The organism is Priestia sp. SB1, assembly GCF_038898415.1.
In genome coordinates this window covers 114025-228458 of record NZ_JBBJSS010000004.1, presented here as the reverse complement: position 1 = coordinate 228458, position 114434 = coordinate 114025, and the positions used below count along the sequence as shown (strand labels likewise).

127 protein-coding genes and 3 riboswitches (1 of these 130 running past the window's edge) are annotated in these 114434 nt (G+C 36.4%); of the genes, 32 read left to right on the top strand and 95 right to left on the bottom strand.

Going from position 1 to position 114434, the window contains the following annotated elements; all coding sequences use genetic code 11:
- The 4 genes from WKH56_RS16325 to WKH56_RS16310 all read right to left on the bottom strand — a co-directional run.
- A protein-coding gene (locus WKH56_RS16325; protein WP_048020783.1) for an MFS transporter crosses the window boundary here: on the bottom strand, nucleotides 1–119 show its 5' end (the start). The gene continues 445 nt to the left of window position 1, outside the view; 119 of the gene's 564 nt are visible here — the first part of the coding sequence; it begins with the start codon at nucleotides 117–119; its stop codon lies beyond the left edge, outside the window.
- Nucleotides 116–1552 (bottom strand): FAD-binding protein, encoded by a 1437-nt coding sequence (locus WKH56_RS16320; protein WP_196299092.1) that lies wholly within the window; start codon nucleotides 1550–1552, stop codon nucleotides 116–118. Before WKH56_RS16320 ends, WKH56_RS16325 begins: the two co-directional genes overlap by 4 nt.
- Before the next feature lie 197 nt (nucleotides 1553–1749).
- Nucleotides 1750–1887 carry a hypothetical protein gene (locus WKH56_RS16315; RefSeq protein ID WP_014459963.1) on the bottom strand — a complete coding sequence of 46 codons (138 nt, stop codon included), beginning with the start codon at nucleotides 1885–1887 and terminating at the stop codon, nucleotides 1750–1752.
- A gap of 79 nt (nucleotides 1888–1966) precedes the next feature.
- Nucleotides 1967–3949 (bottom strand): methyl-accepting chemotaxis protein, encoded by a 1983-nt coding sequence (locus WKH56_RS16310; RefSeq protein WP_342836099.1) that lies wholly within the window; start codon nucleotides 3947–3949, stop codon nucleotides 1967–1969.
- A 149-nt stretch (nucleotides 3950–4098) separates the two neighbouring features.
- Here WKH56_RS16310 and WKH56_RS16305 point away from each other — a divergent pair, with 149 nt between their 5' ends.
- Nucleotides 4099–4323 carry a hypothetical protein gene (locus tag WKH56_RS16305; protein WP_014459961.1) on the top strand — a complete coding sequence of 75 codons (225 nt, stop codon included), beginning with the start codon at nucleotides 4099–4101 and terminating at the stop codon, nucleotides 4321–4323.
- Nucleotides 4324–4358: 35 nt separating this feature from the next.
- On the opposite strand, the gene WKH56_RS16300 is transcribed toward WKH56_RS16305, so the two are convergent.
- Complete coding sequence (locus WKH56_RS16300; RefSeq protein WP_342836098.1) at nucleotides 4359–4859, bottom strand: metallophosphoesterase family protein; 501 nt, start codon at nucleotides 4857–4859, stop codon at nucleotides 4359–4361.
- Between the two features lie 156 nt (nucleotides 4860–5015).
- On the opposite strand from WKH56_RS16300, the gene WKH56_RS16295 reads away from it, so the two are divergent.
- Nucleotides 5016–5315 (top strand): hypothetical protein, encoded by a 300-nt coding sequence (locus WKH56_RS16295; RefSeq protein ID WP_013083290.1) that lies wholly within the window; start codon nucleotides 5016–5018, stop codon nucleotides 5313–5315.
- Nucleotides 5316–5462: 147 nt separating this feature from the next.
- Nucleotides 5463–6572 (top strand): metallophosphoesterase, encoded by a 1110-nt coding sequence (locus tag WKH56_RS16290; protein ID WP_033579066.1) that lies wholly within the window; start codon nucleotides 5463–5465, stop codon nucleotides 6570–6572.
- Between the two features lie 20 nt (nucleotides 6573–6592).
- On the opposite strand, the gene mug is transcribed toward WKH56_RS16290, so the two are convergent.
- The 11 genes from mug to pxpA form a co-directional block, all read right to left on the bottom strand.
- Entirely contained in the window at nucleotides 6593–7105 is a 513-nt protein-coding gene (gene mug / locus WKH56_RS16285) for a G/U mismatch-specific DNA glycosylase (RefSeq protein WP_034266359.1), read from the bottom strand.
- 68 nt (nucleotides 7106–7173) lie between these two features.
- Nucleotides 7174–8514, bottom strand: a complete 1341-nt coding sequence (locus tag WKH56_RS16280) for a coiled-coil domain-containing protein (protein WP_342836097.1) — start codon at nucleotides 8512–8514, stop codon at nucleotides 7174–7176.
- A gap of 586 nt (nucleotides 8515–9100) precedes the next feature.
- The gene (locus WKH56_RS16275; RefSeq protein ID WP_342836096.1) at nucleotides 9101–9910 is read right to left on the bottom strand and encodes a uroporphyrinogen-III synthase; all 810 of its coding nucleotides are present in this window, start codon (nucleotides 9908–9910) and stop codon (nucleotides 9101–9103) included.
- A gap of 27 nt (nucleotides 9911–9937) precedes the next feature.
- The gene (locus tag WKH56_RS16270) at nucleotides 9938–10702 is read right to left on the bottom strand and encodes an IclR family transcriptional regulator (protein ID WP_033579070.1); all 765 of its coding nucleotides are present in this window, start codon (nucleotides 10700–10702) and stop codon (nucleotides 9938–9940) included.
- A 131-nt stretch (nucleotides 10703–10833) separates the two neighbouring features.
- Complete coding sequence (accC, locus tag WKH56_RS16265) at nucleotides 10834–12198, bottom strand: acetyl-CoA carboxylase biotin carboxylase subunit (RefSeq protein WP_274863947.1); 1365 nt, start codon at nucleotides 12196–12198, stop codon at nucleotides 10834–10836.
- Nucleotides 12199–12226: 28 nt separating this feature from the next.
- Nucleotides 12227–12688: an acetyl-CoA carboxylase biotin carboxyl carrier protein gene (gene accB, locus WKH56_RS16260; protein ID WP_274863948.1), complete on the bottom strand. Its 462-nt coding sequence runs from the start codon at nucleotides 12686–12688 to the stop codon at nucleotides 12227–12229.
- Nucleotides 12689–12710: 22 nt separating this feature from the next.
- Complete coding sequence (locus WKH56_RS16255; RefSeq protein ID WP_274863949.1) at nucleotides 12711–13706, bottom strand: 5-oxoprolinase subunit C family protein; 996 nt, start codon at nucleotides 13704–13706, stop codon at nucleotides 12711–12713.
- The gene (pxpB, locus tag WKH56_RS16250) at nucleotides 13703–14458 is read right to left on the bottom strand and encodes a 5-oxoprolinase subunit PxpB (protein ID WP_034266379.1); all 756 of its coding nucleotides are present in this window, start codon (nucleotides 14456–14458) and stop codon (nucleotides 13703–13705) included. The genes WKH56_RS16255 and pxpB overlap by 4 nt, the downstream gene beginning before the upstream one ends.
- A 17-nt stretch (nucleotides 14459–14475) precedes the next feature.
- Complete coding sequence (locus tag WKH56_RS16245) at nucleotides 14476–15267, bottom strand: putative hydro-lyase (protein WP_342836095.1); 792 nt, start codon at nucleotides 15265–15267, stop codon at nucleotides 14476–14478.
- Nucleotides 15268–15319: 52 nt separating this feature from the next.
- Nucleotides 15320–16558 (bottom strand): NRAMP family divalent metal transporter, encoded by a 1239-nt coding sequence (locus WKH56_RS16240; protein WP_033579076.1) that lies wholly within the window; start codon nucleotides 16556–16558, stop codon nucleotides 15320–15322.
- A 24-nt stretch (nucleotides 16559–16582) separates the two neighbouring features.
- Nucleotides 16583–17344 (bottom strand): 5-oxoprolinase subunit PxpA, encoded by a 762-nt coding sequence (gene pxpA / locus WKH56_RS16235; RefSeq protein WP_048020760.1) that lies wholly within the window; start codon nucleotides 17342–17344, stop codon nucleotides 16583–16585.
- 393 nt (nucleotides 17345–17737) lie between these two features.
- Between pxpA and WKH56_RS16230 the strand changes: the two genes are divergently transcribed.
- A complete protein-coding gene (locus WKH56_RS16230) occupies nucleotides 17738–19333 on the top strand; it encodes an alpha-amylase family glycosyl hydrolase (protein ID WP_342836094.1) in 1596 nt (531 codons plus the stop codon).
- 134 nt (nucleotides 19334–19467) lie between these two features.
- Here WKH56_RS16230 and WKH56_RS16225 read toward each other — a convergent pair whose 3' ends face one another.
- The 10 genes from WKH56_RS16225 to WKH56_RS16180 all read right to left on the bottom strand — a co-directional run bounded on the left by WKH56_RS16225 (nucleotide 19468) and on the right by WKH56_RS16180 (nucleotide 28477).
- A complete protein-coding gene (locus tag WKH56_RS16225; protein WP_217027741.1) occupies nucleotides 19468–20391 on the bottom strand; it encodes an anti sigma factor C-terminal domain-containing protein in 924 nt (307 codons plus the stop codon).
- Complete coding sequence (locus WKH56_RS16220; protein ID WP_342836093.1) at nucleotides 20375–20881, bottom strand: RNA polymerase sigma factor; 507 nt, start codon at nucleotides 20879–20881, stop codon at nucleotides 20375–20377. The genes WKH56_RS16225 and WKH56_RS16220 overlap by 17 nt, the downstream gene beginning before the upstream one ends.
- Nucleotides 20882–21092: 211 nt before the next feature.
- On the bottom strand, nucleotides 21093–21719 hold the full coding sequence (locus WKH56_RS16215; RefSeq protein ID WP_028413244.1) for a type 1 glutamine amidotransferase family protein: 627 nt from the start codon (nucleotides 21717–21719) through the stop codon (nucleotides 21093–21095).
- 949 nt (nucleotides 21720–22668) lie between these two features.
- Nucleotides 22669–23034: a DedA family protein gene (locus WKH56_RS16210; RefSeq protein WP_342836092.1), complete on the bottom strand. Its 366-nt coding sequence runs from the start codon at nucleotides 23032–23034 to the stop codon at nucleotides 22669–22671.
- A complete protein-coding gene (locus WKH56_RS16205; RefSeq protein WP_342836091.1) occupies nucleotides 23021–24523 on the bottom strand; it encodes a sensor histidine kinase in 1503 nt (500 codons plus the stop codon). The genes WKH56_RS16210 and WKH56_RS16205 overlap by 14 nt, the downstream gene beginning before the upstream one ends.
- Entirely contained in the window at nucleotides 24520–25206 is a 687-nt protein-coding gene (locus WKH56_RS16200; protein WP_033579080.1) for a response regulator transcription factor, read from the bottom strand. The genes WKH56_RS16205 and WKH56_RS16200 overlap by 4 nt, the downstream gene beginning before the upstream one ends.
- A 56-nt stretch (nucleotides 25207–25262) precedes the next feature.
- Complete coding sequence (locus WKH56_RS16195) at nucleotides 25263–25820, bottom strand: class I SAM-dependent methyltransferase (protein ID WP_063247944.1); 558 nt, start codon at nucleotides 25818–25820, stop codon at nucleotides 25263–25265.
- 347 nt (nucleotides 25821–26167) lie between these two features.
- Entirely contained in the window at nucleotides 26168–26614 is a 447-nt protein-coding gene (locus WKH56_RS16190) for a GNAT family N-acetyltransferase (protein WP_243494689.1), read from the bottom strand.
- A gap of 104 nt (nucleotides 26615–26718) precedes the next feature.
- The gene (locus WKH56_RS16185; protein WP_168760812.1) at nucleotides 26719–27135 is read right to left on the bottom strand and encodes a MarR family winged helix-turn-helix transcriptional regulator; all 417 of its coding nucleotides are present in this window, start codon (nucleotides 27133–27135) and stop codon (nucleotides 26719–26721) included.
- A gap of 346 nt (nucleotides 27136–27481) precedes the next feature.
- Complete coding sequence (locus WKH56_RS16180) at nucleotides 27482–28477, bottom strand: NADPH:quinone oxidoreductase family protein (RefSeq protein WP_028413239.1); 996 nt, start codon at nucleotides 28475–28477, stop codon at nucleotides 27482–27484.
- Nucleotides 28478–28625: 148 nt separating this feature from the next.
- Between WKH56_RS16180 and WKH56_RS16175 the strand changes: the two genes are divergently transcribed.
- On the top strand, nucleotides 28626–29219 hold the full coding sequence (locus tag WKH56_RS16175; protein WP_168760813.1) for a TetR/AcrR family transcriptional regulator: 594 nt from the start codon (nucleotides 28626–28628) through the stop codon (nucleotides 29217–29219).
- Between the two features lie 168 nt (nucleotides 29220–29387).
- On the opposite strand, the gene WKH56_RS16170 is transcribed toward WKH56_RS16175, so the two are convergent.
- Nucleotides 29388–29561 (bottom strand): hypothetical protein, encoded by a 174-nt coding sequence (locus WKH56_RS16170; RefSeq protein ID WP_342836090.1) that lies wholly within the window; start codon nucleotides 29559–29561, stop codon nucleotides 29388–29390.
- Between the two features lie 330 nt (nucleotides 29562–29891).
- Here WKH56_RS16170 and WKH56_RS16165 point away from each other — a divergent pair, with 330 nt between their 5' ends.
- The gene (locus WKH56_RS16165; protein WP_063247942.1) at nucleotides 29892–30740 is read left to right on the top strand and encodes a class I SAM-dependent methyltransferase; all 849 of its coding nucleotides are present in this window, start codon (nucleotides 29892–29894) and stop codon (nucleotides 30738–30740) included.
- A 297-nt stretch (nucleotides 30741–31037) separates the two neighbouring features.
- Here the strand turns inward: WKH56_RS16165 and WKH56_RS16160 are convergent, their stop codons facing one another.
- From WKH56_RS16160 to WKH56_RS16100, 14 genes are all read right to left on the bottom strand, one after another.
- Complete coding sequence (locus WKH56_RS16160; protein ID WP_063247941.1) at nucleotides 31038–32660, bottom strand: FAD-dependent monooxygenase; 1623 nt, start codon at nucleotides 32658–32660, stop codon at nucleotides 31038–31040.
- A gap of 581 nt (nucleotides 32661–33241) precedes the next feature.
- A complete protein-coding gene (locus tag WKH56_RS16155) occupies nucleotides 33242–33673 on the bottom strand; it encodes a VOC family protein (protein ID WP_013084307.1) in 432 nt (143 codons plus the stop codon).
- Between the two features lie 221 nt (nucleotides 33674–33894).
- Nucleotides 33895–34362, bottom strand: a complete 468-nt coding sequence (locus WKH56_RS16150) for a CDI toxin immunity protein (RefSeq protein ID WP_310884508.1) — start codon at nucleotides 34360–34362, stop codon at nucleotides 33895–33897.
- A 99-nt stretch (nucleotides 34363–34461) separates the two neighbouring features.
- Nucleotides 34462–34668, bottom strand: a complete 207-nt coding sequence (locus WKH56_RS35150) for a DUF6678 family protein (RefSeq protein ID WP_411736747.1) — start codon at nucleotides 34666–34668, stop codon at nucleotides 34462–34464.
- A gap of 169 nt (nucleotides 34669–34837) precedes the next feature.
- Nucleotides 34838–35185 (bottom strand): hypothetical protein, encoded by a 348-nt coding sequence (locus tag WKH56_RS16145; protein WP_048020733.1) that lies wholly within the window; start codon nucleotides 35183–35185, stop codon nucleotides 34838–34840.
- A gap of 47 nt (nucleotides 35186–35232) precedes the next feature.
- Nucleotides 35233–35601, bottom strand: coding sequence for a hypothetical protein (locus tag WKH56_RS16140; RefSeq protein ID WP_063247939.1), 369 nt, complete (start codon nucleotides 35599–35601; stop codon nucleotides 35233–35235).
- 172 nt (nucleotides 35602–35773) lie between these two features.
- Nucleotides 35774–36085 (bottom strand): hypothetical protein, encoded by a 312-nt coding sequence (locus WKH56_RS16135; protein WP_221834153.1) that lies wholly within the window; start codon nucleotides 36083–36085, stop codon nucleotides 35774–35776.
- 143 nt (nucleotides 36086–36228) lie between these two features.
- Complete coding sequence (locus WKH56_RS16130; protein WP_342836089.1) at nucleotides 36229–36900, bottom strand: hypothetical protein; 672 nt, start codon at nucleotides 36898–36900, stop codon at nucleotides 36229–36231.
- A 22-nt stretch (nucleotides 36901–36922) separates the two neighbouring features.
- Nucleotides 36923–37840 carry a DUF4240 domain-containing protein gene (locus WKH56_RS16125; RefSeq protein ID WP_342836088.1) on the bottom strand — a complete coding sequence of 306 codons (918 nt, stop codon included), beginning with the start codon at nucleotides 37838–37840 and terminating at the stop codon, nucleotides 36923–36925.
- 111 nt (nucleotides 37841–37951) lie between these two features.
- Nucleotides 37952–38305 carry a DUF2185 domain-containing protein gene (locus tag WKH56_RS16120; protein WP_048020727.1) on the bottom strand — a complete coding sequence of 118 codons (354 nt, stop codon included), beginning with the start codon at nucleotides 38303–38305 and terminating at the stop codon, nucleotides 37952–37954.
- Between the two features lie 143 nt (nucleotides 38306–38448).
- Nucleotides 38449–39048: a hypothetical protein gene (locus WKH56_RS16115; protein WP_342836087.1), complete on the bottom strand. Its 600-nt coding sequence runs from the start codon at nucleotides 39046–39048 to the stop codon at nucleotides 38449–38451.
- On the bottom strand, nucleotides 39045–39455 hold the full coding sequence (locus WKH56_RS16110; RefSeq protein WP_342836086.1) for a hypothetical protein: 411 nt from the start codon (nucleotides 39453–39455) through the stop codon (nucleotides 39045–39047). Before WKH56_RS16110 ends, WKH56_RS16115 begins: the two co-directional genes overlap by 4 nt.
- A 247-nt stretch (nucleotides 39456–39702) precedes the next feature.
- Nucleotides 39703–39915 (bottom strand): DUF4304 domain-containing protein, encoded by a 213-nt coding sequence (locus tag WKH56_RS16105; protein ID WP_342836085.1) that lies wholly within the window; start codon nucleotides 39913–39915, stop codon nucleotides 39703–39705.
- Nucleotides 39916–40004: 89 nt separating this feature from the next.
- Nucleotides 40005–40688, bottom strand: coding sequence for a DUF2711 family protein (locus WKH56_RS16100; RefSeq protein WP_260505898.1), 684 nt, complete (start codon nucleotides 40686–40688; stop codon nucleotides 40005–40007).
- A gap of 531 nt (nucleotides 40689–41219) precedes the next feature.
- On the opposite strand from WKH56_RS16100, the gene WKH56_RS16095 reads away from it, so the two are divergent.
- The 3 genes from WKH56_RS16095 (at nucleotide 41220) to WKH56_RS16085 (ending at nucleotide 42892) form a co-directional block, all read left to right on the top strand.
- Entirely contained in the window at nucleotides 41220–41651 is a 432-nt protein-coding gene (locus WKH56_RS16095; protein WP_221834160.1) for a hypothetical protein, read from the top strand.
- A gap of 100 nt (nucleotides 41652–41751) precedes the next feature.
- Nucleotides 41752–42162: a hypothetical protein gene (locus WKH56_RS16090; RefSeq protein WP_048019287.1), complete on the top strand. Its 411-nt coding sequence runs from the start codon at nucleotides 41752–41754 to the stop codon at nucleotides 42160–42162.
- Nucleotides 42163–42280: 118 nt separating this feature from the next.
- Complete coding sequence (locus tag WKH56_RS16085; RefSeq protein ID WP_342836084.1) at nucleotides 42281–42892, top strand: hypothetical protein; 612 nt, start codon at nucleotides 42281–42283, stop codon at nucleotides 42890–42892.
- Between the two features lie 138 nt (nucleotides 42893–43030).
- Here the strand turns inward: WKH56_RS16085 and WKH56_RS16080 are convergent, their stop codons facing one another.
- Nucleotides 43031–43462: a hypothetical protein gene (locus WKH56_RS16080; RefSeq protein ID WP_048019285.1), complete on the bottom strand. Its 432-nt coding sequence runs from the start codon at nucleotides 43460–43462 to the stop codon at nucleotides 43031–43033.
- Between the two features lie 363 nt (nucleotides 43463–43825).
- On the opposite strand from WKH56_RS16080, the gene WKH56_RS16075 reads away from it, so the two are divergent.
- Entirely contained in the window at nucleotides 43826–44719 is an 894-nt protein-coding gene (locus WKH56_RS16075; protein ID WP_048019284.1) for an EamA family transporter, read from the top strand.
- 523 nt (nucleotides 44720–45242) lie between these two features.
- Here the strand turns inward: WKH56_RS16075 and WKH56_RS16070 are convergent.
- The 4 genes from WKH56_RS16070 to WKH56_RS16055 form a co-directional block, all read right to left on the bottom strand.
- Complete coding sequence (locus WKH56_RS16070) at nucleotides 45243–45479, bottom strand: hypothetical protein (RefSeq protein WP_342836083.1); 237 nt, start codon at nucleotides 45477–45479, stop codon at nucleotides 45243–45245.
- A 606-nt stretch (nucleotides 45480–46085) separates the two neighbouring features.
- Nucleotides 46086–46526 carry a DUF3888 domain-containing protein gene (locus WKH56_RS16065; protein ID WP_342836082.1) on the bottom strand — a complete coding sequence of 147 codons (441 nt, stop codon included), beginning with the start codon at nucleotides 46524–46526 and terminating at the stop codon, nucleotides 46086–46088.
- Between the two features lie 178 nt (nucleotides 46527–46704).
- A complete protein-coding gene (locus WKH56_RS16060; protein ID WP_342836081.1) occupies nucleotides 46705–47502 on the bottom strand; it encodes a PhzF family phenazine biosynthesis protein in 798 nt (265 codons plus the stop codon).
- A 474-nt stretch (nucleotides 47503–47976) separates the two neighbouring features.
- Nucleotides 47977–48294 carry a MazG nucleotide pyrophosphohydrolase domain-containing protein gene (locus WKH56_RS16055; protein ID WP_136790365.1) on the bottom strand — a complete coding sequence of 106 codons (318 nt, stop codon included), beginning with the start codon at nucleotides 48292–48294 and terminating at the stop codon, nucleotides 47977–47979.
- Nucleotides 48295–48393: 99 nt separating this feature from the next.
- Between WKH56_RS16055 and WKH56_RS16050 the strand changes: the two genes are divergently transcribed.
- Nucleotides 48394–48975, top strand: a complete 582-nt coding sequence (locus WKH56_RS16050; RefSeq protein WP_342836080.1) for an LOG family protein — start codon at nucleotides 48394–48396, stop codon at nucleotides 48973–48975.
- Nucleotides 48976–49021: 46 nt separating this feature from the next.
- Here the strand turns inward: WKH56_RS16050 and WKH56_RS16045 are convergent, their stop codons facing one another.
- Nucleotides 49022–49558, bottom strand: a complete 537-nt coding sequence (locus tag WKH56_RS16045) for a cysteine hydrolase family protein (RefSeq protein WP_275211098.1) — start codon at nucleotides 49556–49558, stop codon at nucleotides 49022–49024.
- Between the two features lie 226 nt (nucleotides 49559–49784).
- Between WKH56_RS16045 and WKH56_RS16040 the strand changes: the two genes are divergently transcribed.
- Nucleotides 49785–50363 carry a cysteine hydrolase family protein gene (locus WKH56_RS16040; protein WP_342836079.1) on the top strand — a complete coding sequence of 193 codons (579 nt, stop codon included), beginning with the start codon at nucleotides 49785–49787 and terminating at the stop codon, nucleotides 50361–50363.
- Nucleotides 50364–50493: 130 nt separating this feature from the next.
- Here the strand turns inward: WKH56_RS16040 and WKH56_RS16035 are convergent, their stop codons facing one another.
- From WKH56_RS16035 to WKH56_RS16020, 5 genes are all read right to left on the bottom strand, one after another.
- Entirely contained in the window at nucleotides 50494–51660 is a 1167-nt protein-coding gene (locus tag WKH56_RS16035) for a phosphoribosylaminoimidazolecarboxamide formyltransferase (RefSeq protein ID WP_342836078.1), read from the bottom strand.
- 48 nt (nucleotides 51661–51708) lie between these two features.
- A riboswitch (ZMP/ZTP riboswitch) is annotated at nucleotides 51709–51787 on the bottom strand.
- Nucleotides 51788–51842: 55 nt separating this feature from the next.
- On the bottom strand, nucleotides 51843–52424 hold the full coding sequence (locus tag WKH56_RS16030) for a YitT family protein (protein WP_275211095.1): 582 nt from the start codon (nucleotides 52422–52424) through the stop codon (nucleotides 51843–51845).
- Nucleotides 52425–53562: 1138 nt separating this feature from the next.
- Nucleotides 53563–53862 carry a YxiF family protein gene (locus tag WKH56_RS35145; protein ID WP_420910817.1) on the bottom strand — a complete coding sequence of 100 codons (300 nt, stop codon included), beginning with the start codon at nucleotides 53860–53862 and terminating at the stop codon, nucleotides 53563–53565.
- 195 nt (nucleotides 53863–54057) lie between these two features.
- Entirely contained in the window at nucleotides 54058–54516 is a 459-nt protein-coding gene (locus WKH56_RS16025; protein ID WP_028413207.1) for a GNAT family N-acetyltransferase, read from the bottom strand.
- Nucleotides 54503–55936: a class I adenylate-forming enzyme family protein gene (locus WKH56_RS16020; protein ID WP_342836077.1), complete on the bottom strand. Its 1434-nt coding sequence runs from the start codon at nucleotides 55934–55936 to the stop codon at nucleotides 54503–54505. The genes WKH56_RS16025 and WKH56_RS16020 overlap by 14 nt, the downstream gene beginning before the upstream one ends.
- A gap of 153 nt (nucleotides 55937–56089) precedes the next feature.
- On the opposite strand from WKH56_RS16020, the gene WKH56_RS16015 reads away from it, so the two are divergent.
- Nucleotides 56090–56647 (top strand): biotin transporter BioY, encoded by a 558-nt coding sequence (locus WKH56_RS16015; protein ID WP_342836076.1) that lies wholly within the window; start codon nucleotides 56090–56092, stop codon nucleotides 56645–56647.
- A gap of 14 nt (nucleotides 56648–56661) precedes the next feature.
- Nucleotides 56662–57756 (top strand): acetyl-CoA C-acyltransferase, encoded by a 1095-nt coding sequence (locus tag WKH56_RS16010; RefSeq protein WP_342836137.1) that lies wholly within the window; start codon nucleotides 56662–56664, stop codon nucleotides 57754–57756.
- A gap of 11 nt (nucleotides 57757–57767) precedes the next feature.
- On the opposite strand, the gene WKH56_RS16005 is transcribed toward WKH56_RS16010, so the two are convergent.
- The 6 genes from WKH56_RS16005 to WKH56_RS15980 all read right to left on the bottom strand — a co-directional run bounded on the left by WKH56_RS16005 (nucleotide 57768) and on the right by WKH56_RS15980 (nucleotide 65449).
- Nucleotides 57768–58424, bottom strand: a complete 657-nt coding sequence (locus tag WKH56_RS16005) for an MtnX-like HAD-IB family phosphatase (RefSeq protein WP_342836075.1) — start codon at nucleotides 58422–58424, stop codon at nucleotides 57768–57770.
- A 17-nt stretch (nucleotides 58425–58441) separates the two neighbouring features.
- The gene (locus tag WKH56_RS16000; protein WP_342836136.1) at nucleotides 58442–61648 is read right to left on the bottom strand and encodes an SNF2 helicase associated domain-containing protein; all 3207 of its coding nucleotides are present in this window, start codon (nucleotides 61646–61648) and stop codon (nucleotides 58442–58444) included.
- Nucleotides 61649–61780: 132 nt separating this feature from the next.
- Nucleotides 61781–62998 (bottom strand): MFS transporter, encoded by a 1218-nt coding sequence (locus WKH56_RS15995; protein WP_342836074.1) that lies wholly within the window; start codon nucleotides 62996–62998, stop codon nucleotides 61781–61783.
- A complete protein-coding gene (locus WKH56_RS15990) occupies nucleotides 62998–63537 on the bottom strand; it encodes an NADPH-dependent FMN reductase (protein ID WP_342836073.1) in 540 nt (179 codons plus the stop codon). Before WKH56_RS15990 ends, WKH56_RS15995 begins: the two co-directional genes overlap by 1 nt.
- Before the next feature lie 139 nt (nucleotides 63538–63676).
- On the bottom strand, nucleotides 63677–64315 hold the full coding sequence (locus WKH56_RS15985; RefSeq protein ID WP_033579092.1) for a response regulator: 639 nt from the start codon (nucleotides 64313–64315) through the stop codon (nucleotides 63677–63679).
- Nucleotides 64316–64330: 15 nt separating this feature from the next.
- Nucleotides 64331–65449 carry a GAF domain-containing sensor histidine kinase gene (locus WKH56_RS15980; RefSeq protein ID WP_060745538.1) on the bottom strand — a complete coding sequence of 373 codons (1119 nt, stop codon included), beginning with the start codon at nucleotides 65447–65449 and terminating at the stop codon, nucleotides 64331–64333.
- 341 nt (nucleotides 65450–65790) lie between these two features.
- Here WKH56_RS15980 and WKH56_RS15975 point away from each other — a divergent pair, with 341 nt between their 5' ends.
- Nucleotides 65791–66129, top strand: coding sequence for a hypothetical protein (locus WKH56_RS15975; protein WP_033579093.1), 339 nt, complete (start codon nucleotides 65791–65793; stop codon nucleotides 66127–66129).
- Nucleotides 66130–66224: 95 nt separating this feature from the next.
- Nucleotides 66225–66509: a hypothetical protein gene (locus WKH56_RS15970; protein ID WP_028408390.1), complete on the top strand. Its 285-nt coding sequence runs from the start codon at nucleotides 66225–66227 to the stop codon at nucleotides 66507–66509.
- Nucleotides 66510–66553: 44 nt separating this feature from the next.
- Here WKH56_RS15970 and WKH56_RS15965 read toward each other — a convergent pair whose 3' ends face one another.
- Nucleotides 66554–67111 carry a helix-turn-helix domain-containing protein gene (locus WKH56_RS15965; protein ID WP_063247918.1) on the bottom strand — a complete coding sequence of 186 codons (558 nt, stop codon included), beginning with the start codon at nucleotides 67109–67111 and terminating at the stop codon, nucleotides 66554–66556.
- An 85-nt stretch (nucleotides 67112–67196) separates the two neighbouring features.
- Here WKH56_RS15965 and WKH56_RS15960 point away from each other — a divergent pair, with 85 nt between their 5' ends.
- Nucleotides 67197–68174 carry a DMT family transporter gene (locus tag WKH56_RS15960; RefSeq protein WP_063247917.1) on the top strand — a complete coding sequence of 326 codons (978 nt, stop codon included), beginning with the start codon at nucleotides 67197–67199 and terminating at the stop codon, nucleotides 68172–68174.
- A gap of 46 nt (nucleotides 68175–68220) precedes the next feature.
- Here WKH56_RS15960 and WKH56_RS15955 read toward each other — a convergent pair whose 3' ends face one another.
- Nucleotides 68221–69009, bottom strand: coding sequence for a DUF4240 domain-containing protein (locus WKH56_RS15955; RefSeq protein WP_047750885.1), 789 nt, complete (start codon nucleotides 69007–69009; stop codon nucleotides 68221–68223).
- A gap of 295 nt (nucleotides 69010–69304) precedes the next feature.
- On the opposite strand from WKH56_RS15955, the gene WKH56_RS15950 reads away from it, so the two are divergent.
- The gene (locus tag WKH56_RS15950) at nucleotides 69305–69733 is read left to right on the top strand and encodes a GNAT family N-acetyltransferase (RefSeq protein ID WP_048019263.1); all 429 of its coding nucleotides are present in this window, start codon (nucleotides 69305–69307) and stop codon (nucleotides 69731–69733) included.
- A 67-nt stretch (nucleotides 69734–69800) separates the two neighbouring features.
- Here the strand turns inward: WKH56_RS15950 and ilvD are convergent, their stop codons facing one another.
- Nucleotides 69801–71477, bottom strand: a complete 1677-nt coding sequence (gene ilvD / locus WKH56_RS15945; protein WP_013083330.1) for a dihydroxy-acid dehydratase — start codon at nucleotides 71475–71477, stop codon at nucleotides 69801–69803.
- A 225-nt stretch (nucleotides 71478–71702) separates the two neighbouring features.
- Between ilvD and WKH56_RS15940 the strand changes: the two genes are divergently transcribed.
- Entirely contained in the window at nucleotides 71703–72647 is a 945-nt protein-coding gene (locus tag WKH56_RS15940) for an alpha/beta hydrolase (RefSeq protein ID WP_342836072.1), read from the top strand.
- 18 nt (nucleotides 72648–72665) lie between these two features.
- Here the strand turns inward: WKH56_RS15940 and WKH56_RS15935 are convergent, their stop codons facing one another.
- The 7 genes from WKH56_RS15935 to WKH56_RS15905 all read right to left on the bottom strand — a co-directional run bounded on the left by WKH56_RS15935 (nucleotide 72666) and on the right by WKH56_RS15905 (nucleotide 77669).
- Complete coding sequence (locus WKH56_RS15935; protein WP_014459925.1) at nucleotides 72666–73592, bottom strand: manganese-dependent inorganic pyrophosphatase; 927 nt, start codon at nucleotides 73590–73592, stop codon at nucleotides 72666–72668.
- A 255-nt stretch (nucleotides 73593–73847) separates the two neighbouring features.
- Nucleotides 73848–74306, bottom strand: coding sequence for a hypothetical protein (locus WKH56_RS15930; protein WP_310883852.1), 459 nt, complete (start codon nucleotides 74304–74306; stop codon nucleotides 73848–73850).
- A gap of 104 nt (nucleotides 74307–74410) precedes the next feature.
- Nucleotides 74411–74692 (bottom strand): hypothetical protein, encoded by a 282-nt coding sequence (locus tag WKH56_RS15925; RefSeq protein ID WP_028413191.1) that lies wholly within the window; start codon nucleotides 74690–74692, stop codon nucleotides 74411–74413.
- A gap of 137 nt (nucleotides 74693–74829) precedes the next feature.
- Nucleotides 74830–75057: a hypothetical protein gene (locus WKH56_RS15920; RefSeq protein ID WP_028413190.1), complete on the bottom strand. Its 228-nt coding sequence runs from the start codon at nucleotides 75055–75057 to the stop codon at nucleotides 74830–74832.
- A gap of 225 nt (nucleotides 75058–75282) precedes the next feature.
- On the bottom strand, nucleotides 75283–76356 hold the full coding sequence (locus WKH56_RS15915; protein ID WP_310883853.1) for a branched-chain amino acid aminotransferase: 1074 nt from the start codon (nucleotides 76354–76356) through the stop codon (nucleotides 75283–75285).
- Between the two features lie 219 nt (nucleotides 76357–76575).
- On the bottom strand, nucleotides 76576–77061 hold the full coding sequence (locus tag WKH56_RS15910; protein ID WP_013057211.1) for a hypothetical protein: 486 nt from the start codon (nucleotides 77059–77061) through the stop codon (nucleotides 76576–76578).
- Between the two features lie 20 nt (nucleotides 77062–77081).
- Nucleotides 77082–77669, bottom strand: a complete 588-nt coding sequence (locus tag WKH56_RS15905) for a lysophospholipid acyltransferase family protein (protein ID WP_310883854.1) — start codon at nucleotides 77667–77669, stop codon at nucleotides 77082–77084.
- Between the two features lie 270 nt (nucleotides 77670–77939).
- Here WKH56_RS15905 and WKH56_RS15900 point away from each other — a divergent pair, with 270 nt between their 5' ends.
- The 3 genes from WKH56_RS15900 to uraH are packed head-to-tail and all read left to right on the top strand — an operon-like array spanning nucleotide 77940 to nucleotide 80155.
- Nucleotides 77940–79262 carry a nucleobase:cation symporter-2 family protein gene (locus WKH56_RS15900; RefSeq protein ID WP_310883855.1) on the top strand — a complete coding sequence of 441 codons (1323 nt, stop codon included), beginning with the start codon at nucleotides 77940–77942 and terminating at the stop codon, nucleotides 79260–79262.
- 12 nt (nucleotides 79263–79274) lie between these two features.
- Nucleotides 79275–79802 carry a 2-oxo-4-hydroxy-4-carboxy-5-ureidoimidazoline decarboxylase gene (gene uraD / locus WKH56_RS15895; RefSeq protein WP_342836071.1) on the top strand — a complete coding sequence of 176 codons (528 nt, stop codon included), beginning with the start codon at nucleotides 79275–79277 and terminating at the stop codon, nucleotides 79800–79802.
- A complete protein-coding gene (gene uraH, locus WKH56_RS15890; RefSeq protein WP_033579098.1) occupies nucleotides 79799–80155 on the top strand; it encodes a hydroxyisourate hydrolase in 357 nt (118 codons plus the stop codon). The genes uraD and uraH overlap by 4 nt, the downstream gene beginning before the upstream one ends.
- 34 nt (nucleotides 80156–80189) lie before the next feature.
- Here the strand turns inward: uraH and WKH56_RS15885 are convergent, their stop codons facing one another.
- Nucleotides 80190–80690: a GNAT family N-acetyltransferase gene (locus tag WKH56_RS15885; RefSeq protein ID WP_048019258.1), complete on the bottom strand. Its 501-nt coding sequence runs from the start codon at nucleotides 80688–80690 to the stop codon at nucleotides 80190–80192.
- A 416-nt stretch (nucleotides 80691–81106) separates the two neighbouring features.
- On the opposite strand from WKH56_RS15885, the gene WKH56_RS15880 reads away from it, so the two are divergent.
- From WKH56_RS15880 to WKH56_RS15870, 3 genes are all read left to right on the top strand, one after another.
- Nucleotides 81107–81601 (top strand): hypothetical protein, encoded by a 495-nt coding sequence (locus WKH56_RS15880; protein ID WP_342836070.1) that lies wholly within the window; start codon nucleotides 81107–81109, stop codon nucleotides 81599–81601.
- A gap of 411 nt (nucleotides 81602–82012) precedes the next feature.
- Nucleotides 82013–82942 (top strand): PD-(D/E)XK nuclease family protein, encoded by a 930-nt coding sequence (locus WKH56_RS15875; protein WP_048019257.1) that lies wholly within the window; start codon nucleotides 82013–82015, stop codon nucleotides 82940–82942.
- Between the two features lie 156 nt (nucleotides 82943–83098).
- Nucleotides 83099–84379, top strand: coding sequence for an Nramp family divalent metal transporter (locus WKH56_RS15870; protein ID WP_063247908.1), 1281 nt, complete (start codon nucleotides 83099–83101; stop codon nucleotides 84377–84379).
- A 93-nt stretch (nucleotides 84380–84472) separates the two neighbouring features.
- On the opposite strand, the gene WKH56_RS15865 is transcribed toward WKH56_RS15870, so the two are convergent.
- From WKH56_RS15865 to WKH56_RS15855, 3 genes are all read right to left on the bottom strand, one after another.
- On the bottom strand, nucleotides 84473–84748 hold the full coding sequence (locus WKH56_RS15865; RefSeq protein ID WP_255293427.1) for a hypothetical protein: 276 nt from the start codon (nucleotides 84746–84748) through the stop codon (nucleotides 84473–84475).
- Nucleotides 84749–85237: 489 nt separating this feature from the next.
- Nucleotides 85238–85861 carry a hypothetical protein gene (locus WKH56_RS15860; RefSeq protein ID WP_048019254.1) on the bottom strand — a complete coding sequence of 208 codons (624 nt, stop codon included), beginning with the start codon at nucleotides 85859–85861 and terminating at the stop codon, nucleotides 85238–85240.
- A gap of 203 nt (nucleotides 85862–86064) precedes the next feature.
- Entirely contained in the window at nucleotides 86065–86853 is a 789-nt protein-coding gene (locus WKH56_RS15855; protein WP_033579103.1) for an HAD family hydrolase, read from the bottom strand.
- A 198-nt stretch (nucleotides 86854–87051) separates the two neighbouring features.
- Between WKH56_RS15855 and WKH56_RS15850 the strand changes: the two genes are divergently transcribed.
- Entirely contained in the window at nucleotides 87052–87504 is a 453-nt protein-coding gene (locus WKH56_RS15850) for a MarR family winged helix-turn-helix transcriptional regulator (RefSeq protein WP_033579104.1), read from the top strand.
- 36 nt (nucleotides 87505–87540) lie between these two features.
- On the opposite strand, the gene WKH56_RS15845 is transcribed toward WKH56_RS15850, so the two are convergent.
- From WKH56_RS15845 to thiT, 9 genes are all read right to left on the bottom strand, one after another.
- On the bottom strand, nucleotides 87541–87975 hold the full coding sequence (locus tag WKH56_RS15845) for a hypothetical protein (protein ID WP_013083346.1): 435 nt from the start codon (nucleotides 87973–87975) through the stop codon (nucleotides 87541–87543).
- 141 nt (nucleotides 87976–88116) lie between these two features.
- On the bottom strand, nucleotides 88117–89199 hold the full coding sequence (locus WKH56_RS15840; RefSeq protein ID WP_048019252.1) for a tyrosine-type recombinase/integrase: 1083 nt from the start codon (nucleotides 89197–89199) through the stop codon (nucleotides 88117–88119).
- Nucleotides 89200–89579: 380 nt separating this feature from the next.
- The gene (locus WKH56_RS15835; RefSeq protein ID WP_310883856.1) at nucleotides 89580–90782 is read right to left on the bottom strand and encodes a TcaA NTF2-like domain-containing protein; all 1203 of its coding nucleotides are present in this window, start codon (nucleotides 90780–90782) and stop codon (nucleotides 89580–89582) included.
- 47 nt (nucleotides 90783–90829) lie between these two features.
- Entirely contained in the window at nucleotides 90830–91759 is a 930-nt protein-coding gene (locus WKH56_RS15830; RefSeq protein ID WP_230683467.1) for a TcaA NTF2-like domain-containing protein, read from the bottom strand.
- A 142-nt stretch (nucleotides 91760–91901) separates the two neighbouring features.
- Nucleotides 91902–93251, bottom strand: coding sequence for an ethanolamine permease (gene eat, locus WKH56_RS15825; RefSeq protein ID WP_048019249.1), 1350 nt, complete (start codon nucleotides 93249–93251; stop codon nucleotides 91902–91904).
- A 21-nt stretch (nucleotides 93252–93272) separates the two neighbouring features.
- A complete protein-coding gene (eutC, locus tag WKH56_RS15820) occupies nucleotides 93273–93986 on the bottom strand; it encodes an ethanolamine ammonia-lyase subunit EutC (protein WP_168760839.1) in 714 nt (237 codons plus the stop codon).
- A gap of 14 nt (nucleotides 93987–94000) precedes the next feature.
- The gene (locus WKH56_RS15815) at nucleotides 94001–95371 is read right to left on the bottom strand and encodes an ethanolamine ammonia-lyase subunit EutB (RefSeq protein ID WP_310883857.1); all 1371 of its coding nucleotides are present in this window, start codon (nucleotides 95369–95371) and stop codon (nucleotides 94001–94003) included.
- 26 nt (nucleotides 95372–95397) lie between these two features.
- Nucleotides 95398–96816: an ethanolamine ammonia-lyase reactivating factor EutA gene (locus tag WKH56_RS15810; RefSeq protein WP_099331054.1), complete on the bottom strand. Its 1419-nt coding sequence runs from the start codon at nucleotides 96814–96816 to the stop codon at nucleotides 95398–95400.
- Between the two features lie 156 nt (nucleotides 96817–96972).
- Nucleotides 96973–97581: an energy-coupled thiamine transporter ThiT gene (gene thiT, locus WKH56_RS15805; protein ID WP_275211812.1), complete on the bottom strand. Its 609-nt coding sequence runs from the start codon at nucleotides 97579–97581 to the stop codon at nucleotides 96973–96975.
- A gap of 32 nt (nucleotides 97582–97613) precedes the next feature.
- Nucleotides 97614–97714, bottom strand: a riboswitch (TPP riboswitch).
- Nucleotides 97715–97888: 174 nt separating this feature from the next.
- Nucleotides 97889–98073: riboswitch (Lysine riboswitch) on the top strand.
- 102 nt (nucleotides 98074–98175) lie between these two features.
- Here thiT and WKH56_RS15800 point away from each other — a divergent pair.
- Complete coding sequence (locus WKH56_RS15800; RefSeq protein ID WP_047750873.1) at nucleotides 98176–99615, top strand: amino acid permease; 1440 nt, start codon at nucleotides 98176–98178, stop codon at nucleotides 99613–99615.
- Nucleotides 99616–99651: 36 nt separating this feature from the next.
- On the opposite strand, the gene WKH56_RS15795 is transcribed toward WKH56_RS15800, so the two are convergent.
- The 5 genes from WKH56_RS15795 to WKH56_RS15775 form a co-directional block, all read right to left on the bottom strand.
- Nucleotides 99652–100020: a hypothetical protein gene (locus WKH56_RS15795; RefSeq protein ID WP_063247901.1), complete on the bottom strand. Its 369-nt coding sequence runs from the start codon at nucleotides 100018–100020 to the stop codon at nucleotides 99652–99654.
- Nucleotides 100021–100123: 103 nt separating this feature from the next.
- Nucleotides 100124–100615, bottom strand: a complete 492-nt coding sequence (locus WKH56_RS15790) for a GNAT family N-acetyltransferase (protein ID WP_033579112.1) — start codon at nucleotides 100613–100615, stop codon at nucleotides 100124–100126.
- Between the two features lie 94 nt (nucleotides 100616–100709).
- Entirely contained in the window at nucleotides 100710–101294 is a 585-nt protein-coding gene (locus tag WKH56_RS15785; RefSeq protein WP_063248105.1) for a cysteine hydrolase family protein, read from the bottom strand.
- 21 nt (nucleotides 101295–101315) lie between these two features.
- The gene (locus WKH56_RS15780; protein ID WP_013057236.1) at nucleotides 101316–101624 is read right to left on the bottom strand and encodes a cupin domain-containing protein; all 309 of its coding nucleotides are present in this window, start codon (nucleotides 101622–101624) and stop codon (nucleotides 101316–101318) included.
- Nucleotides 101599–102366: a YqcI/YcgG family protein gene (locus tag WKH56_RS15775; protein WP_063247900.1), complete on the bottom strand. Its 768-nt coding sequence runs from the start codon at nucleotides 102364–102366 to the stop codon at nucleotides 101599–101601. The genes WKH56_RS15780 and WKH56_RS15775 overlap by 26 nt, the downstream gene beginning before the upstream one ends.
- A gap of 152 nt (nucleotides 102367–102518) precedes the next feature.
- Here WKH56_RS15775 and WKH56_RS15770 point away from each other — a divergent pair, with 152 nt between their 5' ends.
- On the top strand, nucleotides 102519–103160 hold the full coding sequence (locus WKH56_RS15770) for a LysE family transporter (RefSeq protein WP_063247899.1): 642 nt from the start codon (nucleotides 102519–102521) through the stop codon (nucleotides 103158–103160).
- Here WKH56_RS15770 and WKH56_RS15765 read toward each other — a convergent pair.
- From WKH56_RS15765 to WKH56_RS15750, 4 genes are all read right to left on the bottom strand, one after another.
- Nucleotides 103146–103967, bottom strand: a complete 822-nt coding sequence (locus tag WKH56_RS15765) for an alpha/beta fold hydrolase (RefSeq protein ID WP_048019242.1) — start codon at nucleotides 103965–103967, stop codon at nucleotides 103146–103148. The two genes, WKH56_RS15770 and WKH56_RS15765, sit on opposite strands and share 15 nt — an antisense overlap.
- A 214-nt stretch (nucleotides 103968–104181) precedes the next feature.
- Entirely contained in the window at nucleotides 104182–106608 is a 2427-nt protein-coding gene (gene parC, locus WKH56_RS15760) for a DNA topoisomerase IV subunit A (RefSeq protein ID WP_221834050.1), read from the bottom strand.
- Complete coding sequence (gene parE / locus WKH56_RS15755; protein WP_063247897.1) at nucleotides 106605–108581, bottom strand: DNA topoisomerase IV subunit B; 1977 nt, start codon at nucleotides 108579–108581, stop codon at nucleotides 106605–106607. Before parE ends, parC begins: the two co-directional genes overlap by 4 nt.
- 333 nt (nucleotides 108582–108914) lie before the next feature.
- A complete protein-coding gene (locus WKH56_RS15750; protein ID WP_013057242.1) occupies nucleotides 108915–109328 on the bottom strand; it encodes a CoA-binding protein in 414 nt (137 codons plus the stop codon).
- 205 nt (nucleotides 109329–109533) lie between these two features.
- Between WKH56_RS15750 and plsY the strand changes: the two genes are divergently transcribed.
- Both plsY and WKH56_RS15740 read left to right on the top strand, forming a co-directional pair.
- Nucleotides 109534–110127, top strand: coding sequence for a glycerol-3-phosphate 1-O-acyltransferase PlsY (plsY, locus tag WKH56_RS15745; protein WP_063247896.1), 594 nt, complete (start codon nucleotides 109534–109536; stop codon nucleotides 110125–110127).
- Nucleotides 110128–110506: 379 nt separating this feature from the next.
- Entirely contained in the window at nucleotides 110507–110797 is a 291-nt protein-coding gene (locus WKH56_RS15740; RefSeq protein ID WP_013057245.1) for a HesB/YadR/YfhF family protein, read from the top strand.
- Nucleotides 110798–110837: 40 nt separating this feature from the next.
- Here the strand turns inward: WKH56_RS15740 and WKH56_RS15735 are convergent, their stop codons facing one another.
- The 3 genes from WKH56_RS15735 to tlp form a co-directional block, all read right to left on the bottom strand.
- Entirely contained in the window at nucleotides 110838–111260 is a 423-nt protein-coding gene (locus tag WKH56_RS15735; protein WP_048019239.1) for an acyl-CoA thioesterase, read from the bottom strand.
- 78 nt (nucleotides 111261–111338) lie between these two features.
- Nucleotides 111339–112754: a phospholipase D family protein gene (locus WKH56_RS15730; RefSeq protein WP_243494710.1), complete on the bottom strand. Its 1416-nt coding sequence runs from the start codon at nucleotides 112752–112754 to the stop codon at nucleotides 111339–111341.
- 124 nt (nucleotides 112755–112878) lie between these two features.
- Nucleotides 112879–113121 (bottom strand): small acid-soluble spore protein Tlp, encoded by a 243-nt coding sequence (gene tlp, locus WKH56_RS15725; protein WP_013057249.1) that lies wholly within the window; start codon nucleotides 113119–113121, stop codon nucleotides 112879–112881.
- A 172-nt stretch (nucleotides 113122–113293) separates the two neighbouring features.
- Between tlp and WKH56_RS15720 the strand changes: the two genes are divergently transcribed.
- Nucleotides 113294–113419, top strand: coding sequence for a hypothetical protein (locus WKH56_RS15720; protein WP_310883858.1), 126 nt, complete (start codon nucleotides 113294–113296; stop codon nucleotides 113417–113419).
- 18 nt (nucleotides 113420–113437) lie between these two features.
- Nucleotides 113438–113908 (top strand): hypothetical protein, encoded by a 471-nt coding sequence (locus WKH56_RS15715; RefSeq protein ID WP_310883859.1) that lies wholly within the window; start codon nucleotides 113438–113440, stop codon nucleotides 113906–113908.
- 28 nt (nucleotides 113909–113936) lie between these two features.
- Here WKH56_RS15715 and WKH56_RS15710 read toward each other — a convergent pair whose 3' ends face one another.
- Together WKH56_RS15710 and WKH56_RS15705 are read right to left on the bottom strand one after the other, a co-directional pair.
- Nucleotides 113937–114080 (bottom strand): acid-soluble spore protein N, encoded by a 144-nt coding sequence (locus WKH56_RS15710; RefSeq protein WP_014459885.1) that lies wholly within the window; start codon nucleotides 114078–114080, stop codon nucleotides 113937–113939.
- A 44-nt stretch (nucleotides 114081–114124) separates the two neighbouring features.
- Complete coding sequence (locus WKH56_RS15705; protein ID WP_014459884.1) at nucleotides 114125–114268, bottom strand: FbpB family small basic protein; 144 nt, start codon at nucleotides 114266–114268, stop codon at nucleotides 114125–114127.
- Nucleotides 114269–114434 lie beyond the last annotated feature (166 nt).

The window sequence follows — 114434 nt, the reverse complement described above, 5'->3', positions numbered from 1 at the left end:
AAGCCAAATTGTGAATAGCTATCGCCAAGATTTCGAAGCAGTAAAAGGTAAAAAGGAAACACAATACTGCTTGCGGTAATCATCAGGCTTTGTGAATGTAAGAGTTGTTTGTACGTCATTTTCCATACTCCTTATAAAATAAATTAACGAACGTTTCGTTCCGGTCATATTTTCTTTTCAAATTAAAAAAGGCGGTTGTATGAGGGTAAGCCTCTTCTAACTGCTTCTTGCTTGGGTAGCCGTAGTAAGGCAAGTAATAGCTTCCCTGATGCTGCAGCGTCACATCCACCATTTTTCGGACAACTCTTTGTGTATCAGAGATGCCTTGATTGTCTCTTTTCTGGTTAATAAGTAAAACAAGAGCAAACATATCGTCTTTTGCATAAGACATGACGGCTTTATTATCCTTCTCTACATAGCGAACGGTAATGTTCAATAAATTTAATTCCTCAGTTGATAACACTTGACGTAAATCATCGATGTAAGAAGCAAATTCATCAACTGGAACAAAGTATTCTTGCAAAATTTCCGTCTGGCTAGCACTTTCGTATTCCATAAAATCACTTTCAGAACGCATAACATTATTTCTTGTTTCAAGCCGTCCATTTTGTTTTAAGAAATAAGCCTTTTGTGTTTCCCACAGCATATCTTTGCCCCAGTCGCTATACCGAGACAGCCCTAGCATAAATTTAGGAAGTGCCACTATTTTTTCTGTCTTGAGCGGTTCGTTTGCAGTAGAAGTATTTTGAGAAGATAAACGGTAGTTTGTGACGTACATATCTGTTAGCAATTGATTAGGAGAAACAGAAATACGCGCCATATGCATACGAACGTCAGGGTTCTGCTGTACGTAGTTTTTAAAATACGCTGTATACTGCCTATAATCTAAGCGAATAATTTCATCTTCGTACCATTCATCGTCCGTCAAACGAAGCGTCACATCTAAAATGACCCCAAATAACCCGTAGCCTCCGTTTACTAAAGAAAACAGCTGGGGGTGTTTCGTCCGGCTAATTTCGATAATAGATCCGTCCGCCTGCAGTAGACGCATAGATTTGACCGTATCCATTAAAGAACCGTATCGAATATCTCTGCCGTGTACGTTCACGCTGATAGAACCTCCAACGGTAAAAATATTTTGTGATTGCATAACCTGAAGAGCAAGGCCGTCTTTATGTATATATTGCTGAATATCATTCCACGTTGTCCCGCTTTGAACCGTAATTTCTTTTTGACGGGGCTTGTAATCTATAATTTTATTGTACTGCTTCATATCAAGTAAAATAGCATTAGGATAGTACGTCTGCCCTCCTTGGCTGTGCTGCATCCCTGAAATCGCTATTTTTTCATGATGCTGTGAAGCAGTTTTCACCCAATTTTTAAGCTGTTTTTCAGTGGTCCCATGCTTTATTTCTTTAACTTTTGTAGGAAGAAGCTGTGCAACATCCTCCGTTACAGGACGGGTTTGCTGCTGTTTATAGATATGATATGAGGTATACGAACCTACTAGATAAAAAGATAAAAAAGATCCTAACAACAGGTTTTTCTTCATCACAAACTGTAAGCTCCTTTCTTTATTTCTGTGAAATTATACCATACAAAAAGTGAAATAACACTAATATAGTGTATTTTTACACTATATTATAACTTATTTTGAGAAAGTATATGAAAAAAGCTTGTAATTTAATGTATGTTAACCTTATTGAAACAAAAAAAGAAAAGACACTAGGTCTTTTCTTTTTTTGTTTTTTATTTTTCAGCTTCGTATGCAACTAAAGCTACTCTTTTTCCCAACGTTTGTTGAAACTGCTCTTCTAGTTGTTTAAGCTTCGCATGCATATCATCGTTAATTGAAGCTGGCTCAAAGGTCATTTTTGTTTGCTCCATCGGATACTGTCACCTCTTTCATATGTGTATGTTCTACTTTTTCCAATATAAAAGAGGTCTATGACGATTTGACGAAAGTTTATAAATTAAATTTGCTAATGAGCGCTGTTAATTGTTCTGCCATTTGAGACAGAGATTGTGCGGAAACAGCAATTTCCTCCATTGAAGCCAGCTGCTCTTCAGTTGATGCAGCCACTTCTTCAGATGTAGCTGCATTTCCTTTAGCAAGGATTGCCATTTCACCTGCTGTACGAGCCACTTCTTCAACCGCTGCTGAAATTTGCTGAGCAGTCGCAGCCACTTCTTCTACTTGCGGAGTCGTTTCATTCATGCTGCTTAGAATTTGTTCGAATTTTTGAATAGCCGTTTGTGATATTGTTCGTCCTTCTTCAACTTTGTTTGTAACTTGCTCCATTGTATGTACAGATTCCTGAGTATCTTGTTGAATAGCTTGAATAAGCTCAGAAATTTGAGACGCGGACACTTGTGATTGTTCTGCCAGCTTTCTCACTTCCGCTGCTACAACAGAAAAACCTTTTCCATGTTCCCCAGCTCGTGCCGCTTCGATTGCAGCATTTAAGGCTAGTAAATTTGTTTGAGCAGCAATGCCGCTGATTACTTCTAAAATAGTTCCAACTTCTTTTGAACGTTGAAACAAAGTACGAATCGTTGTATTAGATAGCTCGACGGACTGAGAAATGGATTCCATTTGTTCGACCGTTTCTCTCACGGCTTTTCCACCTTCTACCGCTTCAGACGTTGTGTGATTTGATAGCTGAGAAACAGTTTCTGTACGCTTGGCAATCGTATAAACTCCTTGTACAATCTCATCTAAAGAAGCTGCATTTTGGTCAATAACAGCCGTTTGTTTTTCCGCACTAGAAGCCACTTCTTGTATCGCAACCGATACTTGTTCAGTCGCAGCGCTCGTTTGCTGCGAACTGGCCGTTAGCTCTTCTGAAGAAGCAGCCACTTGTTCTGCACTCATTTCAACATTTTGAATTAATGTACGAAGGTTGTTTTGCATCTGACTAAAAGCATACCCTAACTCACCGATTTCATCCTTTGAATTGACGGTAATCGCTGTTGTCAAATCTCCTTCACTAACGCTTAGAGCCTGATTCTTAAGCTGTTTGAGCTGTTTAATAATTGATTGCAACACCACAAAAATGGTAAGACTCCCGATTAACAGACAAACTACAATAATAAATAGTGTTTTGTAAAAAATAGGATGTGCTGCTTCACTCACTTCTGATGAATACATAGTGCCTGCAACTTTCCAGTTCGTTGTTTTATTTGTCGTAAAGACCATCTTTTTTTCATCACCGTTAAAGGTATATTCAAAGAATCCGGATCTCTTTGCATAAAGCTTGTCAAAAAGAGAATCTGTTGCTTTTGTACCTGCTTTTTCCGTAGGGTGAACAATATATTTTCTTTCTCCATCTAAAAGAAATGGATATCCTTTTTCTCCGATTTTCACTTTGCTGACAGCTTTATTGATGCGGCTTATATCTAAATTTAAAGCAATAACCCCTGTGCCATCAGCCGTTGTTTTTGCTACAGTAATAACGGTTTGACCTGTAGAGGCTGAGGGATAAGGTTCAGTGACAACTGTTTTCCCTTTGTTTTGCATGGCTAGCTTGTACCAATCTCGTTTTCTGGGATCATAGCCTGCTTGTGTCACTTTTTTAGGCGCTTGAATAAACTTCCCCTGCTGATTTCCTGTAAAAATGCTGACGGCTTCTGGATGAAGCGAAGCATATAAGTTAAAATTTTTGCTTAAAGTAGCCATATCTTTTTCATTGTAGCGCTCGTTGTTTACCACTGATGCAAAAAACTCTACATCATGAATTTTTGGTCCAATGGTATCGTCAATCACCGAATTAATGGACTGAACATTTTGCTGTGCTGTGTTAATAATTTGGTTGTCAATTTCATGTTTCGCTGTTATGTAAGCTGATACACCTATCGTAACAGATGGCACTAATAAGATCGCTGCAAATGCTAGCCCCAGCTTTGTCTTAAAGTTATTAATGGACCTTTTTTTTCTTACTCTCTCCATGCTATGTAGCCTCTCTCTCTGTAGTTAAAAGTGATCGTGCACTTCCTTTCTATCGGCAAGACTTCATATTCCTTTAGTCATCGAGTGTATACATAATTAACAATGGGAGTGAAAAGATAAGAGTACGATAAAAAAAGTAGGTGATTTTAATGGAAGAAAGTAAAAACAGCAAGTCTTTTTCAATGTTTGAAACAGAAAAGGTTCAGCGCGGAGAAGAAAAAGATATTTTTAATATCTATAAAGAAGGAGTAAAAATTGCGGAAGTAAGAGGAACGGATCCTCAAACTCAGCAGGTTATTCCGATGCATGACTTGAACGACTATGAAGAAAATAAGCTTCACGAATATATCGCTCATTTAGACCACACAACGTAAACGTAAAAGTGCTAAAACAAGAGTCCCCTCTTGTTTTAGTCTCTAGAATCATAAAAAACATGTTCAAAGTGCAGCGTGTCTTTTTGTATGTACAGCAGTCCAAACGAAAATTGCTTTTGACGCCGCTTGTCAGTAGCGGAACCTGGATTAAACAATGTAATATCACCAATTTGTTTATGAACAGGAATATGAGAATGACCAAAAATTACTGCATCGACTTGTTGATGTTCAAATGCCAAAAGTGCACGTTTTTCAGTCGTTTTTCCTTTGCCATGACCGTGGACTACGCCAATCGTAACATCATCAAACGGAAGAAGTAATGAAGTTGGAAGTACTTGCTGAAGCTCTTCACTGTCCACATTTCCAATCACGCCGTGTACAGGAGCAAAAACGCGCAGTTCATTGTAGACATCTATCGTTTGAAAATCTCCGGTATGAATAATCGCATCAGCTGTTTTCAGTTCGGCTAGGAGTCTTTTTGGAAAATGTTTCGCTCTTTTGGGGATATGAGTGTCACCTAAAATAACGATCTTCATTTATGATACGCTCCTTTTTCATTCAATATGGTGTAGTGTAGCGTATTATGTTGTAATGAAGCAACTCTATACGGAGCGTCAGGCAAAAAATTTCTCTTTTTCGTTTAAGTTTGCGAAAATACTTTACATACTAAGTTACAGAATGGAGTTTTCGAAATGGAAGTAAAAATTAATCGAAACGCAGCAAAAGTATTAAAAAATGCCTTGGCTAGCCCAGAAGGTCAAGGAAAAATGATCCGTGTATATGTAACTATCGACCACGGTGATCATGCGCATTATGATTGGAAATTCGATACGCCGACTGAACATGATGAAATCGTAAAAACAGATAAAGATATCGATATCGTTTTAGATAAACGCGAGAAATTTTTAGAAGGCGTATGGATTCAATATTTCCACGTTCCAGAGCCTGAATTTGTGATTAGCAGCCTTCACCACGCGCATCACCATCATTAATACAAAAAACACACCTTGTTTTATAGGTGTGTTTTTTCGTTTGTGCAACAGGCAAAAATTTTATTGATGAAAGAAGAGATAAAATTTTGTTGAAGCAATAAAAATGAGCTATAGTGGAATTACGGATGAAAGAAAAGAGGTTAGCGTATGAAAGTAAGTGTGTTAGTAAGGTCTATTTTAGTTGTTATTTTATATAATTTATTCGTTCTGTACATCGGATGGAACGCTTGGGTGTGGCTTCACACAATGTTTGAAGTGGAAAACAAATGGATTCTTACGGTGATCGTTGTGTTTTTTGCTTATTCCTTTATCATCAGTCGCGCGTTTCAACAAGTGAGCATGTTTAAAATTGTAGGATCGTATTGGTTAGGATTTATTCAATATTCAGTTCTTTTGCTTCCTATAAGTAATCTAGCCGTATATATTCTCACTTTTCTAGGCGCTTCGCTTTCTACAGCTATCGATTCAATCGGACTTTTCATGATTGCTGCTTTTTTATTCATTTTTGCTTACGGTACGTATAATGCTTACAGTCCTGTAGTAAGAAAATATACAATTTCGCTTCCTAAAAAGACGAATCGGAAAAACCTTCGCATTGCCGTAGCATCTGATATGCACTTTGGCACATTGTCCGGCAAAAAACATTTACAGCGGCTAATCACTCATGTACAAAAGATACAGCCAGATCTTATTTTACTTCCTGGAGATATTATTGACGATGATCCCCACGTATTCTTTAAAAAAGAAATGGATTATATGATGAAGCAGCTCAAAGCGCCTTTAGGCACATATGGAATTTTGGGAAACCATGAGTATTACGGCGGGAAGATCCCTCAGTTTGTGGAAAGAATGAAAGAAATGAACATTCCTATTTTAATGGATGAAGTGTTAAACATAGGCGATAGCTTGTACTTAATTGGAAGAAAAGATAAGACGGATAAAAATCGAGACAGCTTTTTCGATTTAGCGAGTGAAACGGATCGTTCTCTTCCAGTCATTGCGATGGATCATCAGCCGCTTTCTTTAAAAGAAGCGGAACAAGCAGGCGTAGATTTACTTTTATGCGGTCATACTCACAGAGGACAAATGGCCCCTAATCATTTGATCACAAAGCGGTTATTTGAAATTGATTGGGGCTACAAACAAACTAATCAGCTGCATACCATTGTCTCTTCAGGATTTGGCTTTTGGGGTCCTCCTCTTCGAATCGGAAGCCGGTCAGAAATTATTCAAATTGATATTTCATTTACAAAATAGAGAAAGCCCTAAGGCTTTCTCTATTTTAATGTACGCAGCAACTTCGGAAGTTCTGCGTAAATAGCCACTACTTCATCTATTTTCATCCGAACGAGCCCGCTTGAAGACGGGGCAACAAAATCCATTATTCCTGATACCATCGATTCTTCTTGTTTGCCCCACCTCACTTGCTTGCGTCCGCTGTACTGCTGATAGACACCTTTTCCAACAAAACAAACGATTTTAGGCGTGTATGTAGCGATTTTTTTCTTTAGGATTTCTCTGCCTTCTGCATATTCTTCCTTTGTAATCTCATCAGCTGCCTTTGTAGGACGCTCCACAATATTTGTTAAACCGTATCCTAGCTGTAACAGCGAGTGATCTTCCTCGGGATGGTATTTACGATCTGTTAAACCTGCTTTATGAAGAATCGTCCAGAAACGATTGGTTGGATTAGCAAAATGATGACCCGTTTCACCGGAACGGATGCTTGGGTTAAAACCGACAAATAAAATATCTAAGTTGGGCTGTATATGATCAAAAATAGAGTTCATAGTCATACGCTCCTTACATAGTAAAAAGAAAACATCCAAATTGGATGTTTTCTTTTTACTATACCCTATTAAATACGAACTACGCGTCCGTTGAATTTTTGTTTCCAGTAGCCGCTGCTCATGTTTGCAATTGCAACACCTGTTGAGCTTTGAGCACCGATGAACTTGCCGCCGCCTACATAAATACCAACGTGTCCGTCTTTTTTATATGTATCGAAGAAAACAAGATCTCCAGGCTGCATTTGACTAGAAGACACTTGCGTTCCAGCATGCTTTAACGTTTCTGTACTTACAGATCCAAGAGGCCCAAGGTTAACACCAACTTGAGAATATGCCCAGTGTACAAATGACGAGCAGTCAAATAAACCGTGGTTAATATCAGACTGGCTGCGTCCTCCGCCAAATACGTAAGCAGAGTTTCCAATCCAGCGGTTTCCTACCGTTACAACATTGCTAGCTTTTGGAGCCGGAGCGCTTGTAGGTGCCACATCATTGCTGCTTGCTTTTGGTGCTTCTGCCTTAGCAGAAGATGAATCGGCTTTTTCAGCTGGTGTCGCCGCTGCTTTTTGAGCTTGTTCGGCTGCTTTCTTAGCTGCCTCTTTAGCCGCTTGTTCAGCTGCTTTTCTTGCTGCTTCTTCCGCCGCTTTTTGATCTTTAATATTTTGTTCAAGCGTAGACTGTTCATTCGCAAGAGAGCTGTCTTTTGATTGTAGAGAAGCTTTTAGTTCTTCATTTTTTGCTTCTTTATCTTTTAGTTCTTTTGCTAACGCATCTTTTTGTTTCTTTTGAGCTGCTAGCTGGACAGTCATTTCATCCAGTTCTGCCTTCATATCTTCTAAGCTAGCTAACTTAGATTTAACATCTGCTTGTTTTGTTTTTAGTTCGTCTTGCATATTTTTAGTTTCTGTTAAAATACCGCGGTCTGCATCTACAATCGTCGAAACAGCTAGCGCGCGGTCTACAAAATCACCAAAACTTGAAGAACCAAGTAAAACTTGTAAATACTCTACGTTACCGCCGCTTTCTTGCATGGAACGTGCACGATCTTTTAAAATATCATTTCGCTTTTCAAGTTTTTCTTGAAGCAGCTTAATTTCTTTTTCAAGTTGCTCTACTTGTTTAGACGTTTCTTTAATATCCGCTTCTGTTTTTTCGGCTTTTTTATTATTTTCTTCTTCTGCTAATGTTAATCGCTCAAGCTGTGCTTTCATTTGATCTTGTTCTGCTTGAAGGCGTGTTAATTCATCAGAAGCTGCTTTGATGTTAGATTGCACATCTTGGCGTTGATTTTGAATTTGAGATTTTTGTGATTCCATATCCTGAATGGTAGAGGCATACGCTGGAGTTGATAAAACTCCTCCTAGGCCTAATAAAACCGTTGTGTTAAGTAAAAGCATTTTCTTTTTCAATATGAATTCCTCCGCTTTCTCGCTCTGTTAAACTAGTAATTTCTAATTATGTATCAATATGTATAAAAGTCTGACAATTTATGTAAAGTTCACTGTATTTGTCGATAAATAGCTAAATATGCTAATGAAAATCTACGAAAATTATACCACGATAAGCGTTCAAAAAAAGAATAACAATATTACAATTGTATTTCAGTAATGTAACATTTAACGCTTGTGTATACATTCACTTCTTGCCTGCAAAAATATACCTTTATTTCCCCATGCCAGTGAAAGATCTATCAAGCTTCAAACAGCAGTGTTTTTAGCGTTATAAAGTAGAAAATTATTATTGTTTAAGCTGTTTAGATTTAAGATATTTCTAAAAGAAACGTAACAACTCTTTAACATATTCGTCTATTTTTACCCTTTATCTACCGTTTTTACAATATTTGAAAATGATTTTCTGGAATAACAATGAATTTATTTCTATTCGATGTTTGAAGAAGTTCAAAAAGAGGGCAATAGGCAATTTTCAAACAATATTCGACAACGCTTGGATGAAGCCATACAAAAAACCTTCTCGCCTCATGGCGAGAAGGTTTTTTTAATCACGCTGCTGATAATAATGTTCTAAAGCTACAATTGCGCTTCCCATTCGCTCTTGATCAGGAATAACAATACGATCTACTCCTTCTTCTTTTAAAGCAGCAGCGGTTACTTTCCCAACGGCCACAGCTACTACAGAGCTTTCAAAGAGTTCTCGAATGTGATCAGCTTGTCCGTGTTCTCTTGCAAATAAAAATAAAAATCGGGCTTGGGGAGCACTTGTGAAATTAACTGCATCGACTTTTCCGCTTGTTAATTCGTTTATAAGCTGTTCCATGACTTCTGCTTTTGGAGGAATATGCTGATACGGTAAAATCTCTTTAAATTGGGCTTTTTGATTCGAAAGAAAATCAATCAATTTTGGTGCAGGATCTCCGTGAAGCTGAAGCGCTACATGCTTTCCTTCAAAAGAAAACGAATGAAGCGCCCTGACTAGTCCCGCTGTACTTCCATCATCATCTCGAACGGTTGGAGTAACACCGAGCTTTTTTAACATATTTACGGTTTTATACCCGCGTGCAGCAATATTAGCTGCTTGTAAAGAAGAAAGGAATTCATCAGCTAGTCCTAGCTTATCTGCTGTTTTATATAAAATTTCCGTCCCGACGCCTGTCGTAAAAATAAACCAATCATAATTTCCTTTTACCAGTTCTTTAATATCTGCTTCTAAGTGTGTGTCATCTAAAAAGATGGTTCCTTGTGCAGGTCGTACAAGCGGTGTCCCGCCAAGGTTTTCAACAATTTTGCTGATTTCTTCTACTTTACGCTGACCTACGAGTGCGACTGTTTTACCTTCTAATCGTTTCAATGGTTTACCTCCATTTTTCTATGTATGCTACTTTAATGAACCTTGATAACCGAGTTTTTCAGAAATTAGGCTCGCCGCTTCTGTTACTTTTTGAATAATGAACGGCAGTCTGTCTCCTTGAAATCTCGCTTCAATTCCCGCTACGCTAATGCCTGCAACCACTTCATTTTGATGATTTACAATCGGCGCGCTCACGGATGTTGTAAAGTTTTCTAATTCAGAGGTGCTAATGGTATACCCTTTTTCTTTTGCTTCTTTTAATACATTTCTTAGTTTCTTTTGATCTGTAATGGTTCCAATACCTATTGGAGTTAGCTCCGTTTGAGTAATATATGCCTCTTGTTCTTTTTCGGGTAAATGCGCCAAAATAATGCGTGAACAAGCTCCTGCATAAAGAGGTGAACGCCTTCCAATTGATGTATAGAGACGCACGGGATGAAGCGTATCTACTTTTTCAATATACATGGCTTGATCCCCATCTCGTACAATTAGATTAACCGCTTCTTCTACTTCGTCTCGGAGCGTTTCCATTACGGGCTTTGCGATATTTCTAATATCTAAGCGATTAGCCACTAGCTGACCAAATTGCAAGAATAAAAGTCCTAGCGAATAGTATCCTTGCGCGTCTTTTGTTAAAAATCCCATCTCTTCAAGCGAACCAACCATTCGATGTAAAGAAGTTTTCGGAACGCCTGAATATTCCATCATTTCTGTGAAGGTCAGCTTAGGGTGGTTGATAAAAAGCGTGAGAATCTGCATGGATTTAACGACTGTTTTATTGTTAGCTTGCATAAAACCTTCTCCCTTATTTGTGCGAATACATGTATTTGATAGACGTATAGCTTACTAGCTAATCATATGTTCTTTTTATTATACATGAAGAAAAAAAGGAAAGCACTCCCTTATAAGAGCACTTTCCTTTCTTACACCGTTTCTAGTTCTTTAATTGAAATAGGGTTACTTTCTAGAAATTTGGTTGTAAAATCCCCTTCTTTAAAAGAAGGATGATTCAGTAATTCTAAATGAAAAGGAATGGTTGTGTGAATACCTATAATGATAAATTCTTCGAGTGCACGTTTCATTCGTTGAATCGCTTCATTTCGGTCTTTCCCTGTTACAATTAATTTCGCCACCATTGAATCATAAAATGGAGAAATTTCATAGCCTGGGTAAACCGCGCTGTCTACACGAACGCCGTAGCCGCCAGGAGGTAAATACATCTCGACTTTTCCAGGAGAAGGCATAAAGTTTTTAGCCGGATTTTCTGCATTGATCCGACATTCAATTGCCCATCCCTTTAACTGAACATCCCGCTGAGCAAATGATAGCGGGTAGCCTGCTGCTACTGAAATTTGTTCTTTAATTAAGTCGATGTTTGTTACAAGTTCTGTAACAGGGTGTTCAACTTGAATCCGTGTGTTCATTTCCATAAAGTAAAAATGTCCGTGTTTATCTAACAGAAACTCCACCGTTCCCACACCTGTATAATCGACTGCTTTAGCTGCCGAGACTGCCGCCTTGCCCATTTTCGCACGAAGATTTTCATCTACTGCAGGAGACGGAGCTTCTTCTACTAATTTTTGATGACGTCGCTGAATCGAACAATCTCGTTCACCTAAATGAACTACATTACCTTCTTCATCAGCAATAATTTGAATTTCGATATGTTTCGGTTCTTCTAAATATTTTTCAAGGTATACTCCGCCGTTTCCAAAAGCTGTTTCTGCTTCGTGCTGAGCTTGACGAATCGCTTTTTCTAGCTCCTCTTCGCTATGAGCTAGCCGCATTCCTTTTCCGCCGCCGCCCGCTGTAGCTTTTACAATGATTGGATAGCCTATTTCTCTTGCTACTGGAATAGCGGTGCTGCTATCTTCAATCAGTCCTTCAGTGCCAGGTACAATAGGCACACCGGCTTGTTTCATTGTTTCTCTTGCTACAGCTTTTGCTCCCATTTTACGGATGGCTTCCGCTTTTGGACCAATAAAGGTAATATCATAGGATTCACACATCTCAGCAAAATCAGCATTTTCAGCTAAAAATCCGTAGCCGGGATGAACAGCGTCTGCCTTGGTTACTTGTGCTACGGTAAGCAAATTCCGAATATTTAAGTAGCTTTCTTTAGAAGACGTTTTACCAATACAAAATGCCTCATCTGCTAGCTTTACGTGAAGTGCATCTTTGTCTGCTTCTGAATACACGGCCACGGTTGCAATTCCCATCTCTTTACAAGCTCGAATGATACGAACTGCAATCTCACCGCGGTTTGCGATTAACACTTTTTTGAACATAGTGGCTCCTCCTGACAATATGTATACTTTAATATGATTTTACGGTAAATAGAGGCTGTCCAAACTCAACAACATCTCCGTCTTTCACAAGAATTTCAAGCACTTCTCCGTCCATTCCTGCATCTACTTCGTTAAACAGCTTCATCGCTTCAATTACACATACAACATCTTTACGTTCAATAGTTTGTCCTACTTGAACAAACGGATCAGCGTCTGCTTCTGGCTTGGCGTAAAAGGTTCCAACCATTGGTGATAAGATTTGTTTTTCATTATTCTCTGTTGCGTTTACAGACATAGAATCTTGAGGCGTTTGCTCAGCAGCAGCGGCTTTTACTTCCTCTGTTTTTACTTCTGTAACAGCTGTGTCTTCTAAAGGAATTCCCGCTTTATCAATGACAACTTTTGTTCCTTCATGTTCAATATGGAGCTTTTGAATACCAGATTCATTCATTAATGAAACAACTTCTTGCAATTCACGTACGTTTATCATTTCTTGTCACTCCCGTTTTATGTTATTTAGTTGACGCAAGGTTAATAGCAATCTTCAATTCTTGAAGCAACTGTTCTTTTTCTAAATAGATTTTTTCTGCTTCATGAAGCGAAATGTGAGAAAAATAGATGGATTCTCCGGGCTTTACTTGAGCTAAAAGCGGTAAATCCGCTGTGATGACTTGAGCGATTTTAGGATATCCTCCTGTAGTTTGACGGTCTGCTAACAGGATAATGGGATTTCCATCTGGCGGGACTTGAACAGAACCTTGTGAGACGGCTTCAGACAATAGCTCTTTTTTTTCTTGAAGCTGAAGAGAAGGTCCATCCATTCGATAACCCATTCGATCTGATTGATTTGATACTTTAAAGGGTTCTTGAGTAAAATGACTTTGGCTTTCAGCTGTAAATAAATCAAATTGACCCCCATTCATAACACGGACACTTGGTTTCTTTGTAAAATGGACAAATTCTTTATAATTTACGGACCATGAAGAAGTATATACTCCGTTTATCAGTTCATTGGAAAGAAAAGCAGGCTTTGAAGCAGCAGGAACAGATAGAGGTAAAACGTCGTCTGTTTGTAATGCTCTTCCTTTATAGCCACCAATTTCCCCCCTCAAATACGTGCTTTTACTATTTAACACTTCATTAATAGAAAATCCTCCAGCTACAGATAGATAGGAACGACAACCAGTTCTACAAGGCCCAAATGATAAAGTGCCTCCTTTTGGAATAAATAAAGGTTTCCACATCGGGACTGGCTTTCCGTTGACCGAAGGAGTTAAATCTCCACCTGTGATCGCTACTAAACAATCACTTTCTATTTCAAGGGTAGGCCCCATTAGCGTAACTTCAAGTCCCGCTTCTTTTTCATCGTTACCAACTAGTAAATTAGCAATTCGAAGAGAATAAGAATCCATTGCACCGCTTACAATTACACCGTGCTGCTGAAATCCTTTTCTTCCCAAATCTTGAATGCTTGTTAATAACCCGGCTTTACTAACTCTTATACTCATTTTTCCCCCTCCTTTGCCTGTAGTTCTTGATACTCTTCTTTAGAGATAGGCTCAAATTTTACAATATCTCCAGCCTGCAGCAAACTTGGAGGATTTTGCTCCGGCAAAAACAGTTTAATCGGCGTTTGACCAATTAGCTGCCATCCTCCGGGAGTGGAAATAGGATACACTCCTGTTTGCATTCCTGCAATACCAACCGAACCTGCAGGAATAGAGGTGCGAGGAGACGAGCGGCGAGGCGTAGCAATTTTTTCAGATAGTCCTCCGAGAAACGGAAATCCAGGAGCAAATCCAATCATGTACGCTAAGTATTCGCCTTCAGAATGAATACTTATTACCTCTTCAGGTGTTAAGTTATGGTGACGAGCGACATATTCAAGATCAGGTCCATACTCTCCTCCGTAGCAAACTGGAATGGAAACCGTACGATGGTCTAACTCTTTTTCTGTCTGTTCGTTCTCTAATTTGCTTTGAAGGATAGAAGACACTACTTCAAAAGGAGACACAAATTCTTTTTTCTCCTTCTTTTTCACGGCTGCTACCACTTCAAGAGGGTTATAAAAGATCGTAAGGTTCGTAAATGCCGGCACGCATTCAATAAACCCAGGGAAAGGATTTAATTCTATTGAATCTTTACACGTTTTGATTTGTTTATGAATATCGTACTGAATACTATCTCCAAACGTTATAACAAGCGCTGAGTCGCCAAGCGGAGAAATAACAGCTGACGCTTTTGTTACGGTTTGATTCATATCTACACCTCTTTCTTTTATAAAACACCTAGTTTTTCATCTCGAATATCTGTAATAAACATATGTCCAGGAGCATGTGTAATCATAATAGAAGGTTTTGTTTCCATTGCTACAGCTTGAGGAGTTACACCACAAGCCCAGAACACGGGAACTTCGCCTTCTTTGACGGAAACAGCATCGCCAAAATCCGGAGAGTGAAGGTCTTCAATGCCTATTGCAGCGGGGTTTCCAATGTGAACAGGTCCTCCGTGCACAGCTGGAAAACGTGAAGTTACTTGCGCTGCCCGCACTACGTCTTGCTGAGGAATTGGGCGCATACTAACGACCGTCGAGCCGTAGAATATTCCCGCTTCAGCGCATGAAATATTTGTTTTATACATAGGAACATTACAGTTTTCTTCAATGTGACGAACAGGTATGCCGTTGTTTAAAAGTGCGTGTTCAAATGTAAAACTGCAGCCGATGAGAAAAGCTACCATATCTTCTGTCCAATAGCCTTTGATATCGGTTACTTCTTTTACCAGTTCCCCATTTTCATAGATTCGATACTTCGGAATGTCTGTACGAATATCTCCGGACGGAGCCGCAAACTTTGGAACAGGAGATCCAACGTCCGTTACATCTAAAAGAGGACAAGATTTAGGATTACGCTGACAGAACAATAGAAAGTCAAAGGCTTGTTTCTTTGGTAAAATAGCTAAATTAGCTTCAGCATAGCCGTTTGCCATGCCTGCCGTTGGGTGAATAAGCTGGTTGTTACGGATTTGCTGACGAAGTTCAGCTGGAGTTAGTTGTGAAAGGTTTGTCATATTTCTATCTCCCATCATTGCCCGCACGCAACTTGCGTGCGGGCACCTTGTTTTATTTAAATAATTGAGGAAGTTGATCCATTAACGTATAACCGCCCATTAAAGCCATCACAATAACGACCAGTACACCAGAAATGGTTAGCCATAAAGGATGCTTATATTCGCCAACGATACTTTTTTTGTACGCAGCAACTAGTAATGTTCCAAGGGCGATCGGAAGAATTAATCCATTAATTGCTCCAACTAACAGAAGAACTTTTACAGGTTTTCCAATTAAGACAAACGACAGAGTTGAAATAATAATAAATCCAATAATAATCCAGTTTGAGTTTTTATTAAGTTTTTCACTAAACGTTTGAATAAACGAAACGGATGTATAAGCAGCTCCCACTACAGACGTAATAGCAGCAGACCACATGACAATGCCAAAGATTTTATAACCGACGTTTCCTGCTGCAAGCTGAAACACGGATGCTGGAGGATTGGCCGGGTCAATTTGTAACCCTTTAGATACAACGCCAAGTACAGCTAAAAACAAAGCGATTCGCATAACGGAAGTGATAAGAATTCCTGTTACAGAACTTTTAGTTACTTGAGGTAAAGAATCGATGCCTTTTACCCCGGCATCTAAAAGACGATGTCCGCCTGCAAAGGTAATATAACCACCAACAGTACCTCCAACAAGCGTAACGATCGCAATGATGTCGATTTGATCAGGTTTAAAAGATTTCACTACAGCTTCTCCAACGGGAGGTGAAGTAGTAGCTGCTACATATAGCATTAGCCCAATCATGACAAAACCTGCAATTTGCGTGAAGCGATCCATTGCTTTTCCAGCTTCTTTTACAACGAAGATTAGCACGGCAATAACTGCACTAATTGCAGCTCCGGCTGTTGGAGAAATACCTGTAATCGCATTTAATCCAAGACCGGCACCGGCAATATTTCCAATATTAAATGCAAGTCCTCCAATTACAATTAAAATAGCGAGCACGTATCCTAATCCGGGAAATACCATATTGGCGATTTCTTGTCCGCGTTTTTCAGAAACGGCAATAATCCTCCATACGTTGGTTTGAGCAAAGATATCAAGAATAATTGAAATTAAAATAACGAATCCAAAGCTTGCGGCTAAATTTTGTGTAAATACGGTAGTTTGAGTTAAAAAGCCTGGTCCAATAGCCGATGTGGCCATTAAAAAAGCGGCTCCAAGCATTAACGTCCAGTTTACTTTAGGTGCAGCCGAAAGCTTTTGCTGAGGTGTTGATTTTTTTATTGGCTCCAATATCATCTTCCTCCTGATTGTATGTAGTTTTTATTGTGAAATAGCCTTAACTACCACTTCTGATGCTTGTAAAGAACGGTTGACATGACGAGCAAATTCAAGTGCGTGAGCCCCGTCTCCGTGAATACAAATCGTGTCTGCCTGCAATTCTACATCCTTGCCTTGCTGAGATTTGACTTTCCCTTCTTTCACCATTGTAATAACTTGAGAAACAGCTTCGTTGTCATTTTCAATTAAAGCATTTGGTTCTGTACGAGGCGTAAGAGAACCGTCTAACTGATAGGTACGGTCTGCAAATACTTCGTTGGCCGTTTTCAAACCAATTCTGTTACCGGCTTGAATCAGCTCACTTCCAGATAATCCAAACAAAATCAGCTCAGGATTTACGTTGTAAACAGCTTTTGCTATTGCTTCAGACAACGCTTTATTTTTAGCAGCCATGTTATATAGTGCACCGTGAGGTTTTACATGCTGCATTGATAACCCTTCTGCTTGCAAAAAACCGTTTAATGCACCAATTTGATAGACTACGATATCGTAGGCTTCCTGAGGTGAAATATTGATGTTTCTGCGTCCGAAACCGATAAGGTCCTGTAGACCAGGATGAGCACCAATTTGCACTTTTTTTTCAGCGGCCAATTTTACCGTTTTTCTCATGACGCTTGGATCCCCTGCATGAAATCCACAGGCTACGTTCACAGACGTCACGTGTTCTAAAATGGCTTCATCATTGCCAATGCGATAAGCACCAAAGCTTTCCCCTAAATCACAGTTTAAATCTACTTTACTCAATGCGTTCTTCCCCCTTAAAAACTTCATTGTAAGCGTAATCATTTGCAGATAGTAAATAAAATCCAAGCTGAATTATCTGCATTAATACTTCAAGTTCCGTTTTTCGGAACTGTAGTACCGTTTTTCAGTTATATTTGGATTTTAGCACGAGATGATGAATTGAACAACAACATTGTCAGAATATTTGACATAGTCATTATTTTTATTTGGATAATACTCCCTTATTTTATTTGTGTTTTCTATCTATAGCCTTAATATAATGCAGCTTCTTAATGTCATTGGACACAGTAAATAACTAGGTTGTCAGAATAATTACTAGTTCAAAATAATCAAAATGAAATTTTCATTGTAATCGTTTTCAAATAGGTGCTATATTTCAATTGTAGTCAATTTATGCAAACGATTGCAAAAAAAGGGGATGAAACGATGAAAGGGAAAAAATGGACAGCTTTAGCTCTAACACTGCCGCTGGCTGCTAGCTTATCAACAGGCGTTCACGCCGAAACCGTACATAAAGGTAAATCTCCAGCTGCAGATAAAAACGGTGTCTTTTATGAGGTGTATGTAAACTCTTTTTACGATGCAAATAAAGATGGACATGGTGATTTAAAAGGTCTTACACAAAAACTGGACTATTTAAATGATGGCAATTCTCATACAAAGAATGATCTTCAAGTAAACGGGATTTGGATGATGCCGGTCAACCCTTCTCCTAGCTATCATAAATATGATGTAACGGACTATTATAACATTGATCCTCAGTACGGAAATCTGCAAGATTTTCGCAAGCTAATGAAAGAAGCAGATAAACGAGATGTAAAAGTTATTATGGACCTCGTTGTGAATCATACGAGCAGTGAACACCCTTGGTTTCAAGCTGCGTTAAAAGATAAAAACAGCAAGTACAGGGATTACTATATTTGGGCTGATAAAAATACCGATTTGAATGAAAAAGGATCTTGGGGACAGCAAGTATGGCATAAAGCACCAAATGGAGAGTATTTTTACGGAACGTTCTGGGAAGGAATGCCTGACTTAAATTACGATAACCCTGAAGTAAGAAAAGAAATGATTAATGTCGGAAAGTTTTGGCTAAAGCAAGGCGTTGACGGGTTCCGCTTAGATGCTGCCCTCCATATCTTTAAAGGTCAAACACCTGAAGGCGCTAAGAAAAATCTCCTGTGGTGGAATGAGTTTAGAGATGCAATGAAAAAAGAAAACCCTAACGTATATCTAACGGGTGAAGTATGGGATCAGCCGGAAGTAGTAGCTCCTTATTATCAGTCGCTTGATTCCCTATTTAACTTTGATTTAGCAGGAAAAATTGTCAGCTCTGTAAAAGCAGGAAATGATCAAGGAATCGCTACTGCAGCAGCGGCAACAGATGAACTGTTCAAATCATACAATCCAAATAAAATTGACGGCATTTTCTTAACCAATCATGACCAAAATCGCGTCATGAGTGAGTTAAGCGGAGATGTCAATAAAGCAAAGTCAGCTGCCTCTATCTTACTTACGCTTCCTGGAAATCCGTATATTTATTACGGTGAAGAAATCGGCATGACCGGTGAAAAGCCTGATGAATTAATCCGTGAACCGTTCCGCTGGTACGAAGGAAACGGACTTGGACAAACTAGTTGGGAAACACCTGTATACAATAAAGGCGGCAACGGCGTGTCTGTAGAAGCACAAACCAAACAAAAGGACTCTTTGTTAAATCATTACCGTGAAATGATTCGCGTGCGTCAGCAGCACGAAGAGTTAGTAAAAGGAACGCTTCAATCTATTTCAGTAGACAGTAAAGAAGTTGTTGCTTATAGCCGTACGTATAAAGGCAACTCCATTAGTGTGTATCATAATATTTCAAATCAACCTGTAAAAGTATCTGTAGCAGCGAAAGGTAAATTGATTTTTGCTAGTGAAAGAGGTGCTAAGAAAGTCAAGAATCAGCTTGTGATTCCGGCGAATACAACGGTTTTAGTAAAATAATTCAAAAAACCTCTAAGTAATTACCAGGTAGTCACTTAGAGGTTTTTTTACCTAGAAGGAATAAAAAAAGGATTCTTTTTATTTATCTATCAGTTAATATACAACGGGTTTCATTCATTTCAAGTCCCTAAAATTCAATATTTATCTACCACTGCTCCTAAACTAGCTGCTTTGACATATGGTTTGTTTTTCAAAGAAAGCAGTTCTTCTTTTGTTCCTGTAACAACTACGCCTATAATCAATCCATTTTTCTGTCTGTTTTTTAAATTTTTCACTTCTCCTGGATCTGTTTTTTTGAGCTCATTCAAAAAGTCTGCTTCTGTTTTAATTTTAGTAGCCGTTAGTTTTGCTCCTAGTTGTGGTGACGGTTTAGAAATACCTAATAACCATCGTCCACTTTCTGGATTGTTTCTGTAACCAGTAGACTTTCCATAGTTATCTACCCAATACCACGTTTGGTGAGTAGATGTAGGCAGCATCTTTTGTACTTCTTTCAATGTGTAATTTTTATTGAGAGATATGGCCATCTCCATGTATTTATCATTTGGATATTTTTTGATCATGTCAAAGTCATTGGCATACAACTTATATTTGTATTTGGGTACGTAAAATAACATCTCACGTTGCCCATTAGGAATATGATAAACTGTCGTGTCATTGACAATTGTACTACTCATGGAGAATGATGCATTAAAATTTCCAAGTAAATCATACGTTATTTCTTCTGTCTCCCAAGGTATCACTTTGTTTTCAATTACTTTAAATACTTCACTCTTAATACTCCCCTTTAAAACTCCAATTGAAATGGTATCAGTGTTAGTGTATGTATTTGGAGACATCATCACCTGATTTTCTGTAATTAACCGATCAGCAAGCTTGTCTCCTTGTGTGTTAATAAAATAATTATTCCCTTTGACAAATAAACCAATAACAAAACAAACTACGAGTGCAGAGATAAAAACTGTTCGTAAAATTGCGCTATACTTTGCTTTTTTCAACGTTCTATGTAAAGACTTTTCATCAAAAATAGAATCTAACTCATCATTCGTTTTTTTCATTACATTCTCTCCTATATATTTCTTTAAATGTTTTCCTAGCACGAGCTAAATATGTTTTTACAGCCTCAGGTTTCATATCTACATATTCGGCAATTTGTTTATAAGACCACTCTAACTCATACTTTAAAAGAAGTAGTTGCTTAAAGGTGGGAGACACCTTTTGAAGGATTCTTCTTACTAGAAGCTGATTTTCTTGTGCAATCATCATCTCTTCAATTAATTGCTCATTGGTAATAAGGTAATCTTCTACTACCACGTACTTAGATTTTTTGTTCTTTCGACAGTAATCGTAATATAAGTTTATAGCCACTTTAAAAAGCCATGATTTATATTTATCGGTATCAATCGATTCAAGATGAAGAAGTAGTTTACAAACAGCTTCTTGAACAATATCTTTAGCTGTTTCTTGGTTTGCACCTTGTTTAATTAAATATGAGTAAAGTTGATTCATGACAATTTTTAGTTGATCGTTTGATAACCGATTTTTCAAATGTTTTTCCTCCTTCCTGTCTTATAACGTCTGAACAGTGAAAAAGTATACAATTATTTCATATTTTTCTATAAAAAAAGAAAAGTAATTGCTTTTTAGGCAATTACTTTCTTAAACAAACAATCAATTTAGTTAATATAAAACAGAATATAGGTATCTACAAAAATAAAAAAGAAGATTATTGTAATCGACCTTGTATATAATTAGGGATCTATATTGAGCTCATTAACTGAAAAAAGTATTCAGACTTCTGAGTTTTATTTAAGCTATACCATGAATCTAATGTATTTGATGCGAATACATCTAATTTTTTTAATACGTCCCTCGCGAATTCTAGAGGTGCTATTCCTGAAGCAGTAATCATGTTATTATCGGATACTACAGGTCCACCCTCATACAACTTCTCCCCTTTATAGTTGGGACAGACCATTTTTGTATATTCTAAGTTATTAAGCGTATGCTTTCTAGAATCTAAGTATCCACTATTTGCAAGGGCATCAGTAGCACCACAAATTGCAGCTACAATAGTACCAAGCTCTAAAACTTCCCCAACTTTTTTCAATATAGGTTGATGAATCTCCTCACTCCATGTATTTCCTCCCGGTAGAATTAAAAGATCTTTATCCAAAAGAGTGCACTCATCAAGAGAAATATCTGGCTGTATACTCAGCCCCCCCATTGTTTTAATAATTTCTTTATTAACTCCTACCGTCATTACTTTTAAAGGGGCTAAACCTTGTCTGAAATATCTTCCTGAATTTAGTTCAGCAATTAAATATCCATACTCCCAATCTGACATTGTGTTAAATACATAAATATAAACTTTTTTAATTTGCATACTAAGCCTCCAGAACTGACGTTCTCTATATTATAACATTTCAAAGACATATATTTATAAAAAATATTAAAATATTCAGAAAATAACTAAAAGGATTGTGAATCATTTGAAAGAAAACAAAATAGAAAAAGTCTTAATAGTAGGATTAACAACTCCACATTATGTATCAACTACTACTCCAATGAGTGATAATTTAGAATTTGAAACGTAGCTCGTATCAGATGCCACAGTTACATTTGCAATAAAAGGAGAAGATCATGCATATTATCCAGCTGAACAAATACATACTGTGTCATTAGCAACTTTAGATAATGAGTTTGCCAAAGTTTTAACAACTGAAGAATTGATCAAAAAGTTAAATTTGACTGAAACAATACAATCATAAGATCTTTATTTTAACTGTATATCTTCTACAAGTGGAGTTACCATAATGTGACTTTTAGGAATAAAAAAAGAACCTTTGTAAAATTAGGGTTCTGATTAAGATTTATTATTTGTGGTATGCAGCCTTTTACAAGCATATAGCTACTTAAGCCTAATTAATGGTTATCGTAAGTTACTTTTAACATGTAATAATAAATTTATAAATTCCCAAATCGCTAATACCACGCCTAATATCAACAAAAATAAACAAATTGAAGAGAAAAGTTGTTGTATCAATTTCACATCACTTTGCTCCTTTAATTAGATAAGTCCCGTATCACTTAGGTCTTTTATAAAACAAGTTTTTTCATGAGCAGTATGAAGTAGAAATAATATCACGACTCATTTTTATTTCTTTTCACCTTGTAGAAAATGAAGCATAAAAGGGCAATAGCGACTAATGGTAGTACGATAGACAAGTGTTGATGTAACCAAAGTAACACTAATTTGATCCCAATTTTTTGGTTAAACCTATAAACCATAAAAGTCCAACCGCCTGAATATAGGGAAGATGCTAAAAAGTTAGCTAGCAAGTTTTTTTTATCGGAAACTTTAAAATTCCGGCTATATAATGAATAGGGTGTCGAACTCCAGGTGCAAAAAAAGCTAACATAATCGCCCCAGCCCCAAAATGATCAAGTAGCTTTTCGGCTTTTTGTAACCATTTCTTCGCCATCCATTTTTCAATTAGAGGCACCTGTCTAAAGAATTTTCCTACTAGAAAGAACCATAGAAAAGCTATAAAGAGTGTAATCCAAGACGATACCCGCACTACATAAGGGTTGATGCCCTTAGAAGCCCAGATACCGACTTGAGTTAGCATTAGAACATCATCAGAAATAGGCGTAAACATAATTTCTACTGATAGTCTAATTAGTTTATAAATCTTCATAAATGGTCTCTTTCTCCTTTGTATCTTGGTGCAAAGGCAACACAACATACATCGTTATCTTGTTTTGCTCGCTTTCTGCCCATATTTCGCCTTGATGAAGTTCAACAATTCGTTTGGCAATGGAAAGGCCAATTCCCGACCCTACGACTTTGCTAGAGCGTGCTTTATCCATTCGATAAAACTTATCAAACAGATGGCTTAATTCTTCAGAAGCAATTTGATCAGTTGTATTAGAAATACGTGCAATGACTTGTTTTTCGTTAGTATAGAGGACTATCTCAATATCTCCACTTTCATGACTGTATTTTTCAGCATTCGAAAGTAGATTATCGAAAACGCGAATCATTTTCTCAATATCTATGGAGATAAAAACAGCCTCATCAGGAATCTCTACTTTTACGGAAAGCCCACGATTTTCAAACATGGGAGTATACTCTCCTACAAGCTGATATAACACCCCACTTAAATCGACTTCTTGAAATTGCATGTCTACGTCAGGTAGAGACAACTTCGTATATTCGAATAGTTCATCCAATAAATTTTTCAATTTGAATGAAATACCGTAGGTGGTTTGAATGTATTGCTCCAGCTCTTCACTATTTTTATACTGTTTATCTTTCAAGAGTGTTAGATATCCAATAATAGAGGTCAATGGAGTTCGTAAATCATGCGAGAGATTTGTAATTAATTCATTTTTGGCTTGTTCCACTTTACGTTCTTTTTCAAAACGTTGCCTCATTTGTTCGGTCATCCAATTGATGTTTTTAGCTAAGAATGACAGTTCATTTTTTCCTTTCACCGGAATGGAATACGTCCAGTCCTTGTTCACAATCCTGTTGATTCCCTCTTCAATCTGCTTAATGTACCGTGTAATAGGCCTTGTCCATAATAAAAACAAGACAAAAAAGATGAGCACACTACCTCCAAGTCCCATATAGACTTGATAAATATATCTATTCGGACTGAAAATAGGATCAAAAGAAGGTCCTTCAATAACGAGGTATCCGATATCATCTTGAAGGGAAAGGAGCGATATAAAAGAAGAATAATGTGTATTAAATGATTGATTACCCGTAGATTCAGCTGTAAGCTTTTGTTTGAGTAAATACTTTATATTGGTACTTTTTATTTTTTTGTTATTTGAGTGAAAAAGAACGTCTCCTTTGGCATTTGCTACTAAGAACCCTAAGTTAGGATGAGCATCCGTTATAGGATTTAGCGTTGAAGCAATGTTATCTATATCATCTAAGCTCATGTGCTTCTCTTCGATTGCATGAGTGAGCTGAACAAGGAGCTTTCTAATAGTCTCTTCCTCTTTTTGTTGCTCTATTTGTTGGTTACGGATATCCCCAAATTGGGGATTTATGAAGATAAAAAGAAAAAAGCTAAGGATAGATACAATCAAGGAGATAATAAAAATAAGGAATAATTTTGTGTTCAAATTGACTGATGGTCGTCCAATTTTGTCTGCATTATTTCTCGTTTTCATGCTTTATAGCCTACGCCCCATACAGTCTGAATATAGATTGGCTTTTTAGGGTTCTCTTCTATTTTGTCTCTAATTTTTGTCATATGGACCATAATCGTATTATCCGACTTATAAAAAGGTTCTTTCCATACAGTTTCATAAATCTGTTGAATACTAAATACTTGTCCTTGATGCTGAAGTAATAAAGAGAGAATTTGAAATTCTTTAGGAGTTAAACGAACCTCTTGATCTCTTACAAACACTTCATTTGTTCTTCCGTCCACTTTTAAGTCTCCCTTTTCTAAGAAGTGGGAAGAAACCTCTCTTTCAGGCGCCATATAGTATCGACGAAGTTGAGATTTTACACGCGCCATCAGTTCTAATGGGTTAAAGGGCTTTGTAACATAGTCTTCTGCTCCACTGGCCAGACCATGAATTTTATCCATATCTTCTGATTTAGCCGATAAAAAGATAATAGGCATGTTATATTCCTCTCTAATTTTTAAGCACGCATCTATCCCATTCATCCCTGGCATCATCACATCTAGAATAATCAGGTCAATTTTTTGTTTTTTTAACATATCTATAGCTGTTGCAGCATTCGGTACATCTACTACTTGATATCCTTCATTTTTTAAATAAATGGACATAAGATTTCTGATTTCGTCTTCATCGTCGACAATAAGGATGGTTCTTTCTGACATGTTTCTTCACTCTTTCTATTCTTAAATTCAATATAAACTAGAGAACATGAATAGGATTAGTTATTACATACGAATACATAAGCTGGTGGAACATTTCTATACACTTTTTCATACTGAATCGTAGTAAAAAAGGATTCAAAGAAAGAGCGTTTTACTTTCGAATATTGGAATGTAATGAACTTGCCTTCTGGTCCCAGCAAAGATCCTGTCTCATGTAAGATCTGTGTAGAAATAGTTCCTGGTAAGCTTGTAAAAGGCAATCCAGATACGATATAGTCTACTTTTTCAATGCCATATTGTTTTAAATAGGCACTTATATTTTCAGCAGAGTCATGAATAATGTACACATTCTCGATATGTCCATATTTCTTCTTTAATATATTATAGAATGTTTCATTGGCTTCTATCGCTAAAAAAATGGTGTCTTTCCGTTTATTTTGAACAATTTCTTCTGTAAATACGCCTGTTCCTGGACCATATTCAATGATACACGTTATTTCCTCAAATGGTATAGGCTTCATCATTTTCTTAGCTAATGATTTAGAGCTCGGCATAATAGCTCCAACTGCACGCGGGTGTCTCATATATTCTTGAATGAAATGCATGGCATTCATGTATTTCTCCTCGTTTCTTTAGATGATAGGTTATAAACATTAATTTAACGCTAAAATCTTAATACGATACGAGGAAAAACCTTAACAATTCTTAAGAAATACTTATGAAAAGATAACTTTTATAAAGAATCTGAAAGTAAACGTTATTTGCTGGTCTTAAAAAAGGAGGGCATTAACTTAACCTAAACCTTCAGTCATTCAGAGAAAACAACCTTTTTAGCACCCCATTTCTTTGCTTGTATACTTGTTAACATAAAACGTCTTATTGGAAATAATGTCTCTATAGAACTATCCCTTCAGTTTTCTATATATACTGAAGGGGTAACCTTAACCCTAAGTATTAATTTTTAAATGTCTAATTCTAGCAATTCATCAGCCTCTTTAAAACCAAACTTTTTATATACGGGCCTACCTAAATTTGAGGCTCCAAGCCAAATTTTTATAATACCTGCTGTTTTCGCCTCAGCAACTAGTTTAGTTAATAACTTAGTGGCAATTCCTTGTCCACGGTAACTTTCTTTCGTATACATATTGGTAATATAAGCCTTTTTGCCACTCTTGTTGGTGTAGGTAGGTGGAAATTCATAAAAGACGATAGCACCAGTTGCAATTATTTCTTCATTATCTTCTACTATCCATTCAATTAGAGAACCATCGCTCATTTTATTAGTAAAGAACTCTTTTAGTTCCGTATCAATCTCTTGATTAGGCTCAATTCCTTCATCAACTAATTGTTTCTTTCTTAAATAAATCAATTGATCAATTTCATTGACAGTGGCTTTACAAAATTTCACCTTTTCATCATCCTTATCTCATATAAAATGGGTCAACAATATATTTTCTTTCCTGCTAACGGTTGTACCAATACCATTTGGTGTATAGCTAAAAATTAATCGTTTTAAGTGGAATATACATGTTTTATTTCTTCTCTTAACACAGAAAAAGCATCTATAATTTTCTGTTGTTCCTCCAATGAAAGTCGCTCTAAAATCATTTTTAACTTTTCTTCATCTAATTCTGTGTTTCGTTTCAAGACTTCTTCGCCGTAAGGAGTAAGTTTTACATAAACAACTCTCTTGTCATAAGCAGAACGTTCTTTTTCTAAGATCCCTTTGTTAATAAGTCTCTTAATATGTTCAGAAGCCGTATGATGGGTAACATCAAGCACTTCTGATAAATCCTTTACCGTTACCTCTTTTTTCTTCTTAATCATTTGCATACATCGAATATTTTGGTGGGTTAACGTTTCTTCATGTTTATAGTGCAAATAAAAATAGATATCGGTTAATGAGTCATTAATTTTCGTAACATCCATATTTTAGTCCTTTCTTATACATCGTTATATACGATATATTAACGATTAATAGGCATAATAACGAGAGAAATAGATATACTAACGCTTATTCTATTAAAAAATGATGCCCTCTAATTATGTCGTCATATGCGATATAATAACAAAAGAAATCAAAGTACACAAGTCCTATATCACATAAAACATTTATCTGTATATATATAGGTTTAGTTCACATAATACGGCTTCTAGGCAACAAAAAAGCTAAGGGTTTAACCCTTACCTTTTTTGGATGTATTTCTCAAATATTTTAAAAATCTTTTATAGTGCGTGATTTTTGACATTAAGAAATCTCAATATAAATTTCTTATCAGACTAATTTTACAATCGTTCTTCCTCTTACATGCCCTTTTAATATGTTAGGAAGAACAGTAGGAAGCTGATTTAAATTAATTTCTTGTGAGATAAAATCTTCAAAATTTGATGGTTTGAAATCTGTTGCTATGCGTTTCCATATTTTCAAACGTGTTTCCATTGGGCAGTATACAGAGTCAATGCCAAGTAAGTTGACGCCCCTTAAAATAAATGGAAAAACAGTAGAGGCCAGTTTTGTCCCAGCTGTTAACCCACTAACAGCAACTGAACCACCATATTGAATCTGACTTAAAACAGAGGACAGAGGATCTCCACCAACAGGGTCAACGGCTGCAGCCCATTTTTGTGCCCCTAAAGCTTTAACCTTTCCTCCATACGTCATATCCCTTGAAATAATGGTATGAGCTCCGAGTTTTCGTAAATACTCATACTCCGATTCTTTCCCTGTGCTAGCTTCTACTTTATAACCCAGAGAGTTTAAAAATGAGACCGCAAAACTGCCAACGCCACCGGTTGCACCTGTCACAAGAACTTTTCCTTTGTCTGGTGACACCCCATTCTCCTCTAGACGTTGTATAGATAGGGCTGCCGTAAAGCCTGCTGTTCCTACTACAATGGCTTCTTTAAGAGTCAAATTTTCAGGTAAAGGTACAATCCAATCACCTGGAATACTGGCATATTCGCTGTATCCACCAAAGTGGGAAACACCTATATCGTAACTTGTTGCAATGACTTCATCTCCTTCATGAAAGCGAGGGTCATTAGAAGAAACGACTACACCTACTAAATCTACTCCTGGTATAAATGGATAATTTCTTACGATTTTACCATCAGGAGTACCTGCTAGCCCATCTTTATAGTTAATCCCTGAATAATGTACCTTGATTAAGACATCACTCTTAGGCAAAAATTCCAGAGAAATATTTTTTACATTCATTGAAAATTCATCATTAACTTTGTCTACTACTAGCGCTTTGAATTGATCTTTCATTTTGTCATTCCTCCTTTGTGAAACTACTTCTAGTATACATTATTATTCTGACCGGTCAAACTTTTTTGACCGGTCAGAATAATTTTTTGTTCAAATTTTATAAAATGTTGTATACTAATTTGTACGTTTAGTTTGCTGGAGGTTTATTATGAAGAAAAAAGCAGAAGAGAGAAAGAATCAAATATTAAGAGCAGCTTTCCAAGCTATGTCAGTACAAGGTTATAATTCGGTTACCTTACAGAGTATTGCTGATCATGCAGAAGTTAGTAAAGGAGTCGTCCATTATTATTTTGAGAATAAGGAAGATACCTTATCTCAACTCCTTGAGTGGCTTACAAATAAAATCTATAACTATGAGCTTGCATCAGTGAATTCAGAGTCTACTCCCTTGGGTAAATTAAAAGCTTATGTAAACTCAGTGTTTGTCGCCCCTGAGAAAAATGCAAAATTTTATAGAGTTTATTTAGATTTCTTGTCTCAGGCAGGTCAAAATGAAACATATAGAAAAATTAATCATCATTTTTATCAAAACTGTTGGGGCATTACATCTGACATTATTACTTCTGGTCAGAAAACAGGAGTGTTTGAACAGAATATTAATATAGAAAACACTTCAAAAACCATGCGCGCTATTATAGATGGATTGCTCATTCAATGGCTAATGAACGAAGATATAAATTCCCATCAATATTACAAAGAGACTTGCTATCAAAGCTTTTTAGACTTGCTAAAAGTTAATTAGATGCTCTTTTTGACTTTTTAATCTGTCTGAACTGTCTACCTTCTATACTTTAAATGATAAACAAGAAGAACAAAGTCTAAAATCAAATGACGCTTTGCTCTTTTTTATAATATGTAATTTCCATAAAAATTAGATAACTAAGGATTTTTATCAGAACAAGCATATGTGTTATAAGCTATCGGTAGAAACAATCCAATAATCAAAGTTAGACATATCATATGCAAAGCTAGTCACCATAATGTGAATTATAAGAAACAAAAAACCTGTATTTAAAAATACAGGTTTTTTCATATTTCTCTTCAAAATATCTATTTGAAAATTATTATTGTTAATAAAAATCATTCATTTCCCACCTCTATAATACCACATTTTTGTATTTTTTTTTAGTCTAGTATTTAAATCTTTTTTCAATAAAATACAGAATATGATTGGTATTCATATAAAAGCAATGAGGGGAGAATTTAAAGGTAGCTAGTGAAGTAGAAATTATAGAATAAAAAATTACAGCACTTGGTTACCAAATTTTATTAAATCCTCCATCTGAAGGGGTTTCCTATGGTAAAAGTAATATAAGGTTATACCACCAACGGGCCATTTTCTGGAATAATCCTTTAAAGGTAAAATAGTATTTGAATGTTAAAATCAAATGTAATTGCAAAAGGAGATTCATAGATGAAAGAAAACCAAATCAGTTTTACCGCGATGATGACAGCTTATATTCGAGGTATTCACTCGAAATATGCAAACCACAAAATTTTCAATGACTTTTTGGCATACGAACTAGTTCCTGAAGAACAAAAAAAATTAATAGAGAAGATTATGCCAAAAGAAGCCTTAATGAATTCTACAGCCTCTATCACCCGTTCTCGATACACAGAAGATTGTTTTATGAAGGCGATTGAAACTGGTGTAGAACAGTATGTAATCTTGGGTGCTGGCTTAGATACTTTTGCATTTAGATATCCTGATTTGTTAAAGAGTCTTAATGTATTTGAACTAGATCATCCTGCGACGCAAAGTTTTAAACGTCAACGTGTCGATAAGGTGGGTTGGGGTCATCCAGAAAACCTACATTACATTTCTATTGACTTCACTCGGGAGGATATAGTAAATAAACTCAATTCATCACTAAACTATTCTGCCTTATCCAAAAGTTTTTTCAGCTGGCAAGGAGTTACAATGTATTTATCCAAAAAAGAAGTATATAAAACACTAGCTAATATACCTAAAGTAACTCCCTCTGGGAGCATGATAGTATTTGATTACTTCAGTGTAGATGAATTTGATGAGGAAACTACTTCCACTGATTTGAAAAAGAAAGAAAAAATGATGAATAAGATAGGAGAGCCAATGAAAACAGGTTTTGATCCAACTAGTATGAAGCAAGAAATGGCAGAACTCGGATTGAAGTTGCTTGAGAATTTAAGCCCGATGGATATTGAGAAACGATATATGACAGAATTAAATGTGAACTTAAAGGCGCATAAAAACGTGTATTTTGCACTAGCTGTAGTTGAATAAACTTTCATATTCTTTAATTTAGAAGTGTAATACTTTATAGAAAAATTGCTAATTTGCCGTCGATAAGAGTAAGCAATAAAGGTAAATACTTTTAAATTTAATATCTAGTTAATATAACAGTTGATCAAAAGATAAAAGATACAATGTGTTATCTGTCTGCAATATCTGATATTGATATTTTGTAATTTTTATGAAAGCTCACTCAAAAGGCATACGTTTTAACACGTATGCCTTTTGAGGTGTTATATTCTTTAATTTTTAACTAATCTTAAGTCAGGAGCATGCGTATTAGTTTATTTACCATAGTACGCTAGTCATGACCTGCTTAAGAGTTAGATGAGGATTTGATTCGCCCTCTTTTGTACGCCATGCTACAAAACCATCTGGTCTTATTAATACAGCTCCTTGAGAGGTAACATCGTACACTGCTTCCCAGCTATCCTCATCCTCACACTCAACACAATCTCCTTGTAAACCGATACCATAAACATTAATAGGAACACCTAAGTGAGAAGATACATTCCGGGTAGCAGTGCGCCAAAGGCTATTATCTTTCCCCGTAAATAAGACGAAATTTTCACCTATTAGATCTAAGGTAGATATACGCTTACCTTGGTACTTCAACCACATATGTGGAGCACGAGTACCTGGCCTTCCGTTTAGTTCTAATTGATCCATTCTATGCGGCGTATCGGAGTTTTCCTTGATAATTGCTGTTGAGTTATATTTATACCCTACAGTAACTGCAGTATGATCCATACTATTGAGGGTGCTTACACCTTTCTTTATAACATTAAATAACAAATCACTGGCATATTTCGTTGTTACTTCTGCAGCATAGTGTCTTTCATTATGATAAGTTTGGAGCAATCGTGAATGAGCTTGTTTGTGTATCACTGCAGCAAGTTTCCAAGCTAAATTATGAGCATCTTGAATACCTGTATTTGAACCAAATCCTCCGGTAGGTGGCATAAGATGAGCTGCGTCTCCAATTAGAAAGACTCGACTATCTTGAAAACGAGTGGCTGTCTGTTCTGCAGCTGCCCAAGGTAAAATACTGAAGATGACAATATCAAGATTTGAAACTCCTATAGCTTTTTTTAAAATCTCACAGCATCGCTCTTCAGAAAAATCTTCTGGACTTTCTCCAGTTGAGGGATTATAGGCCACATGATAAATCCATTCATCACGATTGTTAACAGTGACGAGCGCACCAAATACTTCTGGATTTAGGATTTGAATCCAGCCAAACTGGCTAGGTTTCAGAAAGCGACTTAGATCAGCCTGAAAATAGATGTTGATATAATGTCCGCCGATCACTCCTCTTCCTGTAGTTGGAATTTTTGTATGTTGACGAATTGTGCTTTTAGCACCATCTGCCGCAATTAAATAATCACTTCGAATTTTTTCTTTCGTTCCTGTCTCTCTATTTATTATAGTTGCTGTAACTCCTAAATCGTCTTGTTGATACTCTATAAGTTCAGTATTATAGCGTATATGCCCTTTTCCCTCTTTAGCAGCTTGAAGAAGGATAGGTTCTAGTTCAATTTGATAACAAGATGCTGGCTTTGAAGGGCTCACCTTTTCAAAATTTTCTATTCTCTCTTTTTCAAGAGATTTTTGGGAATTCTCCGCAGTTTCTAATTTCTCAGGGTCTATGCTTTTGATTGTCTCTACAGCAATCCTTCCACGAATATTATCTAATGGTTTGCTAGCAGTCCGGATAGCTGCCTCCAATCCAAGTTGTCGAAATATTTCCATCGTACGAAATGTAATCCCTCCAGCTTTTGGATGGATAGCTGTACCAGTGTGTTTTTCAATCAGTAAATAATCAACGTTATGACGTGCCAAAAAGAGAGCAGAGGTAAGTCCACTAAGACCACCACCTACTATTAAAACAGGAACATGTTTGTGTATCATAGAAATTTTCCTTTCAAATTTAAATGTACCCATGGGTCTTACTGAATTCAGTAATCAAACTATAACCTAAAAAAAAATGAAATTGTAGACTGTTTTTAGGTTATGTTTTATAATGATAATAGAGTACGCCCCAAATAAGGGGCGTTTTTTTCTATAACTTTTAAAAGAATATTCACTAATGTTAATGGAAACAACAAACACTTCCTGACTTTATACATGTGTTCTATTCTGTATTATCTTACTGTCTGTGTCCTTCTATTTTATACATGTTAAGTTCTCATAATGGATTTTATCGGTAGGGAATATAAAAGTAATCGTTTTCATTTTTTACTTTCTCAAAATGATTTGATAGGTTATAATAAATGCCTACAAAAATATTAAATGATATGTAAGTAACAAGCAATTACACCCTTAATATTTAACTAAAAGAAAAATCCACCTCTCAAATTAGGTGGGTTTTTCTTCTTTAAATGTATGTGATGCACATCCTTAGTTAATATAAAACACATTCAGGAACCCAACCAAGAAAAGCTTGCATGAGAAGAATTCTTGAGGTAATAAGAATAACAGCTTTTCATTGATTACTCATTATCAGCAGGTTGTGTGGAAATTTGCCAAGTAACACCGAATTTATCTGTTACTTGGCCATATGATGGGCTCCAAAAAGTTTCTTGAAGTGGCATTCCTACTTGACCACCTTCTTTCAGTTTTTCAAATACTTCTTTTGATTTTTCTACACTGTCTATAGTGATAGCTACCGTTACTTGTGATCCAATTTGGTATGGTTGACCCGGGAATGTATCAGAAAGCATCAAATCATTATCACCAACTTTTAAGTGCGCATTCATTACACGGTCTATTGCTTCTATAGGAGTAGGAAATTCTGGATTTCCAGGCATTTCTCCGAACGTTTGAACTCCAATAACTTTTGCATCCAATGCTTTTTCGTAAAATTTAACAGCTTCTTGTCCATTACCGTTCATAACTAAATAAGGATAAATTCCTAAAACCATTAAAAACACCTCTTTTAAAATTTTAGTTAGACTTTACTAAATCACAGTTAGATGAAAAAAGAATTCACGTTTGATTTAGTCATAACTCTCACTACATATCTATACAACAAATTCATTGGGTTATCCTGCAGCGTTAGTTTATTAAGAAAAAAGATACACGTACATCTGAAAACGTAGATTTCTATGTACACCATATACAAACCTAGTTACCATAAAACGTGTTATCGGAAATTATTTAAAAAACCTATTCCCATTTCTCCGTCATGATAAATTTCTATTACGTATTTATTTTCTACATAAAGAAAAGTGTCACTACCTACAGCTACAACATCGTCATATACGCTTAAGATGTTCTCAAAGTTTGTCTTTAGTACAGGAAAATTGTTTGTACTCCAATATATCTCAAGATCATCGTCATTTATTAAGCTTTTTACATCTTCTAAATAAGTAATTACGCAGTATTTATCAAATTTATCCCATTCTATCCTTCCGTAAAATGTGAATGGAACCTCTTTTTGAAACGAGTAATATCTTTCTTCACTTTTTTCAGGAGAATAAATAATAACGCCTTTACCTAAGACATTTATACATTCTGAAAAAAGAGGCCCTTTATCTTCTTTTTTCTCTAATTCTTTTCTCTTTGCCAATAGAAACTCTAATCTTTTTTGTCGGTCTTGTTTTTTTATCATACAATACCTTTCTTCATATTCTTGTCTTATTTGGAGGTCAAGAAATAGTTAGTATGAGACTCTAGTTATCATAACTAGGATTATAAGAACCATTAGCTATTATAAATAATCTATAGGATTATTGTTTTGAACGTAGCCATAAACTTTTATAACATCATCTTTTGTTTCTCCTGGTATGTTAATTGTTCTAAGTATATTTATCACCTGATCCTTCTCTTCTAAATTTTCGACCTTTATTTCTAACCACTCAATGTTTTTATAATTACCTTTGAAATGATAAAACCAATCTCCATCCCAATTACTTATATACTTAGTTTTGAAATTCTGTATTCTCTAAATTGTATTTATAGAACAATTGTTCATTGCATTTCTAATTTTTTGCCATTTAGTGTTATTCATTACTGATTGATATTCATAAGAACTCATGAAAAACTCCCCCTTAGTGGCCCTAAGTGCGTTATTGGTAGTAGGTGTGCTAAAACTTAATGTCTATCCACTTTCCATTTACGAATTCCTCATAAGTCCCCCATTGAGGATTACAAGTATTTATAGCTTTAATTCTTACTGGTTTAATAATATCTTCCTGACAATCCTTAGTTGGATTTGGTACATAAATCCAGGAAGCTATACTATCTTTTTCTTTTGAAAATTCCTTGCTAAAAAAGTCTTCAGCTTCTTGTAATGTTTCAAAACTATAGTCTACGATTGAAGGTACATCATCTGACGTATTATAAAGAAACATATTTACTTCATCTTTGATGTCCACTATCATAACTTTCTTAATGTCATTTATAGGCATATCTAATATTATGTATTTTCTCATTAAATCTCCTTACTAAAGGTGTATAGTTTATATATTTTATGTTCCTTCTAGGAATCTGAAACCTCTTTTAGCACAACTTTAAATTTGGGTCTAAATACTAAATCCATAATCATTATAAAACGGTCAATTCCTTGATCTATAAATAATCGAATTGCTTTGCTTTCTTTATTATCATTCATGATCTCAATCTTTGTAACCGATTCGAGACTGTAGTAAAAGATCTCATCATCTTCTAAATCCTTTACTGAAAGCGAGAAAAAATTATAGAATGGTGAGATTTTCACTTCAAACCTGTTCATTTCGCTCGTAAAGGTAAAAGTGGACTCATCGTACAAAAAGCTCTCATTTTGGTCCTTTTTAAGTGGAATACATTCAAATAATGAAATAAAGTCTAATTCTTCGGGACAATCTCGCATTTGTTTGCTCCTTGGTCGTAACTATTTATTTAAATAGATTCTTTTGCACAATATTAAAAAACAAAAATTCCTCAATTATTTTCCCATATACTTTAATACTCTTCAATTACCTTATGTATATTCCATACAAAGTTAGTTAACGTAATCACAGTGATTAGTAGCATTTCTAAAATTAATGTTTAAAATGGTAGTTAGTTAAGTAATATTTAATTATACCCGCCATAGCAGAATCAACGCCGATATTTTTACCTGTTTCTGTCCATTCTGAACCCAATTCAACATCACGGTGACAGGCTATTAATTTAGTTATCGTAAAATCTTCAGTGAAGAAGACAATCGATTCCCATTCTCCACTTTTAGCTGGCTCCAATACCCAAGATAATATGTCACTTTTGTCAAAAGCGTCCTCTACTGGATAACAAGGATCTGAAACAATAAGTTGATTTCCTTTCACCTCGAAAGAACCTAATATTTTTTTATTCATATTTTTACCCCCATTTATCTAATAGTTTAATTCATCTAGTTCTCTAAATGAAGGTGCATAGGATATGCAAAACAAGTTCACATAATCAATCTAAGTAGAAGTACAAAAAGCCCGTAAAAGGGCTTTTATGGTTTATGTAGTTGTTATGTACCTTGTATCTCTGTTTTTAGGGTTAAACATTCTTTACAAAAATAAAAGTATATAATCATTTCTCCCAGGAAAAGGTCCACTACGGATACAAGATCTACTTCAAAATCATGAGTAATACTGGAAACATATTGCATGTCATGGTTACAGATTGGACAGCTTATATCATTTGGCTTGTTAACGTATAGAGGTGCTCCCAACACTCTACATATGTACTCCTGACCAAATAAGTCAAATGCATCGTAGTAGGCATCTTCATTGACTGGTATATCTTCTTCTAACATATCGATAAGTTTGAATTTCGCATAAGGAAGAGGAACAGTTATTTTACCTTCTTCGTCTTGAATCCATTTTTCCTTATCATTTTGAATCAAAACAGTAACACTTTTTGTTGTAGGATTTAATTGAAATAGTTGAGGCTCCCATAAAGTAGAACAATTTAGGCATGACGTTAAAGGTAGTTCTTCTAGTTTAGAAGTTCTAAGTTCACTTAATCGATCATCCTTTAGATTAAAACATAAAATCTGATGTAAATCTTCCCCACATAACCGACATTTTGGTACATTCCACTCTTGTCCTCCAAAACGATGATTATAAACATCATTACCTTCAATAGCTCTAAAGCCTTTATGCCCCTTCCAATGCTGTCCATAAGGTCTATTTATCATTGTAAGCACCCACTTTTTGTTCTTAAAGAGTATTTGACCACCCTTCTTTATTCGAAAATGTCTCATAACTACATCCACTTTCATATTCGAATTCTTTACCCTTTTTTACATAATAAGCTTCTGATGAAAGAGACAATAAAATTTCAAATTCAGTGTCCTTAAGCATTTTTGAAGGATTGGATACGATATCTTCAAAAACTTCTTTACCATGAGCGACGACTGCACATCTGGCATATAAGAAAAGGTCAGGTGAAAAGTGTTGATCTTGTTGAGAAAAACTGTATTCACCAATTTCTTTTGCATGTTCTTCTGTATCTAATAAGAAAAGCTTATAAGAGAGAGTTTCTTCAAAATGTCTTATTTTCCATGCAGTGAAAGTAGAAAGTTCCTTAATAGCAGCCTCTACAATCTCATCTGCATCTTCTTTACTCCAGTCTAATAAAGAAATAATGTTCCAGAAGACTTGATCATCTATCATTTTCTTTGGTTTCACAATCTTGTTTCTACCAGCATAGGCGTCAGCTTCTTCTATTTTCTTCTGCATCTCAAGTTTAAACCCTTGAGGATCTGTTTCTTCTCGCCATTTATAGTAAACATCCATCGCACATTCTTTTGACCATATCCCTCCATACACATTTGACTCTATACCTAATTCCTCTTGAGATAAAGGAATGTTTCCAATATAGATTAACTCTTCAGGTAATCTTCCATCTACCCACTTAAATGTAGGTTCTTCTTTTTCATTAAGTAAAGAATTTGTAATTAAAATCTGACAAACATTCTGATCATCGATTGCAGGCATCTGTTCACCTATATAATTTGTAATACCAAAAAGATAAGAGCGATTAATGATATCCATTACTTTAACTGCACCATACTTATTCATCGGCAATGGAGCAGCAAATATATCTCCTACTTGCACGGTTCTCTTTGAGTTCAATATATGTCATTCCTTTCAATTAAAAGTGTAAGTATAGGTAGAATAACAAGGAACGTTAAAAGAACCTATCATATATAAGCTTATTTAAAGTAATGTATCAACAGGAAGGTTTTATTCCTCATCAAGGACGAAATTACCTTTTTCATCACGAATATATGCAGTACCAGGTTCTGCATCAAGAAACGGCATTATATCTGGATCATAATTGCATATTGTATTTACCAGATAAACACCATGTTTTTTAGAGTTATTCATGTAACGATCATCTTCATCTCCAGAAAGAAACCTCCAACCACTATCTGCTTCGTTATATTCATAGGGTTCTTCTCTATACATATAACCAACCTTACAACCATCTACTGTAATCCTATCAGTTGCAATACATCCTTCATATGAATCAATAAGTTGTTTTATTTGGCTTGCATCTAAATAAAATTTCTTCTCTTTTTTTCTAAAATTAAACATGTTTTATGCTCCTCAATTAATCTATCATCTATTCAGCTTTATTTAAGATACTATAATTCTATTGAATATGTATATCTTATTTATATAAAATGTATTTTAGGTAGCAAAAGACGTTAGAACATTAGTCTAACGTCTTTTAGAAGTTAATTTATTTTAAAGAAGTCTTCAATCATTTGATCAGTCTCGTCAGGGCTTCTTAGTTCGACTATGTTATCATTTTCATCGTACGTATAATGATTCTTAAACTGGAAGGGCATAGCTTCATACTGTTTTTCTACTTGCTCTAATACTTGATGAAAGCAGTTATAATTATATTCCTTAATTAGATAAGGTAATCCACTTGGTGAACGCAAATATTCATATTCTTTATAATTGTAAGGAGTGTGTTCAGGCCTCTTTATCAAGATTTTCATGAAATGATTCATAATTTTACTTATTTCATGTTCTTCAACGTATTTCACTAAACCACGTACAGCTATTAATTTCATTTCTAAATCTCGCTCTTTCTTATAGGCCTTTTGAAAAAATTCACCAAGCTGAGAATTATAGATATCTCGTAACACCAAGAGTAATTTATGACGTAGAGAAATGTCCTTTATTTTGAAATATAAATACTTCAAAGTTTCAAGATCATCGAGCTCTATCAATTTTGGCTCTAAATTAAAAATTGATTCTCTAAAGTCCATATTGCCTTCATAAAAAGAACCAGTTTCGTAAGCACTAGATAAAGCTTTATTTATCAATCCCACCAAACTCCAAACACTTTATGATTAGGATACAACTCTGGAGCAATAGGAGGATTACCAAACATATAACCTTCCTCGATCTCGTCAGGTTCTAAGATTTTAACCCATTCTTCTATTTCTTCGGGATTAGCGCTTGATAGGATATATATTCTTTCCGAAAATGGCCAATATTCCTCGTCTTCAACTTCCATAATTTCAACAAGTACGTCTTGTACACTTGGCTTACTTTTAATCTCAAATAAAACAGAATAAAAAGTATCAATTCCGGGATGGTCCATAAGGTTACAGCCAATAGATCCTTCATCTTCATTACCTTCGAAAAACTCTTCTAGAGACACTAAAGGTGCAGTTTGTGCATCAGGATAACCCTGTTCATATATCTTCTTTATCAAATTATCTTTCATACAATATCTCCACCTTTTAAGCACTTATAACTATGAATATCATATACAACTTAAGTGTACACAACAACTCTTATCGTTACTTAATTATGTGCGTTAAACCCACCAATTAGGAGAAGAATTCCACCATTCTTCTCCTTCTTTCAATGATTCTCTTACATTTAATGAAACCAATTCTGTGTTATCTTTATTAAATTCAAACATTTCACCTATTTCTTTTCCTAACCGTTGTCTATGGTCGGTATCAATATTATAGACCTTTAATATGACCTTCTGGAGAACATTTAGAAACCTCTACGTAGAGGACTCCCCCCCAAGCACTAAATTGAAACATTAACAAATCAACACGATTCTCCAGTTTTCGATAAAAATGAGGAAAGGAACCTTTAAAACCACGATCTCTCAAAGTAGGAATAACATTTTTTCTTAAAGAATTAATCATATTATCTCTTTCAACAGACACTTTAGCACTCCTTACTCTTTTCTTTGTAATAGCCCTAAGCCTATATACTATAGTCTTCTAGTTATCATAAAATCTATTCTAGGCCCCTACTAAAGGAACCAACTAGGGGATACTTCTTTATCACATATTAAAGCTTCAAGATTGTGGGATTTAATTATATCCTCAATATTTGTATCCTTAGCTAAAAGCAATGTTATAAACGAATCATAGATCCCCATAAATGCAAAATCCATATTTTCATCTGTGATAATTGACTCGTTAGGAGATAAGTTAGCTATTTCTAAAGGTGAGATATCAATGACTTTAAATGAACCATTTGTGTCATGAATAGGTTCAGAAAAATATAAAGTATTTGCCCCTTTTGAACAAAGAACCTTTAATAAACTATCTATTATAAATAGTGAAGTGCAATCAGAATCTGGATAATATAAATCAGGAATAGTTTCAAGATAGGAATTTAATAGATTGGCTAAATCCTCCCTTTCATATTTATATCCAAGCGCACCAGTAGAAGTTTGCAACGCTAAGGATAATTCCTTATAAGACTTTAAGCCACTCTTAGACATTACTTCTATCCATGATATTGGTTCGCCAAGGTTAATCATTTCTTCATCACTAGGATATATATGCTGATAAGGATTTTCTCTCTTTGTTTTTTCCCAACCATAGGGCATCTGAATAAAAGGATGAAATAGAATAGCAGCAGACTTAAAGCCATTAGGTAATTGAGGTAAAATAGGTAAATCCCAGTCTAACCGTATATAATCCAACAATATAGGAACATCTCCTTTTAATGTACTTAGTTAGGTATATTTTATATGTATAGAACATTTACTTCTAGTTACCATAATGTTTTTTTATCGACACAAAAAACAACCTGACAACTAAAATATATTTTAATTGTCAGGTTGTTCTTCAAGATCTATTTTATCAATGCCATATAAAAATACAGTGAAATATATTGAAATATAAAGAATTATAAAAATAGCAGTCCTGTAACCATTGGTTATAAAATCTAAAAAGTGAATCTTCCCTATAAGAATGTCTATCAACATAGGTATAAACATACATAACCATATAAAATTTCTATCTTTAACAATGTTGAAGATAAAAATTATTGAAACTATAATTGTGCAAACTAAATAAATCAAGTATATCCCCCCGATATTATTAAATTTAACACATTTATCCAATAGATTGTTAATTACCATAATCCATATTCTCCGTAGTAAATAAAAATAAAGTGTTTATTTACTAAAAATGCTATTATATATAAATTAAGAAATTTAATAGGAGATTATATTATGTTTAAAAAAATCATATCAGTGCTAATTTCTTCTCTATGTGGTAGTTTAGTAGTTGCTGTAGGAGCCCTTGATACTTCTTCCTATGAACAACTTACTTTTAGTAATTTGATAGCTGGGTTAGTTCTTGGATTAATGTATGTTGTTCCAGTCGTTATTGTTTTAGGCATCCCCTCATCTATTTTAATTGATATTGTAATTAAAAATAGAGATAAGAAATATAAACAATTAATTGAAATAGCACTATACATTATTTTTGGAATGATAGGTGCAACGATAGTTTCACTTATTATCTCATTAGATGATGGTACAAACGGTATAAATCTGTTGGCATTCAAACCTATTTGTATTCTCGCTTTAAGTTGTTCCGTTCCCTTCGGGATTTGTTCGATTTTATGGAACTATAGATTAAAAAAGAGTTCTGTACAGTAGATAAACATTATCCATATTACTCGGTAGTAAATAGAAATAAAATGTTTATTTACTTAAGGTCCTAATATAAATAATAAAACTCTATTGGGAGACTACATTTATGAAAACAAAGATTATACCAGTGATTATTTCATCCATCTGCGGTAGTTTAGCTTTTTCAATTTTATTCCTGGAAGGCAGATATATAGATTTTACTGATTTTATTGACCAATTCGTGACTGGATTGATTCTTATTCCATTTGTTATAGTATTTGGCCTTCCATTTTCTATAATGATTGACACGATTATAAGAGATACAAAGAAGTATAAAGCTTTATTTGAATTCCTACTGTACGTCCTTTCTGGAGTTGTAGGGACTTCAATCATTTTATTAATATTTTCGCTAAGTGATGGTATAAGCATTTTCCTAGAATTTAAACCATTTCTTATTCTTGCCCTAAGTTGCTCAGTCCCCTTTGGAATCAGCTCAATTATATTGAAATATGTATTTAAAACGGTTCCCTCTCACTAAAAACAGTTTGTATGCGCTATACACCTTTAGTTACCATAACGTAGCTTATAGGAACTTATTTACATATCGGTTATAATTATACTTAAAATACACTTTAAGTATTGAAGGAGAATATATAATGGATATTGAAGTAGGGTTTCTTTCCAAAAGCTACATAGATGATATTCCCTCATGGGGTGGTTTGTTTCCCTTCGGAATAGATGGCGATGCACCTTACATTGTAGAGTATGAAGGTCATGATGTAGACATAGAAACCTTTATTAATAAATGGATGAAAGAATTAAACAGCTTTCCGATATATGTACTTTTTACATATATAAGCTACGATGCAGAAGAAATAGGTGATGTATTTTCATCTGCTAATATTGAATATGTAAAACTAAAAGTAGACAGAGAGACTTTTATTAAAGCTAAAATTGAAGATTATACACACTTTAAAGTCGTTATGCCTTTTTTATATAGCCAAGGAAGTATGAATTGCTTTGCTGCTTGGTCTCTTTCGGAAGATTTATTTAGCTTTGAAAAACGGGATATGAAAACCTTATTTGGGAGAAAAAAGGTTCAAATGCCTATTGTTACATTACGAAAAGATTGCACAGTGTTTTGGATTTTTTACGATGGTGCATCTGTTGTTTCCCTATCTAATGACGATTTATTTTCTTCAACTAATTCAATTATTAGCTCCTTTCCCCAAAATATTAAAGGGGCTGAGGTGGAATATGAAGATTGATTCTTATATCTTATAAGCTTTACAAATCTAATTACCATAATCCATACTCTAGGAAGTTTATTAAAATAAAAAGAGCAAACCCATATTTTTATGAGTTTGCTCTTTGTCATTAACATAGAAATATAAAAATAAGCTCTATTAACCTGCTGCAATAATTTTAAATCTTTTTGTAGGTGAATGTATATCGTCAGTATCTTCATCCGTTCCAAGCCATTTTTTCGAACCACTTTCGTAATATCTCCAATTAGCTGTACGTCCATGACCTTGTTGCCAGATACGAGTTAAATCTCCTTCATTATCACGTTGGAAGGTCCAAACAGTTGCATTATCTTTTGTATCAAGATAAATCCATTCCTTACCTGATTTTGTTAGATAATTATAGTTATCCCAATGAGAACCAGTCATTCGAATTTTATATGATCCAAAATCGTCCACAGGTTCAAATTTTAATGCTGTTCCTGCTCCTTCAACTTCTCGAACATAATCGTAACTTGCATAAACTTCGTAAGATAACCCTTTTCCAGAATGTACATCAACAAGATGATATGTTTTGTTTGGATCTAAACTCATTTTTTCTCACTCTCTTCCCTTTGGAATAATTTGATTTAAAACTACAAAAAATAACAAAATATGATATTTTTTCTAGATAATTAGTTTACAACACATTTTCATATTTTAAAAATGTATGTTATATACATTTTTAAAATATGAAACATTTTTATCGGAAATTATTATTCTTCCATCGTCTCCTCTAAATTTCAGCTTGATACTTAGGAGTGGTAATTCTATAATATAAGTTATTAAAATAACTAAAAGCTGTAAAAGTCTGTTTACAGCAGGTGGATTTTTCGTTTAAATTGATTCTTTTACTTTTCGCCACCCATCTCCTATAGGAGATGGGTGGCTTTATTGTATTTTATGGAGGATTTTATAATGAAGATTTTCAACTATGCCTTACTTGTTTTTCTAGGGGGGTGCTCTTATGGATTCGTATCAACGTTTGTTAAATTGGGGTACAGTAAGGGATTTAGACTAAGTGAAGTGACAGGAAGTCAATACTTCTTTGGTGCTATCATGTTGTGGATTATTGCAATCTTTGTTCCAAAGAAACGTTTGAAATGTAAACAATGGCTTACTTTGACCATAGGAGGCATACCGATGGGGCTAACAGGTATTTTTTATAATCAAGCACTTGATTATATTAATGCCTCATTTGCTATCATTCTTCTATTGCAATTTACATGGATAAGTATGGTTTTGCAATATGTCTTTACAAAAGAAGCACCAAGTCGAAAAAGCTTAATGTCAACGATAATTATTCTTTTCGGCTCTGTCCTAGCTTCTGGATTATTGCAAACAGGAATCATTTTTTCTTTGGCTGGAATTGGCTGGGGGATACTTGCTGCTATTTCCTTTTCTTTTTTTATTTTGATAAGTGGAAACACCAATATACCTGTGCACCCTATTTATAAAAGCGCTATTATGACAACCGGAGCGTCATTACTTATCTTTATTTGTTTACCACCAGTATTTCTTATAAATGGTGAGCTTACAGGTGGGCTATTTATGTACGGTCTTCTTACTGGACTATTCGGTTCACTTGTTCCACCTCTTTTATTTAATATCGGCATGCCTAAAGTAGGCGGAAGCTTAGGAACGATTCTAAGTGCATCAGAGTTACCAACGGCCGTAATTCTGTCTACACTTGTTCTCCACGAAACCGTCACCTTCCTTCAATGGATTGGTGTAATTGTCATTCTAAGTGGAATTGCTTATCCAAATGTTCAGAGTCATAAGACCACTCGTATAATAAAGAAAAACGTATAACATTGATACTTACTATTTCTATAATTTAAAAATTACGCTTCCAAGCATCGTCTAAAAATAGTCACGTTCATATCAGTAAACGCTCCTCAGCAGGAACCAGGAGCATTTGCTGTTTTTATTTATAAAACGAATAAGGCAGACCAACATGAGCAAGCTATTCGAGATGTTTTAGGGCATCTACTCGTAGAACTCACTTAAATAAAATCAGAAAAAAAGATTATCTTCCTATTCAGAAGGTAGTCTTTTTTCTTTATTCTATGTAATAAGATATTGCGAATTTGCTCTGTGAAAATGGCATACATGCTGTGACACTTAAACAAGCTACTTAAGACGCTTTGTACGCCCTGAGGCATTCAATATGGCGAATACTGTATAACATCCAAAAACAGAAAAAACGCTTCTTCTCCGATGGTAGTTTTCTGTTTTATGAGTATATATCCTATAGGATTGTAGTTAACATAACCGGTATTATAGGAACATGAAAAGAGGCTTGTCTATAAGAATTTCTTTTCTATAATCCTAATTACTTCAAACCATAAAAATCTTTTGAATTTAGCCATGTTTCATACCAAAATGTCTTAGAACGCAATGGTTGAACTAATTTTATTTCCTCTTCATCTTTTAACAAATATACTGAATTACCTTCTACTGATAAAGTATCGCCAAATTTAAACACGATTTCTGAACAATATTCTTTATATTCTTTTTCTCTCTCGTTTGAATGCTGAGCTTTTTCAATTGAAAACCTTTTTTTAAACATCTACATCTGTCCTTTTAAACTATTTTCCTTTATTATCTCATGCATTCAATACATAGATATAGTTCACATAATCACTCTTTCCGGAACACATCAAAAAAAAGAACCCTTATCGCAGAACGGTTCTGCCAAGGGTTCTTTTTCCGGAGTATGCAACTTTTTATACATCCTTGATATGACGGCATTTACTCGATACCCAAGTGGGAGGCGGATGAATAAAAAATGCACGTTTTATTCATATGCTCGTACAGAAAAATATAGTCCATAAGGTAAAAAATGTGTTATTATATGTCTGCACATGCATTTTATAGTAAAAAGCCACCTGTCCTGCAAATAATGGGTGGCTTTTTATTTTGCTTACCTTTTGACTGGACAAATTATCACCTAATACTATATTTTAGATATGTACATGTATATTTCACTTTTATCAACTATTAAAAGCAGCTATGATCAACCACACATGTAAGAAAAGCCCTCAATTAATTTTGAGGGCTTTTCGCCTATTTGTCGTCATTAAAAGTAAATACTTAAACTAAATATTTTTATGAAATACTTTATGGTTCACTTAATATAAAATACATTACCGAAAGACTAATGTGTATAAAGACCTCAATCCCTTAGATGAGGGGGAATGCTATATGATTTTATATGTTTAAACTTAACGAATTTTATACTATCTTTTTCTGGTACAAGAGGACTTATCCGAAATGTAAAACGATCCTTTCCAACAGAATTATGAGCCCCAATTGAAGGTTCCGTTTCGATAGTAATTAAGAAATCAAACCCACGAAATCCATTCACTCTCTTTGCCTTAATAACATTCATATCATAAGGATAAACAGTAACTCTTTGCTTTAACTTTTTAAAATAGTACTGATTAGCTACTTCCTCAACTTGTGCATTTAATATAAGCATCAACATATCGTTATATATTAAGACTCTTGAACCTTTAGTTGTATCAATGTCTCTCGTTTTAGCATAAGAGATTTTATCCAATCCAGTACTAAGCAAAAATATAAAACAAATGGATAGTAATAACTTCTTCAGCATAGATTTCTCCTGTTGGTTTAATTTTTTTAGTATTTCTTTCCCAACTTAATCTATTCAAAATTGAGCAATGGCCATAACAAAGACCGTCCATAATTTATAAGGTTATGAACGGTCTTTGTTAAATTACTTCGTACGCTATATATAACGAACAGAGGGATGCGGATGTGTAGTTTCTTAACTAGAGTAACAATTCATTGAAATGACTTTTATAAATAGTAATAGCCTTACCAGTTATGTAAGTTAAATCACCTTGATAATAAATGAATAAATCTCCACCTCTTTCAGAAGATTGAAAAGCATATAATTGTTTTTTATTTAGTCTTTGGCTCCAATATGGAGCTAGACCACAATGGGCTGAACCTGTCACAAAATCTTCATCTATTCCAATTCTAGGAGCAAAATAACGAGAAATAAAATCATACTTAGTTGAAGGGCTTGTTACGACTAAACCCGTAACAGGCAGAGTAGCAAGGAGGTCTAAATTAGGTACAAGTTCTTTTAATGATTCTTCATCTGCTACTTCAATAATGTATCGATCACTGTTTTGGGCAGCCTTTAAGATAGGTACGCTTACTAACTGTTGGAGAGTAGGTGTAATATCTATGGGGATAGGTGTATCAGTAAAGAAAGCTAATTGAATCCCTTGTTGCGCTTTTTCTACTTTCAAATGACCGGATTTTGTTATAAATGTAATAGGATGTTGGACCTCTATAAAACCTTCCTCCCAGAGTATATGCGCAGCTGCTAATGTACCGTGCCCACACAATTTTATCTCTTCTGAAGGAGTAAACCACCTTAACTCATAAATGTTACACTGTTGCTCTAGGAGAAAAGCTGTAATAGGTAGATTTAACTCTTTAGCAATCCCTTGCATAACCTGTGTTTGAATTGGACTACTTAGCCGAATCACATAAGCTGGATTACCTGAAGTTAAATCTTGCGAAAAAGCATTTACTCGATATAAATAGGTACTCATGTTGAATATCACTCCTTTAACTATCAGTTAACATAAGAGTTCAACAAGTCGATGTAATTACCTTTATTTGATACTAAGAAGCAGAAAAGTATACAACTACCCCTTATACTTCCAGTCAGCATAATGTTATTTCTAGGTGCTTAATGCTTCTGACATCCCTCTTTAATCTATATGATATAATTAACAAAAACAGGAATTTCAAAAGGGGCTGAGCCTATTGTCCGGAGGTATTATACTGGGTATCATCATTGCATTAATTATATTTCTAGCTATGGCTAAAACAGTAAAAGACACCCAAAGAGATCACGAAAAAAAGAGACGTTAAATTATGAATACCATATATGAAGCAAGTTTACATAAAAAAATTTATAGAAATTAAATACTAAAAGGGAGCCTACATATGCTGCCTCCCTTTTGTTAATATGTATTTTACTTAATATACCTTGGCACTTATTAGCATGTAAATCCTAACCCTTAACTAGAATATCGTTCTGCAAGTTTATCCTTATGAGATTGAAATATCTCTTCTAGAGAAATATCATACTTATTAGCAATAACAATCAAGTTACCTAACACATCTCCTAGTTCTTCCGTTAATTCTTTCTTATTTTCTTCCAAAGTTCCAGTTACTTCATCTGGTCGATCCCTTCCGATTTCTAAAGCCCTAATAGCTCGTGCTACTTCACCTGTTTCCTCGGCAAGAAAACCTATTCGAATAAAGATATCTAAATCTGACCAACCTCTCATTTTGTAGTAGTCCTTTACCCATTGTTGAAATTCTGTTACGTTCATTAAATGGTTCCACCTTCCTTTTTTAACTTCAACTAAGTTTACCAAATCATCCATTATTATGTATAATCAATAACGGTGATTACATAGGAGGGGATATTTATGAAAAGAATAGCTGTATTTTGTGGATCAAGTAATGGAGCATCTGACCTTTATATTCAAGGTGCAAAGGACCTGGGAAAAGAACTTGCTAAACGTAATATTTCGCTTGTATATGGTGGAGCAAGTGTTGGGGTAATGGGTGCTGTGGCTGATGCTGCGTTAGAAGCTGGCGGACATGTCATTGGCGTCATGCCTACTTTCCTTGAAGAAAGAGAAATTTCTCATAAAAACCTGTCAGAGCTTATTGTTGTTAAATCTATGCACGAGAGAAAAGCCAAGATGGCTGAACTTGTAGATGGATTCATTACATTACCAGGTGGTCCAGGTACACTAGAGGAATTCTTTGAGATTTTTACATGGGCTCAGTTAGGGTTACATCAGAAGCCTTGCGGATTATTAAATATTAATGATTATTACACACCACTTATTTCTTTATTTAATCACATGACAGAAGAACAATTTCTACAGGAAAAATATCGTTCTATGGCCCTTGTAGATACAAAACCACAAGGTTTATTAGATCAATTCAATACATATCAACCTCCTTCAGTTAAAACATATATCACAAAAGCTCAAAGCTAACAAAAAAACAGGATTAGACACTATCTAATCCTGTTTTTTTGTTAGCTTAAAATATAATTTCGTTTACTTCTTTTAATGTAACGAATCTGCCACCTAGCATATTATTATGATGTTCTACTATTTTAGAAGCTGAAAGCGCAGCCGTATCAAATGTGCTATGGGCATCTTTTACTAAGATATTCTCTTTATACCCTAAACTATATGCTCTTCTACAAGTAGTATCCAAACAAAATTCAGTTTGCATACCTGCAATGACTAATTTTTCGATTTCAAGTTCCTGCAGTTTTTTATGTAAAGTTGTTTGATAAAATGCGTCCCAAGAAGATTTTTGAATAACTGTGTCTGTTGGTAGAGGGCGAACATCCCGATGGATTTCCCATGTGACTTTTCCTTCACTAAGCATACTATCAGAACTGGGGTCTGTATGTTGTATATAGATAATTGGTATATTAGATTTGTGCGCGTTTTCCCTTAGAGAAATAATATTTTTAAGTACTTGCTGTTCATTCCATAAAGACCCACCTTCATAAGAAAACATAATGTTTTGAACATCTACAAGCAACAAAGCCTTTCTTTTACTCATTTGATTGTATCCCCCTATTGATTTTTGTGGTAAAAAATTCAAAATAATATTATATCAAATTAAAATCTTATATTATATAGCTTGAACTTATGAAATCTATTCTTCTTCGAAGTGTATATAATATTGCTTCTAGGAAGTTTACATACTTAAATAAAATTCTTATTTTTAATTCACCAATCTAACATAAATGTTAAAATATGTAGAAAAGAGTTAAGGAGAATTACATATGAGAAAAGATTTCAGCAATACGGCTTTAATTATTATCGATGTTCAAAGGGCTTTTGAAGATGAAAAGTGGGGAATAAGAAATAATCCCAATGCTGAAGACAATATTCAAGTTCTGCTAAAGACATGGAGAGAAAAGAAATACCCAATTATACATATTAAGCACTTATCTGATAACGACCATTCTATTTTTCATCCTAGTAAACCAAGTTCAGATTTTAAAGATATTGCAGTCCCAGCTGAAAATGAACCCATTTTTAAAAAGAAAGTAAATAGTGCATTTATAGGAACTGGACTTGAAAAATATTTAAAAGAAAACCAAATAGAAAAGGTTGTAATAGTAGGGTTAACAACCCCACATTGTGTCTCAACTACTACTCGAATGAGTGGTAATTTAGGATTTGAAACGTACTTAGTTTCAGATGCAACGGCTGCATTTGCAATAAAAGGGGCAGACAATACGTATTATTCAGCTGAACAAATACATAATGTGTCATTAGCTACTTTAGACAATGAGTTTGCTACAGTTTTAACCACAAAAGAATTAATCCAAAATTCAGGCGAAGAAATAAAGGCTTAATACTTTTGTTTTAACTATATACAATATACAGAGTTAGTTAACGACACACAAATTATTGGAAAGGTCATAAAAGAGCCAGTTCCCCTATAAGGTATTGGCTCTATTGGGCTAATTATATTGAATTCATATCTCAATGATGGAATACACGTATGCCTGAATGCGCCATAATCATTCCATATTCATTTGCTGCCTGTGTAACTTGTTCATCTCGTAAAGAATTTCCTGTTTGAATCACATACTTAACGCCACTTTGAGCTGCACGATCTATATTATCACGGAAAGGTAGAAAAGCATCAGATGCATATGAAACGCCTTTTAATCCTTTTAGCCATTCTTGTTTTTCACTCTTACTTAGCCTAGCAGGGACCTCTTCAAAACACTGTTTCCATTGTTCATTTTCTACCTCAGTAATATCATCATTCAGCCATCCATCAATTGCGTTATTAACTTCTACACGAGAAATGCCTTCTTTGAACTTCATGTTAAGAGCTCTTGGATGTTGTCTTAACCACCATTTATCAGCTTTTTCAGCCGCCAACCTTGTACAGTGAATACGGGACTGTTGTCCAGCACCAATTCCAATCGTTTGGCCATCTAAGGCGAAGCAAATAGAGTTTGATTGTGTATATTTCAATGTAATAAGAGCAACAAGAAGGTCTCTCTTTGCATGATCAGGAATATCACATTGAGTCGTAACAATATGATTAAAAACTTTTTTTCCAATCTGTACATCATTTCTTTGTTGTTCTAGAGTAATGCCAAATACCGTTCTTTTTTCAATTGGATCAGGCACATAGTTTGGGTCAATCTCTAAAATTAGATATTTTCCTTTCTTTTTCTGTTTCAAAATCTCTAATGCTTCTTGGGTGTAGCTTGGTGCAACAATCATATCAGAAACCTCTGTTTTGAGGAGAGTAGCTACAGTTATATCTACTTCATCACTAAAAGCAGCACAATCTCCAAATGAAGACATCCTATCTGTCCCACGCGCTCTTGCATAAGCAATCGCTAAAGGAGACAGGTTTAGGCCTTCAACAAAATAGGATTCAGTAAGTGTCTCATTTAGTGGAGAGTACACAGCTGCACCTGCTGGACTTACGTGTTTAAAAGATGCAGCTGCAGGTTGATCAGTAGCCTGTCGAAGCTCCCGAACCAGTTGAAAAGCGTTTAATGCATCTAGAAAGTTAATATAACTCGCTTCTCCATTTAAAATTTTAATAGGCGTGTTCTCAGCATTCTGAACGTTAGCTTCACTTTGATTTGGATTCATCCCATATCGTAAACAAATTTCTTTCACTAAAAAATCTCCTTTCTAAATAAAAAAAGTATTTGAACTCATATTCAAATACTTTGCCCAGGCGTACGGCCGTTATCTATGTGCTTCCTCATGGTCCTCCATGTTTACGCCAGTAACACATAGTCTGTTTTATAAGAAAATTTTACATAATAAAAGTAATTTTAACAATACTTTTATCCAAATTATTCTTTTTTAGTAAGTAACGAAGTCGTGATTCCACCTATAAAAATTGTCGAACATGAAAAAAGAAACGTTTTAGGTCCTAACAAAGGAAGCCCTGCTGTTATGATAAAACCATCTATAATTAAAATGACGATTCCTATATTCAAAGAAAAAGCTTTTGATATAAGTTGGGCTAGTAAATCTGTTCCTCCAGTGCTTGTCTCATATCGAAGCATAAGACCAATCCCCGTCCCAATACATATTCCTCCAAGGATCACACTAGGAAAAACAGAAAGTTGAAACTGGTCTTTAATAGGTTCTAACCAATCAATCAATAGAGAAGAAATGACTAATCCATAAAAACTATTATAAAAATAAGTTTTTTCATAAACCCAAGCAAACCAGCATAATGGAAAACCTAAAATAATAATCATCACACCTGTGGGAAATTCAAAATAATAGTGAAGGATGAGAGCAATCCCAATTGTTCCTCCATCTAACAAATAATGAGGAACTAAAAATCCATTAATTCCTATACTTAACAATAAACTTCCGACTAGAACAACCGGTATTTTCCGAATAATAATCACCTTTTTAGTCAATTTATCTCTTACTATATGTATAAGCTTTAGCTAGTTGTCATGAATACTTTTTAATTTTATAGATCAGGGAAGCTTTAAAAAATACGGATTCAGAGCCGAAAGTATTCTGACTACACTATATGTTCTCATTCTCTATTAGGTAACTTGCCTAAATTGAATACTTTTTTATCATTTGAGCAAACTACTGTTAGTCCCAGTGTTTTTTTCTATTTTCAGGTAGTTTTTTTAAAAAAGGACAAAAAGTCATAGGACTTTAAAAACAGGCATATGATTTATAGAGACCTCAATGTGCTTATAAATTGAACTAGTAGATAACCCTTGGATGTATTGATTCAAGGGTTATTTGCTTTTTATATGAATTAAAACATCGTAACCAGAACAAACTACACAAGATGCTGTGAGGCATCAGCCAAAATCCTTACTGCAATAGAGCAGAAAAAACCTACCTCTTTTGATTGGGAAGAGATAGGTTTTTTTCTATTTTTAAGGTGTATAAAATATACATTCTTAGTTACCCTCATCACTCTTCCCGGAAAACACCATAAAAAAGGACCCTTGATGCAGGACGGTTCTGCCAAGAGCCCTTTTTCCGGAGTATGCAGCTTTTTATACATTGTTGATTAATCAACGTTTTCTCAGTAGGTGGATGAGAAACTAATGTATAAGAAGTGCACCTTTTATAAATATGCTCAAGGTTGTCCTATATTGCCTTATTTATAAATTTGTTGTACAATTATTCAGACTTTTCTATGAATAGAAACATATAAATTCCCTAAAAGCTATCCGTCCTGCAACGATGGGGTAGCTTTCTTTTTTTATTAACGATAATAATTACTTTAACATTTTATAATAGATTTAAATATATTGTCCGTAAAAGTATACTTTTGCGAACTTTTGATTTATATAGAAAATCTATCATTTTCACCGTTCGTTTAAGTTTTGAGATATTATACGAACGTTCTCTAAAACACATAAAACTTTGCGAACGTTCTTGTTAGAAAAAAATGATGGATTCAAATCGAATCTTGATAGTGCGTTAAAACAAAACACCCTTAATCATGTGGAAACCAATAAGTGCAAAAAAACTGCACCTAGATTTAAAATAATCGAAGGTACAGTTTTTATTAAACATTGTAATTTAATCTTCTTTATTCAATTCCCCAATAGAAAATTGATAGAAAATTGAGTGCATTCCATACTCATCTTCACTGATGAAAATGCCAAATTTCTCATCAACATTTATAAGTATGAACCAGAAATAAGCTTCAGAATTATTAGCTTCTGTATAATATAATACACTTTCTAAGTTTTCATAAAAATCTTTTAATTTAATTATTAAATTAAAAGATTGTTCATGTTTTCTACCATTGTAAATTACAACTTTTTGATTGAGATAACCCTTTATTTTGTTTTGAAATTCTTCTAATTCAACTTTTATTCTTTTCTTAAATAGTTATCTATTGTTCTTCCCTCGCTTTTTGTATCCTGAACGATTTTCTGGGTAACGGGTGCTTCTTTGATCATATCTACCTTTTTTATAAGGATTTAACCCATCTACCACGTGAAAATACGGACCTCTTCCATTTGCATTCCAGTACAATAAAAAATCCGCGGATATAATCCACGGATTTTCTTACAGTTCTTTTTCCAAGCAGTTAACTTGATTATGATGCAGCGGCTTAGTGGCGTACTGGGTAAAACCAAGGCGTTCCCAAAACAGCTTGGCTCTAGGATTTTGAGACAGAACCCCAAGACGTAGAACGGAAATTCCCTCTTCTTTTAGCTTGTCTTCAAACGCTAGATACGCTTGCGTTCCGAAACTGAAATTGTGATAGGCGCTATGAATAATAAAAGCTCCAATCCACGGATGATCATCGTTAGGATTTTGCTTCATGTAATCAATAACCCCTACGTATGTATCGTCGGCTTTTATAAAATAACTGTCTGTTTTTTCATTCATATATTCTTTAAAAAGCTCTTCTTCCCTCCGCTCTTTCTTGCCGTTTTCTAACACGTTATAAGCTTCGTTTGAATTGATAATCTCTGACACAATATACATCGTGTCAGCTGTAACGGGTTCAAATGAAATCATATGTCTTCCCTTCTTTCTCTGTAAAGTAGCTGTATATCGTTGCTTTGTCAATTTTACCATTTTTCATTCGCGGAAAGGACGTTAAAACTCTCCATACGCGCGGGATTTTATAAGAGGATACTCGTTTTGTCAGCGCTTGTCTTACATCAGAAAGAGAAATGTTCTCTAAGACAATTGCTGCACCTACGACTTCTGAACGTTCAGCATCTGCTACGCTAAAAACGGCTGCTTCGCTAACGCCCGGTATTTGTAGTAGCAGCTCTTCAATTTCTTCAGCATATACTAAGCTTCCGCTGCTTTTGATTACATTTTTGTCTCTTCCTACGATGGTAATGTTTCCGTCTGGAAGCTGAACCGCAATATCATGCGATGTAACATATCCGTTAAAAAATGAGCGGTTCGTTTCTTCGCTGTCCCTAATAAACCCTTCGAATGCTTGAGTTGTTTTCACAAACAGTATTCCTTTGTCTCCTTTTTCTACTTCTTTTCCACGTTCGTTCAGGATTAAAACGTCTACACTGTCAATAGGATAGCCTACTGTATGAGGCAGCGTTTCAGCGGTATCTGGTGAAAGTACCGTAACAAATCCCATTTCAGAAGATCCGTAATATTCATAAAGAGAGGAGTTAGAAAACGCTCGTGAAAATTTCTTTCGAACGGAAGGCGATAATTTATTTCCTACTGAGATTACGGTGTTTGGCAAAAGTCGTTTTTCTTTCGGTCTGCTTTGTATGTACCGAAGCAAAGGAGAAATTAACGCGGGTGTAATAGACATACAGCTAGCTTCCTTGTTAAACACAGCAGAAGGTGTAAACGCTTCTAGCATGATAGCATGCATGCCGCTGCAAAGCGCATGCAAAACCGGATAAAGCTGCGCGGAATACGAAATATGTAAGGGGATAAGTACTTTTTCATGTTTCTGTAAAGAAAATACGTCCGACCATTCTTGAAATGATGAAGACCAAGAATGATGCGATTTTACAAATCCTTTCGGTCTCCCTGTTGATCCAGAGGTAAATCCAAATAAAAATAGATCGGACAGTGCATTCACTTGCCGTATAGGCAGGATTGGTTTTTCTTTTGTTATGTTAGTTAAAGAAGATGTTTTCCATAGCCAATTCGGGGATTGAATAGAAAAATAGGTATCTACTTCAGCATCTGTTAGCTCATTATGTAAAAGCAGCACAATTCCACCCGCTTTTAAAATCGCTAAAAATGACACAACAGCTTCTGCATTGTTTGACATACTTAACGCAACGAGCTCTCCTTTTTCCATCCCTTTTTCTTTCAGCTGATTTTCAGCTTTGCATACATGATCCCACATTTGACCGTAGCTTAGTTTATTAACAGAATCCGATAGTGCGAGTCTGTCCGGCGTTTGTTGACACTGATTAAAAACTAGTTCTTCAATTCGATTCATTACTCCGTAAGCTCCTTTTTATTTTACTTTTAGTGTACCGTAAATACGGGTTTGAGAAAAGAAAAATGTAAACTTTAATAAAAATTAAGTTGACTAATTTAAGTTTAATAAGATACGATAGTCATGTTTTATCATACATAGCGGAGGTTTACGATGAAAACAAAAGATATGACGTACGTTGCATTATTTACAGCTATAATGGGAGTTCTAGGACTTGTCCCTCCTATTTTTTTATCTTTTACACCCGTTCCAATTACTCTTCAGCCTATGGGTGTTATGCTGTCGGGGGGAATTCTTGGGGCTAGATTAGGAGCTTTAAGTCAATTTCTCTTTTTATGTTTGCTAGCAGCTGGCGTTCCTTTACTTGCTGGAGGACGCGGAGGAATTGGGGTATTTTTGAGTCCGAGTGCTGGATATATCATTGGCTATGTGTTTGCCGCTTTCTTTATTGGCTGGACGTTAACAAAGTTAAAAAATGTAACGGTTGCAAAAGTTTTTGCTGTCAATGTGTTATTTGGGATTGTGTTAGTATACGCATGTGGCATTCCTATACAGGCAATGCAGCTTCACATTCCATTTCTAAAATCCCTTCAGCTAAGCTTCGTTTACCTTCCAGGTGACTGTATAAAAGCAGTGGTCGCGGCTTATTTAATTACAAAAGTTCGAAAAGCAGTAGCGGTACCTGGCCGTTCGAACACGGCTTCTATGTAAGGAAGTGATGACTTATCTATCAAGCAGCAATTGTAAAAGCGAAGCGTACGGTCATTGGAAAAGAAAAAGGTCTACTGAAAGATTTTCATGTTCAAGAGCTAGCAGCTCCTTTATTAAAACAGCTTAGCGCTGGAATTGAACATGAAATTGATGACGTTATTTTAGGAAATGTTGTAGGTCCAGGAGGAAATGTAGCCAGGTTATCCGCTTTAGAAGCGGACCTCCCTTTTTCTATCCCGGGAATGACCATTGATCGTCAGTGCGGAGCTGGCTTAGAGGCGATTCGAATGGCCAGCTATTTGATAAAAGCACGTGCAGGAACGTGCTATTTAGCTGGAGGCGTTGAAAGTACAAGTACTTCTCCATTTGAAAAACGAGCACGTTTTTCTCCTGATAAAATTGGTGACCCTGACATGGGAATTGCAGCAGAAAACGTAGCTCAGCGATACAATATATCTAAAGATCAGCAGGACAGATATGCTCTTTTAAGTCATAAAAGAAGCTGGGAGGCTTTTGAAAAAAGATGGTTTGAAGAAGAAACGCTTCCTCTTCCAAACGTGATGCACGATGAAGCATTTATGAAAAAACGAAACCTAACAAAGCTGCTGCAAAAAGCCAGCCCCGTCTTTTTAAAAAATGAAGGCACCGTCACCGCAGCCAACAGCTGTGGAATTAACGACGGAGCCTGCATTGCGCTTGTGATGGAAGAGCAAAAAGCACGCGCTTTAGGCTTTCAGCCCGTTTTGCGTTTTATTGACGCTGATATTTCAGGAGTGTCACCTCTTTACCCTGCTATTGCACCAGTTTCTGCGATTAAAAATATCTTGAAGCGAAATTCTCTTACGGTAGATGATATTGATTTATTTGAAATCAATGAAGCATTTGCTGTTAAAGTTGTCGCTTGCATGCAAGAACTGGGAATACGAGAAGAGAAAGTGAATATTCGCGGAGGAGCATTGACCCTAGGACACCCTTATGGAGCATCAGGAGCTATTTTAGCTACGCGTCTTTTTTATGAGAGCAAGCGCCGTGACGTGCGATATGTCATAGCAGCTTTAGGAAGCGGAGGCGGAATAGGAACAGCGGTATTATTTGAAGTAATCAAATAATACCGCTGTTTTTATGACTTTTTTATTACATTATGTTGCATCAAATATTGCTCAATATCTTTAAATGTCTCAACTGGAACAAATGAAACGTTTTGTTCGCGCAGTAAATCTTGCAAAGAATCTTTCGCAAAGGTAACATCTGCATGTTTTGCGGGATGTGAATCCGGTTCGCTGTCTCCAGCAAAATAAATCGTTTCGTATGCCTCTTTTAGTTCTTGAATAACAACAGATTTATCAATGCCGTAGCGTTCTGAATGCCATCTGTGAGCAGGATCTAGACGCAAGTGAACGTTGTTTTGATGGAAATATCCTTCATTCGAATAAACTTCCACTTTTTCAACACCGTATTTATCTAACAGCGGTTTAATATAGTACGTTGTTCCAGCGCTTAAAATATAAAAATCCCCGCCGTTTTTCTGAACAGCTTTAATAAAAGCGGGCACGTATTTATCAATTGGAATATTCGCTACTTCTTCTAAAATTTTCGGTTCTTCTTGGTGAATGGATTGAAAAACAGTAGATAAAAAATCAATATCTTTCATTTCTCCTGCTTTCCACCGGCGGAAAAGCTCTTCACCTTCTGAAAAATACTTTTCAATCACAATCCAGTAAAAATCTTTTTTTGAAATCGTTCCATCAAAATCTGATACAAACGCCCATTTTTTCATTCCTCACACATCCTTTGCTACATACTAAGCAGTTCTCGGAGCTCTTCTTCTGTCAAACTAGAAAGCATTGTTTCTCCCGGTTGAATAACCTGTTCGATGAGTTCTTTTTTCTTTTGCTGCAAGGCGTAAATTTTTTCTTCGATGGTTCCTTGAGAAATAAGCTTGATGACCTGCACAACATTTTTTTGTCCAATGCGGTGTGCACGGCCTGCCGCTTGTTCTTCAATCGCGGGGTTCCACCATAAGTCGTATAAAATAACCGTATCGGCTCCCGTTAAATTTAAACCCGTGCCTCCGGCTTTTAATGAAATTAAGAAAATGTCTTGTTCTCCATTATTAAACCGATCCGCCATTTCCACTCGTTCTTTTGATGGCGTTTGACCGTCTAAATAAAAGTATGAGAGATTTTCTTTTTGAAGCTCTTCTCGAATAATATGAAGCATGCTTGTAAACTGAGAAAAGATTAACAAGCGTTTTCCGTTGGCAACCGCATTTCTTGTAATCTCAAGCAGCTGCTCTAATTTGCTTGAATACCCTTCGTAATTTTCAACGAATAGGGACGGATGACAGCAAATCTGGCGAAGTCTTGTTAATCCCGCCAAGATCTTCATTCGGTTTTTATTAAAATCTTCACCAGCTAAAGATGATTTTAACTGCTCTAAATAGCCTACATACAACTCTTTTTGTTCTTTAGTTAGCTCAGATAAATGAGTGGTTTCAATTTTATCAGGCAGTTCTTTTAACACATCTTTTTTTACTCGTCGCAGTAAAAATGGTCTTACAATTCGGCTGACCTGCTCCGATGACATGTTTTTAAATTGGCGAAGCCCTGGAAATAAACCCGGAAGAATAGTCTGGAAAATTGACCAAAGCTCGTCAAGTGAGTTTTCAATAGGCGTACCGCTCAGCGCAAAACGTTTTTTAGCTGAAATAGTCCTAACAGCTACTGCTGTCTTCGTTGTATGATTTTTAATACTCTGAGCCTCATCTAGAATTAAAGCATGAAAATGAAGGTGCTGATACAAATCAATATCTTGACGCAGCGTTGGATAAGATGTGATCCATACGTCAGCTGTGCGTTTTAGCTTCTCCTCACGCTCACTCGGCGTTCCAGTAATGGTTTGAACCGTTAAATTCGGTGCAAATCTCTCCAATTCGTTGCGCCAGTTATAAATCAAGGAAGCCGGCACAACAATTAAAAAGGCATTGCTGTCTTCATCAAGCTCTTTTTCAGATAAGATATAGGCAATGCTTTGAAGCGTTTTTCCAAGCCCCATATCATCAGCCAGTACGCCTCCTAAAGAGTAGTGAGACAGAGATTTAAACCACTTAAATCCATTACGCTGATAATCACGCAGGGATGCCTGTAAGGATTCCGGTACTTCCCAATCCATTTCCTCTGGAGATTTGAGCTGTGTAAGTAATGTTTTAAATGCTGAGCCAAACTTAGCCGCTGATTTATCACCTGCACTCATAATTTCTTCCACTTGCATTCCTCTGTATAAAGGTACTTGCAATGAGTTATCCTTTAAATCTTTTTCCGTTACGTTCAGCTCCCGAAACAGATTTTGAATATGTTCAAAGCCCTCATTTTCAAGAGGGATAAACGCACCGTTATCTAGACGATGATAGCTTTTCTTTTCTAAGACAGATTTTAAAACATCTTGAACGGTCTGATGATCAATGTCTCCTAAATCAAAATTAATTTCTAATAGCCCATTGCTATTTTGAATGTCAACCGTTGTTACTGGCGCAGAAAAATCCGTATAAGCATAATCTTTCATCTCATCCGTAATATACACATCCGCTATTTCATCAAGCTTTGGAACAATATGAAACAAAAATTCATATAGAGAGTATTCGTCTTGATTTAAGTACAGCTGGTTTTTATAAATATTTAAAGGAGCCGTTTCAATTAAGTCCATAACGCGGTCTTCTTTTTCTAAATCTCGTATCAAGATTTTATCGTATTTTTCAGACTGGGGTGAAAATGGATTAATCGAAATCTCTCCGTAGTTGTACCGAAGCGTCACAAACAGCTGTTCATCCTCACGGTCAATAAATACTTTTGCTTTTAGTTCAGGTGCAATAATTTGATGGGATACTTCTTTTGCGATATCCACTTTCCCCACTTTTTTCAGTCCCGGAACGACGTGAGATAAAAAATTGCCCATCTGCTCTTCTGCTATAGGTACGACTGGCTTTAAAGGCGCCGTTTTTCGAAGTCCTTCAAGAAGCATTCGCTGATCTTGAGATAGCTCATAAAACGTCCCGTTTAAAAATAACCATCCATATCGATCAAAAAATGAAGCTTGATGAAGTTCCGTAAAGTCTAGCTCAAATCCAGCTGCCGAATGCTTATTTATTTGAAATGAAAAAGGAGCTGAGCTTTCAGCAAAGATAATATTTTCATACGAGTGCCCGTCATGAATAAATGTAAAGTTCCGATCTTTAAGCAATTGAAATAACTTTTTGGCTATGATGGAGGGAATGATTAGTTCTCTGTTATTTGCAGACGAACGATACATGGAATAAGAATTTTTATAAAATGATTCATTTGTCATAATATCCATCAGCAGCTCAATGATTTTCTTATCTTCTTCTATAAAAAAATGTTCTGCAGGGTCATATTCGAAGCGCTTAGTAAATTCGTGAGTTTGGAATTCTTTAACGTCTGTTAAAAATTCTTGAATGTTTTTTACTACATATGTCCGGTCGACGCCTACTTTCATTTCAAGCGCTACGTACATTCCTTCTGAACGTAAAAATTCTTCTGAGTAAGACTTGCAAATAAATTCTACTTTCAACGGATCTTTATCTGCATATTTTCTATGGTCGCTTATTGTTTGCTGATAGCTTGAAAATAAGTCGATAAAGTGATTTACATTTTCGTATTCTTTGCTTTGGCGAAAAGGCTTCGTTTTAATTGGCTGCGGCTTTGCGCGCTCATCGCAAATGGTTAATAAAACAGCTACTTCGTGTTTGCATTCTGAAAACTCGTGATAAGCAGGACAATCGCAGAATGAATAAAAAGAATTTCCTTTTTGTTCAACCATTACTGTATACATTTCCGCTCCTCGAACGGATGCTGTCCACGTAGTGGTCTGTTCATTGTATTCCAAATCAAGCACACGCCCCTGCTTGTAATACGTGTGTCCTCTATAGTACGTTCTGCTTGAGTACGAATCTTTTAATTGTTCTTTGTTTAATGTTTTATTTATCATCGCTTCACAATCTTCCAATCGCATAACAGTCAATGCTGTTGCTGTTTAATTTCTATTCAGAACAAATAATGTCCAACGTCATAAACGTTGAACATTATTTGTCAATTCTTCTATTATAACATGCAACAGACATTATAAAACACTCTTAAGCAGTGCAGACTGTTTTCGTTGTTTTCTTTTGTAGAGCGTCCAGCCTGCCACAGCGGATGATAATAAAAGCAGGCTAAGTCCTAAAAAAGCCAGTCCTATACGATCATTAGCCGTAAAGTACGTAAAGAAGAAAATCAATAAAATACGAATCCCTAACGTGATAAAGCGAAAACAGCTGTCGACTCTTCCCACGATAATATTCGGTATTTTTTGCATCATAAACGTATTTCGAGCTACTCTTGTACCTGCATTTGCAAAAGCAAGAAGAAACACAATAGAAAAGTAAACGGGCAGAAGCTTCATAAAGAAGATGATCGATATTCCAAGTGCAAAAAGGCTTATATTCAGCATAATAGCTAGCTCAGTGCCTGTTCTTTTCATAATAGATACGATCAATATCCCTGCGGTTAATGCTCCGAAACCATATACAGCACTTTCAATCCCGTATGCTGCTGGACTTGCGTTTAATTCTTGAGTCAGATAAATAGGAAACAAATAGTTCGTCATCATCACAGCAATGAAAGGCATAAAAGAAAGCAGTAAAAAAAGAGATACCGAGCGATTTTCTTTTATGAATGCTAATCCCTCTTTCATCGCAGTGTGTTTTTTATCGCTTCGTTCCCTGCTTTGTTTATATGGAATACTCAATAGAAAAAGGAATGCAGCTATGTACGTAGCTGCATCTACTGTTAAAATCCATTGAAGCGACCAACGGGTAATGACTAGACTCGCTGCAGCCCCTGCAAGCATACTCGATAGCTGGCCTTGTATTTCCATAATACTGTTTAATGATTGAAACACATCTTTTGAAAAAACTTCTTGATTTAATGCAAAAATCGTTGGATAAAAAAACGTGTAGTAAAGGTTTCCGGTTCCGTACAAAATGATGTAGTGAATGGTTGAATAGTCTGTCATAAAACCAACGATCACAAATAGCATGACCGTGATAAAACCTATCAATTCTACGGTTAACAACATTTTCTTTCGTGACATTCGATCAATAAGAACACCTATATACGGAGTAGCCACAAAGCTAATCACCGTCATAATCAGCATAATCGTGCCAAATAGTTTATTTCCATCTGGAGATGCAACTAACAGTAAAGGAATGGCAAGCATCGTAATACCGGAACCAATAGAGGATAAAACATTCGCAGCAACTACGGCTTGAAAGCGACGGTCCTTATAAAGCGCCTTCATCAAACATTTTGCTTAGCTTCTAAAATTTGCTTAGATACTTGTGTATAAAGAATCAGTTCGTTAACTAATTCATAAATTCCGTCAGCTGCATTTTTTCGTAAAGTCCCTTTTTCCACGATGTCTGCAGGGTCTAATACCAGCTGCTTAGATAGAACATTCGCATACAAAGCGCGAGCAACGGTTCTAAGGTTGTTTAAAGCATTAATGCCTCCTTTTCCTCCTCCTGCTACCGCTAAAAGTGCCACGGGCTTATGCGCAAAATACGCACTGTTTAAAAAGTCAAACGCGTTTTTTAATGCTCCGCTCATAGCGCCGTGGTACTCAGGCGTCGCAAGTAAGATACCATCCGCTTTTTCTATTGCTTCAGTTAGCACTTTCACTTCTTCTATTTCGTACTGATGAGGTTCACCGGTGAATATAGGAAGTGATAATTGACTTAAATCTAGAAAAGAACTTTGATAGCTTTTGTGAAGTTCTCTCGTTACTTGTGTTGTTCGGCCTGTTTCTCTAGGACTTCCGTTAATAATAAGTATATTCATATTTATCTACCCCTCTGTCGTTTGGTTATATGTATAGTATAGGGATGATTGAACTTTTCTTCGTCATGCTATTGATAGAAAGAAAGCTACCAATATAGACTGAGGTGAACAGAGAAAAACCTACAACTAAAGTCGTAGGTTAGGAAATTCCATGCTGAACAGCATATAGAGCAGCTTGCGTGCGGTCTTGAACCCCAAGCTTCGATAAAATATTAGACACATGTGTTTTTACTGTTTTTTCTGTAATATGTAAGGCAGCACCAATTTCTTTGTTGCTTTTGCCTTTTGCAATTTCTTTTAATACGTCTTTTTCTCGTTTTGTTAAGTGATCAATAAAATTGACTTTCTTTTCGCTGCTTTTGGTTAACCGTGTTAGCAAGTGCGTAGTGACTTTGGGATGAAGCTGATTTTCTCCGTTCATTAGCTTTCGAATAGCTGCTACAAGTTCATCTGGATCGCTTTCTTTTAGCTGATAGCCTGAAGCTCCTGCTTCTAATGCCGGTATCACGTGATCTTGATCTGAAAAGCTTGTTAGAATCATGACTTGTATATGCGGTGCTTGTTTTTTTAGTTCTTTTGTTGCTTCGATTCCATCGAGAACCGGCATCGATAAATCCATTAACACAATATGAGGTTCTAGAGATGTCGCTAACTTTATAGCTTCTTCCCCGTTAGAAGCTTCTCCTACAACTTCTAAATCAGGCTGCGTTTGTAAGAAAAAGACAAGTCCTTTTCGGACAACGTGGTGATCATCTGCAATTAAAATCTTTATTTTCATGTGCGCTCCTTTCCGTTATGAAAGAGGAATAGATACTTCCACAATCGTTCCGTTTCCTATGCTGCTTGTAAGAGATAGTTTTCCATTTAATCTTTTTATTCGCTCGTGCATAGTTTTTAGCCCAAGCGTCGGCAATTCTGCTGAAGGGCTATACATAAACCCATTGCCGCTATCCCGGACTTTCATAATTACTTGGTCTTTGCTTATATTTACGTTTAGATGTACCTCTGCCGTACCCGCATGCTTTCGGCAATTATTAAAAGCTTCTTGTCCGACTCTCCACAGTGTCTCTTCAATCACAGCAGGCAAAACGGACACTCCTTTAATTTGTTCTTTTACGTTAAGCCCTAGCATTTGACCATAGCTTTTTAACGCACTGACAATGCCGTTTTCTAATCCTTGAGGACGAAGCTGCCAAATTAAAGCTTTCATTTCCACTTGAGCATGCTGAGCGGTTTCTTGGATTAAGGAAAAAGTCTCTTTTAACTGCACATCTTTTGCTAAGCTGCTTCCGGCTTTGGCTGTGACATTAATTGAAAACAACAGCTGATTAACAGAATCGTGAAGGTCTTTTGCCAACCTGTTTCTTTCTTCAATAAGTTTTACTTCCTGCTGAGATTGAGTCAGCTTAATCCGCTTGATAGCCGTGCCAATTTGAAGAGCAACGGATCCTAATAAATCAAGCTCTCGCTGTTCAAAATGAATTTTATGAGGGGCAGCTACATTTAATAATCCAAAGCGTTCATCCCCTGCTTGTAAAGGAACCGTTGCATGATGAGTAATGTCATGTGTATCTCCCCACTCATGAATGACGGAATCTTCAAGTCTCTTACACTCCATAATATTAGACGCTTTTTGAAGCCGGCCATCCATATACCGGTCAACACACCAGCAGCTTCCATTACACATAGGCTGAGCGGTTTTATTTAATAAAGCTGGCGGCAAATGCTGAGCGGCAATCATCTCATGCTTTCCATTTTCATCAATAAAAAAGATCCATCCTGTTTGTAAATCTGTGATTTGCAGCAGTTTTAAAAGCGCATCATGAAGCATGGTATGTAAATTAGTGCCTTCATTTAAAATCTCGGCAATGTCTTTTAAAATCTTCAGCTCTGAAATATGATCTTTTTCCATAGCCTCTCTCCTATATTATATGATGTATTTTCCATTTTTTATTTTATCACAATTAAAGCTGCTTCCGACTCACAGAACGTTATTTTTAAAGCATTTCCGCTTAGATATGTAAGACCTTTTAACATCAATAATAAAATTTTCAAAAAGTATGTCAGGTAGTTTAACAATTAGCTAGAGTCTTTACGTAAAACGAACTATACTACAGATAATTCAAGTAAGAACAGAAAAAATGAAGGGAAATGAGAAGAAAAAAATATTAAAATTAATACATTGAAAACGCTTCCAAATATGAAGGCATAGTGCTATTATATAATTATTAACAGAATAGGGATGTGAGAAAGATGAATAAATTATTTTTAGAAGAGTTACGATACATTATCTTGTGTGAAGTGCCTATGACAAAGTACCGAGTAGAGCAGCTTCAAGACAAATTTGATCAAAGCCCATACTTAATTAATGAACTTTATCAACTCCTATTCGAAAAGCGTCACATTTTAGCTTTTGTTGATGATATTGAATCATCCCTGTATGACTATATTGTGAATAAAGAAATGATGGATGCTAAAACGTATTACGGAGCTATTGCACATGCAGCAAATCTTTTCGGCGAAACGCCTACATATATAAAATGCAAAATAAAAAAATATAGACAGTCTTCGATTTCAAGTATCAGTGCCTAAAAGTTGTGCACAGCTGATTCAAATAAAAAGCAAAAAAGAAATCCTAGCACAAGGGTTTCTTTTTTGTACCACTAACATATAGGGAGGAAAATAAGATGAAGACATTTTTTATCACAAATCGCTATTCGTTTCTTGAAACGCAAGTAAATGAATACATGCAATCGTTACTGGTAAAAACGCCTGAGCAAGTTATTTTATATTTCGAAAGACAAATTCGAAAGTATAAAGTGTATTTACAGAAAAAACATCATTACCCAGAGTGTATGGTTCAATCTATCCACCGATTAATTGAAGAATATTCATTAAGTATCATTAAAGTAAAAAAATATATTAGCTATCAAAACAAGCTGATGAATAAACAGCTATTAGAGCCGCAGTAAAACGAATCATTTTTTATGGTTCGTTTTACTGCGGCTCTGCCGCTTTACTCCTCATATTTTAGCAGTAAATGCAGAACAGCGGGACGTTCTTCAAGATTTTTGTAGGAGTGTACATGACTTCCTTCAAATTTTATAGAGTCAAATTGTTTTAGCTCGTATAGCTCTTCTTCGATTTTCATTTCGATTTTTCCTTCCATTACCGTTGCTACTTCAATTAATCCTTTATGATGAGGTTCGGGACAGTATGTAGCAAGAGGAGAAAGAAAGGCTCGGTACATTTCAATTGTCGAATCTATCTGATTTTGAAAAATAAATTCTACTTTCCAAGTTTCGTCCGGTCCTTTGAGAGAAAAACCTTCTCCACACTTAGATAGGGATACTGAAGGCTCCACTGATACTAATTTAGTTAAAGGGATATTTAAGCCTGTTGTTATTTTCCACATTACTCCTAGGGTTGGATTAGTCTCCCCTCTTTCAATTTTCCCTAACGTGAGTTTGCTGACTCCTGTCTTTTCAGCTAGTTCATCCAGTGTCAAATGATTTTGTACCCTGATTTTTCGTAATTCACTGCCTACTTTTTTAATCATCTCTTCCGTATGCATTTCTTCCTTCCTTTCTGATATATATTATGATAAACTTTTTTGAGTGATTAACATATTATAATATATTTAATAAGGAGGGTAAACAATGAAAGCAATAATATGGGGACTATTATCTTCCATGTTCTTTTCCGCTACGTTTATCATTAACCGAGCAATGAATGTATCTGGAACGAGTTGGGCATGGACTGCATCCCTCCGTTTTTTATTCGCTATTCCTATTTTACTCATTTTAGTACTGCTGCAAAAGAAATTTATGCCTCTGTGGAAGGAAATGAAAAAACATCCTTGGTCTTGGCTGGGCTGGGGTACACTTGCAGGAGTAGGTTTTTATTCTCTCTTAAGTTTTTCCTCGCTTTTCGGACCATCATGGCTGGTGGCGGGAACGTGGCAAGTGACCATTCTAGCAGGAGCTCTACTTTCTCCGTTGTTTTTTATAAAAGTTCAAACTGCAGAAGGATATAAAAAAGTGAGAGGAAAAATCCCGCTAAAAACGCTTAGCGTTTCAGCGTTTATTTTAGTAGGCGTGATTCTTATGCAAGTAAAAGAGGCAGAAAATATTACGGCTATGCAGTTTATATTAGGATTTCTGCCTGTTGTTGTCGCTGCTTTTTTATACCCGCTTGGAAACCGTAAAATGATGGAAATATGCAGCGGGAAGCTTGATACGTTCCAACGTGTTTTAGGAATGGCGTTAGGAAGCATTCCGTTAAGTATTATTTACGCTATATACGGCTTCTTTACTACAGGTATCCCGAGTGGGCCACAATTTTCTCAAGCCTTTATCTTAGCAATGAGTTCAGGTGTAATTGCTACGATGACGTTCTTTTACGCAACAGACTTGGCAAAAGAAAATTTAGGTTTGCTTGGAGCGGTTGAAGCAACTCAATCAGGCAGCATGATTTTTACCGTGCTTGGCGAAGTGTTTTTATTAAATGGACGTATGCCAACAGGGATTGCGTTAGCTGGTATGACGATAATCGTAATTGGAATGATTATGAACAGTATGCTAAACAAAAAAACAAAACTGTCTTCGGCCCCTCCGTCGCGTACTCTATCAAAATAAAAAAAGAGGAGATGAAAATCTGTTTAAAGGTTTCCATCTCCTCTTTTTAATATTCGAGATGATTGTTCCAATAGCGGCTCCAAAGCACAGGGAATCGCATCTGTAAACCATCCTCATCATCTTCATCCCAATCAAGATCCAAATCTTGCTCATCGTACCACACTGGATCAAACTGGTCATATTTATCATAATAATAGTCGTTATCTAAACCTGTCTTTTCTTCGTAAGCTTCACACGCTACAGAAAGTAATTCTTCTAATTGAGGAGCATAGCCTTCTGCTTCTAATGGTTTAAGTACAGAAATCATCGTCTCAGGAGATTCAATCGCTTTATAATATATGTCTTTTCCCTGATATAAAAGCCACGCTCTAAAATAATCAAAACAATCATCTGAACAACCGCCCATTACAATATAAGCTGCTGCCCACAATGAAGAAGTATAGGATTGATCAAAATGCTGATTTAGTAGCTGATCAAAGCGAAAAATGTCCTTTTCAGAACGCTTCGCTAGCGTGGAGCGGAGCCATTCCATTTGCTCATCGACATCTAATTTTGTCTTCGCCTTTTTTATCAATTCCCAAAAGAGAGACTCTGACATCGTGCTGTCTTTCATTACTTGCATCGAACAAGTTAAAGGCTTATATCCTTTCTTCAATTTTGCACGAATCAGCTTTTCAGCTTCTGCTTCACAAGCTTCTGCGGAAGCAAACTCTTTCACTTGCATGCGACCGGCTGTATCAACTTTTCCAAAGTGAATGATTAACTTGCTGTCTCTTCTTTCAACTTTCCAAAATTTATTCGATTGCTCATCTTTATACACTAAGGTTATTTGCATGATACATTCCCCTTTTTCATCCCACTACTATTGTGAATAGTTCTCTTTTTACAATTTATGTAGATTCACAGCGCTTCATAATCCATTTTCTTTGCTTTTTTAACATGTTTCAGTTGATCTTACTATTGTTGAGGTCGTTTAAACAGTGAGTAATGACCACAAATTTGTGTAAAATGTCTATTGGTTGCTTTTTGTTGCATTTACAACATTTTATTTTTCCTTTATACTCTTTTTATATCACGTATTTTTATTATACAAAAAAGAAGCCTAAATTCGTAGAAAAGGAAGGATTTTAATGAAAATTGAGCATGTTACAACAAAAGAGCAGCTTGAAGAAGTATTCCGTATACGTAAAACAGTGTTTGTTGAAGAACAAGGCGTGCCCTTGAAAGATGAATTTGATGAGCATGAAGAAAAGGCAAAACATATGTTGATTTATTATAACAACGAACCAGCTGCTTCTGGTAGATTCCGCATAGTAGACGATTACGCCAAAATAGAGCGAATATGCGTATTAAAGGAATTTAGAAAATACGGGCTCGGAAAAGAAGTGGTGACCAGCTTAGAAGAAGCAGCGAAAAAAGAAGGCTTAACTCAATCTAAGCTTCACGGTCAAGTTCAAGCTGAACCTTTTTATCATAAATTAGGGTATAAGACTGCTTCTGATGTCTTTATGGAAGACGGTATTCCACACGTTATTATGAAAAAAGAGTTTACGTGTTAAAAAGGCTTCTTTGCACAGTTGCTTTAGTAAAGAAAAAGGCTCTCCGTAGAGAGCCTTTTTTGTGCTATTAGATTTTCATAATTCCGCCTGTGCTTGCAGAAGTTACAAGTTTAGAATATCTTGCAAGATAGCCTTTTTTCACTTTTGGCTCAAAGCCTTTCCAGTTTGCTTTTCGTTCTGCCCAAACATCTGGAGAAACTTGAACATTCATTGAACGATCTTCAATGTCAATCACGATGTGGTCGCCATCTTCGACAAATGCTAGTGGTCCGCCTTCAGCAGCTTCTGGAGATGCGTGGCCGATTGATAATCCACGTGAAGCGCCAGAGAAGCGTCCGTCTGTTAATAGTGCTACTTTTGCACCTAGTCCCATTCCCATAATTTGAGAAGTTGGAGCTAACATTTCAGGCATTCCCGGTCCGCCTTTTGGTCCTTCATAACGAATGACTACGACATGTCCTTCTTTTACTTTTCCGTTAGCAATACCATGCAGCGCCTCGTCTTGAGACTCAAATACAATTGCTGGTCCTTCATGGCGAGTAATGCCGTCTTGAACACCGCCTGTTTTAATGATCGCGCCGTCTGGAGCTAAGTTACCAAACAATACAGCAAGTCCGCCTTTTTCTGTGAACGGCTTATCGATTGGATGAATAACGTTATAATCTTTTACATCGCATCCTGCAATGTTTTCGCCTAGCGTTTTTCCAGTAACCGTCATCGTATCTAAATGAAGAGCTCCTTCTTTTTTAGATAGCTCGTTTAAAGCAGCCGATACGCCTCCTGCTTCATGTAAGTCTTCAATAAATACATCCGAAGCCGGAGCGAGTTTTGCCAAGTGAGGCACGCGTTCCGCTACTTCATTAATGCGTTCTAACGGATAATCAATTTCAGCTTCATTCGCAAGAGCTAGCGTATGAAGAACTGTATTTGTAGAACCACCTAACGCCATGTCTAAAGCAAATGCGTTGTCGATTGCTTTTTCTGTTACGATATCACGTGGTTTTAAATCTAATTTAATTAATTCCATAAGTTGTTTAGCTGATTTTTTAACAAATTCTCTACGTTCAGGAGCAACTGCTAAGATTGTACCATTTCCAGGTAAAGCAAGTCCTAACGCTTCAGCTAAGCAGTTCATTGAGTTCGCTGTAAACATTCCTGAACAAGATCCGCATGTCGGACAGCCAAATTGTTCTAATTCAAGTAATCCTTTATCATCAAGTTTACCAGCTTGATGAGCTCCTACGCCTTCAAATACTGAAGAAAGAGAAATCTTACGGCCGTCGCTCGTTACGCCAGCCTTCATTGGTCCGCCGCTAACAAAAACTGTCGGAATATTCAGACGTAACGAAGCCATTAACATCCCAGGCGTGATTTTATCACAGTTTGGAATACATACCATTCCATCAAACCAGTGAGCAGATACTACCGTTTCAACTGAGTCAGCAATGATTTCACGACTTGGTAATGAATAACGCATACCGATATGTCCCATCGCAATACCGTCATCTACACCGATAGTGTTCATTTCAAAAGGTACGCCACCAGCTTCGCGAATCGCATCTTTTACGATTTTACCAAACTCCTGTAAGTGAACATGACCTGGTACAATATCAATATATGAATTGACAACCGCAATAAACGGTTTGCCGAAATCCTCTTCTTTTACACCAGCTGCACGCAGTAGGCTGCGGTGTGGTGCTCTGTCGAATCCTTTTTTGATCATGTTACTTCTTAATTCTGCCACAATAATTCCCTCCGTATTCATCTAACCTATTAAAAACTGAATCTTTTTAAATTGTTTAATAATTTTTAATATAAATACTAATTTAACAAATCACACAAAGGTTTGTAAAGGTTTATGACAAAATAATCATTTTTTATTTTAAAATAGTAAAATCACCTGCATAAATTAGTATAATATATACATATATCCCTTATTTTACAGGAAAACAGAAGGTGGATGCTGAGCATGAAACAATCCTTTTATTACAGAGGTCATCAGGAAAAAGAAATATTTGCACAAAAATGGAATGTTGAAAACCATTCTGCAAAAGGCGTTGTCCAAATAGCCCATGGGATGGCCGAACATATTGGACGCTACGAGTACTTTGCTAATGTATTAACGCAACATGGATATATCGTATATGGGAATGATTACCGAGGTCATGGTCAAACAGCTTTAAAAGATGAAGACAAGCGTTTTTTTGCTGAAGAAAATGGTTTTGATACAGTAGTCTACGACATGATTGCTCTGACTAAGCACATTTCGACGGAACACTCGGACCTACCGATCTTTCTTTTCGGTCACAGCATGGGGTCTTTTCTAACGAGAAGATATATTCAATTGGATACAGAGCACATTCATGGTGTGATACTCTCAGGTACTGGCAGCATTCCTTCCCTTTCACTGCAGGGCGGTATATTAGCTGCGCAAATAGAGATAAAGAGAAAAGGGTTACGATCTCCTAGCCCTTTGCTTGATAAACTCTCTTTTGGACAATACAATAAATCATTTCATCCTGCTCGGACACCTTTTGATTGGTTAAGTCAAGATAATGAAGCTGTAGATTTATATGTAAATGACCCTTATTGCGGTGGGGTTTTCACAGCGGGGTTTTTCTATGACTTACTAACAGGAATCAAACAAATCTCTAACTTAGCTAATATAAAGTTAGTTCCATCAAGCCTGCCTATTTATTTGGTATCTGGAGAATATGATCCAGTAGGCAACTATACAAAAGGCGTAGTCAAAGTATATAACGACTTTAAAAAGGCAGGATTACAGGATGTAAGTTACCGTTTTTTTAAAGAGTGCCGTCATGAATTGCTGAATGAATTAAATAAAGATGAAGTGATAGAAGATATACTAAATTGGCTTAACGTGCAAATAGACAAAAAAACGGTTCGTGTGTAGACACGAGCCGTTTTTTTATTAAGCAAATACAGATGTTAATACAGGTACTACTTGTTTTTTACGTGATACAACGCCTTCTAAGACAGCTGTATTGTTTTCAAGCGTTACATTGTATGCTTCTTCTACTTTTGAAGCAGCAGAACCTAATGCTAATGCAGTAGAGTTGCTGTTTAAAATATCTGTAACAACTAAAAGGAATAATTGTAATCCTTTTTCTTCGATTGTTTTAGTAATCGCTTCTTCCAATTCAACTTTGCGCACTAAAACGTCGTTTACGTCAATTGCATTCACTTGTGCAATTTCAACTTTGCTTGTGCCCATGCTGAATTCTTTAGCATCTAATGAAATTAATTGTGAAGCTGTTTTATCACCTAAGTCAGCTCCAGCTTTTAGCATTGCTAATCCGTACTCTTCTGCATCTACGCCTGCAATTTCCGCTAATTCTTTAGCAGCTGCAACGTCTTGGTCTGTGCAAGTTGGTGATTTGAATAATAAAGAATCAGAAATGATAGCTGATAGCATAAGACCTGCGATGTTAGGTTCGATTTCTACGCCGTTTTCTTTATACATCTTGTTTAAGATCGTTGCCGTACATCCAACTGGCTCTGCACGATAGTATAAAGGATCTGCTGTTTCGAAGTTAGCAATACGGTGATGATCAATTACTTCAAGCACACGAACTTGATCAATATCGTTTGCACTTTGCTGGCGTTCGTTGTGGTCCACTAAAATAACTTCATTTGTTTCTTTAGATACTTCATCAACGAAACGTGGTAGTTCAGCGTTGAACTTTTCAAGAGCGAATTGCGTTTCACCGTTAATATCGCCTAATCGAATTGGTTCAGCGTCTACACCTAATTTATTCTTTAAATCAGCGTATGCAATTGCAGAACAGATTGTATCTGTGTCAGGATTTTTATGTCCAAAAATTAACGTCTTTGCCATCTTAAATCTCTCTCCTTCTTACGTATGTAAATAGCATTCTTGCGTAAAGTTAGTTAATTCGTTCACGCAACATTGCCATTTTAACATAAACTTTTACATTATTTTAATTTTTTTGCGAAAAATGATGTTCATCCGCAGATATTTTGCCATTTTGTATCTTTTTCACAGTAAAAACACCTCTATTTCCGATATAAATAGAGGGTTTTATACGTTCATTATATAAAAGTTAACGATAAAACACAACCTGTCTCTCTATCACTTGATAGATAACTTAAACGCAGTATCTTGCCACTTTTGATAAAGAAAAAGTAGAACAGCAATAACGATCATTAGTACAAATAATAAAAAATGATTCATTCCCTTCAGTGTATAAATGTCTAGTTTTTCAAAGATAGGACTCATGACAAATGCCTGAAATAAATCGAACGCTGCATTGATAATCATAAACATCCAAAAGCCAGGATAGGTAAAATAAAAAATAAAAAGCGTTCCTATTATAAATATGCCAAAAGGAAAAGGCGTCATATTAACAAAGAAAAAAAGAGTTTCATTGACTTCCCACCAGTTAAAGCGATCTGCGATTTGAAAAACTACCGTTAACAATACCACTCCGAATAGCGATACAGCCATATACCGCTTTACTCGCTCTTTATCAACTGCAAAAAGCAATAGCCAAGGACCGATAAAAAGCACCCACATTACGATTTGCGCCATGAGCTTTCCACCTTTCACTTTCAAAAAGAGAATATATATTATTCTGTCCTTATTTATGTAAAATAACCAAGAAAAGCACCCTTGTTAAAGGATGCTTTTCTTGGTTATCGTCGCAGTGTAAAGTTGAAATGTTCATTTACTATAGCTCCTAGCTCTTCAAGAAACTGCTGAGCAGTCATTTCCTCTACGCTTTGGGTATACCAAGCAAGCTGAGATTTTTTATGAACATTGTTGTAATATACATCTCTTGACCAATATGTTTTTGATCGGTATGTATAATTAAAGTGAATGAATAGTTCACTCCCGTCTGGACACTGCAACAACACGCGGTAATGTGGATTACGACGATTTTTATCTAAACTCATTTCTTTAATCTGCGCTAACATTATTCACCTCTAAAGCCATTACTTAATCATTTAAAGGTAAATGCCACACCACGCTATATCCTATCTCTGCCATCAACTAGAAAATCATATATTTTCTAAAATTCTACACGATATAGGACAAAAGAGGAAGAGATAATTTATTGGTGGACGTGTAAAGTTTCATATAAATCTTTTAGCTGCTCAGGGTATTGAGACCTTACGTAATAACCTGTAGGACGGTGCTCGATTAAATGAGAAGCAAATAAGTAGCCGATGAGCACGTGCATTTGTTCATCTGAGGTTTCTTGGTTTAATTCCCATTCGAGTCGTTCAGCTAAGTGTGAAGCCAGCTGTTTAATTTTTTCATCATGTGATAAAAAGAGCATTTTGTTCTCCCCCTTATAACGAATAAGTAACGCGGCCAATTCTAATAAAGACAAAGTCTTGCTTTTATAAGGATAATTATATTTTATTTTACAATAAAAGTATATAAATAGTTCAAAATATTCAAAATATAATTTGTTTCTTTTGGACTATTCGGCAACAAACAAAAAAAAGAAGCGGGACAGCTCCCGCTTCTTTTACGTAAAAAGATGTTCGATTATCGAAATTTATTCCACTTCCACTGCCCAGCCGAATGGATCTTCCACTGTACCATTTTGAATACCTATTAGAGTGTCATACAGTTTTTGTGATACTTCTCCTGTGTTTCCACCGTTGATGACCATTTTCTCGTTATTCCAAAATAGCTCGCCAATCGGAGAAATAACTGCAGCTGTACCTGTTCCAAATGCCTCTTCTAGTTTGCCTTCCGAATAAGCTTGCTTAATTTCTTCCATAGAAATACGGCGCTCAGTTACAGGCATATCCCAGTGTTTTAGCAGCTCAATGATGGATTTACGCGTAATTCCTTCTAAAATGCTTCCGTTCACAGATGGCGTTACTACTTCTCCATCAATTTTGAAGAAAATATTCATGCTTCCTACTTCTTCAATGTACTTGCGTTCAACTCCGTCTAACCACAGTACTTGTGAATAGCCTTTTGAGTCAGAAAGCTGCTGAGCTTTTAAGCTTGAAGCATAGTTTCCGCCTGTTTTAGCAGTCCCTGTCCCTCCGGCTACAGCACGAACAAATTCGCTTTCAACCGCAATTTTTACAGGAGCAATCCCTTCTTTATAATATGAGCCAACTGGAGATAGAATAATGATAAATTGGTAGCGGTCAGATGGCGCTACTCCTAAGTAAGGCTCTGTCGCGATGACAAATGGACGAATGTATAGTGATGTACCTTCAGCAGTAGGAATCCATTCGCGGTCAATTTTAATCAGCTGTTTTAACGCTTCTAATGCTAAGTCTTCGTCAACATGAGGAATACAAAGACGATCGTTTGATTTATTTAAACGTTTGAAATTCTCATCTGGTCTAAATAATAATACTTGCTCTTTTTTTGTTACGTATGCTTTTAGTCCTTCAAAAACAGACTGCCCGTAATGAAAGATCATGGATGCAGGATCTAATGTGATAGGTTGATAAGGTACAATACGAGCGTCGTGCCAGCCTTGGCCTTCTGTATAATCCATAATGAACATATGGTCCGTGAAGATTTTCCCGAATTGCAATTGATCAGATTGCGGCTTTTCTTTTTTTGTTTGACTTAGTGTTACATCGATTGAATAAGTTGTCATAGTTGTTTCTCCTTGCTCTTTATATTTACGGGTTTTTCGCTTAAACCTCTATATAAGTTACATTGTACAACTTTAGGGAAGCGTGTCACAATAGTTAGAGACGAAAAATTCTAAAAATTTTATAAAAATTATAAAGAAATAGCACCTAATCGAATTAAGTGCTGAACTGAAAAGGTTTTCTTTCTAAAAAAACTATTTCTACATTTTATTTACAACCATTTATAAACCAATTTTCACTCGGAGCTTTTCATCTTGTATTGAAAATTGTTTGATTTTCCCTACTGGAATGACTTTCACTTTATCAATTTCATTGAGGTTGATATGAATTTGTTTTTCTTCATACGTAGTAACAGGCGGCTTGTGAAAAATTCGATAGTTGATCCAATTTTGATTAAGAGGTTTCATTTCATGGATTTTGAATAAAAGCGTACGTTCTTTTGCTTCAAGAGGTTCTAGCACAATGGAAAATGGAATTCTCACCAGAAATTTTTTAATAATTCCATTCACGTGAATATAGGAGTCTTGAAATGAAATAGAAAATTGCTGAATTTGATCTTGCTTTGTCATTTGCTTTTGAAAAATTCGCATGAGCATAGAAGCGGATATAGGAACGGTTACACCGCTTTCAGCCATCTTTTCTTTCATTTTTGCCTGCACATCATCACTAATCACATCGTTTAGCTTTCTCTGTACCCAATCCTTCATGATGCACCTCCGCTATGAAGTTATGTTTCTGTTTCCTCTAACGCACGAATCGAAGCTGTTAAGTGATTTGACACGTCGGCGAGCCGATCTTTTGTCAGCTTTCCTTCAGCAAGGTAGATAGGCTTCCCAAAGGAAATGACAACGGGATCCTTTGAAAATAGCTCTTTTACATTTGCGGGTCCTTTGTAAACTGCGGGTACAATAGGAACCTTTGCCATACTTGCTATAGTGACTGCTCCTCTTTTTAAGGGAACGTCTTCCTCTGTTCGCGTGCCGCTAGGGAAAATCCCGACGATATGTCCTTGTTTTGCCAATTTAATAGGTGTTTTAATGCTGCTGGGTCCCGGATTGTTACGATCTACTGGGAATGCGTTAAGTTTTTTTAATACATTACTAGTGAGTATATGATTAAAAAGCTCCTTTTTTGCCATAAAATGAATTTGGTGAGGCAAAATAGCCGCACCAAGCGCTACAACGTCTACCCATCCCTTATGCGAACAAGCAATCACAAAGCCTGTATCCGCTGGCAGATACTCTCTGTTCCTTACCTGAAACTTCCCCCTTCTTTTTAATAAAAATTTACATGTGTGAGCCGCAATATTATACATAAGTGTTTCCTCTTCTCTCTATTAGTTGAAAATATATACAAAAATTATATCACTTGATATTAAGAGTTGGTACTAAAAAAGGAATGTAACATCTTTTTACACGGTAGCTTACCTACTTCTCTATATATTGTAAAAAAGGAGATATTGAAACCTCTGTTTTTGGTCAACTTGACTAATGACATCCCTTAAAAAACATTTTACTATTAATGTATCATTCTAAATGTAATATTTATTAACATTACATGTGATATAATTAAAGGAGGTTTTTAGGTGAATAACCAAAATCGACCGTTTCAACTAGCTTCATTGGGATTACAGCACGTACTCGCTATGTATGCGGGTGCCATTCTCGTTCCGCTGATGGTAGGACGCGCATTAAATTTAAATGCACATGACTTAGCCTATCTCGTAGCCATCGATTTACTGACCTGCGGACTAGCTACGCTGCTGCAGGCTTGGACGAACAGGTGGTTTGGGATTGGTCTTCCTGTTGTACTTGGAAGTTCATTTGTAGCGGTGACTCCTATGATTGCGATTGGAACTCAATATGGAATTAGCGCTGTTTACGGAGCGATTATTGCCGGTGGTATTTTCATCGTACTGGCAGCAAGTTTTTTAGGCAAAATTATTAAATTTTTTCCTCCAGTTGTCACAGGAACGGTTGTGACGATGATTGGTTTATCACTTGTACCATCCGCTGTCCGAAATATGGCAGGAGGAGTAGGAAGTAAAGATTTTGGTTCTCTTTCTAATCTTCTTTTATCCTTTGGTGTTCTAGCGCTTATTTTAATTTTAAATCGATTTTTCAGCGGTTTCCTTCGTTCTCTTTCTGTGTTGATTGGAATTATAGCCGGAACAATAGCCGCTGTATTAATGGGAAAAGTTAATTTCACTAACTTTAATGAAGCTTCTTGGCTGCACATTCCCAATCCTTTTTATTTTGGGATGCCCACTTTTGAAATTGGACCGATTTTAACGATGATTCTCGTATGCTTGGTCATTATTATTGAGTCTACAGGCGTATTTTTAGCGTTAGGAAAACTGTGTGATCGGGAATTAACTGAAAAAGATTTTACAAAAGGCTACCGTGCCGAAGGAATCGCCATTGTTCTTGGAGGGCTATTTAATGCTTTTCCTTACAATACATTCGCTCAGAATGTAGGACTGGTTCAATTATCGAAAGTAAAAACAAAAAATGTAGTGGTAGTAGCCGGCTTTATTCTCGTATTATTGGGACTTGTTCCTAAAATAGCTGCTTTTACAACCATTATTCCTACTCCTGTTTTAGGAGGAGCAATGGTCGTGTTGTTTGGTTTAGTTATTTCATCAGGCATCAAAATGCTAAGCGCTGTTGATTTGGCTAAACAAGAAAATTTGCTGATTATTGCGTGCTCTCTTTCACTGGGTCTTGGTGTAACGGTGGTACCCGATTTATTCGCCCAGCTCCCAAATGCTTTGCGTGTGATTGTAAGCGATGGAGTTATTACTGGAAGTTTAGCTGCCATTTTATTAAATCTCTTTTTTAACGCATCGGTTGAACGAAAAGTACCTTCTGTCTCTTTAGAGAAGACAGATTATTCAGAAGTAAAGTAAAGGTGGTTTAGTATGAATAATGTATCTGTGCAGTATGTAAATCAGCTTAGCAAGCAGCATTTTGTCTCATTAGTTGGCGATATATTTGAACATTCACCTTGGGTTGCAGAAGAAGCTTATTCTAAGCGCCCTTTCTCTTCCGTTGAACAACTTCATGGAAAGATGAAAGAAATTGTAGCGCAAGCATCTGTAGAAAAACAGCTTAAGTTGCTGAAAGCTCATCCAAATCTAGGTGAAAATATCGCTATGACATCTGCTTCTACTGAAGAACAAACAAAAGCAGGCTTACAAAACTTAACACAAAATGAGTATGAACAGTTTTCTTCTCTTAATGGAATGTATATAGAAAAGTTTCCTTTCCCTTTTATTTTGGCAGTACGAGGTAAACAAAAAGAAGATATTTACGAGGCAATGCAAAGTCGCTTACAGAATACCAAACAAACGGAGTTTGCTACAGCGTTAGAAGAAGTATATAAAATTGCTTTCTTTCGTTTAACTGATAAAATTACTGAAGAAAAGGAGACAAAGAAACGAGCATGACTAAAATTACAACGCATATTTTAGACCTCACTCACGGATGTCCGGCTGCTTTTGTCAAAGTTGATTTCTATCACATCCAGTCAGAAAGTAAACGAATAAAGCTTTCTCATGGTACTACAAATGAAGACGGAAGATTAGCAAACCCACTCTTCTCTTCTGAAGCGTTTGAATCAGGAGATTATGAACTTTTGTTCCATATTGGGGAATACTATAAAAAACAAGAAGTCCAAACAACAAATCCGCCCTTTTTAAATCAAGTTTCTGTTCGAGTCGGATTGTCTTCTGAACAAGAACATTATCACATCCCTTTGCTTGTGTCACCGTGGGGGTACCAAATTTATAGAGGAAGTTAAAAAAGAAACGGCGTCTTTAAACGTCGTTTCTTTTTTAATTCAGCAATTTAGACATATAGTACTCATCAATAAACAAACCGCCAATTCGCAGTGAATGTTTCTTTGTTCCTTCGATTCCAAATCCTACTTTATCATATAAAGAAAGAGCCTTTTCATGCTGTATAGCGACTGTCAGTTCAAGACGATGAATATGGTGTTCTCTCGCCCATTCTTCAAGTGCACCGATTAAAGCCGTCCCAATTCCTTGATTTTGAAACGTCTTTCGAATACCTAATGTCAAAGAAGCGATGTGAGCGTTTCGGTTAGCTTCGCCCCCTGTTGCAGCTATATATCCCACAAGCATCTCGTTTTCTTCTGCTACAATAATCGTAGAGTTTGGCTGCTGCTTAAAGATTTCGATGTTTTTCTCCTGCTGATCCGTACTCAGCTTTCGCTCTCCGCTTTCGAACAGCATAAACTTACTTTCTTCTTCAATCTGTTTAAGCAAATCTACAAAGTTTGCAGCATCATGTAATTCTAGTTCTCTAATTTCCATGCTGATCCCCCTTTTTGTGTGTCCCTTTTGTTTGTATATGTATTGGTTCACCTTTATAAAATATAGCTTTACAGTTTCTTACGAAAAATACGGCTTTTTAAGTAGCTGCAGTAGAACGAAAAACCTACTAATCTCCCTTTTTTTGAAATCCTTTTTTCCTCTGTATAATTTTAAATCACTTATCAACTTCTGTAAATTTTTTAGATTCCCTCTTTTAATTTCCATTTATCTTCCTTTTATATGGGTTTGAATTGGATATAAGGAGACCTTTTATAGAAAACACATGACTATTATCCTGTTTTTTGTGAAGAAAGAAAGCAATAAATGTAATTTCACTTGTAATCGTTTAGAATAGAAAAAGTGGAAATTTTATGTACCTATCCTCCTTAATTATTGGTCTGTGAAAGGAAATTATTATGAAAGTACAACCCGCAAAATGTGGTGTATATGTCTTAAGCGGTCTAGGGGCTGTTACGGTGTTCTTCTTACTTTTACTTAAGAACAGTGCTTTCTTTCTAGAGGAAGAATACGACCAAAACAAACCTGAAGCTGCGCTTGCGGTGAGCGAACATACCTATCACCTTCACAAAGGTTCTATTAACTGGTCAAACGGCCGTTCAACAACAAAAAAAGAAATAAATGTATATGATTTATATACATACATATCGCAGCAAAAAAGTATCCCTTTAAAGCAGCAACAATTGGTTAAGCTCCATTTTTCCAACCTAGACGACGCTTATATTCGCGGCGTGAGCGTGCATATATGGAAAAATAACGGTGAAAAAACCAAGCTGTTTGTCAAAAATAATGAATTTAAGATTCCTGAAAATCAAGGTTTTTACGTTGTAGATATCGTGATTAACTCTACAAGAGGAACAATGCAATATGCGGCAAATGTGCAAATACAGTAAGTTTGGCTGCAGTAAATAAAAGGGGCAGAAATTATAGAAGGGATCAAAAAGTTACCACAAAAAAAGAGAGCAATATGCTCTCTTTTTTATAAAATGAAAAAGACGTCCACGCAGGACGTCTTTGATGCGTTTGTGGCGGGGACCGTGTGACCACATTCACACGTTTAGCTCGAAAGCATGTCCTTCGACTTACACAAATTAGCTCATCGCTTTATTAATATAACATCTGCCATAGAAAAAAGCAACCAATTTTTAAATAGTTTTTTCTATTTATACATATTTCGCAAGAATCCACAAAATAATATGCATGCGTAGCTATTCACTCTCTACACTTTTAGTCTATTTTAACTCATATACGAATACACTAATAGACCAACCTATGCGCAGTTTTTGAAAAAGGATGTGAATAGCTTGTTTCAAATCACTGATTTCCCTGAATTTTCATGGTCCTATTCCAGGCATAAAATGATCACACAGTGCAAACGAAAGTATGCATATCATTATTATGTCTCACACAACGGATGGCTTGACAGCGCTTCTGCACAGTCTCAAAGCGCTTATCGTTTAAAAAAGGTTTCTACTTTATCTATGTACGCAGGACAAGCCGTCCGTCAGGTGATTACAGAAGCCATTTCTGACTATACATCTACACAGATTGTCCCGGGTGAACAAAATTTAGTGAAGAAAGTACAGCAGCTACTAAATAACGCACTGCGTGATTCTACTGACTATGGAGAGCTTTGGTATCATAAGCCTGCTCAGTATAAGATGCTTTTAGAATTCTACGAAAACGGCTATATTTCTAAAAAAGATCTTAAAGACATGCAAAAGCGGGTACACATTTGTGTACATAACTTTTTACAAAGTAAATCGTTTTGCGACGTGGTGTCTTCACCTTCTTTAGAAGTAGATTCTCCTCAGTCGTTTCGTTCTATAAATGTGTATGATCATAAAGTATATGCGCCTTTTCATTCCCTTTTTAAAAATCCAGTCACAGACGAATTTACGATTGTTGATTGGAAAACAAGTAAACAAACAAAAGATGATTTGTTTCAACTGGCAATTTACGCTCTCTACGTGCTAGCTGAATATAATATTTCTGTTGATCAGATAAAAGTCCGAAACGAATACTTGCTTTCAGGCAGTGCGCGTACGTATCAGCTTACTCTTCACGAAATTGAAGCTGTTCTTCGGCAAATCGATACAAGCATTGACTATATGAAAACTTTTTTGGAACACTCAGAGGTAAATCAGCCTCTTCCGCTTGAGCATTTCCCTCAAGCAGATACGCCTTCCTCCTGTCACGGGTGTGCATTTAAAGAATTGTGCCAAACGGGATAAAAAACAGCTGAAGATGATTTATATTTTTTGCTAAACTTTTTTATTGTCAAAAGAACCTTTGCCAGCATATAATTTGCATTAAGGAAACATTTTGTACTTCATATAAAAAAATTAGCTTGGGCTATTTATTGTTCATCAAAGAAAGGAGCACTAGACATGAAAGATCAAAACGGCAGTAAAGCATTATCAGCTATGCAGCTAAGTGCTCAAGACGTATTGTCGGGTAAAACAAAAGGAATTAAGCGATTATTACCTTTCTTAGGGCCTGCCTTTATCGCAGCGGTTGCTTATATTGACCCAGGTAATTTTGCTACTAACATCGCAGCAGGCTCTCAATACGGATACATGTTGCTTTGGGTTGTATTAATTTCTAACTTAATGGCTGTCTTAATTCAATCGTTATCAGCTAAATTAGGTATTGCAACAGGCTTGAATTTACCCGAGATAGCACAGGAACACTTCCCGTCCTTCGTTTCTTTTGGGCTTTGGATCCAAGGGGAATTAGTCATTATGGCGACGGATTTAGCAGAATTTATTGGGGCTGCTCTTGGAATTTATTTATTATTTCATATTCCTTTGTTCCCAGCTGCACTCATCGCAGCGGTAGGTTCTTTTGCTATTTTAGAGTTACAAAGACGAGGTGTTCGACTGCTAGAAGCAGCGATTGCAGCAATGGTTTTTATTGTGGTATTAGCTTTTGGGACTCAAATGTTTCTTGCGCATCCAGACGGCGCAAGTGTTGTCCACGGCTTATTTGTCCCTCAGTTTCACGGGACAGACAGCGTGCTGTTAGCTTCTGGGATTTTAGGTGCTACAGTTATGCCGCACGCGATTTATTTGCACTCAGCTCTTACGCAGCGCCGCGTGGTAGGAACTACAGAATCGGAGAAAAAAGCGATTTTCCGCTTTGAATTTATCGATATTGTGATTGCCATGATTATCGCTGGTGCAATTAATGCAAGCATGCTGATTGTCGCAGCCGCTCTATTCTTTAAAAACGGACTAAACGTGCAAGATTTGGACGTGGCTTTTACACAATTTGAACATTTAATTGGTCCTTTTGCAGCTATTGCGTTCGGTGTTGGATTATTATCTTCAGGACTTTCAAGCTCTTCAGTCGGAACAATGTCTGGAGATGTCATCATGCAAGGATTTATTAAACGCAGAATTCCTTTATATCTTCGTCGTTTCATTACAATTATTCCGCCGCTTTTGATTATCGGACTTGGCGTAAATCCAACAAGTGCACTAGTTGTCAGTCAAGTTATTTTATCGTTCGGAATTGCATTTGCGCTTGTACCTCTTATCATGTTTACAAGTAATAAAAAAATCATGGGCGGGTTGGTTAATCATAAAGCAACAACTACTGTAGCTTGGGTGATAGCTGCATTAGTCATTTGTTTAAATATCTTTTTGATTTATCAAACATTCGCATAGTAAATAAATCAAACTTTCAAGAAAAAACAAAAAAGAGACCCTGAAAAGTTAGATATAGTCTAACAATGGGGTCTCTTTTTTATTATTTTTTTATTAAACGATAGTAAAAATGAAGTAGACGAGAGTTCCAATAATGGCCGACAGTACTAAGCAACCCAGTGGATATAAATAAGAATAGTTTTCTTTACGGATTGAAAGAAGGCGATCCACAATAAAAATAAGAATGACGCCCAACATTCCGAATTCAAACATTAATAACCCAAAAATGGCGTGAAATATGAATGACATGATAAAATCAATTTTTTTACTACGGTCTTTTACAAAAGCACTGACTAATAAATCAACGATAACCGTGCCTAACGTCCCCATTATTAAAAAGAAGGGTGTAAAAAATAAAAGGTATAAAGGAAATAAATCAATGAAATTCTGACTGGTTTTTTTAATAGAAAAATTAGGAATTGATTCTTTTATACCTGGCATAAAACAAAAAAGTAAAGTAAAAAGAAACGCAGCTATAATGGCGGCTGATAGCTTTCTATTTAAATGCATGTTTATTTTTTTATTACTAAATTCAGTAGTTGTTTTTGTATGTTTATGATTCATATGTCTTTAACGTGATGTACGCACCTTTTCCTTTCTCATAACTTTTTTATTTATATTTTATGTCTATCTTTTGGTACCAGTAGTTACAATGATACACGTTCTTTTTGAACTTGACTACACTAACGCGTTTTATGTCTATTCTCTTTTTCTTTTTATGTCTATCGTTTGCTCTTTCTATGAGAAACAAGATAGTTTTACAAAAAAACGCCTTCTTTTTCTATACAACAAAAGATAGGCGTTTTTTTCTGTATGTAATTAATAATCTTGTTTGGCTTCTTCAAACTTAAACACATCTGCTCGTTCTGATTGCTGTGTAATTAACAGGTTATACGTATGGTTGGCCTTTTTTGGAATTTTAAATGCAACATCGAGGTTAAGTGGTTCGTCGTCAGATAATGACGGTGATGAAAAAGCTGTCCACAAAATGTGCGGGGTTTCTGTCGATAAATTTCCTCCATCAGACGGTTCGTAGATTTGATAAGTTGTTGTGTCTTGTAATGTAAACGTTGTGTCGTTTAATACTACAGTCGAATGTTCATTAGGTGTTCGCTGAAACTGAACGGATACGACAACGTACTGAGTGTTTACTTGTTTAGCTCCTTTAACAGGATAAAATTGTGCATCCGTTGCGGAAACATAATATTGACCGTGTTTTGATCGTTCTCCAAATGCTAATCGATCATCGGTTTCATCTTCTGTCGCTACCCGGCTTACAGGCGCCATCGTTTCATCTGTTGCTGAAATAGTGTCTGCTCCAGGGGCATGTTTAGGTTGAGGGTTTTTGTAAGTGACGTGCGTATCGCCTTGTTTGTCTTCACAAGCGGCGAGACTTGTGAACAAAACAGCCGCTACAAGGCTTCTGGTAACTATTTTCTTCATGTTATTCCTCCAATGACTAGTCTATATACTATGCTACATGGTATTTATCTGGGAATCAAGGATAAGATTGGTTTACTATGCAGGAAGAAGAAAAAGTGACTGAAGTCAGTGAGGTTTGGAACGGATATAGGACTTTCAGAGACTTTTGTACTTGTTTTTACAACAAAAAAGAGACGATTTACGCCTCTTTTTGTTTGTTCGTATTACGAATTTAGTTCATCTAAAATTGAATGCAGTTCACTTAAATGGGTAATTTCATAAGTAGGAATGACTTCATTTCGCTCTTTATCGTGACGATTAATCCATACAGATTTCATTCCAACGCGAGAAGAACCCAGTATATCTGTCATTAAATTATCTCCAACCATGATCGCTTCATCTTTCTTTAAATCCATAAGTGATAAAGCATGGTCGAAAATAGATGGATCAGGCTTACCCCGGCCAAATGCCCCTGAAATCACAATCTCATCAAAATATGGAACTAGTTCTGATGTAATATCTAATTTGGTATTTTGTAAGTCAGGTGAACCGTTTGTTAACAGCAGCAGCTTGTACTTTCCTTTTAATTGATCAAGCACTTCAAACGTTTCTTCGTATACAAAAGGTGTTTTGCGGCGCTCTAATGGAAAACGTTCAGCTAATTCCGCTCCAAAAGCATCGTCGTGAATTCCTAGAGCACGAAGGCCTCGAGTCCAAGCTTCTTTGCGATAAGTAGGAACAATATCTTTCATTTTTCGGAATTGATCATGATCGTCTAAAAAATTTCCCCATAACCCTTCAAATGGATTAATGCCAATCATTTGCGTAAATTCATAGGTTTCATACGAAGCATATAGTTCTCTTGCTTCCTTACGCACCGCTTCTTCTAGTTCTTCAGGTTTTAGATTATATTTTTCACTTGCATATGTACATGTTGCAACGAATGCTTCTTTTACGCTTTTTTGATCCCAAAGTAGCGTGTCATCTAGGTCGAAAAAAACCGCTTTAATCATGGATGTGTGTACCCCCTACTATTTTTGAAAAAGTTTAACTATTCTTACACTAGATTACAAGGATACATACAATAAGTCTAGTGTATTTGCGATTTATTGTGTAAATTTATTTTTATAAAGGATCACCTTTACAAACAAATTTACAGAAATAAAAACAGCTGATATAATCACAGCAGGTATATATGCAGGAGGTTTTATATGGAATCGTTAGAAGAAATATTCGGCATTCCCACCGTTCGTACAAGTAAGCGCTTAAGCAGAGTCGTTGCCGCACACTTACGTCCTTTTGGGATTACGCCAGAACAGTGGACCGTTTTAAAGCGCGTATCAGAAGCTGAATATAGTACACAGAAGCAATTAGCTGAGCGAGCAGATAAAGATCAAGCGACGCTGACTAAAATTTTAGATTTACTAGAAAAACAAAATTGGATTCAGCGTGTTAGAAATCCAGAAGATCGCCGCTCGTTTTTTATTCAAATAACAGAAGACGGCCTGCGTTTAAAAACAGAAGTGACGCCTGCTGTAGAACAGGTATTTTCCGAATTAACGTCCCAGCTAAACGAGCAGCAGGTAAAGATTTATACCGACACTTTACAAAAACTTGAATTCCGCGCCGAACAATTGCTTCAAGACGCAGAAAACCTGCGTTAAATACCCAAAACCCCACAGGTAACATTCTGCGGGGTTTTATACGTAGTTGGCAATACATAATACTTCTTTAATTTTTGAAATCACTTGTTTGGTTTCATCTGTTAAAGAGGTGAATTTAAACGCGATGGATTCTGCATTTGGATTAATGAAGGGTTCTTTATTTGTGTCTTTGCGGTAGTCTTCAATTTGTTCTAAACAATATTTTAAAATAAACGACAAGTTTGCACGTCGAAATCTCAAACTGACGGTAGAAGGCCATCTTTTTTGAAACTGATTGCTCCCTTCATATTGAATCGCTCCGATGTAGCGTTCTCCGGATAAAAAAGATTCTTTACTTCGATATAGCTGAACGGTTTGGGCTGTTCCGCTCCAGTCAATATAAATACCTGCTGTTTCACAAACTTCGTATATGTAATGAAAAAGCTCCGTTACTTCTCCGAAATGGTAGTGAAGCGGATGTTTAGCCGTCATAGGTAGCTCCCTCCTTTATCGACTTTCTACCATTATATTGTAGGAAAAGTAACTTATTCATTTATACAACTTATTTCATACGCATGAGCAGTAAAAATGAAAATATATATTTTTTAGTTTACATAAAAACATTATAAGTAATTAGCGATAGCCCGACTTTCGAAACGCGTCGTATACCGTATCCTCTTGAAGTTTTTCAAGATAAACGTTCGTTGTAGCAATAGAAGAATGCCCTACTACTTGTTTCACAACCGCAAGCGGAACGTCATTAGCTAAACTGTTTGTAATAAAGGTATGACGAAACCAATGAGGAGAAATAGACGCGTTTCCTTTTACTTTATAAACAGCTGACTTAATCGTTCGATACAACGTTGTATAGGATAATCGCTTCTTTTCGCCGGTACGATAATACTCTTTAATAGAATAAAAAAGCGGTTCAGTGTCAAAAGGACTTAGTTCGGTGCTTTCATTTAACGCTTGCCGATAAGTGAAAAGTGTTTCTTTCACATCATCAAACACGGGAATAGTACGTTCTTTTTTTCCTTTACCAATCACATCTACAACCAAATTTCCGCGGCGGTCTTCGCGGAAGCTTCCCCAATTTAAACTTAGCAGTTCACTTGAACGCATTCCACTCATATACAAAAGCATTCCCATTAAGCGGTTGCGCGCTTTAAATTCCTTTTCATGCTGGCGAATGCGCACGACGGATTCTAACGCATTTACAATCACCTGGGCTTCGCGATCGGTTAGCTCTCGGTATTCAGTACGATTTTGTTTTTCCTTATCACTGTAATGTCCTTTTGCGATAGATGGTTTTTCAATCCACGTCGTATACAGCGAAGGATAAAAATGAGTAGCGTGTCCAAACTCTAGCATTCTTCTAAAAAATTCTAGTTTTCTTGCAGCAGTGCGATTGGCATATTGATTTATCATTTCTTCATTAAATAATTTGACTTCCATAAATCCAATCGATTTTAATGTAATCTCTCGTTCATAGAAAAAAGACAGAATCGTTTTCATGTCTTGATTGTAAGATCTGATCGTATGAGGAGAAAGTGATTTTTTGATAATACGCATTGAAAAAAAGAGCTGAATAAATTCTTCATCTGAAACGTGCTTTAAATTCAAGTTGTTATCTTCATCTAACAGCTCTGCCTCTTCCCACTGCTCTTTTAGCTGGCGAAACGAATTTTTCGCAGGCGATAATTCAAATTCTTCCATTTTAATCCTCCTAATTACCACAAATAAAGAAATACCTTTTAAATGATCCAAAATGGTATATAACGAGTTTTTATCAAACTGCAACAAATACCATTAAAAGTTTTCAAAAACCTCTCAAAACTCAATTTAGAAAGCCGTTTTTTTAAGATTTTAATAAAAACATCCATTATATGTAAAATAAATTCTATTTTCTGCTTATTACTCTACTTTATCATACGAACGCTTGATAAGGAAGAGTTATCTTGCGTTAGTATAGTAAAGTATTTTTTAAAATGCTCTTTCTAAAGATTTGCTTTTTATGGTGGAACGTTAAAATCTACCATGATAGGAATTACACAAATTGTGTATACATAAAAACATCACGCAAAGCGTGATGTTTTTTAAAGTGATTCAATTTTTGTCAGATACAACTGTTTGTTACTGTAAGAAACGGTATACGTTCGGTAATACTCTTTTTCTTGACTTTGACCGTTCGTTGTAATGGAAATAACTTCTTTTGTTTGGATTGTATAGACCGTTTCATCATCATCATCTTCTTCTTCTTCACTCACAGGTTCAACGTCTAATACCGAATAATCAACGAGTTCTTCTCGAATGTCTCTTTCATACAGCATTTTCACAAGCTGCTTTTGATCATTCCACAAAACACTGTCACGCTGGATATAAGGCTGTACGTGTTCGAATTTATTTGTGTTAATGGACTTTGTTAAATCTCGCAAATAATGTTCAATAAAAATATCTGCTGTTTCTTGATCAACTTTTGGGATATTTTTTAAATTAAACTCTTTTTCTTCCTTCTCTTCTTTTTCTTTTTCATCTTCTTTAAAGTCGTCGATTCGCTGAGAGCTGTTTTTGCTGATGGCATACTTTGTATGGTTCTCTTTGAAAACCATGATTTCTTCCTTTTCCCCTTTTTCATTTGTGCGGGTTGTTTCGCCTTGGTATGAAATATCACTAGAAGGATTAATTGACTTCACGTATTCCATATATTCATCGGCCGTAATGTTGAGGTATTTTTGATGATAGGTAACTTCATCCCATTCATTTAACTTCCATTGCTTATTAACGTATTTAAAATTCATGTAAATGGTCAGTCCGCCGCTTCCTTCTTTACTAATTGGTTCAATGGCTGACACCGAAAATTGCCCGGCGTGATTGTTAATAAGTTCAAATCGAATAAGATGAGTTACATCAGGGAAAAAGCTCATATTACATTCTTTACAGTAATAGTTAGTAGAAATACTTTTTAGCTTTGTTGCAATTAAAGATGATGTTGCATATGGCGTTAGCGCTTTTTTTAACGTTTCATAATCAGCAGGGTTAGATTCATTATCCCATTCATACTCTTCACCTAATTCTTTATAGGTGCTTGAAATTTTATTCATCGTCTCAACTGCAGTTTTTTCTGCTTTTTTTTCTGATACAAGATCAGGCTTGATAGATGACTTAGCTTGATCTTTTGGGATCACTTCATCTGAGGAAGGTTCGGTTGGTTTGGATAACTTAACTGTTTCTTTTTCTTCACAGGCCGTCAAAACCATTAGCAGCAGTAGAACGAATGCAATCGTCCATTTTTTATGCATAAGGTGTCCTCCTCAATGCCGAATTTAGTCTGTTCTTAAAAGGATCTTTAATTCTCAAACGTATCAAGTACGTAATCACCGCTTGGAATTCCCCATTTTGCCTTTTTATTTTGATCTGTTTTAGCGAGTAACGAAATGGAGTTTTCTTTAAGCGTAATGACAATGGTTCCTTTATTTCCTTGTCCATCATTTTCATATTCAATGGCGGCTTGGTTATTTTCAAAGCGAATATTTTTTTGTTCAACGGTTGACACGCGGATTTTGCTAGGTGGCTGGTACGAATTTATTTTAATCGTCGCTTCCGAGTTGGATGTAGCAAGAAATTGAATGATAGGAGATCCGTTATCATTGCCAGTGGTCCATTTTCCATCGTAGTCGTGTAAATCTGTTGTTTGTGTAGTGGGAGTTTCAGTGTGTGCATTTGGTTTAGATGAAAAGTCGAATGGTTCTACACTCGATAGCTTTAACGTATCGTTTTGGTAAACAGCTGTATAAAGGCGGTCGCAAACTTTGCTGTAAGGATCTTTACCCGGCTGCTTTAATAAGCTTTCCTCGTGGGTTTGTATTTTGAACACATGGTTAGGTTCTTCATACCAATTGACAATATGAAACGTTTGCTTCTTCTGCTCGATGCCTTGTCGTGTGAAATTTTCAACAAGAAGGTTCTGCTCTTTATAAAAAGAACTGTCCGCTTTCAAGTAAGCTTTTAGATCATTAAAAGAGTTGTCATCAACTGCTTTTCCAAACGCTGAAAAATAATCAGTCATCCAGGCTGTGATAAATTTTCCGCTCATTGCTTCTTTATTCAAATCAATTGATTGAATGCTTTCTACCTGTGTTTTTGGTTCATTTAGTACTTTTTTTGCATCTTTTTCTACTATCATTGTATTTCCGTCTTTTATTGTCTCTTCTTGCTGACAGGCTGATAACAGAATAGATGAAACAACCGTGATAATGATTGTATTACGTTTGTTCATCATAATTGCCCCTTCTTTATCTAATATAAATGTATGTATATTCTTCCAACAAACAGACCTAGTATATCATTCTACAAAAAAACGCTCAACCCTTTAATTTCACAAGAAAAACGGCTTGCCTTTACAGCAGCCGTTTTTCTTCTTATTTAATAGATGCTTCTTGATATGAATTGGATGCCTCTTTTTTAAGCTGTCTTGAACCATAAAAAACATAGTAAATAATTGAAAGAAGGAAAATGCCAAGAATCACATACATTAAAGGTAGAGAAACACCAAACAGCATTAAACTTGTTGTAAGCACACTGTATTTTATAATGCTGTATAAGCACAGAATACCTAATACTAAAGCAACGCTTGGCACTACCGGGTAATTTACTTTAAAAGGACGAGACAAGTTAGGTTCTTTTTTGCGTAAAATAAAAAGAGAAACTAAACTGATGCAGTACATCATCATTGCTCCGAATACAGATAAGATAATAAGGGCATTGGCAAACGTGGCAGATCCAGCGCAAATCACACCGATTGCTCCCGGAATCAACAAACCGCCGACAGGAACTCCTTTTTTATTCGTTTTAGCAAGAAATTTAGGGAAGTAACCATCTCGTGCAAGCGCATAGGTTTGTCTTGAAAATCCCATGATGATTCCATTTAAACTAGCAATCAATCCGAATAGCCCGATAATAGCAACAACGGTTGAAATGCCGTTTCCATATACAGAAGACAGTGCCTGCGGAAGTGGATAATCGGCTAGCTTCCCGCTTCCTCCGCCAAGTCCTGCTGTTACAAATAGTGTAAACAACGTTGCGGTTGCAAGAGTAATAATCGCTCCAATAAATCCTTTAGGAATGTTTTTCTTAGGGTTTTCCACTTCTTCCGCTGCCATTGCTCCGCCTTCTATTGCAAGATAGAACCAAACAGCGAATGGAATAGCCGCTAGTACCCCTGTTGGCCCGTTAATAAATGAATGAGCGTTGAAAATATTTGATGTTTGTACATGAGGCAAACCAGCTACATAAAAAATAGATAAACCAATTAGTGCAACAATGGTAGCTGTAAGCTCAATCACCGCTACTTCTTTTACCCCGATTAAATTTAGTAAAACAAAGAAAATAAAGGCACCTACCGTTGCATATACAGGGTTAACGGCTGGGATAAGAAAGTGCAGGTATGCTCCTGTTGATACCGCAATAGCAGGAGGAGCAAAAATAAATTCAAGCAAGCATGCAATTCCGGCGATATATCCGCCAAAAGGTCCAAGTGCTCTTCTTGCATAAGCTGAAGGTCCACCAGCTTGCGGGATAGATGTTGAAAGCTCTGCATAGCTGAACATAAACGTTGTGTAAAACACGGTTACAATTAAGGTTGCAATTGCAAGTCCGATAATCCCGCCTTGTTCAAACCCGTAGTTCCACCCAAAGTATTGTCCTGAAATAACCATACCAACTGAAATAGCCCATAAATGAATAGGTTTTAATTGTTTTTGTAACGCCATACGTTCTCCTCCTTTTGATGTTTAGACAATAAGATGTACACCGCTTGTTTGCTGCTTAATCATTTTGTCAATCATGGTACCGATATGTGCGGCTGCCTCAATAGGAGGCGTTCCTCTTTTATGAATATTAGAAATAACCATACGATCAGACTCTTTTTTTCCTTTGCTAGGTTCATAGCACATGTAAGCACTCATGGATTCAGCACTGACCAGCCCAGGTCGCTCTCCAATCAATAGCACAAGTGCTTTTGGCTTTATGATTTCACCAATTTCATCCATACATGCAACTCGTCCTCCTTTTACAAAAAACGAAGTCCCGATACGAAGTCCATATGACTCCAGTGAATCAATTAAAGCAGGATACACGTCGCTCACGTTTTCTTCAATTGCCTTAGCACTCAGTCCATCTGATACCACTACTTGTACATCAGGCTGCTGCACGCAGTTTTTTAAAATCTCTTTCTTAGCGTCATCTGCTAATAACCTCCCTTGATCCGGCCGTTTTAAATAATGTTCTTTTGACTCCGCGCGTGTATTCACAGAAAAAAGGTTAAACTCAGATAGAATATCTTCTGAAACTGAGCCGTATACAGAGTCTACGGCTGCGGCATGATCTGTGCGAAAAGATAAAACGTCTTTTGTTAGCGGCCTTGTTCCTGTACGGCCAACACCTATGCGGGCAGGGGTAAATTGTTTAAGTGTTTCAAGCGGATCGCGATTTGACTTTGGTATCATAGTAAGCACCTTCCTTAAATCAAATTCATAAAAATAGTTGGGTCTCCAGCTCTTGATGTGAAGCGTCCGTTTTCCATAATACGCTGATCTTCAAGCCATTTTTGAAATAACGGCGTTGGGGTACGGCCGAGTACATTGCGCACGGTTGCGATATCATGATAACTAAGAGACTGATAGTTTAGCATGCAGTCATCAGCCATGGGCACTCCTATTACAAAGTTCACCCCAGCTGTTCCTAGAAGCATACTTAAATTATCCATATCGTTTTGATCAGCATCCATGTGGTTGGTGTAACATACGTCTACTCCCATAGGTAAGCCGTGCATTTTGCCCATAAAGTGATCTTCTAGCCCAGCTCGCAGGACTTGTTTGCTGTTATATAAATATTCAGGTCCAATAAATCCAACAACCGTGTTAACTAAGAAAGGCTTGTAGTGGCGAGCTAAGCCGTAGCATCTAGCTTCGAGCGTTACTTGATCAATATTATAGTGGGCTTCTGCTGACAATTCAGAACCTTGTCCTGTTTCAAAATACCAGCGGTTCGGACCTTTTGCTGTCCCTTTTTCATGAATTAACGCTGTCGCTTCATCGAGCATAGACAGTGAAATCCCAAATGAATCATTACCGGCTTCTGTGCCTGCTAAACTTTGGAAAATCAAGTCAGCAGCTGCTCCTTTTTCGATTGCTCTCATTTGGCTCGTCACATGTGATAATACACAGTTTTGAGTAGGAATTGACCATTCGTTGATTATATTTTTTGTTTCATTTAAAAGCGCGTAGATATTATCCGTTGTATCAATAACAGGGTTAATTCCGATAACCGCATCTCCAATTCCATAGCTTAACGCTTCGTAGAGAGATGCTCTCATTCCTTTTAAGTTATCTGAAGGATGATTAGGCTGGGCTCTTGAAGCCAATACGCCTTTTTGACCGATAGTCGTTTGACAAGTAGTTTGCACTTCTATCTTGGCAGCTCCTTGAATTAAATCTAAATTGGACATAATTTTGGTAGCTGCCGCAATCATTTCGCTGTTTAATCCCTTGCTAAGCGCAAGAAGCTCTTCTCCGGTATGCTCATCAGATAAGATGTATTCTCTTAACTCCCCTACTGTCCAATTTTTAATAATGTCGTAAACCGATGAATCAATCTGACTTTCGATTAATGCCGAGACGTTGTCTTCATCTGCGCTTAGCAGCGGGTAATTTCGAATATCAGCAAGTGTGATATCAGCTAGCACTTGTTTGGCTGCCATTCGTTCTTTCATTGACTCAGCGCTAACTCCTGCGAGCTGATCTCCAGAACGTTCTTCGTTTGCTTTGGCCATAATTTCTTTCAAGCTATAAAATGAAAATGTTTCTCCTAACAACCGGGTAGTTTTAAACATCGTTTCCTCCTTGTATGTTCAGTTGATTATGATGAAAAAGCGAGTGTTTTAATCGAAACAGAGATTGCCTCTCCAGCTACGGGTAACCCTAGATCGATATAATCTCCGTGGGTAAAGTCAATTTGATCTAAACAAATAATTTCTAATTCGTTCTCCTGTTTGGCTAGTGCTTGTCCTAAAGCTTTAGCAATATCCTGCTCGCATAAAACAACGAGGCACTTAGCTCCTTTAAAACAAGCACCAAATTCAGCGCTTATTACTTTTGCTAATTCTTGCAGCATTCTATAGCTGCAGTAAGGGAAATGAGATAAAGCAATAGCAACGGGAGGATCTTCTGCGCTGAAAACAGTTGAAGCCTGCATACATGCCGTTCGAGCTCTTTCTTGAAACAGCTGCGGATTCCACTCCTCCTCTTGCTGTACGGGTATCTCTATAATCGGAATATTTTTTAGCGGCAGCCGCTTTGATTTAATGTATACGGTTGATCCGCTAACTTCTGTATTTTGCATACCAGCTCCAATGACAGTGGCTCGCGTTGTTTCAGCGGCTTGAGATACCTGTATGGCTTGAAACTGATAAGCTAGCAGCGGACCAATGTCTCCGTGTATGGCCACTTCCTTCACTGTTTTTGGTTTCTCCTTCTCTATCATGGCTCCTACTCCTCCCGAGACCATGATTGTCTCTGGCCGAGTAGAAGATCTTGTATGAGGGGAAACGAGCAGCAAAGAGGTTTGCTTCAGTGCGCTCACATAATCCACGGTTTCTTTAGCTAGCAATTTGCAAATAGACGAGAGTTTTTCAAATGTTGCTTTTTCGCCTTCTTGAAGCATCAGAGAATTATTTTTTAAAAATTCAGTCAAATAAGACGAAACGTAGGTAACAATACCATCTTCGTTTAGTCGAATTAATCTTCCGCCTACATGCAGGGTAAACGTTTCAATCACTTTTCCATTTTGACATAAGGCGATGTTAGCAGTGCCTCCACCTACATCAATATTGGCAATCACTTTATTGGTTTCAGCAGAATGTTCGATTGCTCCCGATCCTTTTGCCGCTAACATTCCTTCTAAGTCAGCACCAGCTGTTGCAACAACAAAATTCCCAGCGTGTTCAGCTAGATAGTGAACGATACTCTCTGCATTTTGCTTCCGAGCCGTTTCTCCTGTGATGATCACAGCACCCGCCTCCACTTGATCTAAGGAGATCCCTGCTTTTTTGTACTCTTTTTCTAGTAATAGCGTTAACCTTCGAACATCGATTTCAACCTCGTTTACCATAGGTGTTGTATAGATGGAACTTGCATACGTTACGCGACGATCAATAATTTGACAGCCTGGCAGCGTAAACTGATTTTGTTGATTTGCTATTAACAGTTTGCTTACAATCAGTTTTGTTGTGCTTGTTCCAATATCTAAACCTATGCTCGTGATCCATTTCTGTAGCATACGATCAATCCTTTATCTCGTTTGAATATGTTGACTATCATAAAACAGTTTTTTGAATATTTCACTAACTATGTTATCAAACCTGACACACTTTTGTGTAAACAAAGGTGACAAATAAGAAAAAAGACTAAATCTTGGCAGATTTAGTCTTTTTTCTTATGATGAGTGTGATTTAGTTACAATCATTCTTGATGCCGATGGAATTAACAATGAAAGGATAATTAGACATGATAGCAACGACCCAATCATCGAAATCCCATTTATCGAGAAAGAATACCATAGAACAGGCATTCCTTTTGGTGCAGCAAATCCCCAAAATATTAAACCGGCAATAAAATGGCAAAAATAACGAGCAAAACTTCCTATAATTAAAGATAAGATAATAAAAAAGAAAGCTTTTGATCTTTGATTATTAGCTAAATATCCTTTAATAGAACTAGAGAAAATCCCGCCAAATCCAATAAAGGTAACAGCGATAATATACTCTATAAAAGCTTGCAACGGGGTTAAAATATACGCATTTCCTAAAGCTAGTTGTAATATTCCCCATAGAAATCCAGATAAAGCTCCTCCTTTAACTCCCCATCGAAAACACATAATAAAGATAGGAACCATAGAGAACGAAATGCTTACACCTATTGCAATTTTTATAGAAGGTAAAAGATCAATCAAAAAAGCCAATGCTGCAAAAATAGCTATTTCAATTTTAGCCTGTAAAGGTAATGCTTTATTCACGTTTCTCACTCCTGTTTTTGAATCATTCATATCAAACGGTTTACACAGGAGTAAGCAAATATATGCTACTATTCCCACATTCCTACGCTAGCGTTAACTAACAGGTTCGAAGGGTCTGAACATTTCGTTCACTCTCAGCACGGCGGCTCCCCCTGTGGTACGTTTGGATATTTATGTAGTATAAAGACAATGTTTATTATACCATACGTAACAAAATAGATTCGAGAGATTTCAAAGATGTTTCTATTTTCTGAATCTATTTTTTATAATGACAATCGTTTTAGTATTTGTTATACTTCTTTTATGTCAATTGAATATAAAAAACCCTCATCCTAATCGATGAGGTAGAGGTCGCAGTTTTTAATAGTAAAGTAACGGAAATGCAGAGAACATTGAGGATGTTGCTTGAAAGGAAAAATTGCCGAAGTTTAAATCACTTCTCGGTTGATTTAAGCTGGGGCTGTCTCCGAACAGGAACAGAACTGTCACATCATGCGAGTGATGTGAAGAGCTATCTTCACGGAAGGTTGACGCGGTTTTCAGATTTAAAAGCGCGCACATATACTGCGGGCTTTTTTTATGTTATCCCGTCTCTTTCCGTACATTCGAAAGGAGTATTTATCTATGCAAGAGCAGCAAGAATTAAAACGTGGGTTGAAATCTCGCCACTTAACGATGATTTCATTAGGAGGAGCCATCGGAACCGGCTTATTCCTAGCAAGTGGTGGAGCAATTCACACAGCAGGACCTGGGGGAGCGCTTTTAGCTTACGCTATTATTGGCGTAATGGTTTACTTTTTGATGACCAGCCTAGCAGAGCTCGCAGCTTATATGCCTGAAGCTGGTTCATTTAGTACGTATGCGTCTCGTTTTGTAGATCCATCCTTTGGTTTCGCTCTCGGCTGGAACTACTGGTATAACTGGGCTATTACGATTGCAGCTGAATTATCCGCTGGAGCCCTTATTATGAAATTTTGGTTCCCGAACTCTTCTTCTATTTTATGGAGTGCCCTGTTTTTATTAATTATGTTTGGGCTTAACTACCTTTCTGTAAAAGGATTTGGTGAATCTGAATTTTGGTTTTCGTTAATTAAAGTAGTAACGGTTATTATCTTTTTAGTTATTGGTATTATGATGATTTTTGGTATCTTTAACAATGAAGCACCAGGTTTTAAAAACTTCACGCTTGGTGATGGACCGATTCACGGTGGATTCTTCACTGTACTAGGTATCTTTATGGCAGCTGGTTTTTCATTCCAAGGAACAGAGTTGCTTGGAGTCGCAGCTGGAGAAAGTGAAGATCCGGAAAAAACGGTTCCTCGCGCAGTTAAACAAGTCTTCTGGCGCATCTTGTTATTTTATATTTTAGCTATTTTTGTTATTGGAATGCTTATTCCATACACAGCGAATTCATTAGCAAGTGATGACGTGCGAGTAAGTCCGTTTACTTTGATATTCGAACGAGCAGGTCTGGCGTTTGCAGCATCAGCGATTAATGCCGTTATTTTAACAGCTGTTTTATCTGCTGGTAACTCAGGCATGTATGCTTCTACGCGTATGCTGTGGAACTTAGCCAAAGATGGAAAAGCACCAAGGTTTTTAGCAAAAGTGAATAAACGAGGCGTTCCAGTTAATGCCTTAATCGCAACGGCACTTGTCGGTACACTTGCATTTGGTGCTTCATTTTTTGGAGACGGTGCGGTATATACGTGGTTACTTAACGCTTCTGGTATGTCTGGTTTTATTGCTTGGTTAGGAATTGCGATCAGCCACTATCGTTTTAGAAGAGCATTTGTTGCTCAAGGTCATGATTTGAGTGAACTTCCATATCATGCAAAACTTTTCCCATTTGGCCCTATCTTTGCCTTTATTTTATGTGCCGTTGTTATTTTAGGCCAAAACTATTCGGCGTTTATGGGTGACTCGATTGACTGGTACGGTGTACTTGTTTCTTATATCGGACTTCCTTTATTCTTAATTGTTTGGTTAGGATACAAATGGACGAAAAAGTCGAAGCTTATCCCGTTAAAAGAATGTCAAGTAACAGTGAAAAAATACGAATAAAAAAAGCGCTCTATTCTTTTGAATAGAGCGCTTTTTTTATATGAGCTGATCGGCAAAATGAAGAGATATATAAGCGGGTTGGTTTTTCATAACAAGCATATAACCTTTGAGGGGACGGTTATAGTAATCAGCAGCTTCGATATAATAAATACGCTGAATTAACCTGCTTAAATGAGTTGCAAAAGATGGAATTTGGTGATTAGGAATGGTTTGGATGTAGTCTATGATTTCTTGTTTAGTTTGAAGGCCTGAACGGGTACATTCTAACAGATGAAAAAGCGGATCTGCTGCTATAGTAGATAGTTCAGAATTGTGTTTGATTCTATTCAGCTGGATATGCAGTTCTTTTTGGGACCATCTTTTCGGCACAGCTCTTAGATGTTGATATTGAAAATGTGTACTCATGATAGCTAACACCTTTCGTATTAAAATAATAAAACAACTTATTATTTTAATAACCTTTACACATGAAACTAAAACGTTACAATGTGTAAAGGCGTCATACATCTTATAAAATAAGCTGATAAAAAAGTACATCTTGCCACTGATCAAATTTCCAGCCCACTTCTTTAAACTCTCCGCAAAATGTAAAATTAAATTGCTCATGCATTTTGATACTGATATCATTTCCTTTTGTAATTCCTGAAATGACAACGTGATGGTCGAGCTCTTTAGCTAATTCCAAAATGCGCTTCATAAGCTGTTTCCCAATACCATGCCCTTGTTGATTTTTATCAATATAAATCGATAGCTCTACTGTTTGAATGTACGCTTCTTTATCTCGATACGAGGAAAGCGAAGCATAGCCCGCTACTACTCCATCTTTTTCCGCGACAATAAGTGGAAAAAGTTCATTGCTAATATGATTATTAAACCAGCCCCTTCTTTGTTCTACTGTTACAGGCGTTAAGTCAAAAGTAGCAGCACTTGTTTGAACGGACTGATTATAAATTTCAACAAGCATAGGTAAATCTTCTTCTTTAGCATAACGAATGATCATATGTACAAACTCCTTATAGTATAGAATTATCTTTATTTTACTTCTTTTAAGAAACATAATCTACATAAAAAACCGATGTGCGCATGCACATCGGTTATTGGTTTTGGGCATATTGAAAGGTTTGAAGGACTTGAAGAGTCTCTTTTGTAGAAACGACCGTTGCAAACTCTCCGTGCAAGGAAGACAGTGCGAATGTATGTACATCTTCTGCAAGAAGTCTGGTTTTTCCATCGTAGGACATACAATCAAAACAGGCCGTTGCATCGTTCGCAACATACGTCCTATACCCTAGATTTCCAGCCATGCGCGCAGTCGTAGAGACGCAGTGATTAGTAGTTAGTCCTATTAAGATAAGCGTATCATAGCCATTTGCTTTTAAATAGCTATCTAGCTCTGTTCCAATGAAACAGCTGTTCACGTGCTTGCGAATTAAGTATTCGTCTTCTTGTGGACCAAATCCTTCTTTGAATTGAAACCCCTTTGAACTTGGATGTAAAGGAGAGTCTGGATTTTCTGATGCATGCTGCACGTGAATGACAGGATAGTCTTGGCGCCTCCATGCTTGCAGTAGCGTCAGCATATTCTTTTCTGCATCTAAATTGTTTCTTTCTCCCCACTGGGGTGAATAAAACCCTTCTTGTACATCGATAAGTAGCAACACTGGCCGGGAACGTAGCATAAGCATCATCTTCTTTCGTCTTTATTTTAAAATGGAAATAACGTATGTGCATCCATCAGGACCGGCTTTTGAAGAATGAACCGTTTGTTTCGGTAAATGTATCCGATCTCCGGCCTGACATAGAACCGTATCACGTTCAACTGTAAAGTAAATAGATCCTTCAAGTATATGAAGAATTTCATCAGTTGGATGCGTATGAGACGGATGTGTTTGAAAAGCAATATCGTGCTGTACTTCAACGTATCCAGTATACGCCGGAAGCAGCTCTTTAATTACTTCTTCAAACTTTCCGCCAACTCCTTTTTTAATAGAGGCTTTTTTTACGTCCATGCTGCTCACTCCTTTTTAATTTAAATGGACACTGTCCAGTAGTATTGTTATTATCATCGTGTAAAAAATATTGCTTCCACTCTCTGTTTTCCTGCTGTCCATACCAGCCTAACTCAGGGTGAGCTGATACGTCATCATATGTTTTTAACCGATCGCGGACGACTTTTTGTACATGCTTCCCTATTTTTGAATCTCCTGTCATACCTTCAAACACCCACCGCGGCTGAAATGTAATCATAAATCCTCTGCTCTTACGGCTTTTACGTAGAGAATGAGCAGGCGTATTACAGACGACAAAAATAGGTTCTCCGTGAAAACAAAATTCCCATAATGCATCTTTTGGGTCTTTCGGAATATCTTGCGGCCATTTCTTTTGATCAATTTGATGAAGAAACGTCAGCGTATCCCAAAACATCGTTTCGTACTCTTCGATTGACCGTTCTTTATGTTCAGGCTTAAAAAATAACACAAAGGATGTATAGCGACCTATGGTCTTAAATGTATCTATGTATTCTCTAAGTGCCGCCGCTGCATGTTTAATATCTTGATAGTTATAAGGAGTCGTCACAAATGAAAAACGCAGTAAATCTTTTTTAAAGCCTTCTACCCCTAATATACAGGGAAATGGATTTTCTTCTGATAATATATCGCTTTGGAAATATTGAAAAGCATCTTTCCCCCAGAACGGGACATGCGTTGACTCTAAAATCTCATTAGCTCGAAAAAGCATTTTTGATGCCATTAAAACCCTCCTTATGGAACTCAACGTTACATGTGTATTAAAAAAAAGAAAGTTTATGAGTATTTTTAACTAAATCTCGCTTCTAAATTATAAAATTCTAATCTATATATATATAAGCTACTATTGGACAAGTTAGAAAGGAGGCTGTGTTTGTGGAGTGGTTTTTGATTGCTATAAAACAAATAATTCTAGGTATTAGTCTCGCAGCACCGGTAGGTCCAATCAATATAGAGATGATTAAAAGAGGTCTGACAAAAGGATTTTGGGCTTCTTGGCTAGTTGGTTTAGGAGGAATGACAGCCGATATCTTATTTATGCTTCTCATTTTAATAGGGTTAACCCCTTTTGTTCAGATGCAGGCTGTTACGGTTGTCCTGTATGCAACGGGTTTTGTCATGCTCACATTTGTTGGCTTTCAAAGTATGAAACAAGCTGTCTCTCGTTCCTTTTCAGTAGATGTAAATAACCCTTCTGCTAAAAAAGATAAGTCGTTTTTTACAGGTTTTTTTATTGCTCTTATGAACCCTTTAAATATTGTGTTTTGGTTCGGTGTATTTGGATCAAGCTTAAGCGAAAGCCTTCAAAGTCAAACGTGGCTATCCGTCTTTTTTCATAGCTTCTTTATTATTTTTGGCATCATTCTTTGGAATTTAAATATTGCGGGCAGCATTCATTTTACAAGAAAATTTATCACGCCTAAGCTTTTTCGCCTCATTACGTTAGGTGCTGGTTTTTTACTTTTTTTATTTGGCTGCCAATTCGGTTTTAAATGTGTATCCTTACTTATCGGCTGAGCTTTTATTGATGAGTTCAATAAGGGTGTCATTTACTTTCTCACGTTCATCATAAAAAAGACCGTGTCCACTATTTTCAAATGGGATCAGTGTAGAAAATGAAATGTGGCGATTCATTACTTTTGCAAGATCAAATGGACAAATTTGATCTTTTTTTCCGTGTAATATATATGTCTCAGCGAAAATTTGACTCAAATCTTCCCGTAAGTCTTCGTCTCGTAAAGACACCGCAGTTTTAATCGTTCCATGGCCAGATGCCTCTAAACCTAAATCTTGAAACCATCCTCTAAAAGCTGCGCTGACAGGCTGATTAAAAAATTTTTTCCCAAAGTCTTCAAGCATGTTAGGACGATCTCTATACGTATTTTGAATAATTGTATTTACTTCTTCAGAAGGAAGTCCGTATGGAAAATCAGTTTTTTGAATAAAGCTTGGAGCCGCTGCCCCTAATAAAATTAACTTCTTCACGCCATATCCTAAGTGTCTACTCATATATCGAATGGCAATGGCTCCCCCCATAGAAAAGCCTACTAGCGTATAATTTTTAAGTCCTAATTTTTCTACTAACATACGAATATCATCCGCTAATTGATTGTAAGAATAGCCGGTGAAAGGCGTATCTGATTTTCCAAATCCCCGAAGATCAGGAGCAATACACCGAATACCGCAGGCCGGCAGCGTTGTAAATTGGTATTCGTACATTTTAGCGTTAACAGGCCACCCGTGAAGGAAAAGAACGGGTTCCCCTTTTCCAATATCCCGAACAAAAAGTTTAGTCTTAGGAGTTACGTGAATAAAATAGTTCATATATAACACCTCCTAGATGTTCTTATATATATATATGTTTTGGACAATTTGAACATTCAAAAGTTTCTTAGAGGCTTGTGTAGGAGATGTATGATGTTTATTTGGAATGATGAGTAGGAAAATCATTTTATATTGTTTATTTAGAACATAGTTTAATTTAAAAATATTGAGTAAAAAAAGTAGTAAAGCTTTAAAAACTTTACTACTTTTTTTGTTATTTTTCTTCCAGCCACATATCAACTAAATTCCCAGCTTCGCTTTGGTCCAATACGAATGAACCGTTGCTGTATCGGTCACTAGCTCGCATTGTAGATGGATCAACCTGCTCGATTTGACCTTTAGATGATTCCACTATCATGTAATGCTCTTTAGAGATTACTTTTACTTTTGCAATTTGATGCGGATTAGATTTTAGTTCCCGGACCATCACTAGCCCTCGTTTTGCTCGTGCTGATTCTTCAAACTCAGTAACTTTTGTCTTTTTCACAGCTCCTCGCTGCGTGGCGATAAATAATTCAGTTGATAGAGCTTCATCTTCATCGAAGATAACGCCGCTTACAACATAATCATCGTCTTTTAAGTTAATTCCTTTTACACCAGAGGCGCGAGTTCCTACAATATTGATTTCTTCTTCCGAAAAACGCAGTCCGTAGCCAGAGCGAGTGGCAATAAACACTTGTTTTTTACCATCCGTTTGATATACATCGACAACTTCATCATCGCCTTTTAAATTAACGGCGACAAGAGCCTTAGAGTAGCGCTGTGCTTTATATTGAAGTAATTCTGATTTTTTGACCATACCATTTTTCGTAAAGAAAAGCAGATACTGATTTTCTTTAAACTCTTTTACCGGTATAGCCCGTACAATCTGCTCTTCTTTATCAATTGGAACAATGTTCATGATATGCTGACCCATGTCTTTCCACCTGATATCAGGAAGTTCGTGCACTGGCATATATAAATAATTCCCTTTGTTTGTGAAGATGAGCAGCGTTTCGGTTGTATTAATTTCATACTTCGCTAAAATTCGGTCCGTATCTTTCATACCGAAGTCTTGCCCGTTAGACGCGGCGTAAGAACGAAGACTTGTTCGTTTTACATATCCGTCTTTTGTGACTGTTACCATCACTTCTTCAGATGGAACCATCACTTCTAGATTAATTTTAATCTCTTCGATTTCCGCTTCAATTTTTGAGCGGCGTTCTGTACTGTATTGCTTTTTTACACGGCGTAATTCTTTTTTGATTACATTAAAAAGTTTTTTCTCGCTATGTAAGATTTCTTCTAACTCGTTAATTTTAGCACCTAGCTCTTCAGCTTCTGCTTGTAGAGCTGTAATGTCCGTGTTTGTCAAACGGTATAATTGAAGCGACACAATCGCTTCTGCTTGAGGTTCTGTAAATTCATATTTGCCAATTAAATTATTTTTAGCGTCGCGCTTATCTTTAGAAGCTCTAATCGTCGCAATAACTTCATCTAAAATCGACAGTGCCTTAATCAATCCCGCTACAATATGTTCACGTTCACATGCTTTTTGCAGTTCGTATTTAGAACGATTTGTTACTACTTCTTTTTGATGATCAATATAAGCATCAAGAATGTTAGCCAAACTCATAAGCTTTGGCCGCTTTTTAGCAATGGCAACCATGTTAAAATTATACGGTACTTGAAGATCCGTATTTTTATAAAGGAAGTGAAGTACTCCTTGAGCATTTGCGTCTTTTTTTAATTCTACTACGATGCGCAGACCCGTACGATCCGTTTCATCGCGAACTTCAGCAATACCTTCCACTTTTTTATCTAAACGAAGCTCATCCATTTTCTTCACAAGGTTGGCTTTGTTTACTTCAAACGGAATTTCCGTAATGACAATTTGCTGTTTTCCGCCGCGAATGGACTCCACTTCCGTTTTTCCGCGAATAATAATTTTCCCTTTACCTGTCTCGTAGGCTTTCTTAATCCCGTCTACACCTTGAATGATTCCCCCTGTAGGAAAATCAGGACCTTGGATAGCCGTCATTAATTCTTCAATTGTACACGTTGGTTTATCAATTCGCATGATCGTTGCGTCAATTACTTCACCTAAATGATGAGGAGGAAGTTCTGTAGCATAACCAGCTGAAATACCCGTGGATCCATTCACTAGCAAGTTAGGAAACATAGCTGGTAACACAGTTGGTTCGCTGCTTGTATCATCGAAGTTAGACACAAACTCAACCGTTTGTTTGTCAATATCTCGTAGAAGTTCTGCAGCAATCGATGAAAGGCGAGCTTCTGTATAACGCATTGCTGCTGGGGGATCTCCATCAATACTTCCGTTGTTTCCGTGCATTTCGATTAATACATTTCTAACTTTCCATTCTTGACTCATTCGAACCATGGCATCATATACAGATGAATCACCATGAGGGTGATAGTTACCAATTACGTTCCCTACAGTTTTGGCTGACTTGCGAAACCCTTTTTCTGCTGTATTTCCATCTACGTGCATTGCATATAAAATACGGCGCTGAACGGGTTTTAACCCGTCTCTTGCATCCGGCAGTGCACGCTCTTGAATAATATATTTACTGTATCGACCAAAACGGTCGCCTAGTACATCCTCAAGAGGTAAATCTAAAAAGCGTTCTGTTTGTGTCATTGTACGTCCTCCTCTGCGACCGTTAATACATTTTCATTATCTAAAATATTTGGATCTTCTTCTAATCCAAACGCTACGTTGCTTTCAATCCATTTTCTGCGTGGTTCTACTTTATCGCCCATCAAAGTGGTCACACGACGATCAGCGCGAGCAGCATCATCAATACGAACACGAATCAGCGTACGCGTCTCTGGGTTCATTGTTGTTTCCCAAAGCTGATCTGCGTTCATTTCACCGAGACCTTTATAGCGTTGAATCATATACCCTCTTCCTACCTTATCGATAGCACCTTGCAACTCTTCGTCACTCCATGAATATTCAACCACTTCTTTTTTACCTGACCCTTTACTTACTTTGTAGAGCGGTGGAAGAGCAATAAACACTTTTCCTGATTCCACAAGCGGTTTCATATAGCGGTAGAAAAACGTTAGAAGAAGCACTTGAATATGAGCCCCATCCGTATCCGCATCGGTCATGATGACTATTTTATCGTAGTTAATATCATCGATTGTAAAATCTGCGCCTACTCCTCCGCCTATCGCGTGAATGATCGTACTAATTTCTTCGTTTTTAAAAATATCTTGAAGTTTGGCTTTTTCGGTATTGATAACTTTCCCTCGCAGCGGCAGCACAGCTTGAAAGCGGCGATCCCTTCCTTGTTTTGCTGAACCTCCGGCGGAATCCCCTTCGACTAGGTACAGTTCGTTTCGCTGAGGATTTCTTGATTGCGCAGGCGTTAACTTCCCGCTTAGAACAGTTTCTTGACGCTTTCGTTTTTTCCCGTTTCTTGCGTCTTCTCTCGCCTTACGTGCCGCTTCACGCGCTTGAGCAGCTTTGATTGCTTTTTTTACAAGAAGAGAGCTTACGTCTGGATTTTCTTCTAGGAAATAGGCAAGTTTTTCAGAAATAACTGCATCTACCGACGAACGAGCTTCACTTGTACCTAACTTTCCTTTGGTTTGTCCTTCAAACTGAAGCAACTCTTCAGGTATTCTAACGGAAACGATGGCTCCTAATCCTTCTCGTATATCCGTTCCTTCTAAGTTTTTGTCTTTTTCTTTTAGCAGGCTTACTTTACGGGCGTATTCATTAAACGCACGCGTCATAGCGCTTTTTGCACCGGACTCATGCGTTCCCCCGTCTTTGGTACGAACATTATTAACAAATGATAAAATGGTTTCAGAATAACCATCGTTAAATTGAAACGCAAATTCAACTTCAATATTATGATGAATCCCTTCAAAAAAGACGACTGGATGAAGTGAATCTTTTTCTTCATTTAAATATGAAACGAAGGCTTGAATACCTGTTTCATAATGAAAGATATCTTGACGATCATGCCTTTTATCGATTAACTCTATTTTGAATCCTTTTAATAGAAAAGCCGATTCGCGGAGCCGTTCACAAAGCGTATCATAATTGTACACGGTTGTTGAAAAAATCGTGGCATCCGGTTTGAAATGAATCGTTGTTCCCGTTTTTTTTGTTTTCCCTATTTTTTCTAGCGTCGTAACCGGCTTTCCTCCATTTTCAAAACGCTGTTCATAAATAAATCCATCTCTATGAATGGTTACAGTCAACCATTCAGACAGCGCATTTACAACAGATGCACCTACTCCGTGTAAGCCTCCGCTTGTTTTATATCCACCCTGTCCGAATTTACCTCCTGCATGCAAGATGGTTAAAATAACTTCAGGCGTTGGTTTTCCTAGTTTATGCATGCCCGTTGGCATACCTCGACCTTTATCTTGTACAGAAATTGAATTATCTTTGTGAATGGTTACAATAATTTCTTCTCCGTAGCCTGCTAGAGCTTCATCGACAGAGTTGTCGACGATTTCATATACTAAATGATGCAGACCTCGTGTATCCGTACTTCCAATATACATACCAGGACGTTTACGAACGGCATCTAATCCTTCTAGTACTTGAATTGCATCTTCATTATAATTAAATTGTTGTTTCCTAGCCATTCATACTACCCCTTTCATCACAACGAACATTACTACTTTATGTATGAAACACAAACGTTTGCGCTTCGTGTCTAAGAATAAATGATCATGTATCCTATCTTTTAATTTTATAGTGTTCGCATCAATAGAACGTATGTTTCTATTTTTGCGTACTTACAAGATTTTAGCACAAATTTCCGTATTATAAAAGCAATATCTTGTGTATTCATGGATTATAAGCCTTATAAAGTTAGCTGTCTAACGTCTATTGTAGCGGAAACTCTCTTACTATTTCAACGCATGGTGAAACCCATGCAAGCAGTGTGCATGGGTTGGTTGTTCTGCTTATAGATCTTACTTTGTTAAAGCATGCTCGACTTTTATACAACGATCCATAACTACAGTATACCCTTTTTTAGCGAGCAGGTCATATGCTTCTTCATTAATTAAACCAGATTGTGCCCAAAATACGTCTGCATCTACTTCTAAAAACTCTTCTGCAACTTCAAGCAAATGCTCAGAGCGACGAAATACATTAACGATATCAATATGCCCTTCAATTTCTTTTAATGAAGATACGGCTTTTACGCCGAGCGCTGAATTGATTGTTGGGTTCACCGGAATTATCTCGTAACCTTGCTGCTGCATGGCTTCTGAAACCATATAAGACGTTCGATGAGGATTATCTGATAAACCTACTACAGCAATGCGCTTGCTTTTTTTTAATATTTTACCAAGCTCTTGACGGGAAGGAATTTTAATGGACATGTCTATTACCTCTCTTAGCTATATAATATGTACTGAACAACATTCGCGATTTACAGTTGATTTCCTGCATATAGTACCCGTTTTCTCTACTTTTGTAAACGCCTTCTTTTTTTAAAATAATTGTCTCTCACCCAAAACTAACTATGTTTTTTTAAGTATCTCATGGTAAAATAGAAACGATATAGAAATAAAGGAGCTTTCAAACATGAATTATTTATTACCTATTCTTGCCTATATCTTGGGCTCTATTCCTTTTGGACTAGTTGTTGGAAAACTAGGATACGGCATCGATATACGAGAGCATGGAAGCGGCAATTTAGGCGGCACCAACTCGTTTCGTACATTGGGTGTAAAAGCCGGAATTATCGTTACGCTTGGAGACATTCTAAAAGGCACCTTAGCAGCTTCTTTACCGCTTTTATTTGATACAAATCAGAACATTCTCTTCATTGGTTTATTTGCTGTCATTGGTCATATTTTTCCTATTTTCGCAAAATTTAAAGGCGGGAAAGCTGTTGCCACATCCGCCGGAGTGATTTTATGTTATGAACCTCTTTTATTTGTTTTCGTGCTATTATGTTTTTTTATCTGCTTATACATAACGAAGTATGTATCACTGTCATCAATGGTTACTGGGGTATTAACCTTTATCTACACGCTATTTAAACAAGACTACATGCTTATTATGATTATTGGTGTAATTGTAGCCTTTGTCATTTACAGACACCGCGCAAACATTACGCGAATTCTTAACAAAACAGAACCGAAAGTCACATTTTTTTCAGGTAAAAAGAAATAAGAGGCTCTTCCTCTTATTTCTTTTTTTATAACCACTTTGTAAGCGAATACATTTCTTGTTTATTAGTTATACTGATACTAAAATAAGGAGGTGAATACTGTGAAGAAAAAATGCCCTATTTGCAAACGTAATAAGAAAATGGATTCACAGCTAGAAGGAAGCCGCTACTGCGTTCACTGCTGGGAAACCATTGGAAAACAATATGATTTTAAATGAAAGAATGAAACGATTTAATATAGAAATGAAGCATTCGCCTCTATATTAAATCGTTTTATTTTATTTTATCTTATTCCTTCCTAGCTGGATTCGTATATATTGGTAATTTATCTATCTTTCTACTATAATAAATGTATCCGCAGTATTGGAAGGAGCATAATTAATGAAATTAACAGTAACAGAAGCAGCAGCTACGTGGTACAAAGACGAAATGATGCTAGAAGGAAACGAAACAATTCGCTTTTTTGTTCGCTACGGCGGATGCAGCAACGTTCAAAAAGGTTTTTCTTTAGGTGTAAACACAGATTCTCCTAAAAACGTTGGCGTTGAAACAAAAGTTGACGGTTTAACATTTTTCGTAGAAGATGAAGACCTTTGGTACTTTGATGGTCATGATTTGACCGTAAATTATAATGAAGAAACAAAAGAACCTGACTTTCATTACGAAGCGTAAGAAAAAAGCATCGATTTATCGATGCTTTTTATTCTTACGCTTAACCCTGCTTTTTGGCGTCTTCATAGGCTTTATGCCATTCTGGATAATTACGGCGAATCGAAATAGGCTTAAAGTTTTCTTTTTTTACACATACGTGTGACGATGTTCCTGTTAACGCAAGTTCTTCATCTGAATTAAAAATTTCGTATCCATACACAACGCGTAGACCGTCATAGTTCTCAACCCAAGTATGTACCACAGCTGTCTCGCCATAATGAAGCGGCTTTTTATATGATGCCTGTATATCAATAACTGGCGACAGCACACCGTCTCTTTCCATTTGTGCATAGCTAAAACCTAAATCACTGATAAACTGTGTTCGGCCTATTTCCATCCATACTAAATAGTTAGCATGATACACAACGCCCATCTGATCGGTTTCTGCATAGCGCACTTCGATTTCTTTCTTCGATACTAGCATGATTCTACCTCCTCTTGCACTGTTCCTGTTTTATCTTACCATATAAGGAGAATATACTCCTACTAGTTTGGTCCTGACTCAGTAGGTTGTAAGACTAAGCGCTTCTTGAATTCGGTATATCAGTGTTTCCAGCCCCGTCATCTTATTTTCATACTTTTTATAGGGAAGCGTATATGTGTGACCTTTATTTGTCCATAGACGCTCAAAATAAGCGTTTAGTTCGGTCATAACCTTTTCGTTAGAAGGTCCTGATACTTTAATATCCGTTTCTAAGTTCAAATCATCCAAATTTCGTTTTGTGAAATTTGCTGCTCCTGCAATAATCATTGCCTTTCTTTTGTTTCGAATAAATAAAGTTTTAGGATGATACTGCTCTTTTCCCGTATGATACCAGCGAACTTTAATATCGCCTTTAGATTTTTTCACAAGTTCTGCTGCGACTGGACGGTTAGGCAGTCCGAACTTTTTTCTTCCGAACGCATTTTCATTAGGGTCTAAAATTAATCGTACGTTTGCCCCTTGTTCGGAAGCTTTCAAAAGCGCCTTTATTACGTCTCGATCTCCAAGATAAAACATGCCAAGCCACACATCATCGCCTTTTTTAGCATGACGTAAATCTTGTAATACGTGCTTATAGATTTTGCCTTCTGTTAACAGCTGAACATAGAGGTCTCCCTTTTCTTTTTCTTTCTTTTTATATAGAGGTAAATCTCCTCCGTAAGAAAAATCAGACACGGCTTGTTCGCTTTTTACGACATCTCCAATGATATTCCCTTTTACTTCAAAGGCCATGTTGGAATTATAAAAGCTTGCATCATGAGGATTGGCAGAGGAGATAATAACGCTTTGATCGGTTGCTACTACTTTTCTGTGATTAGCTTTTACATTTAACAACTTAAAATAAGCACGGGCCGTCACGTTAGGCGCATTATTTCCGAAAGGATTCGTGATCCATCCAGTTCCTTTTTCACCAAACCACTGAACAAAAGTTCTCCACACTGAAGAATATAGTGGAATGGAGTCTCTGAGCTTAGATAAATTGGTTTGCACCACTTTGATTCCGTTTAGCCGCAGTGAATCTAACCACTTTGAATCATGTGAGCCGTAGGTTGTGTTTATTTCATCCGTAATAAAGACTATTTCGACATTGGGATGTTTTCGTTTCTTCTCAATCAGCTTACTTGCAAGCGTATCACTAAGGTGAGGAAACGTTTCACCTTGGTTATAGTAGCCATTAAATAGAAACATATCCATAATAATAAAAGCTTTTGCGTCATCAATCGCATTCGTAACTGCTTGAAAAATATGTTGTTCGGAAACCGACGTCTGCTGGTCTTGATACGTTAGGTCCGATAAAAGAAATACATCTTCTACTTTGTGAGGCTTACTTTCGTATGAAACTCCTTTAGGCAAGGGCTTATGCGTTTGATAAGAGCCCACAATAATCAAAACGACAAGTAAACTGACCAAAATCCTTACTATTTTCTTTTTCACGTGCTTTTTCACCTACATAAACCTCTTCGCTAGTTTATATTATTATTCACCTTACTAAAAAAATATAGAAAGAAAGCAGCTAAAACCGTTTATTTTTAGCTGCTTATTGTCGCTGTTTTACTTATTAAATCGTACCTTCGTAACCATTTTGACGAGCTTCTGATTCATCTTTTATTTCGCTGCGCATTGCTTCAATGCTTACTTCGCGATTGTGATTTTTTTGCTGAATGCGCTGACGTTCTTCTTCAGTGCTGCATGCAGCAGCTTCTTCTGCTTCTTCAATGTTTTTCATTGTATTTTGTACCATTGTTTGTAATTTTTCAACGTTATCACTACGATCGTCTGGATTCGGTTTATTCCATGCCATTGTATCTTCCTCCTCAAAATAACTTTGTTACAATTGTAGTATGCCGGATTTGTTCATCTCTATAAGTGGAAAAAAATGATTTTAGTTTACATAATATAATTATAATTAAGTTAAAATATATATATAAAACATACATAATATGGTAATATATACATACAAAGGGGGAATCGCTATGACCAAACGATTGATAGCATTACTAAGCGCCATCTTTATTGCAGTGCTTGCCGTATTTTTTATGTCGCAAACTTCATTGGCATCAAAATTGACAATAAGTGCCTCTATCAAGCCTCACCATTAGTCAAAACATGAAGAAAAAATGTTAGCCGTGACAAACTTAGACTACAAAAGCAATATCATGGCATACGATGTTAAAGCTCCTAATGGAGCAAAAGAAGCTTATGTAAAAGCTACTTATTATGAAAAGGGAAAAGCCAAACAACCTTTATTCTCAGGAGGGTTGACTGTTTCAAAAGAATTTGACATGTTTGCTATTACATATAAAATCGATGATGATACTCACAAAGTAATGTTTAATGTGGGAAGCAACGATACAAACCTAGGGATAGAAGCGGAAAAGCCAAAGAAAATGAACGGCTATTCCTTTACTGGATTAGAGAAAAAACAAAAAGTGAAAATGAATAAACCATATCCAGTTGCTGCTTTATTTGGTGACGATGGCAGTGGCATACGAGTTGCTCCGCTTTCAACCGATGACGGAGAAGTTGTTAAAGAGCTTATTTCGAGCAACCCTTACGTTTATTTATTCACAGTAGAATTCAAAGAATAAAAAGTCGCTGAATTCAGCGACTTTTTATTCATTCACCTTTGGTTTGAATAACTTGAGGATGCTTGCCGGATGTATCTTGCATTTGTTTTCCGTTATTTCCACCAGCTTCTCTCGGTTGAGTGCCGATGTGATTCGGAACAAAACTTTTGCTTTGTTTTTTAGGATTTCCCATGCTTATCCCCTCCTCACCGTTACTCTAACCAACTTACTTTAAAGTTATTCAGCTCTTTCAAGCATACGATCTTCTAACCGCTTTTCAATTTCCAATTCAATGCGTTCAATTTCTGACTGATCTTTTAACAGCTGCGTTTTATTTTCTTGCACTAACTCTTCAAATGAACGTTTGCGTAATTTTCTCATGATTCCAACACCTACTTTATGTAATTTTTATGAAAAATCTGAAAAATCAAAAGAAACTGATATCATATAACTATCTATATTGTAACCAATTTGTCAGATAAGTAAACATACTTTTTGAAAAGTTGTAAGAAAGTTTGACATATTTACTGACTTATCTATATATACG

Coding starts and splice junctions, on each gene's coding strand:
- WKH56_RS16320 (WP_196299092.1), bottom strand. CDS start 1,552: ATGAAGAAAAACCTGTTGTTAGGATCTTTTTTATCTTTTTATCTAGTA.
- WKH56_RS16315 (WP_014459963.1), bottom strand. CDS start 1,887: ATGGAGCAAACAAAAATGACCTTTGAGCCAGCTTCAATTAACGATGAT.
- WKH56_RS16310 (WP_342836099.1), bottom strand. CDS start 3,949: ATGGAGAGAGTAAGAAAAAAAAGGTCCATTAATAACTTTAAGACAAAG.
- WKH56_RS16305 (WP_014459961.1), top strand. CDS start 4,099: ATGGAAGAAAGTAAAAACAGCAAGTCTTTTTCAATGTTTGAAACAGAA.
- WKH56_RS16300 (WP_342836098.1), bottom strand. CDS start 4,859: ATGAAGATCGTTATTTTAGGTGACACTCATATCCCCAAAAGAGCGAAA.
- WKH56_RS16295 (WP_013083290.1), top strand. CDS start 5,016: ATGGAAGTAAAAATTAATCGAAACGCAGCAAAAGTATTAAAAAATGCC.
- WKH56_RS16290 (WP_033579066.1), top strand. CDS start 5,463: ATGAAAGTAAGTGTGTTAGTAAGGTCTATTTTAGTTGTTATTTTATAT.
- mug (WP_034266359.1), bottom strand. CDS start 7,105: ATGAACTCTATTTTTGATCATATACAGCCCAACTTAGATATTTTATTT.
- WKH56_RS16270 (WP_033579070.1), bottom strand. CDS start 10,702: ATGCAAGCTAACAATAAAACAGTCGTTAAATCCATGCAGATTCTCACG.
- accC (WP_274863947.1), bottom strand. CDS start 12,198: ATGTTCAAAAAAGTGTTAATCGCAAACCGCGGTGAGATTGCAGTTCGT.
- accB (WP_274863948.1), bottom strand. CDS start 12,688: ATGATAAACGTACGTGAATTGCAAGAAGTTGTTTCATTAATGAATGAA.
- WKH56_RS16255 (WP_274863949.1), bottom strand. CDS start 13,706: ATGAGTATAAGAGTTAGTAAAGCCGGGTTATTAACAAGCATTCAAGAT.
- pxpB (WP_034266379.1), bottom strand. CDS start 14,458: ATGAATCAAACCGTAACAAAAGCGTCAGCTGTTATTTCTCCGCTTGGC.
- WKH56_RS16245 (WP_342836095.1), bottom strand. CDS start 15,267: ATGACAAACCTTTCACAACTAACTCCAGCTGAACTTCGTCAGCAAATC.
- WKH56_RS16240 (WP_033579076.1), bottom strand. CDS start 16,558: ATGATATTGGAGCCAATAAAAAAATCAACACCTCAGCAAAAGCTTTCG.
- WKH56_RS16230 (WP_342836094.1), top strand. CDS start 17,738: ATGCAAACGATTGCAAAAAAAGGGGATGAAACGATGAAAGGGAAAAAA.
- WKH56_RS16225 (WP_217027741.1), bottom strand. CDS start 20,391: ATGAAAAAAACGAATGATGAGTTAGATTCTATTTTTGATGAAAAGTCT.
- WKH56_RS16215 (WP_028413244.1), bottom strand. CDS start 21,719: ATGCAAATTAAAAAAGTTTATATTTATGTATTTAACACAATGTCAGAT.
- WKH56_RS16210 (WP_342836092.1), bottom strand. CDS start 23,034: ATGAAGATTTATAAACTAATTAGACTATCAGTAGAAATTATGTTTACG.
- WKH56_RS16205 (WP_342836091.1), bottom strand. CDS start 24,523: ATGAAAACGAGAAATAATGCAGACAAAATTGGACGACCATCAGTCAAT.
- WKH56_RS16200 (WP_033579080.1), bottom strand. CDS start 25,206: ATGTCAGAAAGAACCATCCTTATTGTCGACGATGAAGACGAAATCAGA.
- WKH56_RS16195 (WP_063247944.1), bottom strand. CDS start 25,820: ATGAATGCCATGCATTTCATTCAAGAATATATGAGACACCCGCGTGCA.
- WKH56_RS16185 (WP_168760812.1), bottom strand. CDS start 27,135: ATGGATGTTACGAAAATTAATGACTCATTAACCGATATCTATTTTTAT.
- WKH56_RS16180 (WP_028413239.1), bottom strand. CDS start 28,477: ATGAAAGATCAATTCAAAGCGCTAGTAGTAGACAAAGTTAATGATGAA.
- WKH56_RS16175 (WP_168760813.1), top strand. CDS start 28,626: ATGAAGAAAAAAGCAGAAGAGAGAAAGAATCAAATATTAAGAGCAGCT.
- WKH56_RS16170 (WP_342836090.1), bottom strand. CDS start 29,561: ATGATTTTTATTAACAATAATAATTTTCAAATAGATATTTTGAAGAGA.
- WKH56_RS16165 (WP_063247942.1), top strand. CDS start 29,892: ATGAAAGAAAACCAAATCAGTTTTACCGCGATGATGACAGCTTATATT.
- WKH56_RS16160 (WP_063247941.1), bottom strand. CDS start 32,660: ATGATACACAAACATGTTCCTGTTTTAATAGTAGGTGGTGGTCTTAGT.
- WKH56_RS16155 (WP_013084307.1), bottom strand. CDS start 33,673: ATGGTTTTAGGAATTTATCCTTATTTAGTTATGAACGGTAATGGACAA.
- WKH56_RS16150 (WP_310884508.1), bottom strand. CDS start 34,362: ATGATAAAAAAACAAGACCGACAAAAAAGATTAGAGTTTCTATTGGCA.
- WKH56_RS16145 (WP_048020733.1), bottom strand. CDS start 35,185: ATGAGAAAATACATAATATTAGATATGCCTATAAATGACATTAAGAAA.
- WKH56_RS16140 (WP_063247939.1), bottom strand. CDS start 35,601: ATGCGAGATTGTCCCGAAGAATTAGACTTTATTTCATTATTTGAATGT.
- WKH56_RS16135 (WP_221834153.1), bottom strand. CDS start 36,085: ATGAATAAAAAAATATTAGGTTCTTTCGAGGTGAAAGGAAATCAACTT.
- WKH56_RS16130 (WP_342836089.1), bottom strand. CDS start 36,900: ATGATAAATAGACCTTATGGACAGCATTGGAAGGGGCATAAAGGCTTT.
- WKH56_RS16120 (WP_048020727.1), bottom strand. CDS start 38,305: ATGTTTAATTTTAGAAAAAAAGAGAAGAAATTTTATTTAGATGCAAGC.
- WKH56_RS16110 (WP_342836086.1), bottom strand. CDS start 39,455: ATGAAAGATAATTTGATAAAGAAGATATATGAACAGGGTTATCCTGAT.
- WKH56_RS16095 (WP_221834160.1), top strand. CDS start 41,220: ATGTTTAAAAAAATCATATCAGTGCTAATTTCTTCTCTATGTGGTAGT.
- WKH56_RS16090 (WP_048019287.1), top strand. CDS start 41,752: ATGAAAACAAAGATTATACCAGTGATTATTTCATCCATCTGCGGTAGT.
- WKH56_RS16085 (WP_342836084.1), top strand. CDS start 42,281: ATGGATATTGAAGTAGGGTTTCTTTCCAAAAGCTACATAGATGATATT.
- WKH56_RS16080 (WP_048019285.1), bottom strand. CDS start 43,462: ATGAGTTTAGATCCAAACAAAACATATCATCTTGTTGATGTACATTCT.
- WKH56_RS16075 (WP_048019284.1), top strand. CDS start 43,826: ATGAAGATTTTCAACTATGCCTTACTTGTTTTTCTAGGGGGGTGCTCT.
- WKH56_RS16070 (WP_342836083.1), bottom strand. CDS start 45,479: ATGTTTAAAAAAAGGTTTTCAATTGAAAAAGCTCAGCATTCAAACGAG.
- WKH56_RS16065 (WP_342836082.1), bottom strand. CDS start 46,526: ATGCTGAAGAAGTTATTACTATCCATTTGTTTTATATTTTTGCTTAGT.
- WKH56_RS16060 (WP_342836081.1), bottom strand. CDS start 47,502: ATGAGTACCTATTTATATCGAGTAAATGCTTTTTCGCAAGATTTAACT.
- WKH56_RS16055 (WP_136790365.1), bottom strand. CDS start 48,294: ATGAACGTAACAGAATTTCAACAATGGGTAAAGGACTACTACAAAATG.
- WKH56_RS16050 (WP_342836080.1), top strand. CDS start 48,394: ATGAAAAGAATAGCTGTATTTTGTGGATCAAGTAATGGAGCATCTGAC.
- WKH56_RS16045 (WP_275211098.1), bottom strand. CDS start 49,558: ATGAGTAAAAGAAAGGCTTTGTTGCTTGTAGATGTTCAAAACATTATG.
- WKH56_RS16040 (WP_342836079.1), top strand. CDS start 49,785: ATGAGAAAAGATTTCAGCAATACGGCTTTAATTATTATCGATGTTCAA.
- WKH56_RS16025 (WP_028413207.1), bottom strand. CDS start 54,516: ATGATTTCATTTGAACCCGTTACAGCTGACACGATGTATATTGTGTCA.
- WKH56_RS16020 (WP_342836077.1), bottom strand. CDS start 55,936: ATGAATCGAATTGAAGAACTAGTTTTTAATCAGTGTCAACAAACGCCG.
- WKH56_RS16015 (WP_342836076.1), top strand. CDS start 56,090: ATGAAAACAAAAGATATGACGTACGTTGCATTATTTACAGCTATAATG.
- WKH56_RS16005 (WP_342836075.1), bottom strand. CDS start 58,424: ATGAAAAAATGGGCGTTTGTATCAGATTTTGATGGAACGATTTCAAAA.
- WKH56_RS16000 (WP_342836136.1), bottom strand. CDS start 61,648: ATGATAAATAAAACATTAAACAAAGAACAATTAAAAGATTCGTACTCA.
- WKH56_RS15995 (WP_342836074.1), bottom strand. CDS start 62,998: ATGAAGGCGCTTTATAAGGACCGTCGCTTTCAAGCCGTAGTTGCTGCG.
- WKH56_RS15990 (WP_342836073.1), bottom strand. CDS start 63,537: ATGAATATACTTATTATTAACGGAAGTCCTAGAGAAACAGGCCGAACA.
- WKH56_RS15985 (WP_033579092.1), bottom strand. CDS start 64,315: ATGAAAATAAAGATTTTAATTGCAGATGATCACCACGTTGTCCGAAAA.
- WKH56_RS15980 (WP_060745538.1), bottom strand. CDS start 65,449: ATGGAAAAAGATCATATTTCAGAGCTGAAGATTTTAAAAGACATTGCC.
- WKH56_RS15975 (WP_033579093.1), top strand. CDS start 65,791: ATGAATAAATTATTTTTAGAAGAGTTACGATACATTATCTTGTGTGAA.
- WKH56_RS15970 (WP_028408390.1), top strand. CDS start 66,225: ATGAAGACATTTTTTATCACAAATCGCTATTCGTTTCTTGAAACGCAA.
- WKH56_RS15965 (WP_063247918.1), bottom strand. CDS start 67,111: ATGCATACGGAAGAGATGATTAAAAAAGTAGGCAGTGAATTACGAAAA.
- WKH56_RS15960 (WP_063247917.1), top strand. CDS start 67,197: ATGAAAGCAATAATATGGGGACTATTATCTTCCATGTTCTTTTCCGCT.
- WKH56_RS15955 (WP_047750885.1), bottom strand. CDS start 69,009: ATGCAAATAACCTTAGTGTATAAAGATGAGCAATCGAATAAATTTTGG.
- WKH56_RS15950 (WP_048019263.1), top strand. CDS start 69,305: ATGAAAATTGAGCATGTTACAACAAAAGAGCAGCTTGAAGAAGTATTC.
- WKH56_RS15940 (WP_342836072.1), top strand. CDS start 71,703: ATGAAACAATCCTTTTATTACAGAGGTCATCAGGAAAAAGAAATATTT.
- WKH56_RS15935 (WP_014459925.1), bottom strand. CDS start 73,592: ATGGCAAAGACGTTAATTTTTGGACATAAAAATCCTGACACAGATACA.
- WKH56_RS15930 (WP_310883852.1), bottom strand. CDS start 74,306: ATGGCGCAAATCGTAATGTGGGTGCTTTTTATCGGTCCTTGGCTATTG.
- WKH56_RS15925 (WP_028413191.1), bottom strand. CDS start 74,692: ATGTTAGCGCAGATTAAAGAAATGAGTTTAGATAAAAATCGTCGTAAT.
- WKH56_RS15920 (WP_028413190.1), bottom strand. CDS start 75,057: ATGCTCTTTTTATCACATGATGAAAAAATTAAACAGCTGGCTTCACAC.
- WKH56_RS15915 (WP_310883853.1), bottom strand. CDS start 76,356: ATGACAACTTATTCAATCGATGTAACACTAAGTCAAACAAAAAAAGAA.
- WKH56_RS15910 (WP_013057211.1), bottom strand. CDS start 77,061: ATGAAGGATTGGGTACAGAGAAAGCTAAACGATGTGATTAGTGATGAT.
- WKH56_RS15905 (WP_310883854.1), bottom strand. CDS start 77,669: ATGTATAATATTGCGGCTCACACATGTAAATTTTTATTAAAAAGAAGG.
- uraD (WP_342836071.1), top strand. CDS start 79,275: ATGAATAATGTATCTGTGCAGTATGTAAATCAGCTTAGCAAGCAGCAT.
- uraH (WP_033579098.1), top strand. CDS start 79,799: ATGACTAAAATTACAACGCATATTTTAGACCTCACTCACGGATGTCCG.
- WKH56_RS15885 (WP_048019258.1), bottom strand. CDS start 80,690: ATGGAAATTAGAGAACTAGAATTACATGATGCTGCAAACTTTGTAGAT.
- WKH56_RS15880 (WP_342836070.1), top strand. CDS start 81,107: ATGAAAGTACAACCCGCAAAATGTGGTGTATATGTCTTAAGCGGTCTA.
- WKH56_RS15870 (WP_063247908.1), top strand. CDS start 83,099: ATGAAAGATCAAAACGGCAGTAAAGCATTATCAGCTATGCAGCTAAGT.
- WKH56_RS15865 (WP_255293427.1), bottom strand. CDS start 84,748: ATGGGGACGTTAGGCACGGTTATCGTTGATTTATTAGTCAGTGCTTTT.
- WKH56_RS15860 (WP_048019254.1), bottom strand. CDS start 85,861: ATGAAGAAAATAGTTACCAGAAGCCTTGTAGCGGCTGTTTTGTTCACA.
- WKH56_RS15855 (WP_033579103.1), bottom strand. CDS start 86,853: ATGATTAAAGCGGTTTTTTTCGACCTAGATGACACGCTACTTTGGGAT.
- WKH56_RS15850 (WP_033579104.1), top strand. CDS start 87,052: ATGGAATCGTTAGAAGAAATATTCGGCATTCCCACCGTTCGTACAAGT.
- WKH56_RS15845 (WP_013083346.1), bottom strand. CDS start 87,975: ATGACGGCTAAACATCCGCTTCACTACCATTTCGGAGAAGTAACGGAG.
- WKH56_RS15840 (WP_048019252.1), bottom strand. CDS start 89,199: ATGGAAGAATTTGAATTATCGCCTGCGAAAAATTCGTTTCGCCAGCTA.
- WKH56_RS15835 (WP_310883856.1), bottom strand. CDS start 90,782: ATGCATAAAAAATGGACGATTGCATTCGTTCTACTGCTGCTAATGGTT.
- WKH56_RS15830 (WP_230683467.1), bottom strand. CDS start 91,759: ATGAACAAACGTAATACAATCATTATCACGGTTGTTTCATCTATTCTG.
- eat (WP_048019249.1), bottom strand. CDS start 93,251: ATGGCGTTACAAAAACAATTAAAACCTATTCATTTATGGGCTATTTCA.
- eutC (WP_168760839.1), bottom strand. CDS start 93,986: ATGATACCAAAGTCAAATCGCGATCCGCTTGAAACACTTAAACAATTT.
- WKH56_RS15815 (WP_310883857.1), bottom strand. CDS start 95,371: ATGTTTAAAACTACCCGGTTGTTAGGAGAAACATTTTCATTTTATAGC.
- WKH56_RS15810 (WP_099331054.1), bottom strand. CDS start 96,816: ATGCTACAGAAATGGATCACGAGCATAGGTTTAGATATTGGAACAAGC.
- thiT (WP_275211812.1), bottom strand. CDS start 97,581: ATGAATGATTCAAAAACAGGAGTGAGAAACGTGAATAAAGCATTACCT.
- WKH56_RS15800 (WP_047750873.1), top strand. CDS start 98,176: ATGCAAGAGCAGCAAGAATTAAAACGTGGGTTGAAATCTCGCCACTTA.
- WKH56_RS15795 (WP_063247901.1), bottom strand. CDS start 100,020: ATGAGTACACATTTTCAATATCAACATCTAAGAGCTGTGCCGAAAAGA.
- WKH56_RS15790 (WP_033579112.1), bottom strand. CDS start 100,615: ATGATCATTCGTTATGCTAAAGAAGAAGATTTACCTATGCTTGTTGAA.
- WKH56_RS15785 (WP_063248105.1), bottom strand. CDS start 101,294: ATGCTACGTTCCCGGCCAGTGTTGCTACTTATCGATGTACAAGAAGGG.
- WKH56_RS15780 (WP_013057236.1), bottom strand. CDS start 101,624: ATGGACGTAAAAAAAGCCTCTATTAAAAAAGGAGTTGGCGGAAAGTTT.
- WKH56_RS15775 (WP_063247900.1), bottom strand. CDS start 102,366: ATGGCATCAAAAATGCTTTTTCGAGCTAATGAGATTTTAGAGTCAACG.
- WKH56_RS15765 (WP_048019242.1), bottom strand. CDS start 103,967: ATGAACTATTTTATTCACGTAACTCCTAAGACTAAACTTTTTGTTCGG.
- parC (WP_221834050.1), bottom strand. CDS start 106,608: ATGACACAAACAGAACGCTTTTTAGATTTACCTCTTGAGGATGTACTA.
- parE (WP_063247897.1), bottom strand. CDS start 108,581: ATGGCTAGGAAACAACAATTTAATTATAATGAAGATGCAATTCAAGTA.
- WKH56_RS15750 (WP_013057242.1), bottom strand. CDS start 109,328: ATGTCCATTAAAATTCCTTCCCGTCAAGAGCTTGGTAAAATATTAAAA.
- plsY (WP_063247896.1), top strand. CDS start 109,534: ATGAATTATTTATTACCTATTCTTGCCTATATCTTGGGCTCTATTCCT.
- WKH56_RS15740 (WP_013057245.1), top strand. CDS start 110,507: ATGAAATTAACAGTAACAGAAGCAGCAGCTACGTGGTACAAAGACGAA.
- WKH56_RS15735 (WP_048019239.1), bottom strand. CDS start 111,260: ATGCTAGTATCGAAGAAAGAAATCGAAGTGCGCTATGCAGAAACCGAT.
- tlp (WP_013057249.1), bottom strand. CDS start 113,121: ATGGCATGGAATAAACCGAATCCAGACGATCGTAGTGATAACGTTGAA.
- WKH56_RS15720 (WP_310883858.1), top strand. CDS start 113,294: ATGACCAAACGATTGATAGCATTACTAAGCGCCATCTTTATTGCAGTG.
- WKH56_RS15715 (WP_310883859.1), top strand. CDS start 113,438: ATGTTAGCCGTGACAAACTTAGACTACAAAAGCAATATCATGGCATAC.
- WKH56_RS15710 (WP_014459885.1), bottom strand. CDS start 114,080: ATGGGAAATCCTAAAAAACAAAGCAAAAGTTTTGTTCCGAATCACATC.
- WKH56_RS15705 (WP_014459884.1), bottom strand. CDS start 114,268: ATGAGAAAATTACGCAAACGTTCATTTGAAGAGTTAGTGCAAGAAAAT.